95 protein-coding genes and 1 riboswitch (1 of these 96 cut by a window edge) are annotated in these 115,343 nt (G+C 66.5%); of the genes, 68 read left to right on the forward strand and 27 right to left on the reverse strand.

Features of this window, described 5'->3' with window-relative positions:
- The 13 genes from CEJ42_RS08465 to CEJ42_RS08525 form a co-directional block, all read left to right on the forward strand.
- Positions 1-88: the final stretch of a TRAP transporter small permease gene (locus tag CEJ42_RS08465; RefSeq protein WP_079214685.1), read on the forward strand. 485 nt of this gene lie to the left of the window's left edge; the window shows 88 of its 573 coding nt (coding positions 486-573); its start codon lies off the left edge, out of view; its stop codon occupies positions 86-88.
- Positions 85-1,434, forward strand: coding sequence for a TRAP transporter large permease (locus CEJ42_RS08470; RefSeq protein WP_079214686.1), 1,350 nt, complete (start codon positions 85-87; stop codon positions 1,432-1,434). Before CEJ42_RS08465 ends, CEJ42_RS08470 begins: the two co-directional genes overlap by 4 nt.
- Positions 1,435-1,436: 2 nt before the next feature.
- Entirely contained in the window at positions 1,437-3,104 is a 1,668-nt protein-coding gene (mdcA, locus tag CEJ42_RS08475) for a malonate decarboxylase subunit alpha (protein ID WP_079214687.1), read from the forward strand.
- A gap of 34 nt (positions 3,105-3,138) precedes the next feature.
- The gene (gene mdcC, locus CEJ42_RS08480; RefSeq protein ID WP_079214688.1) at positions 3,139-3,453 is read left to right on the forward strand and encodes a malonate decarboxylase acyl carrier protein; all 315 of its coding nucleotides are present in this window, start codon (positions 3,139-3,141) and stop codon (positions 3,451-3,453) included.
- Complete coding sequence (locus tag CEJ42_RS08485) at positions 3,450-4,346, forward strand: biotin-independent malonate decarboxylase subunit beta (protein ID WP_088750618.1); 897 nt, start codon at positions 3,450-3,452, stop codon at positions 4,344-4,346. Before mdcC ends, CEJ42_RS08485 begins: the two co-directional genes overlap by 4 nt.
- A 12-nt stretch (positions 4,347-4,358) precedes the next feature.
- Positions 4,359-5,111, forward strand: coding sequence for a biotin-independent malonate decarboxylase subunit gamma (gene mdcE / locus CEJ42_RS08490; RefSeq protein WP_088750619.1), 753 nt, complete (start codon positions 4,359-4,361; stop codon positions 5,109-5,111).
- A 13-nt stretch (positions 5,112-5,124) separates the two neighbouring features.
- Positions 5,125-5,850, forward strand: a complete 726-nt coding sequence (gene mdcG / locus CEJ42_RS08495) for a malonate decarboxylase holo-[acyl-carrier-protein] synthase (protein WP_088750620.1) — start codon at positions 5,125-5,127, stop codon at positions 5,848-5,850.
- Positions 5,838-6,830 (forward strand): triphosphoribosyl-dephospho-CoA synthase MdcB, encoded by a 993-nt coding sequence (mdcB, locus tag CEJ42_RS08500; protein WP_088750621.1) that lies wholly within the window; start codon positions 5,838-5,840, stop codon positions 6,828-6,830. Before mdcG ends, mdcB begins: the two co-directional genes overlap by 13 nt.
- Positions 6,827-7,783 carry an ACP S-malonyltransferase gene (locus tag CEJ42_RS08505; RefSeq protein WP_088750622.1) on the forward strand — a complete coding sequence of 319 codons (957 nt, stop codon included), beginning with the start codon at positions 6,827-6,829 and terminating at the stop codon, positions 7,781-7,783. The genes mdcB and CEJ42_RS08505 overlap by 4 nt, the downstream gene beginning before the upstream one ends.
- A 286-nt stretch (positions 7,784-8,069) precedes the next feature.
- Positions 8,070-8,321: a DUF6139 family protein gene (locus CEJ42_RS08510; protein WP_237772470.1), complete on the forward strand. Its 252-nt coding sequence runs from the start codon at positions 8,070-8,072 to the stop codon at positions 8,319-8,321.
- A gap of 45 nt (positions 8,322-8,366) precedes the next feature.
- Positions 8,367-8,621 (forward strand): hypothetical protein, encoded by a 255-nt coding sequence (locus CEJ42_RS08515; RefSeq protein WP_079214694.1) that lies wholly within the window; start codon positions 8,367-8,369, stop codon positions 8,619-8,621.
- Positions 8,622-8,844: 223 nt separating this feature from the next.
- Complete coding sequence (locus CEJ42_RS08520; RefSeq protein ID WP_088750623.1) at positions 8,845-9,777, forward strand: 2-hydroxyacid dehydrogenase; 933 nt, start codon at positions 8,845-8,847, stop codon at positions 9,775-9,777.
- Positions 9,778-9,947: 170 nt separating this feature from the next.
- Positions 9,948-10,427 carry an acyl-CoA thioesterase gene (locus CEJ42_RS08525; protein WP_088750624.1) on the forward strand — a complete coding sequence of 160 codons (480 nt, stop codon included), beginning with the start codon at positions 9,948-9,950 and terminating at the stop codon, positions 10,425-10,427.
- Between the two features lie 100 nt (positions 10,428-10,527).
- Here CEJ42_RS08525 and CEJ42_RS08530 read toward each other — a convergent pair whose 3' ends face one another.
- Together CEJ42_RS08530 and CEJ42_RS08535 are read right to left on the reverse strand one after the other, a co-directional pair.
- The gene (locus CEJ42_RS08530) at positions 10,528-11,316 is read right to left on the reverse strand and encodes a 2-keto-4-pentenoate hydratase (protein ID WP_088750625.1); all 789 of its coding nucleotides are present in this window, start codon (positions 11,314-11,316) and stop codon (positions 10,528-10,530) included.
- A 126-nt stretch (positions 11,317-11,442) separates the two neighbouring features.
- Complete coding sequence (locus tag CEJ42_RS08535) at positions 11,443-11,889, reverse strand: CopD family protein (protein ID WP_079214698.1); 447 nt, start codon at positions 11,887-11,889, stop codon at positions 11,443-11,445.
- Positions 11,890-12,082: 193 nt separating this feature from the next.
- Between CEJ42_RS08535 and CEJ42_RS08540 the strand changes: the two genes are divergently transcribed.
- Positions 12,083-12,940: an MOSC domain-containing protein gene (locus CEJ42_RS08540; RefSeq protein WP_088750626.1), complete on the forward strand. Its 858-nt coding sequence runs from the start codon at positions 12,083-12,085 to the stop codon at positions 12,938-12,940.
- Between the two features lie 159 nt (positions 12,941-13,099).
- Entirely contained in the window at positions 13,100-14,248 is a 1,149-nt protein-coding gene (locus tag CEJ42_RS08545) for a branched-chain amino acid ABC transporter substrate-binding protein (protein WP_088750758.1), read from the forward strand.
- A 70-nt stretch (positions 14,249-14,318) separates the two neighbouring features.
- Here CEJ42_RS08545 and CEJ42_RS08550 read toward each other — a convergent pair whose 3' ends face one another.
- The 3 genes from CEJ42_RS08550 to CEJ42_RS08560 all read right to left on the reverse strand — a co-directional run bounded on the left by CEJ42_RS08550 (position 14,319) and on the right by CEJ42_RS08560 (position 16,769).
- On the reverse strand, positions 14,319-14,834 hold the full coding sequence (locus CEJ42_RS08550) for a hypothetical protein (RefSeq protein WP_088750627.1): 516 nt from the start codon (positions 14,832-14,834) through the stop codon (positions 14,319-14,321).
- A 394-nt stretch (positions 14,835-15,228) separates the two neighbouring features.
- On the reverse strand, positions 15,229-16,266 hold the full coding sequence (galU, locus tag CEJ42_RS08555) for a UTP--glucose-1-phosphate uridylyltransferase GalU (protein ID WP_079214702.1): 1,038 nt from the start codon (positions 16,264-16,266) through the stop codon (positions 15,229-15,231).
- Between the two features lie 77 nt (positions 16,267-16,343).
- The gene (locus tag CEJ42_RS08560) at positions 16,344-16,769 is read right to left on the reverse strand and encodes a hypothetical protein (protein WP_088750628.1); all 426 of its coding nucleotides are present in this window, start codon (positions 16,767-16,769) and stop codon (positions 16,344-16,346) included.
- Between the two features lie 422 nt (positions 16,770-17,191).
- Between CEJ42_RS08560 and CEJ42_RS08565 the strand changes: the two genes are divergently transcribed.
- The 31 genes from CEJ42_RS08565 to CEJ42_RS08710 all read left to right on the forward strand — a co-directional run bounded on the left by CEJ42_RS08565 (position 17,192) and on the right by CEJ42_RS08710 (position 63,680).
- Complete coding sequence (locus CEJ42_RS08565; protein WP_079214704.1) at positions 17,192-17,446, forward strand: GlsB/YeaQ/YmgE family stress response membrane protein; 255 nt, start codon at positions 17,192-17,194, stop codon at positions 17,444-17,446.
- Positions 17,447-17,727: 281 nt separating this feature from the next.
- Positions 17,728-19,377 (forward strand): phosphoglucomutase (alpha-D-glucose-1,6-bisphosphate-dependent), encoded by a 1,650-nt coding sequence (pgm, locus tag CEJ42_RS08570; protein ID WP_088750629.1) that lies wholly within the window; start codon positions 17,728-17,730, stop codon positions 19,375-19,377.
- Between the two features lie 350 nt (positions 19,378-19,727).
- Positions 19,728-20,069, forward strand: a complete 342-nt coding sequence (locus CEJ42_RS08575) for a hypothetical protein (protein WP_088750630.1) — start codon at positions 19,728-19,730, stop codon at positions 20,067-20,069.
- Positions 20,070-20,319: 250 nt separating this feature from the next.
- A complete protein-coding gene (locus CEJ42_RS24985; RefSeq protein WP_158522499.1) occupies positions 20,320-20,466 on the forward strand; it encodes a hypothetical protein in 147 nt (48 codons plus the stop codon).
- A 102-nt stretch (positions 20,467-20,568) separates the two neighbouring features.
- Positions 20,569-20,922: a hypothetical protein gene (locus CEJ42_RS08580; RefSeq protein WP_088750631.1), complete on the forward strand. Its 354-nt coding sequence runs from the start codon at positions 20,569-20,571 to the stop codon at positions 20,920-20,922.
- A 91-nt stretch (positions 20,923-21,013) separates the two neighbouring features.
- Positions 21,014-21,255, forward strand: a riboswitch (cobalamin riboswitch).
- A 142-nt stretch (positions 21,256-21,397) separates the two neighbouring features.
- Positions 21,398-21,604 carry a CbtB domain-containing protein gene (locus tag CEJ42_RS08585; protein WP_088750632.1) on the forward strand — a complete coding sequence of 69 codons (207 nt, stop codon included), beginning with the start codon at positions 21,398-21,400 and terminating at the stop codon, positions 21,602-21,604.
- Positions 21,605-21,616: 12 nt separating this feature from the next.
- Positions 21,617-22,366 (forward strand): CbtA family protein, encoded by a 750-nt coding sequence (locus tag CEJ42_RS08590; protein ID WP_088750633.1) that lies wholly within the window; start codon positions 21,617-21,619, stop codon positions 22,364-22,366.
- A 124-nt stretch (positions 22,367-22,490) separates the two neighbouring features.
- A complete protein-coding gene (locus CEJ42_RS08595) occupies positions 22,491-22,832 on the forward strand; it encodes a (2Fe-2S) ferredoxin domain-containing protein (protein ID WP_165774409.1) in 342 nt (113 codons plus the stop codon).
- The gene (locus CEJ42_RS08600; protein ID WP_088750635.1) at positions 22,825-26,994 is read left to right on the forward strand and encodes a cobaltochelatase subunit CobN; all 4,170 of its coding nucleotides are present in this window, start codon (positions 22,825-22,827) and stop codon (positions 26,992-26,994) included. The genes CEJ42_RS08595 and CEJ42_RS08600 overlap by 8 nt, the downstream gene beginning before the upstream one ends.
- Positions 26,991-29,015, forward strand: a complete 2,025-nt coding sequence (locus CEJ42_RS08605) for a putative cobaltochelatase (protein WP_088750636.1) — start codon at positions 26,991-26,993, stop codon at positions 29,013-29,015. Before CEJ42_RS08600 ends, CEJ42_RS08605 begins: the two co-directional genes overlap by 4 nt.
- A gap of 20 nt (positions 29,016-29,035) precedes the next feature.
- Positions 29,036-29,749 (forward strand): cobalt-precorrin-7 (C(5))-methyltransferase, encoded by a 714-nt coding sequence (locus CEJ42_RS08610; protein WP_243397822.1) that lies wholly within the window; start codon positions 29,036-29,038, stop codon positions 29,747-29,749.
- Positions 29,750-29,763: 14 nt separating this feature from the next.
- Entirely contained in the window at positions 29,764-31,377 is a 1,614-nt protein-coding gene (locus CEJ42_RS08615; protein WP_088750637.1) for a precorrin-8X methylmutase, read from the forward strand.
- Positions 31,377-32,582 carry a cobalt-precorrin-5B (C(1))-methyltransferase CbiD gene (cbiD, locus tag CEJ42_RS08620; RefSeq protein ID WP_088750638.1) on the forward strand — a complete coding sequence of 402 codons (1,206 nt, stop codon included), beginning with the start codon at positions 31,377-31,379 and terminating at the stop codon, positions 32,580-32,582. Before CEJ42_RS08615 ends, cbiD begins: the two co-directional genes overlap by 1 nt.
- Positions 32,579-33,364 (forward strand): precorrin-2 C(20)-methyltransferase, encoded by a 786-nt coding sequence (gene cobI, locus CEJ42_RS08625; protein WP_420840750.1) that lies wholly within the window; start codon positions 32,579-32,581, stop codon positions 33,362-33,364. The genes cbiD and cobI overlap by 4 nt, the downstream gene beginning before the upstream one ends.
- Entirely contained in the window at positions 33,361-34,152 is a 792-nt protein-coding gene (cobM, locus tag CEJ42_RS08630; RefSeq protein WP_088750640.1) for a precorrin-4 C(11)-methyltransferase, read from the forward strand. Before cobI ends, cobM begins: the two co-directional genes overlap by 4 nt.
- Positions 34,149-34,961 carry a cobalamin biosynthesis protein gene (locus CEJ42_RS08635; RefSeq protein ID WP_088750641.1) on the forward strand — a complete coding sequence of 271 codons (813 nt, stop codon included), beginning with the start codon at positions 34,149-34,151 and terminating at the stop codon, positions 34,959-34,961. The genes cobM and CEJ42_RS08635 overlap by 4 nt, the downstream gene beginning before the upstream one ends.
- 701 nt (positions 34,962-35,662) lie before the next feature.
- Positions 35,663-37,210, forward strand: coding sequence for a precorrin-3B C(17)-methyltransferase (cobJ, locus tag CEJ42_RS08640; protein ID WP_165774410.1), 1,548 nt, complete (start codon positions 35,663-35,665; stop codon positions 37,208-37,210).
- A gap of 2 nt (positions 37,211-37,212) precedes the next feature.
- Positions 37,213-38,370, forward strand: a complete 1,158-nt coding sequence (locus CEJ42_RS08645; protein WP_243397823.1) for a CobW family GTP-binding protein — start codon at positions 37,213-37,215, stop codon at positions 38,368-38,370.
- A gap of 13 nt (positions 38,371-38,383) precedes the next feature.
- Positions 38,384-38,986: a cob(I)yrinic acid a,c-diamide adenosyltransferase gene (gene cobO / locus CEJ42_RS08650; protein ID WP_079214719.1), complete on the forward strand. Its 603-nt coding sequence runs from the start codon at positions 38,384-38,386 to the stop codon at positions 38,984-38,986.
- Entirely contained in the window at positions 38,986-40,320 is a 1,335-nt protein-coding gene (locus CEJ42_RS08655) for a cobyrinic acid a,c-diamide synthase CobB (protein ID WP_088750644.1), read from the forward strand. Before cobO ends, CEJ42_RS08655 begins: the two co-directional genes overlap by 1 nt.
- The gene (gene bluB / locus CEJ42_RS08660; protein WP_088750645.1) at positions 40,317-40,979 is read left to right on the forward strand and encodes a 5,6-dimethylbenzimidazole synthase; all 663 of its coding nucleotides are present in this window, start codon (positions 40,317-40,319) and stop codon (positions 40,977-40,979) included. Before CEJ42_RS08655 ends, bluB begins: the two co-directional genes overlap by 4 nt.
- A complete protein-coding gene (cobU, locus tag CEJ42_RS08665; RefSeq protein ID WP_088750646.1) occupies positions 40,976-41,572 on the forward strand; it encodes a bifunctional adenosylcobinamide kinase/adenosylcobinamide-phosphate guanylyltransferase in 597 nt (198 codons plus the stop codon). Before bluB ends, cobU begins: the two co-directional genes overlap by 4 nt.
- Positions 41,566-42,513, forward strand: a complete 948-nt coding sequence (gene cbiB / locus CEJ42_RS08670) for an adenosylcobinamide-phosphate synthase CbiB (protein ID WP_088750647.1) — start codon at positions 41,566-41,568, stop codon at positions 42,511-42,513. Before cobU ends, cbiB begins: the two co-directional genes overlap by 7 nt.
- Positions 42,506-43,510 carry a threonine-phosphate decarboxylase CobD gene (gene cobD, locus CEJ42_RS08675; protein WP_088750648.1) on the forward strand — a complete coding sequence of 335 codons (1,005 nt, stop codon included), beginning with the start codon at positions 42,506-42,508 and terminating at the stop codon, positions 43,508-43,510. Before cbiB ends, cobD begins: the two co-directional genes overlap by 8 nt.
- On the forward strand, positions 43,503-44,969 hold the full coding sequence (locus tag CEJ42_RS08680) for a cobyric acid synthase (RefSeq protein WP_088750649.1): 1,467 nt from the start codon (positions 43,503-43,505) through the stop codon (positions 44,967-44,969). The genes cobD and CEJ42_RS08680 overlap by 8 nt, the downstream gene beginning before the upstream one ends.
- Positions 44,970-45,098: 129 nt before the next feature.
- Positions 45,099-45,683, forward strand: a complete 585-nt coding sequence (locus CEJ42_RS08685) for a hypothetical protein (protein WP_088750650.1) — start codon at positions 45,099-45,101, stop codon at positions 45,681-45,683.
- Between the two features lie 658 nt (positions 45,684-46,341).
- Positions 46,342-47,031 (forward strand): STN domain-containing protein, encoded by a 690-nt coding sequence (locus CEJ42_RS08690; protein ID WP_129587689.1) that lies wholly within the window; start codon positions 46,342-46,344, stop codon positions 47,029-47,031.
- Positions 47,028-47,534, forward strand: a complete 507-nt coding sequence (locus CEJ42_RS08695) for an RNA polymerase sigma factor (RefSeq protein WP_088750652.1) — start codon at positions 47,028-47,030, stop codon at positions 47,532-47,534. Before CEJ42_RS08690 ends, CEJ42_RS08695 begins: the two co-directional genes overlap by 4 nt.
- A gap of 80 nt (positions 47,535-47,614) precedes the next feature.
- Positions 47,615-48,631 carry a FecR family protein gene (locus CEJ42_RS08700; protein ID WP_088750653.1) on the forward strand — a complete coding sequence of 339 codons (1,017 nt, stop codon included), beginning with the start codon at positions 47,615-47,617 and terminating at the stop codon, positions 48,629-48,631.
- 292 nt (positions 48,632-48,923) lie between these two features.
- A complete protein-coding gene (locus CEJ42_RS08705) occupies positions 48,924-62,081 on the forward strand; it encodes a filamentous haemagglutinin family protein (protein WP_088750654.1) in 13,158 nt (4,385 codons plus the stop codon).
- Positions 62,082-62,243: 162 nt separating this feature from the next.
- Positions 62,244-63,680, forward strand: a complete 1,437-nt coding sequence (locus CEJ42_RS08710; RefSeq protein ID WP_088750655.1) for a Do family serine endopeptidase — start codon at positions 62,244-62,246, stop codon at positions 63,678-63,680.
- Positions 63,681-64,098: 418 nt separating this feature from the next.
- On the opposite strand, the gene CEJ42_RS08715 is transcribed toward CEJ42_RS08710, so the two are convergent.
- The 3 genes from CEJ42_RS08715 to CEJ42_RS08725 form a co-directional block, all read right to left on the reverse strand.
- Positions 64,099-64,296 carry a hypothetical protein gene (locus CEJ42_RS08715; RefSeq protein WP_006713029.1) on the reverse strand — a complete coding sequence of 66 codons (198 nt, stop codon included), beginning with the start codon at positions 64,294-64,296 and terminating at the stop codon, positions 64,099-64,101.
- A gap of 105 nt (positions 64,297-64,401) precedes the next feature.
- Positions 64,402-65,388, reverse strand: a complete 987-nt coding sequence (locus CEJ42_RS08720) for a response regulator transcription factor (protein WP_088750656.1) — start codon at positions 65,386-65,388, stop codon at positions 64,402-64,404.
- Entirely contained in the window at positions 65,366-68,782 is a 3,417-nt protein-coding gene (locus tag CEJ42_RS08725; protein ID WP_088750657.1) for an ATP-binding protein, read from the reverse strand. Before CEJ42_RS08725 ends, CEJ42_RS08720 begins: the two co-directional genes overlap by 23 nt.
- Before the next feature lie 552 nt (positions 68,783-69,334).
- Between CEJ42_RS08725 and urtA the strand changes: the two genes are divergently transcribed.
- The 8 genes from urtA (at position 69,335) to CEJ42_RS08765 (ending at position 77,280) form a co-directional block, all read left to right on the forward strand.
- Positions 69,335-70,591 (forward strand): urea ABC transporter substrate-binding protein, encoded by a 1,257-nt coding sequence (gene urtA, locus CEJ42_RS08730; protein ID WP_088750658.1) that lies wholly within the window; start codon positions 69,335-69,337, stop codon positions 70,589-70,591.
- Positions 70,592-70,839: 248 nt separating this feature from the next.
- A complete protein-coding gene (gene urtB / locus CEJ42_RS08735; protein WP_088750659.1) occupies positions 70,840-71,757 on the forward strand; it encodes an urea ABC transporter permease subunit UrtB in 918 nt (305 codons plus the stop codon).
- Between the two features lie 49 nt (positions 71,758-71,806).
- Positions 71,807-73,009, forward strand: coding sequence for an urea ABC transporter permease subunit UrtC (gene urtC, locus CEJ42_RS08740; protein WP_088750660.1), 1,203 nt, complete (start codon positions 71,807-71,809; stop codon positions 73,007-73,009).
- Positions 73,006-73,773 carry an urea ABC transporter ATP-binding protein UrtD gene (gene urtD / locus CEJ42_RS08745; RefSeq protein WP_088750661.1) on the forward strand — a complete coding sequence of 256 codons (768 nt, stop codon included), beginning with the start codon at positions 73,006-73,008 and terminating at the stop codon, positions 73,771-73,773. The genes urtC and urtD overlap by 4 nt, the downstream gene beginning before the upstream one ends.
- A gap of 129 nt (positions 73,774-73,902) precedes the next feature.
- Entirely contained in the window at positions 73,903-74,592 is a 690-nt protein-coding gene (gene urtE, locus CEJ42_RS08750) for an urea ABC transporter ATP-binding subunit UrtE (RefSeq protein WP_088750662.1), read from the forward strand.
- 39 nt (positions 74,593-74,631) lie between these two features.
- Entirely contained in the window at positions 74,632-75,654 is a 1,023-nt protein-coding gene (locus CEJ42_RS08755) for an aliphatic amidase (protein WP_088750663.1), read from the forward strand.
- Positions 75,655-75,721: 67 nt separating this feature from the next.
- Positions 75,722-76,900, forward strand: coding sequence for a formamidase (gene fmdA, locus CEJ42_RS08760; RefSeq protein ID WP_088750664.1), 1,179 nt, complete (start codon positions 75,722-75,724; stop codon positions 76,898-76,900).
- A gap of 83 nt (positions 76,901-76,983) precedes the next feature.
- A complete protein-coding gene (locus tag CEJ42_RS08765; protein WP_088750665.1) occupies positions 76,984-77,280 on the forward strand; it encodes an FmdB family zinc ribbon protein in 297 nt (98 codons plus the stop codon).
- 13 nt (positions 77,281-77,293) lie between these two features.
- On the opposite strand, the gene CEJ42_RS08770 is transcribed toward CEJ42_RS08765, so the two are convergent.
- Both CEJ42_RS08770 and CEJ42_RS08775 read right to left on the reverse strand, forming a co-directional pair.
- A complete protein-coding gene (locus tag CEJ42_RS08770) occupies positions 77,294-77,524 on the reverse strand; it encodes a hypothetical protein (RefSeq protein WP_088750666.1) in 231 nt (76 codons plus the stop codon).
- 11 nt (positions 77,525-77,535) lie between these two features.
- Complete coding sequence (locus CEJ42_RS08775; protein ID WP_079214732.1) at positions 77,536-78,408, reverse strand: HDOD domain-containing protein; 873 nt, start codon at positions 78,406-78,408, stop codon at positions 77,536-77,538.
- Between the two features lie 130 nt (positions 78,409-78,538).
- On the opposite strand from CEJ42_RS08775, the gene CEJ42_RS08780 reads away from it, so the two are divergent.
- A complete protein-coding gene (locus tag CEJ42_RS08780; RefSeq protein WP_088750667.1) occupies positions 78,539-81,061 on the forward strand; it encodes a DUF3141 domain-containing protein in 2,523 nt (840 codons plus the stop codon).
- 15 nt (positions 81,062-81,076) lie between these two features.
- On the opposite strand, the gene CEJ42_RS08785 is transcribed toward CEJ42_RS08780, so the two are convergent.
- The 7 genes from CEJ42_RS08785 to CEJ42_RS08815 all read right to left on the reverse strand — a co-directional run bounded on the left by CEJ42_RS08785 (position 81,077) and on the right by CEJ42_RS08815 (position 89,357).
- Positions 81,077-81,379: a putative quinol monooxygenase gene (locus CEJ42_RS08785; RefSeq protein WP_088750668.1), complete on the reverse strand. Its 303-nt coding sequence runs from the start codon at positions 81,377-81,379 to the stop codon at positions 81,077-81,079.
- 209 nt (positions 81,380-81,588) lie between these two features.
- On the reverse strand, positions 81,589-82,185 hold the full coding sequence (locus tag CEJ42_RS08790; RefSeq protein ID WP_079214735.1) for a glycerol-3-phosphate responsive antiterminator: 597 nt from the start codon (positions 82,183-82,185) through the stop codon (positions 81,589-81,591).
- Between the two features lie 27 nt (positions 82,186-82,212).
- Positions 82,213-83,763 carry an FAD-binding oxidoreductase gene (locus CEJ42_RS08795; protein WP_079214736.1) on the reverse strand — a complete coding sequence of 517 codons (1,551 nt, stop codon included), beginning with the start codon at positions 83,761-83,763 and terminating at the stop codon, positions 82,213-82,215.
- A complete protein-coding gene (locus CEJ42_RS08800; RefSeq protein WP_088750669.1) occupies positions 83,760-85,448 on the reverse strand; it encodes a glycerol-3-phosphate dehydrogenase/oxidase in 1,689 nt (562 codons plus the stop codon). The genes CEJ42_RS08795 and CEJ42_RS08800 overlap by 4 nt, the downstream gene beginning before the upstream one ends.
- Before the next feature lie 18 nt (positions 85,449-85,466).
- On the reverse strand, positions 85,467-86,987 hold the full coding sequence (locus tag CEJ42_RS08805) for an FGGY family carbohydrate kinase (RefSeq protein WP_088750670.1): 1,521 nt from the start codon (positions 86,985-86,987) through the stop codon (positions 85,467-85,469).
- The gene (locus tag CEJ42_RS08810) at positions 86,984-88,447 is read right to left on the reverse strand and encodes an MFS transporter (protein ID WP_088750671.1); all 1,464 of its coding nucleotides are present in this window, start codon (positions 88,445-88,447) and stop codon (positions 86,984-86,986) included. The genes CEJ42_RS08805 and CEJ42_RS08810 overlap by 4 nt, the downstream gene beginning before the upstream one ends.
- A gap of 184 nt (positions 88,448-88,631) precedes the next feature.
- Entirely contained in the window at positions 88,632-89,357 is a 726-nt protein-coding gene (locus CEJ42_RS08815; protein ID WP_243397825.1) for a sulfite exporter TauE/SafE family protein, read from the reverse strand.
- A gap of 330 nt (positions 89,358-89,687) precedes the next feature.
- On the opposite strand from CEJ42_RS08815, the gene CEJ42_RS08820 reads away from it, so the two are divergent.
- From CEJ42_RS08820 to CEJ42_RS08830, 3 genes are read left to right on the forward strand one after another with little or no spacing between them, the layout of a single operon-like run.
- Complete coding sequence (locus CEJ42_RS08820) at positions 89,688-91,973, forward strand: T6SS effector phospholipase Tle3 domain-containing protein (protein WP_088750761.1); 2,286 nt, start codon at positions 89,688-89,690, stop codon at positions 91,971-91,973.
- On the forward strand, positions 91,970-93,637 hold the full coding sequence (locus CEJ42_RS08825) for a type VI lipase adapter Tla3 domain-containing protein (RefSeq protein WP_088750673.1): 1,668 nt from the start codon (positions 91,970-91,972) through the stop codon (positions 93,635-93,637). The genes CEJ42_RS08820 and CEJ42_RS08825 overlap by 4 nt, the downstream gene beginning before the upstream one ends.
- A 27-nt stretch (positions 93,638-93,664) precedes the next feature.
- Positions 93,665-95,212, forward strand: a complete 1,548-nt coding sequence (locus CEJ42_RS08830) for a type VI lipase adapter Tla3 domain-containing protein (protein ID WP_088750674.1) — start codon at positions 93,665-93,667, stop codon at positions 95,210-95,212.
- A gap of 18 nt (positions 95,213-95,230) precedes the next feature.
- On the opposite strand, the gene phnX is transcribed toward CEJ42_RS08830, so the two are convergent.
- The 5 genes from phnX to phnD are packed head-to-tail and all read right to left on the reverse strand — an operon-like array spanning position 95,231 to position 99,721.
- A complete protein-coding gene (phnX, locus tag CEJ42_RS08835) occupies positions 95,231-96,061 on the reverse strand; it encodes a phosphonoacetaldehyde hydrolase (RefSeq protein ID WP_088750675.1) in 831 nt (276 codons plus the stop codon).
- A gap of 29 nt (positions 96,062-96,090) precedes the next feature.
- A complete protein-coding gene (psrA, locus tag CEJ42_RS08840; protein ID WP_088750676.1) occupies positions 96,091-97,176 on the reverse strand; it encodes an iron-containing alcohol dehydrogenase PsrA in 1,086 nt (361 codons plus the stop codon).
- Between the two features lie 30 nt (positions 97,177-97,206).
- Positions 97,207-98,052 carry a phosphonate ABC transporter, permease protein PhnE gene (gene phnE / locus CEJ42_RS08845; RefSeq protein WP_088750677.1) on the reverse strand — a complete coding sequence of 282 codons (846 nt, stop codon included), beginning with the start codon at positions 98,050-98,052 and terminating at the stop codon, positions 97,207-97,209.
- Positions 98,052-98,852, reverse strand: a complete 801-nt coding sequence (gene phnC, locus CEJ42_RS08850) for a phosphonate ABC transporter ATP-binding protein (protein WP_088750678.1) — start codon at positions 98,850-98,852, stop codon at positions 98,052-98,054. Before phnC ends, phnE begins: the two co-directional genes overlap by 1 nt.
- Positions 98,852-99,721 (reverse strand): phosphonate ABC transporter substrate-binding protein, encoded by an 870-nt coding sequence (gene phnD / locus CEJ42_RS08855; protein ID WP_088750679.1) that lies wholly within the window; start codon positions 99,719-99,721, stop codon positions 98,852-98,854. Before phnD ends, phnC begins: the two co-directional genes overlap by 1 nt.
- A gap of 222 nt (positions 99,722-99,943) precedes the next feature.
- Here phnD and CEJ42_RS08860 point away from each other — a divergent pair, with 222 nt between their 5' ends.
- From CEJ42_RS08860 to CEJ42_RS08875, 4 genes are all read left to right on the forward strand, one after another.
- Complete coding sequence (locus CEJ42_RS08860; RefSeq protein WP_079214746.1) at positions 99,944-100,804, forward strand: LysR substrate-binding domain-containing protein; 861 nt, start codon at positions 99,944-99,946, stop codon at positions 100,802-100,804.
- Between the two features lie 83 nt (positions 100,805-100,887).
- Positions 100,888-101,190: a Dabb family protein gene (locus CEJ42_RS08865; RefSeq protein ID WP_079214747.1), complete on the forward strand. Its 303-nt coding sequence runs from the start codon at positions 100,888-100,890 to the stop codon at positions 101,188-101,190.
- Between the two features lie 11 nt (positions 101,191-101,201).
- Positions 101,202-101,666: a PaaI family thioesterase gene (locus CEJ42_RS08870; RefSeq protein ID WP_079214748.1), complete on the forward strand. Its 465-nt coding sequence runs from the start codon at positions 101,202-101,204 to the stop codon at positions 101,664-101,666.
- Positions 101,663-102,082: a GNAT family N-acetyltransferase gene (locus tag CEJ42_RS08875; RefSeq protein WP_079214749.1), complete on the forward strand. Its 420-nt coding sequence runs from the start codon at positions 101,663-101,665 to the stop codon at positions 102,080-102,082. The genes CEJ42_RS08870 and CEJ42_RS08875 overlap by 4 nt, the downstream gene beginning before the upstream one ends.
- Positions 102,083-102,152: 70 nt before the next feature.
- Here CEJ42_RS08875 and CEJ42_RS08880 read toward each other — a convergent pair whose 3' ends face one another.
- On the reverse strand, positions 102,153-103,736 hold the full coding sequence (locus CEJ42_RS08880; protein WP_079214750.1) for a methyl-accepting chemotaxis protein: 1,584 nt from the start codon (positions 103,734-103,736) through the stop codon (positions 102,153-102,155).
- A gap of 297 nt (positions 103,737-104,033) precedes the next feature.
- On the opposite strand from CEJ42_RS08880, the gene CEJ42_RS08885 reads away from it, so the two are divergent.
- Positions 104,034-105,356: a dicarboxylate/amino acid:cation symporter gene (locus CEJ42_RS08885; RefSeq protein WP_079214751.1), complete on the forward strand. Its 1,323-nt coding sequence runs from the start codon at positions 104,034-104,036 to the stop codon at positions 105,354-105,356.
- Between the two features lie 422 nt (positions 105,357-105,778).
- On the opposite strand, the gene CEJ42_RS08890 is transcribed toward CEJ42_RS08885, so the two are convergent.
- The 3 genes from CEJ42_RS08890 to ygfZ are packed head-to-tail and all read right to left on the reverse strand — an operon-like array spanning position 105,779 to position 108,023.
- Positions 105,779-106,636 carry an NRDE family protein gene (locus CEJ42_RS08890; protein WP_088750680.1) on the reverse strand — a complete coding sequence of 286 codons (858 nt, stop codon included), beginning with the start codon at positions 106,634-106,636 and terminating at the stop codon, positions 105,779-105,781.
- The gene (locus tag CEJ42_RS08895; protein WP_079214753.1) at positions 106,627-106,926 is read right to left on the reverse strand and encodes a DUF4936 family protein; all 300 of its coding nucleotides are present in this window, start codon (positions 106,924-106,926) and stop codon (positions 106,627-106,629) included. The genes CEJ42_RS08890 and CEJ42_RS08895 overlap by 10 nt, the downstream gene beginning before the upstream one ends.
- A 32-nt stretch (positions 106,927-106,958) precedes the next feature.
- The gene (ygfZ, locus tag CEJ42_RS08900; RefSeq protein WP_079214754.1) at positions 106,959-108,023 is read right to left on the reverse strand and encodes a CAF17-like 4Fe-4S cluster assembly/insertion protein YgfZ; all 1,065 of its coding nucleotides are present in this window, start codon (positions 108,021-108,023) and stop codon (positions 106,959-106,961) included.
- Between the two features lie 189 nt (positions 108,024-108,212).
- On the opposite strand from ygfZ, the gene mltG reads away from it, so the two are divergent.
- The 3 genes from mltG to CEJ42_RS08915 are packed head-to-tail and all read left to right on the forward strand — an operon-like array spanning position 108,213 to position 110,876.
- Positions 108,213-109,193, forward strand: coding sequence for an endolytic transglycosylase MltG (mltG, locus tag CEJ42_RS08905; RefSeq protein ID WP_088750681.1), 981 nt, complete (start codon positions 108,213-108,215; stop codon positions 109,191-109,193).
- A 31-nt stretch (positions 109,194-109,224) separates the two neighbouring features.
- On the forward strand, positions 109,225-109,833 hold the full coding sequence (gene tmk / locus CEJ42_RS08910) for a dTMP kinase (RefSeq protein WP_088750682.1): 609 nt from the start codon (positions 109,225-109,227) through the stop codon (positions 109,831-109,833).
- Between the two features lie 11 nt (positions 109,834-109,844).
- Positions 109,845-110,876: a DNA polymerase III subunit delta' gene (locus CEJ42_RS08915; RefSeq protein ID WP_088750683.1), complete on the forward strand. Its 1,032-nt coding sequence runs from the start codon at positions 109,845-109,847 to the stop codon at positions 110,874-110,876.
- 76 nt (positions 110,877-110,952) lie between these two features.
- Here the strand turns inward: CEJ42_RS08915 and CEJ42_RS08920 are convergent, their stop codons facing one another.
- On the reverse strand, positions 110,953-113,157 hold the full coding sequence (locus CEJ42_RS08920) for a TonB-dependent receptor (RefSeq protein ID WP_088750684.1): 2,205 nt from the start codon (positions 113,155-113,157) through the stop codon (positions 110,953-110,955).
- Positions 113,158-113,437: 280 nt separating this feature from the next.
- Between CEJ42_RS08920 and CEJ42_RS08925 the strand changes: the two genes are divergently transcribed.
- A complete protein-coding gene (locus CEJ42_RS08925) occupies positions 113,438-114,748 on the forward strand; it encodes an ATP-binding protein (RefSeq protein WP_088750685.1) in 1,311 nt (436 codons plus the stop codon).
- Between the two features lie 27 nt (positions 114,749-114,775).
- A complete protein-coding gene (locus CEJ42_RS08930) occupies positions 114,776-115,324 on the forward strand; it encodes a response regulator transcription factor (protein WP_079214760.1) in 549 nt (182 codons plus the stop codon).
- The last annotated feature ends 19 nt before the right edge of the window (positions 115,325-115,343 follow it).

Below are 115,343 nucleotides of genomic sequence, written 5' to 3' on the forward strand. Positions count from 1 at the left end.
GGGCATGAGCGTGCTCACGCTGCAACTGCTGGTGCAGGTGCTGGTGCGCATCACCGGCACCGTGGAAGCGAAGGGAGGGCAGCAATGAGCCCGCTCACCCTTGGCGCCCTGTACGGCATCATCACCATCGTCGTCATGTGTTCCGGCATGCCCATCGCCTTCGCGCTGGGCGTGGTGGCGACCGGCTTCATGTACTTCTTCATGCCGGAGTCCTCGCTGGACACCGTTACCCAGAACGTCTACGAAGAGATCGCCTCGATCACGCTGCTGTCCATCCCGCTGTTCATCCTCAAAGGCGCGGCCATCGGCAAGTCGCCGGCCGGCAAGGACCTGTACTCGGCCATCCACGCCTGGCTGAACCGGGTGCCGGGCGGCCTGGGCATCGCCAACGTGTTCGCCTGCGCGCTGTTTGCGGCGATGGCGGGCTCGTCGCCGGCAACCTGCTCGGCGATCGGCTCGGCCGGCATCCCCGAGATGCGCCGGCGCGGCTACTCGCCGGGATTCGCGGCCGGCATCATCGCCGCCGGCGGCACGCTGGGCATCCTGCTGCCGCCGTCGATCACCATGATCCTGTACGCGGTGGCCGCCGAGCAGTCGCTGGGGCGCTTGTTCCTGGCCGGTATCGGTCCCGGCGTGCTGCTGGTGATCCTGTTCGCAGGCTACGCCGTGTTCCGCGCCCGCAAGGAGTACAAGCTGGCGCACGCCATCTACAGCGCCGGCGGCGCCAAGTCGGCCTACCTCGACGACGAGCACTTCACGCTGGCGCAGAAGGTGGAGATGCTGCCGCGCGTGCTGCCGTTCCTGATCCTGCTGATCGGGGTGATGGTGGCGCTGTACGGCGGGCTGGCCACGCCGTCGGAGACCGCGGGCCTGGGCGCGCTGCTGGCGCTGGTGCTCATCGCCATCGTCTACCGCATCTACAAGCCGCGCGAGATCGCGCCGTTCCTGTCCTCCACCATCAAGGAGTCGGGCATGCTGCTGTTGATCATCGGCATGTCGCTGCTGTACTCCTACGTGATGAGCTACCTGCACATCAGCCAGTCGGCGGCGCAGTGGGTGGTCGACCTGCACCTGTCCAAGTGGCTGCTGCTGGCGGTGATCCTGCTGATGGTGATCGTGCTGGGCTTCTTCCTGCCGCCGGTGTCGATCATCCTGATGACCGCGCCCATCATCCTGCCGCCGTTGAAGGCCGCCGGTTTCGACCTGATCTGGTTCGGCATCGTGATGACGGTGGTGATGGAGATGGGCCTGATCCACCCGCCGGTGGGGCTGAACCTGTTCGTGATCAAGAACATCGCGCCCGACATCCCGCTGGGCGATGTGATCAAGGGTACGATTCCTTTCCTGGCGCTGATGTTCCTCGCGGTCGTGCTGCTGTGCATGTTCCCGGGCATCGCGACCGTATTGCCTGACCTGCTGATGGGAGTGAAGTAAATATGAGTGGTAGCGAACGCGTCTGGAACGCGCGCCAGAAAAACCGTGAACAGCGGCTGGCGCGTGCCGCGCTGGCGCTGGGCGACAAGCTGCAGGGCAAGATCGCGCCGGCGGCGCAACTGGCCGATCTGCTGTACGCGGTGCTGGAGCCGGGCGACCGGGTCTGCGTCGAGGGCAACAACCAGAAACAGGCCGATTTCCTGGCCAAGGGCCTGGCCTCGCTGGACCCGGCGCGGGTGAACGGCCTGCACATGCTGTTCTCGGTGCTGGCTCTGCCGGAGCACCTGGACGTGTTCGAGAAGGGCATCGCCGATCGCCTCGACTTCTCCTTCTCGGGGCCGCAGGCCGGGCGGCTGGCGAAGCTGGCGTCGGCGGGCAAGCTCAACATCGGCGCCATCCATACCTACCTGGAGCTGTTCGGCCGCTACTTCGTCGACCTGACGCCGCGCGTGGCGCTGGTGGCCGCGCAGGCCGCCGACCGCCACGGCAACCTCTACACCGGGCCCAACACCGAAGACACGCCGGCCATTGCCGAAGCCACCGCGTTTTCCAGCGGCATCGTGATCGCCCAGGTCAACGAGATCGTCGACGAGCTGCCGCGCGTGGACATCCCGGCCGACTGGGTCGGCTTCGCCATCAAGGCGCCCACGCCGCACTATATCGAGCCGCTCTTCACGCGCGACCCGGCGCAGATCTCCGAGATCCAGGTGCTGATGGCGATGATGGCCATCAAGGGCATCTACGCCGAATACGGCGTGCAGCGCCTGAACCACGGCATCGGCTTCGACACCGCGGCCATCGAGCTGATCCTGCCAACCTATGCCGAGTCGCTCGGCCTGCGCGGCAAGATCTGCAAGCACTGGGCCTTGAATCCGCACCCGGCGCTGATCCCGGCGATCGAAGCGGGCTTCGTCGAATCCATCCATTCCTTCGGCTCGGAACTGGGCATGGAGGATTACATCCGCGCCCGGCCCGACGTCTTCTTCGTCGGCCCCGACGGCTCCATGCGCAGCAACCGGGCGTTCTCGCAGACCGCCGGCCACTACGGCTGCGACATGTTCATCGGTTCGACGCTGCAGATCGACCTGCAGGGCAACTCCTCGACCGCCACGCTGGGCCGCATCGCCGGCTTCGGCGGCGCGCCCAACATGGGCGCCGACGCGCGCGGCCGGCGCCACGCCAGCGACGCCTGGCTGAAGGCCGGGGCGCAGGCGCGCGCCGGCAGGAACACCATCCCGCGCGGCCAGAAGCTGGTGGTGCAGACGGTGGAAACCTTCCGCGAACACATGCAGCCGGCCTTCGTCGAGAAGCTCGACGCCTGGCAACTGGGCGAGCAGGCCCGGATGCCGATTCCGCCGGTGATGATCTACGGCGACGATGTCACCCACATCCTGACCGAAGAAGGCATCGCCAACCTCTTGCTGTGCCGCTCGGATGAAGAGCGCGAGCAGGCGATTCGCGGCGTGGCCGGCTATACCGCCGTGGGCCTGGGGCGCGACAAGCGCATGGTCGAGAACCTGCGCGACCGCGGCGTGATCCGCCGCGCCGAGGACATGGGCATCGACAAGCGCATGGCCACGCGCGACCTGCTGGCGGCCAAGAACATGAAAGACCTGGTGCGCGCCTCCGGCGGGCTGTACAACCCGCCCAAGCGCTTCCGCAACTGGTGAGCGCGTCGCCTGACGGCACAATGAATGGAATGACATGGAAACACTGACTTATCGTTTCGACGGCGGCAAACGCCGCATCAAGCCCGCGCCCGAACTGGTCGGCGTGGTCAGCTCCGGCAACCTGGAGGTGCTGATCGAGGCCGCGGCCCTGAACGGCGGCTGCGCCATCGAGATCAAGACCGCCGCGCGCGGCTTCGGCGCCATCTGGGAAGCCGTGATGAACGACTTCCAGCAGCGCTGGCAACTGGCCGACACGCGCATCTCCATCAACGACATGGGCGCCACGCCGGCGGTGGTCAGCCTGCGCCTGGACCAGGCGGTGGAAGCCATGCTGGAGGAGGCCCAATGAGCGCGAGCTACCTGGAAGCCAACGCGCGCGAGCGCATCCTGCAGGTGCTGGACGCCGGCAGTTTCACCGAACTGCTGCCGCCGTCGCAGCGCGTGGTCAGCCCGCACCTGGGGCAGCTCGACGCGCCGGTGTCCTTCGACGACGGCGTGGTGGTCGGCGAGGGAACGCTGGGCGGCAAGCCGGTCATGGCGGCGGCGCAAGAGGGCGGTTTCATGGGCGGCGCGGTGGGCGAGGTGCATGGCGCCAAGCTGGTCGGGCTGTTGAAGCGCGCGATCCGCAAGAAGGCGGCCGGCGTGGTGCTGCTGCTGGAAACCGGCGGCGTGCGCCTGCACGAGGCCAACGCCGGCCTGATTGCCGTCTCGGAGGTCATGCGCGCCGTGCTCGACGCGCGCGCCGCCGGCATCCCGGTGATCGTGCTGGTGGGCGGCGCCAACGGCTGCTTCGGCGGCATGGGCATCGTCGCGCGTTGCGCCAATACCGTGATCATGTCCGAGGAGGGGCGCCTGGCCATGTCCGGCCCCGAGGTGATCGAGACCGCCAACGGGGTGGAGGAGTTCGACTCGCGCGACCGCGCGCTGGTCTGGCGCACCACCGGCGGCAAGCATCGCTACCTGATCGGCGACTGCCAGGCGCTGGTCAATGACGATGTCGAGGCCTTCCGCGCAGCGGCCATCGCCGCGCTGGACGCCATCGGCGCGACCGCGCTGACGCTGGAGTCGCTGGAAGCCGAGCAGGAGATGCTGCGCCGGCGCATCGCCACCTTCGGCCATGCCGCCGACCCGATGGACATCTGGGCCGAGCTGGGCGTCGAGCGGCCGCAAGCCGTTCCCATGCTGGAGGCGGCGGCCTTCACCGCCATGGCCGACGCCCATCGCATCCAGAGCAAAGCCTGAGAGGAAGACCGCATGCAGACCGCAACCACACATCCGGCAACAGCAGCACAACAGGTCGACTGGCGCGCGCTGGCGCAGCAGCTGTTTCCGCAGGGGCATGACATCGCCGAGCAGGACAATTTCCTGTCCGGCACCGCCAGGGTGGATGGCGCCACGGTTGCCGTGGTCGGCACCACCGGCCACACGCCCATCGGCATCGAGATCGCGCTGGCCCAGGCCGGCGAAATCCTGAAGACGGTGCGCGAACATCCCGGCCGCGCCATCGTCATCCTGGTCGACACGCAAGGCCAGCGCCTGCGCCATCGCGACGAGATGCTGGGCATCAACAGCTACATGGCGCACCTGGGCAAATGCGTGGAACTGGCGCGCCGCGCCGGCCACCGCGTGGTCGGCCTGGTGTACGACCAGGCGCTGTCGGGCGGCTTCATCACCAGCGGCCTGATCGCCGACGCCTGCTACGCCTTGCCCGACGCCACCATCCGGGTGATGGGCCTGCCCGCGATGGCACGCATCACCAAGGTGCCCGAAGAACGCCTGACCGAGCTGGCCCGGAGCAACCCGGTGTTCGCTCCTGGTCCGGAAAACTACCTGCGCATGGGCGGCGTGGCCGAGATCTGGAATGGCGACCTGGCGCAGTCGATGCGCGAGGCGCTGGCCGAAGATCGTGCGGCCGACCGCCGCGCCGTCGCCGGCCTGGAACGCGGCGGCCGGCGCCTGGCCCAGCGCGTGATCGACGCGGTGGCCGACGATGTCCCGTTGAAGTGAGCGAAAGACCCGCATGCACCGACGCCACCACCTGATCTGGCCGACCGAGGCCGGCTGGCTGCGACTGCAGGCCCAGTCCGGCCAATCGGATCAGGCCGTCGACGCGCGCCGGCGCGAGGCGATGGCCCACTGGCAGCGCAACCGCTGGCCGGTGGTGGTGCGCCGTAACGACGCCGATGCTGCGCCCGGGGAGATCTGCGCCGGCATCGCCCTGCCGCCCGATGCGCAGGGCAACAAGCCGCGCATCGCCGTGCGCCTGCATGCCGATGAAGTCGCCGCCACGCGCGCGCCGTTCCTGTTGCGCGATATCGCGGCGGCGCGCCTGCCGGCCTTGCCGCCCGCATGGCATGACGCCATGGCCGGGCTGCAGGAGCAGCTGGCGCGCGCCGATATTGCGCTGGGCGTGTTCGGATCGCTGGCCTGGCAGGCCATTACCGGGCAATCGTATCTGCGCGCCGGATCGGACATCGACATCCTGTTCGAGCCGTGCAGCCGCGAGCAGCTGGAGCAGGGCGTGCGCCTGCTGGCTTATCACGCGATGTTCCTGCCGCTGGACGGCGAGATCGTCTTTCCCGGCGATGCGGCGGTGTCGTGGAAGGAATGGCGGGAGGTCGCCGTCAAGGGCGCGGATCCCGACAACAAGGTGCTGCTCAAGACGCCCGACACGGTGCGGCTGGAGCGCGTGGGCGCGCTCGCGCAAAGTCTTCCGGCGCAGGGAGGGCGGCGATGCGCAGCCTGACTACCCGCGCCTTGGGCGCTTCGCGTGCCGAGCCGATCCAGGGCGGCTGGCACAACGCCGTGACGGCGGCCCCGCATTACACCCAAAGGCGCCGCGAGGCGCGCGAGAATCTGATGTTCTGCCGCACGCTGGCGCGCCTGGCGCTGCGCAGCCTGCATCAGGAGCTGGTGCTCCATCCCAAGCCGGGCCTGGTCTCGCTGGTGGACAACGGCAGCCATGCCGACATGGATGCCGCGACCTTCATGCGCAGCCTGTTCTCGCTGCGCCACTACTTTTTCCGGATCGCCGAGGCCGGCATGCAGGGCGCGCCGTTCCGCCAGTTGCAGCGCCTGGCGATCGATGCCGAGGCGCGCATGCTGCGCGCCACCGGCGGCGTCAACACGCATCGCGGCGCCATCTTCGCGCTGGGCATGCTGTGCGCATCCATCGCCTGGTGCCGTGGCCGCAGGATGCCATTGAGCGAGCCGGCCATCCGCGCCGCGCTGCTGATCCAGTGGGGCGACGCGCTGGCGCAGCATACCCGCGCGGAGCACAGCCCGGACACCGTCAGTCACGGCCAGCGGGTCGCCGCCGCGCACGCGGTCGGCGGCGCGCGCGAGGAGGGCGCGCTGGGGTTTCCGTCGGTCTTTGAAGTCGCGCTGCCGCGCCTGCATCAGAGCGCGGCGCAAGGACGCAGCTGGCACGAGGCCAAGGTCGACGCGCTGTTCGCGCTGATGGCCCATATCAGCGATACCAATGTCTACCATCGCGGCGGCGCGCAAGGCGCCGACGTGGTGCGCAGCCGCAGCGCGGCCTTCCTCGCCGCAGGCGGCACCGGCCGTCCCGGCTGGCGCGACGATGCGCTGGATTGCCATCGCCTGTTCGTCGAGCGCCGCCTGTCGCCGGGCGGCGCGGCCGACCTGCTGGCGGCCGCCTGCCTGGTGCACCAGGCCTGTTCGCTGGGCGAGGGCGCCGGCCTGCCGGCGAGGCGCGCGGCTTGAGCATGCGCCTGGCCATTCTCTGCCCGGGCCAGGGCGGCCAGCATGCCGCCATGTTCGAGCTCGCGCGCGCCGATGCCAGGGGCGCCGCTTTCCTCGAGCGCTGCGGCCTGGATGCGCAACTGTGCGCCGCGCCCGAGGTGGTGCTGGCCGACGCCGCGCAACTCTATGCCAACCGCAACGCCCAGCCGCTGATCGTGGCCGCCCAGCTTGCCGCCTGGCATGCGCTGCGCGAAGACGTGGCGGCCATTGCCGGTGCGCCGGCCATGGTGGCGGGGTATAGCGTCGGCGAGCTGTCGGCCTGCGCGGTGGCCGGGGTCTTCGAGTCCACCGATGCGGTGGCGCTGGCGGCGCGCCGGGCCGAACTGATGGATCAGGCGCAGCGGCAGGCTGCGCCTGAGAACCAGGCGCAGGGATTGATGTCGGTGGGCGGTCTGGCCGTGGATCAGGTGCGTGCCTGCCTGCAGCGCCACGGCGCATTTTCCGCCATCGACACCGGAGCAGACACGCTCATTGCCGGCGGCGCGCTGGCTGCATTGCGCGCGGCTGCCGATGAGCTGGCTGCGCAAGGCGCGCGCACCGGCGAGCTGCCGGTCGGGCTGGCCTCGCATACGCCGCTGATGGCAGCAGCAGTTGCTCCGTTTGCAACATTGCTGGCGCAACTGCCTTGCTCGGATCCGGCCGCGCCGCTGCTGGCCGGCGTCACGGGGCAGACCGTGGATGGCGTCGACCAGGTCCGCGCCTTGCTGGCCAAACAGCTGAGCCATACCATTCAGTGGTCGGCGTGCATGGACGCCTGCGCCGAACGCGGCATCGAGGTCGCGCTGGAGCTGGGCCCGGGCTCGGCGCTTTCGCGCATGCTGCGCGAGCGCCATCCGCAGATCGAGTGCCGTTCGCTGGCCGATTTCCGCAGCGTGGGCGGCGCGGTGTCATGGCTGCGCCGCCAGGCAGGCTAAGCTCGGCAGCGGGCGTTGCGGCTCATCGTTTCCCTTCCTTGCATCCACCGCGCAAATCGCGCTGGAATCGCTTCGCGGCAAGTGCTATGTTGAAACAACAGGCCGCTATCGCGCCTGCTCAGCTCGGCCTTCAGCGCCTGGCAACGCGTCCGGCCGCAGCTTGCATTGTTGCAATTGCGCCTTGAACCAATGCATTACCGGCTAGTCGGACAAGACAGGTTGCCCATGATCATGTGGATCGTAGGCACCGTTTGCAACGCCATTCTTCAACCCGACCTGGAGGCCGATGATGAAAGTCGATGTGTACAAGCGCCCGGATAGCGATGGATTGTTTTCCTATCTTGTCATCCCGCATGAAAAGCCGCTGCCGCAGGAAGTCACCAACACCGACTGGCAGATGCACGAGCAGGATGTGAATTTCGAGCGCGACGGCAAGCGGCATTTCACGCTGCAGGCCGAAGACGCATACAAGCAGATCGGCGAAAAAGGTTACGCGATCACCCATATCAACGAACGCGCCCGGGACGGCGCCACCTGAGCCTGCGGGCATCCTGCAGGCAGACCAGAAGCGGAGGAGACGACCATGCCAACCGAACAGATGGGCGATTACGAGATCGAATACGCCGGCGTACGCGTCATCGGCGGCGACGAATGGGTGGCCCAGGTGGCGATCTTTGGGCATTCATGCAATCCCATGCACCGCAATCCGGTGTTCCCGGTACAGCGGGTGCTGGTGGACAAGACCTTCGCCGACGAGAAGTCGGCCGAGAGCAGCGCCTTGCAGGTGGCCCATGAGCTGCTGGAAAAAGGCGACGGCAAGGGGCATACGCATCACTAGCGCCACCGGACCCCGCGTCTGGGCCCCGCGTCGCTTTGGCGACCTGAAAGCAAAAAGCCTTGCCCGTTGAACGGCAAGGCTTTTTTTTCGGATGCGGTGGCATGGAATTCGCATGCGCTCAGGCAGCGTGGCCTCCCGCAGGGCATGTGCCTTTCTTGCGGATTCGCAATAAAATGACGGGCACCGCGATATCGTCCACTTCACCGCATCGGCCAGAACAATCATGAAACCGCCTCTCCTCGTCCTGATCCACCTCTCCGACACCAGCAAAGCCACCATCGGCGCGCAATACGAGATCCTCTACGCGCCCGACCGCGCACGTCGCGCCGAGATGATTGCCGGCCCCGCCAAAAAGGTCGCGGTGGTGCTCACCAACGGCTCCACCGGGCTGACCGCCGACGAGATGCGCGCCTTGCCGCACCTGCAGCTGGTGTGCGCGCTGGGCGCCGGCTACGAGAACATCGACGTCGCCCATGCCGAGGCGCACGGCATCGAGATCGCCACCGGCGCCGGCACCAACGAGGATTGCGTGGCCGACCATGCGATGGGCCTGTTGCTGGCCACCGTGCGTCACATCCCGGCGCTGGACAAGGTCACCCGCGACGGCGGCTGGCGCGAGAACCTGCCGCTGCAGCCCCAGCTGGCCGGCAAGCGCCTGGGCATCGTCGGCCTGGGCGGCATTGGCAAGAAGATCGCGCGCCGCGCCGCCGGCTTCGACATCGAGCTCGCCTACTGCAACCGCAAGAAGCGCGACGACGTCGATTTCCATTACTTCCCCGACGTCGCGCAACTGGCGGCCTGGGCCGACTTCATCATCGTCGCCGCGCCCGGCGGCGCCGAAACCAGGCACCTGATTTCCGAGCGCGTGATCAACGAACTCGGCCCGCGCGGCTACCTGGTCAACATCGGCCGCGGCAGCATCGTCGACACCGCGGCGCTGGGCCGCGCGCTGGCCGAAGGCCGCCTGGCCGGCGCCGGGCTGGACGTGTACGAAAGCGAACCGAAGCCGCCGCAGGAGCTGATCGGCCTGTCCAACGTGGTGCTTACCCCGCATATCGCCGGCTGGTCGCCGGAGTCCATCGACGCCTCGATACGCCAGTTCCTGCGCAACTGCGAGGAGCACTTCGCGGCGGCCGAGCCGGTGGTACGGGCCTGAACGCGAGTTTTTTGCCAGATTGCAGCGGTCTCGCAGATAATATCGGCCGCAGCGGCATCGCGGCGCCCGCAAACGGCGTCGCAACCGGTCGCCGGGCGCGCATGGGGGCGCGCTGCGGCCGGGCGCCGCCATCCATCTATCGTTCACGCCACCAGAGAGAGCCACGCACCATGGACCTGCCATCTCACCAACTCAACATGACCGTGCTGATGACGCCGGATATGGCCAACTTCGCCGGCAACGTGCACGGGGGCACCATCCTCAAGCTGCTGGACCAGGTCGCCTACGCGTGCGGCAGCCGCTATGCCGGCCAGTACGTCGTGACCCTGTCGGTCGACCAGGTGATGTTCCGCCAGCCCATCCACGTGGGCGAGCTGGTGACCTTCCTGGCCAGCGTCAACCACACCGGCACGTCGTCGATGGAAATCGGCGTGAAGGTGGTGGCCGAGAACATCCGCACCCAGGAAACGCGCCACGTCAACAGCTGCTTCTTCACCATGGTGGCGGTGGACGACCAGCGCAAGCCGATCGCGGTGCCGCCGCTGCGGCCGTTCTCGCAGGAGGAAAAGCGCCGCTTCGAGGCCGCCATCCTGCGCAAGTCGCTGCGCAAGGAGCTGGAGCGCCGCTTCGAGGAAGTCAAGCCGTCCTGAACCAAACCGGGCGCGCGGCCGCCGTTGCGGGCCAATGAAAAAGGGATGGCATCGCCATCCTTTTTTTTGCGCCTGCCGCCATGCGGACAGATGACCGATATCAGGCCAGGTGCACCGTGACCGAACCCAGCACCCCGAGGTCGCCCAGGATGGTCTGGCCGGCGCGCACCGCCAGCGGCACGATGGTCGAGCCGGTCGCCACGATATGTCCTTCGCCCAGGGTCAGGCCGTGCGCCGACAGCTCGTTGGCCAGCCAGGTCAGCGCCACGCGCGGGTCGCCCAGCACTTGCGCGCCTTCGCCGTCGCGCTGCTCGCCGCCGTTGATGCGGCCGTAGGTCTTCAGCGCGGCCAGGTCCAGCGAGCGCCAGTCGACGTCGGCCGGCGCGCCCAGCACGAACTGGTCGGCGCAGGTGTTGTCGGCGATCAGCTGGGCGGCGCCGACTTCCTTGAACCTGTCGTAGCGGCTGTCGGGGATTTCGATGGCGGGATGGATCGAACCGACCGCGTCCAGCACCTCGTCCTGCGTGTAGGGCGTTGCGCGCGGCGGCAGCGAGCGGCGCATGCGGAAGGCCACCTCGACCTCGATCACGCTCATGAGGCTGTCGCCCAGCGACACCGTGGAGCCGTTGCGGTGCACGCGCTCGGCCAGCAGGCGGCCGGCCAGCGGCGCGTCGACGTTGAGCAGCTTCTGGCCGCCGGGTCCGGTGGCGCCGATCTTCCACCCGGCCAGCGGGGCGAAGCTGCGCACTTCCAGGCGGGCCTGGATGTCGTAGGCTTCCTTGCGGTCGGCCGGACGCAGGTCGTCGGGCAGCTGCGGGATGCGGCGTCCATGGGCCCAGCAATCCCACAGCAGGTCGGCCGCTTGTTGGCGTTGCGATTCGGTCAGCACTTGCGTTTCCCCTTATTTTTGATTGTTGGCCGAGGCGCCGGCGTTGCGCTTGGGCATGGCGCCATCATAGACAAATTTCGCGCCCGCGCGCACGTCAGGAATGTAAAAACGGCAAGGCCGTCGCGCTCACGCCATCAGGGGGCCGAGCGCGCCCAGCGCGATGGTCAGCAGGCCCAGGCACAGGTTGATGCCGACCAGCCGGCGGATCTGGCCCAGGGCGCGCGATGCGCGGTCCCAGTCCTGCTGCGAGGCATACAGCTTGAGGCGGCGGAAGGGAGCGAAGAAGATGTGGCCGAAGATCAGCATCATCACGATGCCGATGCCGGCCATCGCGTGCACGTAAGGCGGCGCATGGCCGCCCATCAGCGCCATCAGGTGCAGGCCGCTGCCCAGCACCAGGGCGATGGCAATCCACACCCAGATGAAGAAATTGCCCAGCACCGATGCCATCAGCACCAGCCGCTGCTCCGGATGGAGCACCGCCAGCGCGGGGCGCAAGGCCATGTGGGCGAAGAACATGCCGCCGACCCAGATGGTCAGGCCGAGCAGGTGGAAGAATTTGGCGACCAGCATTTCACTCCCGTCAGGTAAGAATCCGGCAAAGGCGGATGCCCGCATTGTCGCACGCCGCCGCCGGCCTTGCCTTCGCCTACGGGGAATTGCCCGGGCATGTGGTAATGTCATGCCGAAAGAGCAATGCCGTCCCGCGCCAGATTGAGGAACAATGCGGCGGCAAAAAATGAATCAGAGCGAAAGCAGGGCAGGCATGGCCACACTGAGCGCAATCACCATCTATCCCATCAAATCCTGCGGCGGCATCGCCCTGGCGCAGGCCGACATCGGCCCGCTAGGCCTGGCGCGCGACCGCCACTGGATGCTGGCCGACGCCCATGGCCAGTTCCTGACGCAACGCACCTACCCGGAAATGGCCTGCATCACGCCGCGCTTCGAGGCCGATGCCCTGGTGCTGTCGGCGCCCGGCATGCCCGAGCTGCGCTTGGCGGCCGGCGGGCAGGACGGCGCTGCGGTGCGCGTGCAGGTCTGGAAGGACACCGTCACCGCGCTGGACCAGGGCGAAGAGGCGGGCGCGTGGTTCACTGGCTTCCTGAAGACGCCGGCGCGTCTGGTGCGTTTCAGTCCCGCAGAGGAGCGCGTCTGCAATCCGCGCTGGACCGGCGAACATCATGCGGCCACGCAATTCTCGGACGGCTATCCGCTGCTGGTGATCGGCCAGTCTTCGCTGGACGACCTCAATGCAAGGCTGGCAGCCAAGGGCGCGCCGGCGCTGCCGATGAACCGGTTCCGGCCGAACCTGGTGATCGACGGGCTGGAGGCCTATGAAGAGGATTTCGTCGACACCATCAGCCTGGACGATGGCGCCGGCGGCGAAGTGCTGCTGAAGCTGGTCAAGCCCTGCGCCCGCTGCCCGGTACCGGGGATCGATCAGGCGACCGGGCGCACCGACGCGCAATGGCCCAACGAGCCGCTCGATACCCTGGCCGCCTACCGCGCCAATCCGCGCGTGGACGGCGGGCTGACCTTCGGGCAGAACGCCATCGTCATCGGCGGGCAGGGCGGGCAGATCCGCGTCGGCCAGGCGTGCGGCTGGGAGCTGAATTTCTGAGCTTGCCGCGTGGTCGGCATCCGCACTGGCGCGAAACCTGCTTTACTGGACGCAGGCCCGGCAAGGCCAACGGCAACATGGACGACAACAGGATCCGGAAGGGCAAGCAGCCGCAAAGGCCGGCCGCCGGATTGAATATGGGAAGGGATGGGCAGTTTGATGCGTAAGGGATTTCTGCTTGGCGCGGCCGCGTTGCTTGCGGCCCTGGGCACATGCGCCGGCGTCGCGCAGGCCGCGCCGCGCACCGTGGTGATCGGGTTGGCGGCGCCGATGAGCGGGTTGTCCGGCAGCACCGGCGTAAGCCTGGAGCGCGCCGCGCAGCTGGCGATCGACGACGTCAATGAGGGCAAGCCCGTGATCGGCGGCGAACCGGTGGTCTTCAAGCTGCTGCCGCAGGACGACCGCGCCGACCCGCGCACCGGCGAGCTGATCGCCGAGTATTTCGTCAAGAGCAAGGTGGCGGCGGTGGTGGGGCACTGGAACAGCGGCGTGGGCATTCCCGCCTCGAAGATCTATGCCGCCGCCGGCATTCCCCATGTGTCGCCGGCGGTGACCGCGCCGGCCTATACCCAGCAAGGTTTCGCGACCGCCTTTCGCGTCGTGCCGCATGACGGCGACGGCGCGCGCCATACCGCCGAATACGTGCTGGGCGAGATGAAGGCCAGGAGCATCGTCATCATCGATGACCGCACCGTCTTCGGCGCGGCCTACGCGGCCGAGTTCGCCAAGTCGGTCACGGCGCTCAAGGGCAAGGTCGCCGCCCACTACACGGTCAGCAGCAAGACCTCGGACTTCAACAACATCCTGCGTTCGGCGCGCAGCCTGAATCCGGACGTGGTGTTCTTCGCCGGCATCGATGCCCAGGCCGCGCAGCTGGCCAACGATATCCGCCGCCTCAACATCCAGGCGCCGCTGGTGGGCATAGGCGGCCTGGTCGGCCCGACTTTCCTCAAGCTGGCCGGGCCGGCGGGCGAGGGCACCATCGTGGTGGAACCGGGCCTGCCCTCGTACAAGGGGCCGCAATGGACCCATTTCGAGAGCGCCTGGAAAGCCAGGTACAAGGAAGAGATCTACCTCTACGCGCCGTTCGCCTACGATGCCGTGCGCACCATCGTCGCCGCCATGCGCGACGCCAATTCGACCGACAACGCCAAGGTCACGGCCGAACTGCACAAGATCCGCTATCGCGGCATCAGCGGCAACATCGCCTTCGACAAGGACGGCAATCTGCTCGATCCGGTATTTACGCTCTATGAAGTCAAGGGCGGGCGCTGGCGCGTGATCAAGACCATCGGCGACAAGGGCTGATAATGAAAAACGCACCGTCGTAACGGTGCGTTTTTTTATGCCTGCCGCGCAGCATGCGGCGTGGCCATGATTACTTCTTGGGACGGCCGACCTTCAGCGGGGTCAGGCCGTTGAGGATGTCCTTCAGCTCCGCGATCTTCAGGTTCTTGATCAGCGAAACGCCGATGCGCAGCAGGTCGCTCTTCTTGATCTCGACGCCGGCCTTCAGGCACGACTTCTTGACCTGCGCCAGCACTGCGTATTCGTTCTCGGGCATGGTGAAGCTGTCGCGCACCTGCTTGATCTTCTTGGGCTTGGCCGCCTTCTTTTCGGCCTTGGTGAGCGCAGGCGCCTTGTCGACCGGCTTGGCGGCGGCGGGGGCGACCGGCTTCTTCAGCGCGGCCGGCTTGGCGGCGGGCGCCTTGGGGGCAGCGGCTTTGGGGGCTGCTGCAGCTTTCGGAGCGGCAGCCTTGGGCGCCACGGTCTTTGCAGCCGGACGCGCGGCGGTCTTCACAGCCGGCTTCTTCACGACGGCCTTGGCAGCGGGTGCGGCCTTGGCGACGGGTGTTTTCTTTGCGGTCGTTGCGGTTTGAACTCTGGTTGCCATGAACCCTCCTCTGAAAATTAATATAAACAATATATATTGTTTGACTCGCGGTCGCAATCTGCCGCACAGAATGTGAACGATTTCACAATAAATTGACGGCGTTGCAAACGTTTACATGCTGCATCGGTGTGCCAAAAAAAGACATGCGGTCCAGCGGATTACAGGCCGGGGCAGCGTCGCCGGCGGCGCGCTCCATGGCATGCGAAAGGCGGGATGGTCCCGTGCAGCCATCGCGAGGGATCCTAGCAAGCCCAGGTTAAAGCTCTGTGACAATGCCGGAAAACAATTTACCCGCAAAAGCGGGCGCCAGGGCGCAAACGGGGGAGAAGGACGAAAAAAAGCAGTCCGGCCGCAGGGCGGCGGGACTGCAAAAACATCGGTCTCTACTGGGGACTTACATGAAACTGCGGGTTGCTGCTGGCTTCTTTTCGTTGGACGCGCCCAGCGATGGACGAACCACCGGCTGTGCAGCGTCGAATTCCTTGATCTCTGCGGTCTTGACGGCGCCCATGGCGGCCGCCACCTTCAGCTGGGTCGACTGCTGCAGGTCGTTGTCGGTCTTGAAGTCGCGCAGGAAGTGCGCGAAGTTGCTGCCGATTTCCTTGTGCTTGATGCCCATGGCCACGGCCGCCTTCAGGTAGCCCAGCTTGGAGCCGCAGTCGAAACGCTGGCCGTCGTAGCGGTAGGCCAGGATCTGTTCGTCCGAGAGCAGGGCCGAGATCGCATCGGTCAGCTGGATCTCGCCGCCGGCGCCGGTGCCGATGTTTTCCAGGCGCTCGAAGATCGCCGGCGTGAGCACATAGCGGCCGACCACGGCCAGGGTGGAGGGGGCGACTTCCGGCGCGGGCTTTTCGACGATGCCGCTGACCAGCTCCAGGCGGTCGCGGTATTCGCTGCCGCTGACGATGCCGTACTGGCGGGTTTCCAGGCGCGGCACGTCTTGCACGGCCAGCAGGCTCTTGCCTTCCTGTTCGAACATGGCGGTCATCTGCGCCATCACGTTCTTCTGGCCGGCCTCGACATCCATGAAGTCGTCGGCCAGCAGCACGGCGAAGGGCTCATCGCCCACCAGCGGCTTGGCCAGCAGGACGGCGTGGCCCAGGCCCAGCGGTTCGGCCTGGCGCACATAGACGCAATTGATGTGTTTGGGGATGACGGTCTGCACCATCTCCAGGAGTTTGGTCTTGCCGGCGGCTTCCAGTTCGCTTTCCAGCTCGTAGGCCTTGTCGAAATGGTCTTCGATGGCGCGCTTGTTGCGGCCGGTGATGAAGATCATCTCGGTGATGCCGGCTTCGACGGCTTCCTCGACGGCGTACTGGATCAGCGGCTTGTCGACGATGGGCAGCATTTCCTTGGGTTGCGCCTTGGTGGCGGGCAGGAAACGGCTGCCCAGACCCGCGACGGGAAATACTGCTTTGGTGATTTTTTTCATGATAGGCCCAAGTAGAGTTTGATTGAAGGACGTGGCATCCTCACCCTTGTCTTCACAGGATCCATGGCGCCGCAGCGTCAGGCCTGCTTCTTTTTCTTGATCATCTTCAACTGCAGGAAGGCCAGGCCGCCGTGAAACAGCGGCGCATTGGCCGGAAAAGCGTGGCTCAGCAGACCGGTCACGGTCTCCAGCACCCGAGCGGCGCCGAAGCGTCGCGCTGATGTATTGCCGTTGCCGGCCGGTGCTTCGTCGAACTCGATGCGCGCCGGCGCGCTGCCTTCGTTGAGCTGCTCCAGCACCGATGCCAGTTGCGGCGCCTTGACCGAGATCTCGCGCAGCAGCTGCGCCGAATCGTGCGCATGCTGGCGCGCCTCTTCCACCAGGAGGGAGGCGGTGTTGGCCGCCTTCGGGGCGTCGCCGTCGCGGCGGCCGCTGAAGGAAAACAGGGCGAAGCTGTTGGCGAAGGGAGGCGTCTGTTCCAGGCAAGTCTCGGTGGTGTGCATGGCGTCGTGGCTTTCGTGGCTCTGTTATGTGTACCTGCGGTTGTCGTTATGCGGTGAAGGGATCCGGGGCTGCGCTGCAGCATCTGCCGCCCCGCTGATCCGATTTGACGCCATCGTACGAAGCCGCGCGCTCTCCATCTATAGGAGTGCCGCCATTTGCCATGTAGGAAAACAGGAAAATATCGCGCCGCAAAATCCGGCCCGCAATCCCGGTGGGCCCGGCGGTGCGTTATCCGGCCCCGATGGAGCGGCGCAAAGCCTTGCCCGGCGCGGCTGCGGCGCTTGTCCTACAAGACAATCGGCCGCTGTCCGATAGCTGCCGATGCGCGGCCTTCCTACCATGGCCTCATCTGTCGCCGGCCCGTATGCGGCGCCCGACAGGACAGAAGACTTCCATCCACATCCACTAGAAAGGGAACATCATGGAACACGGACTCATTGCATGGCTCATCATCGGCGCGGTCGCGGGCTGGCTGGCCGGTGTGCTGGTGAAGGGCGGCGGCTTCGGCCTGCTGGCCGATATCCTGATCGGTATCGTCGGCGCCGTGATCGGCGGCTGGCTGGCGGGCCTGCTGGGCATCGCGGTCGGCGGCGGCATCCTGGCATCCATCCTCACGGCCACGCTGGGCGCGATCGTGCTGCTGGTGATCGTGCGGGCCTTCACGCGGCACGCGTGACCGACGTGATTGATGCCTGACTGGCGTCACGCCGCAAGGCGCAGCGCCCCTGATGCGCCCGGTTCAGCCCGGGCGCATTTTTGCGTGTTGACCAGGCGCAGCAAAGGCTGCCGCAATGGGCGGCATGAAGATTGCATGACGGATGTGCCGCGCGGCGCGGCTGCCGTTACAATGCCCGCCATCGCAGCGCCGTGAAAACTCGACCGGCAGGTGAACGTTGAGCTTGCCCGGCTTGTCAAAACGCCAGACTCTGTTTCCAACTATCAAGAAAAATCCTATCCATGAGTAGCGTCAATCCACAGGCCGGCAAACGCGCGGCACCCTCGGCACTGGTCAACCTGCCGGTGCTCATCTCCAATTACTACAGCCTGCGCCCGGACATGGCCGAGCCTACGCATCGCGTGGCCTTCGGCACCTCGGGCCATCGCGGCAACGCCAATGCCCACAGCTTCAACGAATGGCATGTGCTGGCCATCACCCAGGCGATTTGCGACTACCGCAAGGAGCAGGGCTTCAAGGGCCCGCTGTTCCTTGGCATCGATACCCACGCCTTGTCCGAACCGGCCTGGCACAGCGCGCTGGAGGTGCTGGCCGCCAACGACGTGGTGACCATGCTGGCCGAAGGCAGTCCGTATGCGCCCACGCCGGCGGTGTCGCACGCCATCCTCACGCACAACCGCGTGCACAAGGACGCGCTGGCCGACGGCATCGTGGTCACGCCGTCGCACAACCCGCCCGACAACGGCGGCTTCAAGTACAACATGCCCAACGGCGGCCCGTCCGACTCCAACGTCACCGGCTGGATCGAGAAGCGCGCCAACGCCTACATCGAGAAGCAGCTCGAAGGCGTGAAGCGGATGAACTTCGAGAAGGCGCTCAAGGCCGGCACCACGCAGCGCTACGACTACCTCGACAACTACGTCGGCGACCTGCCCAACATCATCGACCTGGCCGCCATCGCCGGCGCCAACGTCAAGATCGGCGTCGATCCGCTGGGCGGCGCCGGGGTGCACTACTGGTCGGCGATCGCCGACCGCTACAAGCTGAACCTGGAAGTGGTCAACACCGAGGTCGACGCCAGCTTCCGTTTCGTGCCGATGGACTGGGACGCGCAGATCCGCATGGATCCGTCCTCGCCCTATGCGATGACCGAGCTGATCGCACTCAAGGAGCGCTTCGACGTGGCGCTGGCGTGCGACACCGATCACGACCGCCACGGCATTATCGCCAAAAGCACCGGCCTGCTGCCGGCCAACAACTACCTCTCCACCGCGGTGTACTACCTGTTCCGCCATCGTCCGGCGTGGAGCGCCAATGCCGCCATCGGCAAGACCCTGGTGTCGAGCCAGATGATCAACCGCGTGGCCGATCATCTCGGCCGCAAGCTGCTGGAAATGCCGGTGGGCTTCAAGTGGTTCGTCGACGGCTTGTATGACGGCAGCCTGGGCTTCGGCTGCGAGGAGAGCGCCGGCGCGTCCTTCCTGCGCTTCGACGGCCAGCCCTGGAGCACCGACAAGGACGGCATCACCGCCGCGCTGCTGGCCGCGGAGATGACCGCGCGCACCGGCAACGATCCGGGCACCATTTACCGTGAGCTGACCCAGCAGCTGGGCGCTCCGCTGAACGGCCGCATCGAGGCCGCCGCCAGCCCGGAGCAGAAGGCGCGCCTGTCCAAGCTTTCGCCCGAGGATGTCAGCTCGACCGAATTGGCCGGCGAGCCGATCCGCGAGGTCATGACCACCGCACCGGCCAACGGCAAGGCCTTCGGCGGCCTGAAGATCGTCACCGACAACGGCTGGTTCGCCGCGCGTCCCTCCGGTACCGAGAGCATCTACAAGATCTACGGCGAAAGCTTCCGCGACCAGGCCCACCTGGACAAGATCTTCGCCGAGGCCCAGGAGATCGTCACGCGGGCCCTGAAGGCCGACTGATCGCCGACGCAGGCGCGCGGTTTGTGCCGATCTCGTGTCGGTTTCAGCCCGCTCCCGCATCGATGGTTGAAGACGCCGGTTGCCTTCGGGCAACCGGCGTTTTTTCTTCCATCCCTCCTACAAGCGAATCGGCCAATGTCCTGCTGATGGCCTGTTGCCTTCTTCGTAAGATGAAGCTGTTTCCATGCCGCCCGGGCTCATCCGCGAGGATGAGAACACCCCGCGAACACCTCGCCAAGCCGCATCAGCCGGCGCAGGGTCCAGTGGCGACGGGAACACCGGGGCGCAGCCGGGCTGCCAGGGCCCGAGGCCGCGCCGAGCCACATCACATCAAGGCAGGAGGGCCGAAGATGGACAACCGCGCGTTACCAGCAACGCAAGCCCAGGCCGCTCTGCTGCGGCGATCCACCTATGCGCAGCAGGCGCAGTCGCAAGCCCGCAAGCCGCACGCCGACAAGGCGCAGGCCGGCAAGGAAGAGGGCGGTCGCCAACGGCAGGAGCGCAGTCGCAGCGAGCCGCTGCTCACCGCCCAGCAGCGCCGGCTGCCGGTGCTGGAAACCGATGAATTCCGCGTGGTCGAGCCCGACGGCACCGAAGACCCCTGGGCCAGCGCCGACGACGGCCTGGTGCCGGAGCGCCAGGCAGAGGCCGAACCGCGCACGCCACGCAAGCCGCGCGGCGACAAAACTTGAGTGAGCTTGCGTGCTGACGGCTGGCGTTCGAAGCCGGGCGTTGGCGCCCAATGACGATTTCGTTGATGAGGGAGATCCCCATGCACAAGCCGCAAGACATGCCGCCGGTCGAGGTTCCGCCGCTGGATCCCACGCCGCCGCAGGATCCGATTCCGCACCAGCATCCCAGCGGACGATAAGAGCAGGGGCCGGGAGGCAGCGGTCGAGAACAACAATCGCAACAACGCAAGCCGTCACCAGGAGACCCATATTGAAGAACGCATTGCACACCCCGCAGGAGACGCCGCCGATGCCGGATCCGCACCTGCCGCCGCCGGAATTGCCGGACGACGATCCGATTCCGGTGGAGGATCCGCCGCTCAACCCCCGTCCCTCGGACAAGCCCATCCGTATGTGATCCGTGCGGCCCAGGTGCGCCGCGATCCATAGGCGATGAACGACAGGCGGCCGCGCAAGCGGCCGCAGGCACAGCATCCTGCAGAGGAAAGAGGAGCTTGTCATGCGCCAGTCCATTCTTCCCATCCCCAATTTCGCCCAGGTGTTCGGCGCCGGCATCGGCTCGGTGTCGCCCACGCCGGTGGCTTCCGGCCAGGCGCCGGAGCCGGGGCCCATCGACAAGGAAATCCGCCGCATCAACAGCGCCCATGAGCCGGCGGTGCGCGAGGTCGCCTCTGACAACGAGCTCGGACGCGACATCGTCGACGAGGACGCGCGCCGCCTGGCCGCGCAAAGTCGTTCGGTGAAAAAGAACGAACGCGCGCGGCAGGCGCAGCGCGTCCAGGACGCCGTCGACGGCGCGCTGGAAGACAGCTTTCCGGCCAGCGACCCGGTCGACCGCAGCCGCGGCGCCTGACGATGTTTCCTTTGTGCCAACTTCCACGCGCAATGCGGCTTGCTGCGGGCCGCGTCCGGTTGCCCTGAGCGGCCCCGGCCTTTATACTGCGCGCCATAGCATTGCTTCTGGTATCCCGCGCGCAGCCGCGCCAGGGATTCAAACGGGAAGCCGGTGCGGCCCGCCCGAACAAGGCTGGCCCATCCCGGCGCTGCCCCCGCAACGGTAAGCGAGGAAGGACACGCATCACGCCACTGTGCGCCAGGGTTCGCCCTGTCATGGGAAGGCGCCTGTCCGCGAAGCCCCAGGCTTCATCCCGCGAGCCCGGAGACCGGCCCGAGGCGAATTCTGAATTGCATCGCGGAGGGCGATCGTACGGACAGCTTCCCTTATCCCGGTTGAGACTGCAGCCGCCGCCCGCCAGGGCCGGCCCACCGGGCACGGACGCGTTCGCCGCCAGCCTTCCGCTTCATCCACCAGCACAGGGAAGAACACCATGGCCAGCACCTCCGGCATCAATCCGAGCAGCACCATCGACGGCATCCAAGGCGGCAGCAGCGTCTGGCGCGACCGCATCGCGCCGTCGCTGCTGGCCTTCGCGCTGGGCGCGGCGCTGATCTACGGCGCCGGCTTCGCCTCCAAGGTCGAGCTGCACAACGCCGCCCACGACGGCCGCCACTCGGCCGGCTTCCCCTGCCACTGACCCGGGGGCTTCATGAACTGGACGATTTTCCGGCGCATGGCGTCGGCGGTGGTCATTGCCGGGGCCTTGTCGGGCGTGCTGCTGTCGGGCGTGCAGCAGCTGCAGGTGGAAAAGATCATCCTCCAGGCCGAGCAATACGAGAAGGCCGGCGAAGCCGCCGGGCATGCGCACCAGCATGAGGTTGCGGCCTCTGCGGCCGCGGCCGGCGCGGCGCCGGTTGCCGCTGCGGAGCATGAACACGAACACGGCCACGACGGCGACGAATGGGAGCCGGCCGACGGTGCCGAGCGCACCGGCTACACGGTGCTGGCCAACGTCAGCATGGCCATCGGTTTCGCGCTGATGCTGGTGGCGGCGATCGCCGTCAGCGGCCGCCAGGTGAGCTGGCGCAGCGGCCTCTTGTGGGGGCTGGCCGGCTACGTGGTGTTCTTCGTCGCGCCCTCGCTGGGCTTGCCGCCGGAAGTGCCTGGCACGCTGGCCGCGCCCTTGCATGCGCGCCAGTTGTGGTGGGTGATGACGGCCGGCCTGACCGCCGGCGGCCTGGGCGCCATCGTCTATGCCCGCGCCTGGCCGTGGAAGCTGCTGGGCGTGCTGCTGCTGGCGGTGCCGCACGTCATCGGCGCGCCGCAGCCTGAAGTGCATGGCGGCGTGGCGCCGGAAGAACTGGCGCGCGCCTTCATCCATGCCACCGCGATGGCCAATGCGGTCTTCTGGCTCGCGCTGGGCGGGCTGACCGGATTCTTCTATCGCAAGCTCGCTTGAACGGCATGGCCGGCATGCCGCCGGCCCCGCGTTGCGGCGACAAACGGCGTATAGCCGTCTGTCGCCGCAACGCATTTGAAGCGCCCCGAGAAACGATGCGAAAGCGCACGCAAAAGACCACGCAATGAGAACCCATACCCGACACGTGCTGATGTGCGTGGGCCCGCGCTGTACCGAGAACGGCGTGCTGGCCGAATCCATGTTCGCCGTGCTGGGCGAGCAGATCGATGCCCGCCCCGAGCTGCGCGTCAAGCGCACCCGCACCCATTGCATGGTGGCCTGCAAGGCCCAGGCGCCGGTGGTAGTGGTCTATCCCGAAGGCGTGTGGTACCGCTGCGAGGACGCCGGCGCCATCGAGCGCGTGGTGGTCGAGCACCTCGAAGGCGGGCGCGAAGTCACCGACCTGATCTTCCATCGCCTGGGCAGCGGCGACGTCAATCCCGAACCGGAGGCCCGCGATGCCTGATGCCGTCATCCGCATTGCGCTGCTGACGCACGCGCCCACCGACCTTGCCATGCTGACCAGCGCCCGCGCGCAGCTGCCGGACGATTTTCCGGCGGTGGCCGGCGTCGACCTGCAGCGCCTGCAGGGTGACACCGACGATGAGGGCGCGCCGCTGCGCACGCTGTCCGACCTGCTGCGCGGCGAGCTCGCCGGCGCCGGCGTGATCGTGCTGCGGGTGCTGGGCAAGCTGTCCGCGGTGGCGGGCTTTCCCGAGCTGCTGCGCGCGGCGCGCAGCGAAGGGCGGCACCTGATCGTGCTCTCCGGCGCCGGCGAACCCGACGCGGAACTGGCTGCGGCCTCGACCGCGCCGGCTGACGTGCAGCAGCAGGCGCTGGCCTATTTCAACGGCGGCGGCAGCGTCAACCTGGCGCAGCTGCTGCGCTGCCTGTCCGACCGCCTGCTGTTGACCGGCTACGGCTACGAACCGGCGCAGGCCTTGCCGGAGCACGGCATCCATCATCCGGACCTGGAGCAGGGCGCCGGCATCGCCGACTGGCTGGCGCTGCGGGCGCAGGCTCCGGCCGGCAAGCCGGCGGTGGGCATCGTGTTCTACCGCGCGCACTGGCTGTCGGGCAACACCCGCTTCATCGACGCCCTGGTGGCGGCGCTGGAGGCGCGCGGCATGGACGTGCTGCCGGTGTTCACCTCCTCGCTGCGCGCTTCCAACGCCGGGCGCGAAGCGCTGCCGCCGGCGCTGCATTATTTCGGCGGCGACGGCGGGCCGGCGTATGTCGACCTGCTGATCAACACCACCTCGTTCGCCATGGGCGAGATCACCGCCGGCGGCGTCACGCCGGCCGGCTGGTCGGTGTCGGTGCTGGAGCAGTTGGGCCTGCCGGTGTTGCAGGCCATGACCAGCGGCATGACGCAGGCGCAGTGGGAGCAGTCCACGCGCGGCATGAACCCGCTGGACGCGGCCATGAACGTGGTGCTGCCCGAGTTCGACGGCCGCATCATCGGCGTGCCGTTGTCCTTCAAGCTGGCCGACGAGTCCGGCGCGGTCGAGTACCAGGCGCTGCCGGACCGCGTGCGCCGCATCGCCGGACTGGCGCAGCGCCTGGTGCGCCTGCGCAGCAAGCCCAACGCCGACAAGCGCATCGCCTTCATCTTCACCAACTCCAACAGCAAGGCCTCGCAGATCGGCAACGCCGTCGGCCTGGATGCGCCGGCCTCGCTGATGAAGGTGCTGCACGCGCTGCAAGCCGACGGCTATCGCGTCGGCGAGCTGCCGGCCACCGGCACCGCGCTGATCCACGAACTGGTGGACCGCTGCTCCTACGACGACATCATCCTCTCCGAAGACCAGCTGCGCCGCGCCGCCGCGCGCATTCCGGCGGCGCGCTACGCGCAGTGGTTCGCCGCCTTGCCGGCCGCGTTGCAGGCGAAGATGCAGCGCCAGTGGGGCGAGGCGCCCGGCGTGGCCTATGTGCACGAGGATCATCTGGTGATCGCCGGCCTTGACCTGGGCAATGCCTTCGTCGCGCTGCAGCCGCCACGCGGCTACGGCATGGATCCGGACGCCATCTACCACCAGCCCGACCTGCCGCCCACGCACCATTACTACGCGCTGTACCGCTGGCTGGACGAGGAGTGGGGCGCCGACGCCATCGTCCACGTGGGCAAGCACGGCACGCTGGAGTGGCTGCCGGGCAAGGGCGTGGGGCTGTCCGAAGAATGTTTCCCGGATGCGCTGCTGGGCGACGTGCCGCTGTTCTATCCCTTCATCATCAACGACCCGGGCGAGGGCTCGCAGGCCAAGCGCCGTGCCCACGCCGTGGTGGTCGACCACCTGACGCCGCCGATGACCACCGCCGACAGCTACGGCGCGCTGGCCCAGCTGACGCAACTGGTGGACGAGTATTACCAGGTCGAGGTGCTGGATCCGTCCAAGCTGCCGCTGCTGCAACAGCAGATCTGGGAGCTGGTGCGCCAGACCAACCTGGACACCGACCTGCAGTTCAAGCTGCTGCATCACGACCATGATCATGACCACGATCACGGCCATGACCACGGTCACGGGCATCACCATCACGACCACCATCATCATGCGCATGGCCATCACCACCATGACCACGGCCACGAGCATGATCATGCGCACCATCACCACGAAGACGGCGAGCTGCCGCATGCGCTGAGCGAGCTCGACGGCGCCGGCGTGGCCCACCTGATCGAAGACCTGGACGGCTACCTGTGCGAGCTGGGCGCGGCGCAGATTCGCGACGGCCTGCACATCCTCGGGCGCATGCCCGATGAGCAGCAGATGCCCGACATGCTGGTGGCGTTGACGCGCCTGCCCAACCAGGACGTGCCCGGCCTGCAGGAAGAAATCGCGCGGCTGTTCGGCCTGTCGCTGGACATGCTGCTGGAGCACAAGGGCCGTCGCCTCAACATCGGCGACGCGCTGGCCCGCTGCGCCGGCCGCGCCGTGGTCACCCGCGCCGACGCCATTGAGGCCATCGACGCCCTGTGCGTGACGCTGATGCAGTCGCTGCAGGACGCCGCCTTCGACGAGGGCGCCATCGACGGCGTGTTGAAAACCGTCTTCGCCGAGCTCGACAAAGCCCCGGCCGACGACCAGCCGCGCCTGCAGCCGGCGCTGGCCAAAGCCCCCGGCAGCGTGCTGGGCGGCATGCGAGCGATGACGCGTCCGGCTGCGCTGAAGCCGGCGGCCGCGCCGAAGCCGGTTGCGGCAACGCCGGCCTCCGACTACAGCGGCCTGCGCCGGGTGCTGTCCTTCGCCTGCGCGCAGCTGGTGCCGCGCCTGCGCAGGACCGGCGAGGAAATCGGCAACCTGATGCAGGGCCTGCGCGGCGGCTACATCCCGGCCGGCCCCAGCGGCTCGCCCACGCGCGGCATGGCCCACATCCTGCCGACCGGGCGCAACTTCTATTCGGTCGACCCGCGCAGCGTGCCTTCGCAGTCGGCCTGGCGCGTCGGCCAGCAGCTGGCGCGCGAGGTGCTGGAGCGCCATGTGCGCGAAGCCGGCGGCTATCCGGAAAGCGTGGCCATCAGCATCTGGGGCACCAGCGCCATGCGCACCCACGGCGACGACGTCGCCCAGATCCTGGCGCTGATGGGCGCGCGTCCGGTCTGGCGTGCCGGCAACCGGCAGGTGGCGGGCGTCGAACTGGTGCCGCTGGAAGAACTGCAGCGGCCGCGCATCGACGTCACCACGCGCATCAGCGGCTTCTTCCGCGACGCCTTCCCGCAACTGATCGAGTTGATCGACGACGCCGTGCAACTGGCGATTGCCGCCGACGAGCCGCCGGACATGAACTTCGTGCGCCGCAACTACCTGCGCGAACTGGAGCAGTGGATGGAGCAGGGATTCGGCCAGGCCGAGGCGGCCTCGCGCGCGGGCTACCGCGTCTTCGGCGCCAAGCCGGGCAGCTACGGCGCCGGCATCCTGCCGCTGATCCAGGAAAAGAACTGGCAGGACCAGGCCGACTTCGCCGAGGCCTACATCAACTGGGGCGGTTACGCCTATGGCCGCAAGGTGCAGGGCGCCGACCAGCGCGACGCCTTCCGCCAGCGGCTGTCGGGCGTGCAGGTGGCGCTGCACAACCAGGACAACCGCGAGCACGACATCTTCGACAGCGACGACTACATGCAATACCACGGCGGCATGATCGCCACCATCCGCGCGCTGTCGGGCCAGCAGCCGCGCCACTATTTCGGCGACAGCCACGACCCGTCGCGCGCCGCCGTGCGCGACCTGAAGGAAGAGACGCTGCGCGTGTTCCGCTCGCGCGTGGTCAACCCCAAGTGGCTGGCCGGCATCCGCCGCCATGGCTACAAGGGCGGGTTGGAGCTCACCGCCACCGTCGATTACCTGTTCGGCTACGACGCCACCGCGCAGGTGCTGGACGACTGGATGTACCAGCAACTGGCCGAGACCTACGGCTTTGACCCGGCGATGCGCGAGTTCCTCGAGCAGTCCAATCCCTGGGCCCAGAACGCCATCGCCGAGCGCCTGCTGGAAGCGGCCAGCCGCGGCATGTGGGAAAAGCCGGACGAACAGACGCTGGAGCGCCTGCGCCAGCTTTACCTGCACAGCGAGACCTTGCTGGAGGCGCGCGGCGAGACCGTGCGCGGCAGCGAACACACCAGGGACATGCAATGAGCGCCGCTTTTCACCCTGCCGCCCACGCCGTCTATCCTTTCGCGGCCATCGTCGGCCAGCCGCTGCTGAAGCAGTCGCTGCTGCTGTGCGCGGTCGACCCCGGCATCGGCGGCGTGCTGATCCGCGGCGACAAAGGAACGGCGAAGAGCACCGCCGCGCGCGGCCTGACGCAGGTGTTGCCGGCCATTGAGCGCATCGCCGGCTGCGCCTTCAACTGCGCGCCGGGGCTGCCTGCCGCCGCCTGCGAGCGCTGCAACGCGGCCGCCGGCCCGGCGGCGGCAGACGGCGAAGTGCCGTTCGTGACGCTGCCGCTGGGCGCCACCGAAGACCGCGTGCTCGGCACACTGGACCTGCAAAAGGCCTTGCAGGGCGCGCAGCGCGCCTTCCAGCCCGGTCTGTTGGCCAGCGCCCACCGCGGCATCCTCTATATCGACGAAGTCAACCTGCTGGCCGACCACCTGGTGGACGTGCTGCTGGACGTGGCCGCGATGGGCGTGAACTCGGTGCAGCGCGAGGGCCTGTCGGTGTCGCACCCGGCGCGCTTCACGCTGGTCGGCACGATGAACCTGGAAGAGGGCGACCTGCGCCCGCAGCTGCTGGACCGCTTCGGCCTGATGGTGGAAGTGGCCGCGCCGCAGGACAAGGCCGTGCGCGCCGAGGTGGTGCGCCGGCGCATCGCCTATGAAGCCGACCCGGTCGCTTTCGCCGCGCAATGGCAGGCGCAGCAGGACGCCCTGCGCGCGCAGGTGGCGCAGGCCCAGCGCCGGTTGCCGCAGGTTGCGCTGGACGACGCCATGCTGGAGCTGATCAGCCATTTGTGCTGCGAGTTCGAAGTCGCCAGCCTGCGCGCCGACATCGTCATGCACAAGACCGCGCGCGCCATCGCCGCGCTGGAGTCGCGTTCGCGCGTGACCCCCGACGACGTGCGCGCCGCCGCCCAGCTGGTGCTGCCGCATCGCCGCCGCCGCAAACCCTTCGAGCAGGCCGGCATGGACCAGGACAAGCTGGACGAGCTGGTCGATCAGGCGCGCGCGCCGCAGCCGCCGCAGCAGAATGCCGGTGAAGGCGGCAAAGACGGCGACCAGGACGAACAGCCGGAGCAATCCGGACCGGGCGACGACCGGCAAGGCCAAGGCGAGAACGACGGCGAGGGCGAAGGTGACGGCGGCGAGCAGACTTTCACCGTCGCCGCGGCGGGCGTCGCCCGCACGATCAGCGTCGAGGCCATGCCGGCTGCTGCGTCGCAGGCCGCGGCAGGCCGCCGCAGCGCGGTCAGCGACGCCAGGCGCGGCAGCGCGTCGCGCGCCGTGCCGGACGCCAATCCCGACCGCCTGGCCGTCGGCGCCACGCTGCGCAGCGCCGCCGTGCGCGGCGCGCTGGCCGACGATGCGCCGCACGACGGCAGTCTGCGCATCACCCCGGCCGACCTGCATCGCCAGGTGCGTAACGGCAAGAGCGCCAACCTGATCGTGTTCGTGGTCGACGCCTCCGGCTCGATGGCCGCGCAGCGCCGCATGGAGGCGGTCAAGGGCGCGGTGCTGGCATTGCTGACAGACGCCTACCAGCGGCGCGACCAGCTGGCGGTGATCGCTTTTCGCGGCGAATCGGCGCAGGTCCTGCTGGAGCCGACCCGCAGCGTCGATTTGGCCGAGCAGGGCCTGCGCGAGCTGCCCACCGGCGGGCGCACGCCGCTGCCGCATGCGCTGCAGCTGGCGGTGCAATTGCTGGAAAAATCGGCGCAGCAGGAAGCGCCGCCGCTGCTGGTGATCCTCTCCGACGGCCGCGCCAACGTCGGCCTGCCCGGCAACGACGACGACCCCTGGCGGCAGACCCTGGCCGCGGCCCGACACCTGGCCCAGCGCGGCACGCCCGCGCTGGTGCTGGACACCGAGACCGGCTACATCCGCCTGGGCCGCGCGGCCCAGCTGGCCGAGGCGCTGGGCGCGCCGTGCCTGACCCTGGAACAACTGACCGGCGACGCCCTGGCGTTGACCGTGCGCGCGCAACTGGGCGCACGCTGAAGAACGAGAAGGAAACACACATGATCATCTGCATCGGCGCCGGCCCCGGCGACCATTCCTACCTGACCATGCGCGGCGCGGACCTGATCCGCAACGCCGATGTGGTGGCCGGTTTCAACGCCGTGGTGGACGTGGTGAAGGAACTGATCCCGCCCACCGCCGAGGTGGTGCTGATGGGCTACCGCGACCAGGTCGCGCAACTCGACCAGGTGGCCGCCATGCACCACGCCGGCAAGCGCTGCGTGGTGGTCTTCATGGGCGACATCCACTTCAGCGGCTTCCAGTACCTGGAGCGGGTCGAGCGCGCCTGCGGCCATCGGGTGGAAACCCTGCCGGGCATTTCCTCGGCGCAGATCCTCGCCTCGCGCGCGCGCGTCTGCTTCGACGAGACCACCTTCATCACCTTCCATCGCCGCGGCGACCTGGAGCCCTTCAAGCGCCACCTGGTGCATGTGTTGAACGACGGCCGCAATGCCATCGTCATCCCGTGCCCGTGGGACGCCGCGCGCTCCTTCATGCCGCGCCATATCGCCGCTTACCTGCTGCAGCAGGGCGTCGATCCCGAACATCCGACCGAGGTCTGGGAGAACCTGACCCGCGGCGACGCCGAGTGGCATGGCAAGCTGGCCGATTGCGTCGACCGGGAGTTCAGCGACATGAGCATCATGCTGATTCGCACCAAGACGCCGATGGCAAGCCAGATCGAGCCGCCGCCGGTGAAGGAGGGCGTGTGAGCGGCGGCAGCCCAATGTCCGCCGTGGTGATCGCCGGCCACGGCAGCCGCGACCCGGATTCGCTGCGCGAGTTCGAGGCGCTGGTGGAACTGGTGCGCGAGCGCGCCGGCGCACGCATGGTGCGCCACGGCTACCTGGAGTTCGCCGCGCCGACGATCGCCGAGGCGGCGGCCGCCTGCGTGGCCGGGGGCGCGACCGAGGTCAGCGTGGTGCCCGGCGTGCTGCTGGGCGCGCGCCATGCCAAGAACGACATGCCGGCCGAGCTGCTGGCGCTGGCGCAGCAATATCCGCAGGTCGATTTCCATTTCGGCGCGCCGATGGATTTGCATCCGCTGCTGCTGCAGCTGGCGCAACAACGGGTGGTGGAGGCCGAGGCGGCGTCGGCGGAGATCGTCAACCGCCAGGACAGCTGCCTGGTGCTGGTCGGCCGCGGCACCACCGACCCCGACGCCAACGGCGAAGTCGCCAAGCTGGGCCGCATGCTGCAGGAGGGCATGGGCTTCGGCGGCGTGCAGCTGTGCTTTTCCGGCACCGCCGCGCCGCTGGTGCGCGACGGCCTGGCGCAGGCGGCGGCACAGGGCTGGCAGCGCCTGGTGGTGCTGCCGTTCTTCCTGTTCGACGGGGTGCTGGTCAAGCGCATCTACGCCGCCGCCGACGAAGTGGCGCAGCGCGAGCCGCAGATGGAGGTATTGAAGGCGGGCTACCTGGGCGTGCATGCCCACGTCGCCGACGTCATGCTGGAACGCGCGGCCGAAGCGGTCGAGGGTCGCGCCGCGATGAACTGCACGCTGTGCAAGTACCGGGTGCAGATCGTCGGCTTCGAGCAGCAGGTGGGCGAGCCGCAGCGCGCGCATCACCTGCAGGTGCGCGACCTGTCGGCGCGCGAGAAACAGGCGCCGGCCACAGCACGCCGCACCGCGCCCTACGTGCCGCATCCGATCGAGGCCGAGAGCATGCGCATCATCGGCGAGGTCCGCGACTGGAGCGTGTTCCCGCCCGAGCACCTGACGGTGCTGCAGCGCCTGGTGCACACCAGCGGCGATTTCGCGGCGGCTGATGAATTGTATTTTTCCGCCGGTGCCGCCCAGGCCGGCATGCTGGCGCTGCTGCGCTGCAAGCGCGTGGTGACCGATGTGACGATGGTGCAGACCGGGCTCAAGCGCCAGCTGCTGGAGCAGCTGGGCATCGAGACCTGGTGCGGCGTGCACGACCCCGAGTCGCACCTGATGGCGCAGACCCAGGGCATGACGCGCTCGGCTGCCGGCATCCGCCGCGCCTGGCAGAAGTTCGGCAACGACATGGTGCTGGCCATCGGCGACGCGCCCACCGCCATCACCGAAGCCACGCGCCTGATCCGCGAGCACGGCTGGCGGCCGCAGCTGGTGGTCGGCCTGCCGGTGGGCTTCGTCGGCACGCGCGAGAGCAAGGACGAGCTGCGCCGCTGCCTGCAGGTGCCGCGCATCACCAACGCCGGCACGCGCGGCGGCTCGCCCTGGGCGGCCACGGTCGTGAATGCGCTGATGATCGACGCGGTGGCCTGGCTGATCGCGCAGGAAGACATTCAGCAAGACGCGCAGCAAGAGGCCCGGGCAGGCGCCCAAGCACAGCCGCAGAAGGACCGCGCCTGATGGAAACCCCGGGCGAGCTGCAGCGCGCCGAGTACGACCTGTCGGTGCTCGCGCCCAACGGACTGCGGCGCGGCCGCAGCACCGGCAGCTGCGCCACGGCGGCGGTGCGTGCCGCGCTGTACCGCCTGCTGGCCGGGATCCGCCTGGAGCGCACCGAGGTCAGCCTGCCGGACGGCCGGCACTACATCTCGGTGCCGGTGCAGCAGGCCGAACTGCTGGAGGAAGGATTGGCGCAGGCCGAGGTATTGAAGGACGGCGGCGACGACCCGGACAACACCCACGGCGCGACGATCTTCGCGCAGGTCAGGCGCAACGACGCGGGCGAGATCCGCTTCTTCGCCGGCGAAGGCGTGGGCACGGCCACCATGCCCGGCTTGCGGGTGGCGGTGGGCGAGCCCGCCATCAACCCGGTGCCGCGCGGCATGATGCGCGCGGCGGTGGCGGAGGTGCTGGGCGAGCTCTGCCCGAGCGGGCGCGCCGGCGACGCCGGCTGGCTGGGGCAGGGCTTCGACCTGACCATCGGCTGCCGGGAAGGCCGGGCGATCGCGCCCAGGACCTTCAACCCCCGGCTGGGCATCGTCGGCGGCATTTCCATCCTGGGTACATCGGGCATCGTCGAGCCGATGTCGATGGCCTCGTGGATCGCCTCCATCGAGGTGTATATCCGGGTGGCGCTGGCCGATTGCGGCGAGGGCGACGTGGTGGCCTACCTGCCGGGCAAGATCGGCCGCGGTTTCGTGGCGCAGGAGCTGGGCCTGCCGGACAAGCGCAGCGTGCAGATCGCCAATTTCCTGGGCGACGCGCTGGACTTCACCCAGCAGGCGCTGGCCGAGCAGGGCCGGCGGCTGCCGGTGCTGTGGCTGGCAGGCCATCCGGGCAAACTGGCCAAGGTGCTGGACGGCGTGTGGGACACGCACTCCAGCAAGAGCAACATGGCCATGCAGGGCGTGGCCCGCGTGGCGCAGAACATGAACGCGCCGCTCTATGTCTTCGACACGGAGCTGGTGCAGCAGATGAAGGAAGCCAATACGGTGGAAGCGGTAATCGAGCTGGTGCGCGGACGGGACGAGTCGCTGTCGCGCGCGCTGTGGACGGAGATCGAGGCGCGCATCGCGACGCTGGCGGCGGCGCGCGTGCCCCATGCCGATCGTGTGGAAGTGCGCCTGTTCGACCTGGACGGGCGGCAACTGGGAGCGGGCGCATGAACGGGGAGGTGAGGCATGAAGACGCGATGTGCAAAGGCCGGCTCTCCGGCATCGGCGTCGGCCCCGGCCCGGCCGGCTACCTGCCGCTGGCGGCGCTGGACGCGCTGCGCGCGGCCGATGTGATCTACCTGCCGCGCGCGCGCGGCGCAGACATGTCGGTGGCGCTGCAGTGCCTGGACGGCGTGGCGTTCGACCGCGGCCGCCTGCGCGAGATCGAGTTCAACATGGATCCGGACCGCCAGGTGCTGCAGGCGCACTATGCGCAGCTGGGCCGCGAGCTGGCCGCGCAACTGCGCGACGGCCTGCATGTGGCCTACCTCACCATCGGCGATTCGCTGACCTATTCCACCTATGGCTACGTGCTGGCGGCGGTGCGCGACCTCTATCCGGACTGCGACTGCGTGACCTATCCCGGCATCACCAGCTATGCGGCCGCGGCGTCGGCGCTGGAGTGGCCGCTGGGCGTGGGCAAGGAGCGCACGCTGATCCTGCCGTGCCCGGAAGACGCAGCCACGCTGCGCGCCGAGATCGAGAGCCACGACATCGTGGTGCTGATGAAGGTCGGCGCGCGCCTGCCATGGGTGCTGGAACTGCTGCGCGAGATGGATATCGCCCGGCATTGCGCCTTCGCCCGCCGCATCGGGCTGGAGGGCGAAGTGCTGGCGTCGGACCTGACGACGCTGGACGCGGCGCAGGCCAGCGGCTACCTGGCGGTGCTGCTGATCCGCAAGACGGCGCAGGACAAGCGCCATGTGCCCGAAGACATGAAAGGACAAACATGAAGGTATATTTCATCGGCGCCGGTCCCGGCGCGGCCGACCTGATCACGCTGCGCGGCGCGCGGCTGCTTGGCGAGGTGAAGATGGTCCTGTACGCCGGTTCGCTGGTGCCTACCGCGATGCTGGAACATTGCCGCGAGGACGCCGAGCTGATCGACACCGCCGCCCTGGACCTGGAGCAGCAGCAGGCCTGCTATGTGCGCGCGCATCAGATGGGCATCGACGTGGTGCGCCTGCACTCCGGCGACCCGGCGATCTACGGCGCCACCGCCGAGCAGATGCGGCGGCTCGATGCGCTGGGCATCGCCTATGAGGTGGTGCCGGGAGTATCGTCCTTCACGGCCGCCGCCGCCGCCGTGTCGGCCGAGCTGACCAAGCCGGAAGTCTCGCAAAGCGTGATCCTGACCCGCGTCTCGGGCCGCGCCTCGGCCGTGCCGGAGTCGGAGTCGATCGCCTCGCTGGCCGCGCACCGCGCCACGATGTGCATCTTCCTCTCCGGCCCGCATCTGAAAAAGATCGTCACCGACCTGCTGTTGCATTACCCGCCGAGCACGCCCGTGACGCTGGTCTACCGCGCCAGCTGGCCGGAGCAGCGCGTCTACCAGGGCACGCTGGACAAGGTGCTGGACGAGAACAAGCGCGGCGAATGGAACCTGACCACGATGATGCTGGTGGGCGCGGCGCTGGACAAGGAGCAGGTGGCCGAGTCCAGCCTCTACTCCAAGGACTTCACGCACCTGTTCCGGGTGGTGAAGAAGCAGAACAAGCAAGCCGAGGAGTCGCAGGCATGAACGCGCCGCTGGCCGAGGCCGGACTGGGCATCTGGCCGGTACGCGCCGAGGCCGAGCTGCTGGCCGTTCGCCTGCAGGCGGCGCTGGGCGGCACGCTGTACCGTCCGTGGCTGAACACGGAGACCGCAGACGGCGAGGCGGTGCTGACGCAGCGCCAGCAGTTCGCGCTGGCTTACCGCCGCCATCGGCAATGGATCCTGGTCGGCGCCACCGGCATCGCCGTGCGCTTCCTGGACGGCCAGCCGCAGGACAAGCACAGCGATCCGGCCGTGGTGGTGCTGGACGAAGCCGCGCGCTTCGCCGTGTCGCTGCTGGCCGGCCACGAAGGCGGCGCCAATCGCCTGGCCTACCGCGTGGCGCAGATCACCGGCGCGCAGCCGGTGGTGACCACGGCGACCGAGGCGATCAAGCCGCTGGTGCTGGGCATAGGCTGCCGCAAGCACGCCACGGCCGAACAGATCTCGGCGGCGGTGGCGCATGCGCTGGCATTGCTGGAAGGCGCGGCGCTGGCGCAGGTGAGGGAAGTGGCGACCATCGACATCAAGGCCGAGGAGCCTGGCCTGCTGGCCTTTTGTGCCACGCATGACTTGCCGTTGCGGGTGATTGCGACGGAGCAGATTGCGCATCGGGCGTGGGTGGGGAAGGCGTCGGAGTGGGTTAAGCAGAATGTTGGGGTTGATGGCGTGTGTGAGCCGGCGGCTTTGATTGCCAGTCCGCGTGGTCGGTTGGTGTTGGGCAAGATGGCGTTGGATGGGGTGACCGTGGCTGTTGTGGATGATGGTTTAGCCGACGGAAGTGGGCTGTATTGAATTGCTTTACGAGTAGTCTGGTCTTGCTGAGTTTTTGTGTACTGGCGCTATGTTTTTTTCTCCGGTCGAAGGGGAGCGCCGGGGGCGGCCCGGCAGCCGCTCACTTTCTTTGGCCCGCCAAAGAAAGTAAGCAAAGAAAACGGCCCCTAAGTGCCAGCCCCTTCGGGGTACCCGTTGGAGTGCCGTGAAAAATGGGCAAGGCAGAGTCGCTTCGCTCGACTGCCTCGCTGATCCATTTTTCACGGCACTCCAACGGCTGGCCCACAAGGGGGAGAAAAGCATAAACGCCTCGCCTGCGGCATCGGGATGGGTAGGGTAGCTGCGCTTTTGCTCTACTGCTTGAACGGAGTTAGTCGCAAGCCACGCGATGCCGAAGGCGAGCCGGATCACGAAGCCCGCTTCTGACCAGCCGCCGGAGAGGGCGAAAAAATGGATCAGCAAGGCAGTCGAGCGAAGCGACTCTGCCTTGCCCATTTTTTCGCCCTCTCCGGTGGGAACCCCGAAGGGGCTGGTCGGTAGCGGTCGCTTCTTTTGCTTACTTTTCTTGGCGAGACAAGAAAAGTGAGCGGCTGCCGGGCCGCCCCCGGCGCTCCGCTTCGGCCGGAGAATGATAAGCATAGAGCCAGTACACAAACTCGCAGCAAGACCAAACTACCCAAACAAGCGAACACAGAAGCAGCAAAAAAATAAGGAATGAAGCAGTGAACAAAGGTGTACTCAATCTGGTATCAGTAGGCCCCGGCTACGAGGAAATGATCATCCCGCGCGCCATCAAGGCGTTGCAGGACAGCGAAGTCATCGTCGCCTACGAACTCTACCTGCGCTGGATCGGCCCCCACATCGAAGGCAAGGAAATCCACACGCCGCCCCTGACGCAAGAAAGGGAACGCGCCCTGCTGGCCATCAAGCACGCCCGCGAAGGCCGCAAGGTCTCGCTGATCTCCAGCGGCGACATCGGCATCTACGCCATGGCCGCGCTCGCCTTCGACGACATGCGCGAAGACGATACCTTTGATGTCAACGTCATCCCCGGCGTCACCTCCGCCAACGCCTGCGCCTCGCTGCTGGGCTCGCCGCTGTCGCACGACTTCGCCACGCTGTCGCTGTCGAACCTGCTGTGCCCCTGGGAGTGGATCGAGCAGCGCGCCACCCGCATCGCCCAGGCCGACCTGGCCTGCGTGTTCTACAACGTGCAGAGCGCCGGCCGGCAAGAGGGCGTCTACCGCATCCTGCAGCTGATGCTGGCGCACAAGGCGCCGCACACGCTGTGCGGCGTGGTCAGGAACGCCTATCGCCCCGACCAGCAGGTCAGCATCCACCGGCTCGATGAACTGCCGGGCATGAAGTTCGACATGCTGACCTCGATCGTCATCGGCAACCGCTTCACGCAAAGGAAGCGCGACTGGATCTTCACCCCGCGCGGCTACAACGACTGGAGCGAGAGCGCCGAGGCCGAGGCGGCGGCGCAATTGCCGCAGCAGGCGGCGTGGGTGTTCTCCGGCACCGGCGACGGCAACGCGCTGGCCGCCGGGCTGGCCGCGTCCGGGCAGCGCGTGGTGATCTCGGCGGCCACCGGTTACGGCGGCGAGCTGGCGCAGCAGGACTGCCCGGGCGCCTTCGTCTGGGCCGGCCGCCAGGGCGTGGAGGCGCGTCGCCAGGCGCTGCGCGCCAGCGGCGCGCGTGTGCTGGTGGACGCCACCCATCCGTTCGCCACCCAGATCTCGCAGCAGCTGATCGAACTCTCGCGCGAGCTCGACATTCCCTACCTGCGCTACGAACGCCCCAGCGCACTGGACGCCGCCGATCCGTACGCCTGCGCCGACATGGAAGAAGCCGCCGCCCGCGCCATCGCCGCAGGCAAGCGCATCTTCCTGGCCACCGGCTCCAAGGACCTGGCCAGCTTCTTGCAGGCGCCCGGCGCGCAGGAGCGCCAATGGTTCGCCCGCGTCACGGCCGACCCCGACTTCGTGCGCCGCGCGCTGGAGCTGGGCGTGCCGCGCGCCAACCTGTGCGCGATGCAGGGGCCGTTCTCGCAGGGCTTCAACGAGGCGCTGTGGCGCGACTGGGGCATCGACTGCGTCGTCACCAAGGACTCGGGCGAAGCCGGCGGCTACCGCGCCAAGGCGCAGGCGGCGCGTGCGCTGGGCATCCCGCTGATCACGGTGCGCCGTCCGGCGCTGGATTACCCGCAGGTGGCTAATGACCTGGACGCCGTGCACGCGCAGCTGGCGCAATGGCTGGGAGCCTGAGCATGGCGTCGTTGCCAGACCTGCCGCCGCCGTTGCCGCCGCAGTTGCCTCCAATCCCGGTCACGGTGGTGACCGGTTTTCTCGGCGCCGGCAAGACCACGCTGCTGCGCGGCCTGGTGCGGCGCCGTCAGTCGCGCCGGCTGGCCTTACTGATCAACGAGTTCGGCGAGGTGGCAATCGACGGCGACCTGCTGCGCGGCGAGAGCGACGCCCCGGCGCAGGTCCAGGTGCAGGACTTCGCGCACGGCCTGATCGCCTACGGCGACGACGCGCATTTCATTCCCGCCATGCTGGCCCTGGCCGCGCGCCGCGCGCAGGTCGACCATGTGCTGATCGAAACCTCCGGCCTGGCGCTGCCCAGCGCGGTGATGGAGGTGCTGCAGTCCGAGCAGCTGGCGCCGCATTTCGTGCTGGATGCGACGCTGGCCGTGGTGGATACGCCGTTGCTGCTGGAGCATGCCTTCGACGCCGGCGGCGACGCCCAGGCCGCCACGGCGCTGCTGTTTCGCCAGCAGCTGGAGTGCGCCGACGTGGTGGTGTTGAACAAGATCGACGGCATGGACGAGCCGCAGCTGCTGCAGGCCGAAGCGCGCGTGCGCGCGCTGGCCTCCAACGTGCGCTTCCTCGAACTGGCCTACGGCGCGAAGCTGGATATCCGCCTGGCGCTGGGCCTGCGCCTGCACCAGGCGGGCGCCGCCGTGCACCACCATTACACGCCGCTGGGCATGCCCGGCGAGCGCGCGGCGGTCGCGGCCGACCAGCGCCGCTTCAACGGCCATGCGCATTCGGGACTGGGCGCGCATAGTCACGGCCTGTCCACGCACAAGCATTTTCATGAGCAGGATCCGGGCTGGCTGTCGTTCACGCTGCGCAGCGACGAGGCGCAAAGCGAAGAGCGCCTGCGCGGCGCGGTGGCGGCGGCGGCGCTGGCCGAGCCCATCCTGCGCGCCAAGGGTTTCGTCCACGCCGGGCCGGGCATGCCGCCGCTGCTGGTGCAGGGCGTGCGCGCGCGGGTGGCGATCGCGCACGACGAGGCCGGCGCCAACGATGATGGAAAAGAGACGCCGGCCCGTTCCGAGCTGGTGTTCATCGGCTACCACCCGAGCAGGGCCAGGGTGGCGCAGATGTTGAGCGAGATGACTGGAACAGAGTGGAAGTGAAGGAAAACGAACGATGAAAACCGATCCTGAATCGCACAAGCGCATGACCCAGCGCCACAAGGAGGGCTTCGAGAAGAAGAAGGCCGCCGCGCAAAAAGAGAAGGGCCTGCTGATCGTCAACACCGGCACCGGCAAGGGCAAGTCCAGCGCCGCCTTCGGCATGGGCATGCGCATCCTCGGCCACGGCATGAAGCTGGGCGTGGTGCAGTTCATCAAGGGCGCGCTCTACAGCGCCGAGCGCGATTTTCTCGGCGGCCACGCCAATTGCGACTTCCACGTCGTGGGCGAGGGCTACACCTGGGATACGCAAGACCGCGCGGCCGACACCCGCACCGCCGAGCGCGGCTGGGCCGAGGCGGTGCGCATGATCAACGACCCGAGCTATGACATGGTGATCCTGGACGAACTCAACATCGTCCTCAAGTACCAGTACCTGGATCTGGACGAAGTGCTGCGCGTGTTCGCCGGCCGGCGCGAGATGCTGCACATCGTGGTCACCGGGCGCCACGCGCCGGACGCGCTGATCGAGCAGGCCGACCTGGTCAGCGAGATGCGCCCGCTGAAGCATCCCTACAAGGAGCAAGGCGTGAAGGCGCAGAAAGGCGTGGAATTCTGATGCAGGCGAGCGACTACCGCTGCCCGGCGCTGTTCATCTCGGCGCCGGCCTCCGGCCACGGCAAGACCACCATTACCGCGGCGCTGGCGCGCCTGTACCGCCGCGACGGCAAGAAGGTGAGGGTGTTCAAGACCGGCCCTGACTTCCTCGACCCGATGGTGCTGGAGCAGGCCTCGGGACATCCCGTGGTCAACCTCGACCTGTGGCTGGGCGGCGAAGACCATTGCCGCCGCCAGGTCGCGCTGGCCGCGCGCGAGGCCGACGTGGTGCTGGTGGAAGGCGTGATGGGCCTGTACGACGGCGAACCCAGCAGCGCCGACCTGGCGCAGCTGCTGGGTATTCCCATCGTGGCCGTGATCAACGCGCGCGGCATGGGACAGACCGTGGGCGCGCTGGCCCAGGGCCTGGTGGCCTACCGTCCCGAACTGAAGTTCGCCGGCGTGCTGGCCAACGGCGTGGCCAGTCCGCGCCATGCGCAGATGCTGCGCCAGGGCCTGCAGAACGCCAGGCCCACGGTGCCGCTGCTGACCGGCCTGCAGCGCGACATGCAGTTCGCACTGCCCGAGCGTCATCTCGGCCTGGTGGCCGCGCCCGAGATCGCCGACCTCGACACCCGCCTGGATGCGGTGGCCGATCGCATGTCCAGCACCTCGCTGGCCGGGCTGCCGGAGCCGGTGGACTTCGGCGCGCCGCCGCCGGAGCGCGACTTCCCACGCCTGCTGGAGGGCAAGACCATCGCCGTGGCGCGCGACCTGGCGTTCTCCTTCATCTACACCGCCAACCTCGAACTGCTGCAGCGCATGGGCGCGACGCTGGCCTTCTTCTCGCCGCTGGCCGACGAGGCGCTGCCGGAGTGCGACGCGGTATGGCTGCCGGGCGGCTACCCCGAGCTCTACCTGGAGAGGCTGCAGGCCGGCGTCAACACGGCGGCCGGGCTGCGCGCCCATGCCGAAGCCGGCAAGCCGCTGTACGCGGAGTGCGGCGGCATGCTCTACCTGTTGGAAACCATCGTCGGCCAGGACGGCAAGAGCGGCCGCATGTGCGGCATCCTGCCGGGCCAGGCCACGGTGCAGCCGCGCCTGCAGGGCCTGGGCTACCAGACGCTGTCGCTGAACCTGCCGGGCGCTTTCGGCGAGCACCTGCGCTGCCATACCTTCCACTACTCGCGCGCGGTGGTCGGCGCGCAGTTCATGGCGCGCGGCGAGCGGCTGTTCGATTCTTCCGAGGGCGAGGTTGTGTATCGCCGCGACAGGGTCGTGGCCAGCTACCTGCACGCCTATTTCCGCTCGGCGCCGCGCACCGTGGCCGCGCTGTTCGGAGGCGCGGCGGCATGAGCGCGGCCTCGCCGCACCGCTACGCCCAGGCCGAGGTCGACGCGGTCTACCGCGCCATCCGCGAACGGCGCGACATGCGCCACTTCCTGCCGGACGCGGTCGATCCGGCGCTGCTGGAGCGCCTGCTGCAGGCGGCGCACCACGCGCCCAGCGTGGGTTTCATGCAGCCGTGGCGCTTCATCCGCATCCGCGACGCGCAGCTGCGCACGCGCATCCACGCCGCGGTCGAGCGCGAACGCGTGGCCACCGCGCAGGCGCTGGGCGAGCGCGAGGACGAGTTCATGAAGCTCAAGGTCGAGGGCATCCTCGATTGCGGCGAGCTGCTGGTGGCCGCGCTCATGGACAAGCGCGAGCCGCACCTGTTCGGCCGCCGCACCATGCCGCAGATGGACCTGGCCTCGCTGGCCTGCGCGCTGCAGAACATGTGGCTGGCCGCGCGCGCCGAAGGGCTGGGCATGGGCTGGGTCTCGCTGTTCGAGCCGGACGCGCTGGCGCGCCTGCTGCACATGCCCGAAGGGGCCGCGCCGGTGGCGGTGGTCTGCCTGGGCCATGTGCCGGCCTTCTACGACAAACCGATGCTGGAACAGCAGAACTGGGCCGCGCGCCGGCCCTTGCATGAACTGGTGGCCGACGACAAGTGGCCGGGAGAAGACCGATGAACGCACGACGCACGCTGGTATTCGGCGGCGCCCGTTCGGGCAAGAGCGCCTATGCCGAGAAGGAGGCGCTGGCGGCCTTGTCGTCCGGCGCCCGGGAGATCGTCTACATCGCCACCGCCGGCCGCAGCGCCAGCGCCGGCGACGCCGAGATGAGCGCGCGCATCGCCCATCACCGCCAGCGTCGCGAGGCGCTGGGCGGCAGCTGGCGTACGGTGGAAGAACCGCTGGCGCTGGGGGCGGCATTGCGCGCCAACAGCGGCCCGGGCAAGGTGGTGCTGGTGGATTGCCTGACGGTGTGGTTGTCCAACCTGCTGTTCGCCGAGGGCTACGATTTCCCCGAACTGGGACCGATCGACGCGCCGGCCACCTTCACGCTGCAGCGCGTGGATTTCCTGCGCGCGCTGCAGGAGGCGAAGGGCACGGTGATCCTGGTGTCGAACGAAGTCGGCATGGGCATCGTGCCCACCGGCGCGGTGTCGCGCTGGTTCGTCGACGAGGCGGGACGCCTGAACCAGTCGGTGGCGGCGCTCTGCGAACGGGTGCAGTGGGTGGCCGCAGGGCTGCCGCTCAGCTTCAAGGACACGCCGTGCTGAGCGGTCTGTCCTGGCCCTGGCTGGCGCTGCTGATGGCGGCCGGCATCGCGCTCGACCTGTTGCTGGGCGAGGCGCGGCGCTGGCATCCGCTGGTCGGCTTCGGCAACCTGGCCAAGCGCATCGAAGGCGCGCTCAACCGTGCGCCGGCGTTGCGCCTGCGCGGCGTGCTGGCATGGGCCCTCGCGGTGCTGCCGGGCGTGGCGCTGGCGACGTGGATGATCCAGCTGGCGCCGTGGTGGCTGGCCTGCCTGCTGCATGCGGGGCTGCTGTACTTCTGCATCGGCCTGCGCAGCCTGCGCGAGCATGCCATACCGATCGCGCTGGCGCTGGCCAGGGGCGACCTGGCCAGCGCGCGCATCCTTACGTCCTATATCGTCAGCCGCGACACGCGCGAGGCCGGCGAGGCCGACCTGGCCAAGGCCGGCGTCGAGTCGCTGCTGGAGAACGGCAACGACGCCGTGTTCGGCACGCTGTTCTGGTTCGCCGTGGCCGGCGGCCCGGGGGCCTTGCTGTTTCGCCTGTCGAACACGCTGGACGCGATGTGGGGCTATCGCAATGAACGTTTCTTCTATTTCGGCTGGGCCGCGGCCCGCATCGACGACGCGCTCAACTGGGCGCCGGCGCGACTGACGGCGTTCTCCTATGCCTGGCTGGGCGACCACCGGCGCGCGCTGGCCTGCTGGAAAGAACAGGCGCCGGCCTGGAGCAGCCCCAACGCCGGGCCGGTGATGGCTGCCGGCGCCGGCGCGTTGGGCCTGGCCCTGGGCGGCGCGGCGATCTACGACGGCGAGGTGGAGCATCGCCCGCCGCTGGGACGCGGCGCGCCGGCGCAGGGCGCCGACATCGTGCGCGCCTGGCGGCTGGTGGCCATGTCCACCGCGCTGTGGCTGGCGGCCGCCTGGGCGCTGGCCGCGATTTCATTCGGAGTCTTCCATGCTTGAACACGGCGGCAACCTCAACGACGCCGCGCTGCATTACGGCCGCGCGCGCTCCGCGTGGCTGGACCTGTCGACCGGCATCAATCCGGTGCCGTATCCCGCGCCGACGCCGGCGGCCGACGCCTGGCATCGCCTGCCGGAACCGTCCGCCGACCTGGTGCGCGCGGCCTGCGCCTACTACGGCGCGCCGCGCCTGCTGCCGGTGGCCGGCACGCAGGCGGCGATCCAGGCGCTGCCGCAGCTGCGCCTGCAGCGCGACGGTCGTCCCGCGCGCGTGGTGGTGGCCGCACCCATCTATGCCGAGCATGCGCATTGCTGGCAGCGCGCCGGCCATGCCGTGCAGGAAGTGGCCTACGAGCAGCTGGACGCGGCGGCAGCCGGCGACTGCCAGGTGCTGGTGCTGTGCAACCCCAACAACCCGACCGGCGCGATGGTGGAGCCCGGGCGTCTGTGGCGCTGGGCGCAGCTGCTGCATGCGCGCGGCGGCTGGCTGGTGGTCGACGAGGCTTTCGGCGACACCGTGCAGGCCGCCAGCGTGGCCGCTCATGCGGGCGATGGCCTGATCGTGCTGCGCTCGGTCGGCAAGTTCTTCGGCCTGGCCGGTTTGCGCCTGGGCTTTGTCGCGGCGGCGCAGCAGGTGCTGGACGCACTGGCCGACTGGCTCGGCCCCTGGACCATCAGCGCCCCGGCCCAGCAGATCGGCGCCGCCGCACTGGCCGACGCCGCCTGGCAGCGCGCCACGTTGCAGCGCCTGCTGGCCGACGGTGAACGCCTGCAGGCCTTGCTGGCGCGACATGGCATTGCCTCGTCCGGCAGCGCTTTGTTCCAGTGGTGGCCGGAGCCGCGCGCCGTGCAATTCCACGACGCGATGGCGCGTCAAGGCGTGTGGGTGCGCCTGTTCACGCGCGGGGCCGGAGGCATACGCATCGGCCTGCCGGCCGACGAGGCCGGATGGCAGAGGCTGGCGCAGGCGCTGCAGGCATGGAGCGCGCATGGCTGAGTTTCCCTTCCACACCCTGATGATCCAGGGCACCACCTCGGACGCCGGCAAGAGCACGCTGGCGGCCGCGCTGTGCCGCCTGCTCAGGCGCGACGGCATCGCGGTGGCGCCGTTCAAGCCGCAGAACATGGCCTTGAACAGCGCAGTGACCGCCGATGGCGGCGAGATCGGCCGCGCCCAGGCGCTGCAGGCCCAGGCCGCCGGCATCGCTCCGCATACCGACATGAATCCGGTGCTGCTGAAGCCCTCCAGCGACACCGGCGCCCAGGTGATCGTGCACGGCAAGGTGCGCGCCGACATGAACGCGCGCGACTACCACCGCTACAAGACCGAGGCGATGCAGGCCGTGCTGGAGTCCTACCGGCGCCTGCGCGCGCAATACCGCGCCATCATCGTCGAAGGCGCCGGCAGCCCGGCCGAGATCAACCTGCGCGCGCGCGACATCGCCAACATGGGTTTTGCCGAGGCGGTCGACTGCCCGGTGATCATCGTCGCCGACATTGATCGCGGCGGCGTCTTCGCCCACCTGACCGGCACGCTGGACTGTCTCTCGCAAAGCGAGCGCGACCGCGTAGTCGGCTTTGTCATCAACCGTTTTCGCGGCGACATCGGCCTGCTGCAACCCGGCCTGGACTGGCTGGAACAAAAAACCGGCAAGCCGGTGCTGGCGGTGCTGCCTTACCTGCACGGCCTGCACCTGGATGCCGAGGATGCCGTGGCCGCCACGCAAAGCGTGCGCGGTCATTTTCGCGTGGTGGTGCCGGTGTTGCCGCGCATCAGCAACCACACCGACTTCGACGCGCTGCGCGCGCATCCGGACGTCGACCTCCAATTCATCGGCCCCGGCCAGCCGATCCCGCCGGCCGACCTGATCATCCTGCCCGGCAGCAAGAACACCCGCGGCGACCTCAACTGGTTGAAGGAGCAGGGCTGGCCCGAGGCGATTCGCCGGCATCTCCGCTACGGCGGCAAGCTGATCGGCATCTGCGGCGGCTTCCAGATGCTGGGCGAGGGCGTGGACGACCCGCACGGCGTGGAAGGCGCGCCGGGCGCCAGCGAGGGGCTGGGCCTGCTGGCCATGCGCACCGAACTCACGCGCGACAAGCAACTGCTGCAAGTCAGCGGCCGTTGCGCCTTCGGCAGCGGCGACGCAGCCGTGAGCGGCTACGAGATCCATATGGGCGTGTCGCGCGGCGCGGCACTGGCGCGGCCGGCCTTTGTCATCGACGGCCGCAACGAGGGCGCGCAGTCGGCGGACGGCCAGATCCTCGGCAGCTATCTGCACGGCATGTTCGACACGCCCCAGGCCTTCTCGGCATTGCTGGCCTGGGCAGGGCTGGGCGCAGTGGATGCGGTGGACCTGGACAGCTTGCGCGAGGCCAGCCTGGAGCGGCTGGCCGATGCGACGGCGCCGCTGTATCAGGCATTGAAAGGGCTGGAGACCCGGTTTGCGCGCTGAAGGTGTTGTGCCGGTGAAGCGTGGCTCGAGCGATCGCCTGGGTTCGGCTCTGGTGCGTGCCGATGTCGGGGTGGCGTATCGTCGGGTGGCCCCGGTTAATGTTCACTGACGTCTGCCATCGGTCATGAAATGACCGTTGAGCAGCCTGATATCCAGATTTCGAGGGAGGATCAACAGATGGGTTTTTCCGTTTCGTGGCTGGCGATTCCGGTCACTGCAAAAGACAGCGCACTCGCCACTCTTGGCTTTGTCGAGACGAACGAGCGGGAGTGGTTGCCGGAATCTTCATTGGTCGGCGCCTCGCTGCCAACCGGATGGTACGTGGTCTGCTTCGACCATCCCAGTCCTGCCGCCCTGAAACCGGAATCCCTTCGCTTGCTCTCCCGGCAGGCGACCGTAGTCGCTTGCCAGGTCGAAGAGCACGCCATGGTAAGCACCGCCGCCTGCTGGTCGGACGGGAAGGAGCAATGGTTCGTTGTACACGATGCGGAGGATGGGCCGACGAACCTCGAGGTCATGGGGAGCCCGCCCGCGGCCCTGGAGGAAATCCGTCTGGCGAAATTGCGCCTGCAAGAAAGCCAACGCAATGTCGATCATGTCTTCGATGTTCCGCTGGCGTTGGCGGAGTCGCTGGTTGGATTCAGGCATGATGCGGCATTTGACGACAGCGAAGAGGGGATGTTTGCTGTTCTTGCTCGTGGTCGGGGTGTATAGGGAGAGCCAGGGTCTGCTTCTGACCAGGAACCGAGGTGCTTGCAGGCTAGCGCGTACGCAGATGGCAGCTGCCTTATTGGTACTTATCGACATTCAGATAGCTTCCATGGCCGTCAGTCAGAGATGTATCCAGTGCCCTGGATGAATTCGCGCCTCGACTTTCAGCGCGGCTCAGCGCCGAGGTAGTCGAATCGCGTAAGCAGAGACGAATCCCGAAACAGATGTTCCTGGATCTGAGGGGGCTGGGATATGAAGGGGCGTATGCCCGCGTGGCAGCCTGAGAGAGGCAATGGAAGGCGGGGCAAACGGAGAGGTCAATTCTGCGAGAAATCAACAGACAAGCGGCATATATTGATTACTTTGGGATGTTATTGCCCATTGGCTCCTATCTGCTGCGGGCGCTAGCGCGTCCGGCAGTGTAGCGCGCCTTTCAGACCGAGCAACTGACTCAGCCCTGGCTGTGACGCCGCGGGCGGTCCGCGCCGGACCTGACAGTCATCCCTGACCGTCATCCCTTGCGCGTCGGTTTCCTGCTGGTCCAGTCAGCGTCACGGAAGCGTCATATTTGTTCGCTATGCTAGCGGCCTTCGGTTACGCGGGTTGCGTAACCGCTTCCCCCAACCCCAGCCATGCGTCACCGTTAATGCCGAAAAAGCTCATGTTCGGGGTCGCCGCATGGGGCGCAACCGGCCTGGTCTTGCTGGCGTTGCAAAGCCCCGTCCAGGGAGCACCGCCGGCGCCGGGGAAGCCAGCGCGTCCGTCACCTCGCGAGGCCATAGCGACCATGCGGTTTGATATTCCGATCCAGCCTCTGTCGGAAGCCTTGAATGCTTTCGACGAAGCGACCGGCCTGTATGGCCTGTACACAGCGGACGCCATTGCCGGCCGCATATCGGGCGAGGTGCGCGGCAACTATACGGCGCAGGCTGCGCTGCAGCGCTTGCTGGCGCCGACCGAACTGAGTAGTTATTTCACCGCCGCCGACGCCTACGTGCTGGAGCGTGCGGCTGCCGCCCAGCCTGCGGCGCAGCCGGAACCTGCCGGCCAGCCCGAGGATGATTTCCAGGACCTGTTGCAAGCCGCCGTGCGCGCGGCGTTCTGCCGCAATCCGCTGATCGCGCCCGGCAGCTATCGGGTCGCGCTCAGCCTGCGCGTTTCCGCCGCCGGGCGGGTAGAGCAGGCGCGCCTGCTGGACACCACCGGTAGCCCTGCGCGCGATGCCGGCATCATCCAGACCCTGCGTGAACTCCGGCTGGCGCGCGGTCCGACCGATGCCGGCCAGCCCTTCATCCTGCTGATCCTGCCGCGGGCGCAGGCCGCCGTCGCCGATTGCGAGGCCTCACCATGAGCGACTCCGGATTCAAGGGCTTGCGCGACTTGCTCACCCGCAGCTATGCCGACCTGAAGCGGCGCCTGACCTTGCAGTTGGGCAATGCCGACCTCGCCAGCGATGCGCTGCAAGACATCTGGGTGCGCCTGGAAACCCATAAGGACACGCCCGAGCCGGTCCAGCATCCGCTGAGCTATCTGATGCGCATGGCCACCAATTCGGCGCTGGACAAGATCCGCAGCGAGAAGCGCTTCCTTCGTGGCGAGGAGGTGGAGCTGATCTTCGAGAGCATGTCCGATCCCGCGCCCGGTCCCGAGCAGGTCAGCCAGGCGCGCTCCGAAAGCGAGCGCCTGCTGCTGGCGATGGAACAGATGCCGGCCCGCCAGCGCCGGGTGCTCACGCTGATCCGGGTCGACGAGATGTCACGCCAGGAAGTAGCGGATTATCTGGGCATTTCGGTCAGCCTGGTGGACCGGGAGCTGAAGCGCGCCCATGAGTTCATCGTCGAAAAGATGCGCTGATTGCAAGATTACGTAAAGACCGTGTGGGAACGGGCGTCGAGAAACGTCTAAGTAAAGTGTAGGAAGGAAAACCCTGATCCATGGAAGAGGCGAGCGTCCCGCAAGCAGCACCCCAGTACTCCGTCGAGTCCGGCCTTGAAGGCCAGGCCCGCGCATGGGTACGCCTGCTCGCCTCGGGCCAGGCGCGCCGGGAAGACGCGCGCCGGCTGGAGCGCTGGTGCGCCATCAGCCCCCAGCACGCACAGGCGTTCAAGCGCGAAGCCGGCTTGTGGCGCCAGCTGGGACATGCGGCCGAGCGGACCAGTGCCGGCGACGCGGAGCTGGCGGCCATCCGTCGCGCCGCCGCCCAGGCCAGGCTGGCACCGCCGCGCGCGCGCCTGTCGCGTCGCGCCTTTATCGGCGGCGCGGTGGCCGCGTCGGCCGCGGCCGCGGGCGTCATGGTAGTACATCCGCCGCTGGCATTGTGGCCCTCGCTGGCCGCGCTGCAGGCCGACTACCGCACCGGCATCGGTCAGCAGCTGCAAGTGGCGCTGGCGCCTGACGTGGATCTGCAACTCAACACCCGCAGCAGCGTCGCCGTGCGCGCGCGCGAAGGCGCGACCGTCGGCATCGACCTGATCGATGGCGAAGTTGCGGTGAACACGACGCGGCCATTCTCGGTCAGCGTCGGCAGCGGCCTGATCGACACAGCATATTCCCGCTTTGAAGTGCGTCGCCTGAACGGCGAAGTCTGCGTCACCTGTATGGAAGGGCAAGTCGGCGTCAGCGTCGCCGGCCGCCGCCAGGTGCTGGTTGCCAATGAGCAGCTGGAGTTCGGCGGGACCGGCGCGCCGGTGCTGGGCCGCATCGATGCGCAAGCGCGGTCGGACTGGCTGCGCGGCGTGATCAACTTCCGCCAGACCGCGCTGGTCGAGGTGGTCAGCGAGATCAACCGCTATCGTCCGGGACGGCTGGTGCTGATGGCCGACGCGCTGCTGCAAAAGCCGGTCAGCGGACGCTTCCGCATCGACGAGATGGACAAGGCAATCGGCCAGATCCAGCGCCTGTTCCGTCTGAGCGCGACGACCTTGCCAGGCGGGATCGTGATCCTGGCCTGATGACGGGCATCGGTTGCCGGATATCGGGTATTGAACAAGCGCCGCGGCGCGATCTGCAAAAAGCTGTATAGGTTTTCTCATCGAGGTTCGTCTAGGAGGAGGGACAGCCGGCCAGGCCGGTTGCCATCGACCAACGTTGATCCGAACAGACATCAAGAGAACCTTCATGCCGCCTCTTCACGAAGCCCGTTACCCGTCATCGTCTTCCTCCCGCCAGCACGCCGCCCATGCATTTTGTCTTGTCTCGTCTGCCCCCACCTGGCAGCACCGGCCGGTTGCCCGCGCCGTCGCCATGCTGCTGGCGGCCGGCGCCACGGGGGCGGCCATGCCAGGCGCGCAGGCGCAGCAGGCCTTCAGCCCTGCCTGGTTCGCCAGCAAGGGCGCGATGCAGAACAGCGCGGCGGCCACCGGCTACCTGCCCAACGGCACGCGGGCGGCGCTGCTGACCAATCCGGCACAGCAACAGCAGCAAGCCAATGCGCAGCTGCAGCGTTCCATCAATAACCTCTCGACGTTGGCGCGCGGCATCGCGGCCCAGCAGGCGGCGCAGGAAGCGGCGCGACAGGCGGCCTTGGCCAATGGAAGCAGCGTGCCGGATGGTCTGGCCGAGGGCGGACTGAAGGTCGATACCAATTCCCTGACGCGCGGCTGGATCAACGCCAATACGCCCGCGCAAAGCGCCGCCAACGGCAGAACCACGGTCACCGTGCAGCAGATCGCCGACAAGGCCATCCTGAACTGGGAGACCTTCAATGTCGGCAAGAATACCATCCTGAATTTTGCGCAGGATGCCAACTGGGCCGTACTCAACCGCATCAACGATCCGTTAATGCGGCCCAGCCAGATCCAGGGGCAGATCAATGCGCCCGGCACGGTGATGATCGCCAACCGCAACGGTATTGTGTTCGCCGGCAGCAGCCAGATCGATGTGCGCAATCTGGTCGCGGCCGCGGCCAGGATCACGGACGACCAGTTCCGCAATCGCGGCCTGTATGTGGATGCCAGCGGCACCGCTCCCTCGTTCACCGACGCCAACGGCAAGCTGATCGTGGAAGCGGGGGCCAGGATCACCACCGCGCAATCGACCTCCGTCACGCAGGGCGGCGGCTACGTGCTGCTGCTGGGCAGCGAAACCAGCAACGCAGGACGGATCGCCACTCCCGGCGGGCAGACGGTGCTGGCCGCGGGCGACAGTTTTACCATCCGCAAGGGCATCGGTAGCGACGGTAACCAGGGGTCGAGTACCGCCGGCAATGAAGTATCGACCAGCCGCAGCAACGCCAGCGGCGTGGTGAACAACAGCGGCCTGATCGTGGCCAACACCGGCGACATCACATTGACCGGACACCAGGTGATCCAGGCTGGCGCGGTCGTGTCGACCAGCTCGACCGCCAAGCGCGGCACGATCCATCTGTCCACGCGCGCCAGCGACGTCGAAGGCAGCGTGACGCTGGCGCCAGACTCGGTGACGGGAATCGTGCCCGACGGCAGCGAGGTGACGGCGCTGGACAGCCAGCGCGAGGCGCTGGTGCGCAATGGCGCCGGGTTGTACAACCAGAGTAGCGGCGTATATGACAACCTGAGCACGTTGGCCGACCGCAAGGATCTTTCACGCATCGAGATCGTCAGCGGTAAGACCGTGCAATTCCAGGGCGGCTCGACCACGCTGGCCACCGGCGGCGAGATAGTGGTGACGGCGACCCGGCGCACGCTGGTGGACGCGGGCGCGACGCTGGACGTCTCGGGCGCGGTAGGTGTGAAGCTGGCGATGAATAGCAACACGGTGGCTGTGAACGTGCAAGGCAACGAACAGCGCGACGCGCCGGTGAACCGTGACAGCAAGACGCTCAACAACCTGAACGTGTGGGTGGACCGACGCGATCTGGTACTGGTGCCGGCCGGCACGAACGGTTACGCGGCGGATCGCTGGTACACGGCAGGGGGCTTGCTGGAAGTGAGCGGCTACCTGGGCACGAGCGCGCGCGGCGGCGGCGAATGGATGGCGCAAGGCGGCACGGTGACGGTGAGCGGAGGCGATCTCGTGACGCGTGCCGGTTCCAGCATCAATCTCTCGGGCGGGACGCTGGACGTGGCGTCAGGAATGTTGCGCCAGAGCTGGATCAAGGGCAGCGACGGCCGCTTGTACAACGTGAACACGGCGCCGGGCGATCTGCTCTACGCAGGGGTGTACCGTGGCTTTGAAGTGATGCATGCGCGCTGGGGCGACAAGACAACGGAGTACTACTACAACCCGCTGATCGCGCCGCAACAACGCTATGAAGACGGTTATACGGTGGGGCGCGACGCCGGACGGCTGGTGGTGTCAACACGCAATGCGGCGCTGGAGGGGACGCTGGTGTCGGAAACCTACCAGGGGCCGCGGCAGACGAAGGCGGCGCAGGCGGGACTGGAAGGCTACCAGCAATTGCAATACGCGGCGGCGCGGCGCGCGCAACTGATTGTGGGGCAATACCTGCCGGTGTACGACAGCAAGGCAGGCGGTCTGCGCTACACGTTCAATCCGCTGTTCGACAGCGTGACGGTGGGAGCTGGCGCGAGCGTGGCCGGCGGCATCGGGTTGGACGAAGCGGTGGCCGGGGATCGGGCGGGCCAGCTATTGCTCGACGGTGGCTTGCTCAATGCGGCACAACTGGGCGCGGTGAGGCTGGCGGGCAAGAAGAGCGTGACGGTGAGCAGCTCGCTGCGGTTGGCCGATGGCGGCGAGGCGGTGCTGTTCGCGCCGCTGGTGGATGTGGCGGCCGACATCGTGGCCCATGGCGGCACGATCCGGGGCGGCAACGTGTTGCGCCAGATCCGCGATAACGGGGTCACGCTCGATCAGGGCCTGGACCCCGCCGGCGGTAACGGCGCGGGCGTCATCTTGCACGCCGGCGCCAGGCTGGACGCCACCGGCCGCATGGTCGACCTGCGCGGCGAAGGCGATCCCGGCTTGCAAGCCTATATCGATGGCGGCACGGTGAGCCTGCGTTCTACCGACAGCGTGACGCTGGCCGCCGGTTCGGTCATCGATGTTTCCTCAGGGGCGACGCTGCAGGGCGACGGCACCGTCCGCGGCGGCAAGGGCGGTTCAGTACAACTGGGAACGGGCCTGGCGGGTACCGTGGTGACCGCCAACCCGGCGGGGACGCTGACCCTCGACGGCACGATCCGCGGTTATGGCGTCAAGGGGGGCGGCAAGCTGGACATCGAATCGGCCAGCGCGGTCGTCATCGGCGGCAAGGCGGTGCCGGTCGAAGGCGTGCTGGAAGCAGGCAAGTCGGCGCTGGTCGGGCTGGTGCTGAAGGAAGACTATCAGGTGCGGGCCGGCGATATCCTGCCGGTCGATTACAAATACCTCAGCGATATTGCGCCGCCAGGTTATACGCTGGTGGGCGCTGAAGTGGCCACCGGTAGGGATAGCCCCTGGTATGACCTGCCCGACGACTGGGTGCTCCCGGTGCCGACAGAGTGGGGTAGAAATTCCGTGCAGTCGTCTACCGGTCAGGTGTGGGACGCAGATATTGGAACACGGCCGGGCAGTGTGGTCATCCCAAAAAACACGCGCATCCAACTGATTAGTATCTATGGCGCCTATTTTGCCGGTTTCACGATACCGGCCAGGCTCTTTCCCAACGGGATGAAACTCAAGGAGCCCAGGACGTTCACGACGCCTGCCGGCCAGCCCGCGACTGTCGATTTCACGATCGCCGCTGGCACGGCGCTGGCGGCCGGGGCGCAATTGACGCGTACCGTGGCGGTGGCCAAGACCACCAACCTCGACGTGGATCTGTTTGCGAGCGGCTTTTCCAGCTATAGCGTGCGCGGCTATCAGGGATTGATGGTGGCGCCGGGCGTGGCGCTGGATGTGAGGATGCCGGTGCTGCAGGCCGATGCGCAGGCGCCCGCCGGCACGGATGGCAATGCCTTGTCGGTCTGGCAGCCCGAACTGTACCAGCCGCAGATGCTTAACCGCAGCATCAAGCAGCGTCAGGGTGCGAGCCTGACGCTGGCGGCCGGTATCGCCGATATCGGTGGCAGCGGCGATTTGACCATCGGCCGCGATGCGGCGTTGCGCGTCGATCCGGGGCAGTCGATCACGCTGGCGGCGCGCGGCGGCCTGAGCGTGGATGGGCTGTTGCAGGCCAAGAGCGGCAGCATCAGCGTGCAAGGACCGCAGACAACGGGCGACAAGTCGATCGAAGACGGCGGCAACGTGGGCGACTCCCGACCCGGCAGCCGCGCCATCGAACTGAGCGCGCATGCGGTACTGGACGCGTCGGCGGCCAGCTATGTCGCCACCGATGCCCGGGGACGGCCGTTCGGCATCGTCGCCGATGGCGGTAGTGTCGCTATCGGCGGCATCCTGGTCGAGAGCAAGGCGCGCGCGCTGGCGGCGGACAGTTTCGTGGTGGTGCGCGAGGGTGCGCTGGTGGATGTGTCGGGTACTGCGGCGCGGTTCGATATCGATGGTACGGGCGTGCGCACCATCGCCAGCAATGGCGGCAGTATCCAGCTGTTGTCGGCGCGCGGCATTTATCTGGACGGGAGCCTGCGCGCCGGCGCGGGCGCGGCGGGATCAGGCGCGGCCGGCGGCACCCTGACGGTGGCGCTGGATGCGCCCAATTACCTTAAGAACCCAGCACCAAACGGCACCGTGATGGCGCCGCGCGAGCTGACGCTGGTGCAGCAAAAGAGCGCGGGCGCTTCCGATGCCGGCGGCCTGCAATATGGTCATGGCCTGCTCGGGGTGAATCAGGTGCGGGACGGTGGTTTTTCCTCGCTGGTACTGCACAGCAACGGCCTGCTCAGTTTTAACGATAATCTGAACCTGTCGCTGGATAGGGAGCTGCGCGTCTATGCCGGTGCGCTGACCCTGGCATCCGGCGTCAATCGCCGCATCGATGTCGCGCTCAACGCACCGTATGTACTGCTCAGCGGCAGCAACGATCAAGGTGCGGCAAGCGATAACTACCTGCGGCCTTCCTATCAAGGCGGCCTGACCTCGCTCGACTCCCAGGCGGTGCTCAATGTCAGCGGCATGCTGATCGATATCAAGGACAAGGTCGTGCTTGGCACCAACACGACCATGAGCGGCAATACGGTAGAGCGGCCTGGCTTCGGCCAGCTCAACCTGGTCAGCCAGGGAGATATCCGCTTCACCTACGGTACGACCACCAGTCAGATCAACCCCGTGAGCACGCTGACTTCGCGCGGCGACATCCTGCTGCGCGCGGCGCAGGTCTATCCGGCCACGGGCACGTTTGCCGAGGTGAGTGCCGGCGTGATCGATCGCTATAACTACCGGCCGGACAGCAAGCTGGTGCTGGAACGCTACGATCCGGGCGCACCGGATCCGGCCATGCCTTACGCGATGTTTGGCAGCCTGAAGCTGGGGGCCACGTCCATCGAACAGGGGGGCGTGCTGCGCGCTCCGCTCGGTACCTTGAACATCGGCACCAATTCCCAGACCTCCGGCGGCACGGGCGGCTCGACGACCAGCATCACCTTCAAGCCGGGCAGCCTGACCTCGGTCAGCGCAGCGGGGCTCACACTGCCCTATGGCGGCACCTCGGACGGGGTGAATTACCTTTACCGGGGCAATAACGTCGAGTTCAAGGGAGTGGGCGGCCTCGGCGTGATGTACCTGGACAGCCGGGTGGTCACGGTCGCGGCTGGCGCCCGCCTCGATCTGTCGGGCGGCGGCGAGGTGCGCGGCGCCGGCTTCGTCTCTGGACGCGGTGGTTCCACCGATGCGCGCCTGGCGCCGCTGATGCAGCTAACCGACAAGGGTTTCAGCCTGCCGGGTCTGGCGACCAATCCGGTCTATGCCATCGTGCCGGGCTATGCGTCGGCCTATGCGCCGGCCGATGCTGCCAGCGCGCTCGACCCGCGCATCGGACAGCAGGTCACCATCGGCAGCCACCAGATCCCCGGCTTGGCGGCGGGCACATATACCTTGCTCCCGTCGAACTATGCGCTGCTGCCGGGCGCGTTCAGGGTCGAGTTCAATGGCGCGCTTACCGGCCCGGCCGGTGGACAGGCGCTGGCCATGCGCAACGGTTCGTGGACCGTCGCCGGCGCGCTCAGCACTGCCAATACCGCCTTGGCCGAGAATATGACGCGCGCCCTGATCGTCACGCCGGGTGATGTGCTGCGCCGCTATGCGCAATACAACGAGACCGGCTACAGCGAGTTCGCGCTGCGCCAGGCGGCGCTGGCCGGAACGGTGCGGCCGATGCTGCCGGCCGATGCCCGGAACCTGTTCATCGCCCTGGAGTCGTCCCCTGACAGCAGCCTGTCGTTGCAGGGCAATGTCGATTTCACTCCCGCGCCCGGCGGCCAGGGCGGTATGGCCAGCATCAAGATGCGCGGCTATAACGCGGGCAAGATCGAGATCCTGGCTGACGGCGCGGCGCGCACACCCGCCTTTGACGGATTGTCTCTGTATGCCCGCGATCTGAACGCGTTGAACGCGGGCCGTCTGGTCGTGGGCGGCAGCCTGGGCTCCACCTACGGCAGACGCGGCGGTGTGGACGCCAGCAACTACATCGATATCACCGGCAGCATGGACTCCATCGTCTTGCGTCAGGGTGCCTTGCTGCGCGTGCCGGACGTGTTTCTGATAACCGACAATCCCGCCGGAAGCATCACCATCGAGGCCGGTGCTGGCATCAATACCATCGGGTTGGGCCGCGGTCCTTACGATTCGCTGGACGGTTATGTGTACCGCCCGGGAACGATGAGCGTACTGGCCCTTTCAAATGGCGTGATCAATACGCTGGCCCCCCAGCCCGATTCCTCCGGGCGCGGCAGCGGGGCCATCCTGCTGGGCGTTTGCGGCGTCACCTGCAACGGCACCACCCAGCTTTATTCCGAAGGCAGCTTGTTGCTGGCGACCCGGCGTGACTTCCAGCTGACCGACGCGGTGCGTTACGGCACGCGCAACCTGATGCTGGCGGCCGGTTCGCTCAATGCCGGCAGCGCCGCCGACCTGGCGGCTGCGGCGGCGCGCGGGGCATTGACGCCGGGCCTGACCATCGACCAGCAGGTGCTCTCCCGCCTGCTGCGCGGCGATACCGCTTACGGCGCGCCGGCGCTGGAACGGCTGATCCTGACGGCGGCCGACTCGGTCAACCTGTTCGGCAATGTCAGCCTGTCCACCATCGATCCCGCGACCGGCCGTTCGTCGCTGGCCAATCTGGTGTTGACCACGCCTGCCATCTACGGCGTCGGCGCGCCCGGAGAACTGGCCGAGATCCGCACCGGCAAGCTGACCTGGGCCGGCCAGGGAACGGTCGCGCCCGCTCCGATCACGGGCGGCCGCGGCAGCGGCGCCGGTCGCCTGGTGCTCAGCGCCGACGTGATCGAGCTTGGCTACGATACCAGCGCATTGCCGACCGGTCTGGATAACTTCGGCCGCACCATCCTCGGCTTTGCCGATGTAGCGCTGAACGCCAACGAACGCATCACCGCCAGTTTCAAGGGTTCGCTGTCGGTCTACCAGTCGCAGACGGCCGGCGCCAACGGTCCGCAATACCAGGGCGGCAATCTCAGCCTGCAAGCGCCCTTGATCACCGGCACGGGCGGTTCGGTCAACGCCATCACCGCCGGCGGCGCGCTGCAACTGAGCGCGCCGGCCAGCGGACGCGCCGATCCCGCCGCCGTGCGCGTGGACACCGGCGCCGAACTGAAACTGAGCGGCAACACGGTCAGCATCGATACCACCGTCGCGCTGCCCAGCGGCAAGCTGACGGTCAGCGCCGATGGCGACATCCGCCTGGGCGATAACGCGTGGCTCGATCTGGGCGGGCGCGAGATCAGGCTGTTCGACGTCAGCCGCTATTCCTGGGGCGGCGAGCTGAGCTTGCAGAGCAGCGCCGGCGGCATCCGCCAGGCGGGGGCTGCGGTGATCGACCTGTCGGCCCGCAACAATAACGCCGGCCAGTTGAATCTCATTGCGATGGGCGGGACGGTCGATATGCAAGGCACGCTGCGCGGCGACGCGTCCGGTCGCTACGACGCCGGCGGCACGCTGGTGCCGTATCGCGCCGGTTCGATTGACGTGCGCGCGCTGGCGCTGGGCGGCGCCAGCCTGAGCGAGGGGTTTGCTGGCTTGAACGACAGGCTCAACGCGGGCGGCGTCAGCGGCGAGCGCAGCTTCCAGTTCAAGCAGGGTGATCTGGTCATCGGCAACGAACTGAAGGCCAATCGCATCAACGTTTCGCTCGATGGCGGCCAACTGGTGGTCAACGGCGTGGTCGATGCCTCGGGCGAAAAGGTCGGCAGCATCCGGCTGGCGGCGGCCAATGGCCTGACGCTGGCGGCCGGGGCGGTGCTCGATGCGCATGGCAGCATGTTGCGCGTGGACAGCTACGGCAAGATCATCGACAGCCCTAACCGCGCCACCGTGCAGCTAGACGCCGGTAACGGCACGCTAACGTTACAAGGCGGTTCCCGTATCGACCTGCGCCATGGCACGGCATTGAACGGCGGTGACGGCAACAACCGCGGTACGCTGGATCTGTTCGCCGCACGTGTGGGCAATACAGGCAGCGTGACCGATGCCAACGCCGCCACCTTCGGCGACATTGCGATCGATGCACGCGGCGCCATCGATATCCAGGGAGCGCGTTCGATTGCTGTTTATGGCCGCCAACGCTACAGCGATGCGGCCCATGGCACCGATCCGGCCGCCAGCGGCCGTCCGTACCAGGTGATCGACCAGGCCTATCTCGACGCCAGGCATGCGCAGGCGACCGCCTTCATCGATAACGCGCTGGCCAACGGCAATCTCCTCAATAACAAGCTGGCGGGCCTGAACAATGCGGCCTACCGCCAGGCGCTGCATCTGCGTCCGGCCATCGAGATCGTCAGCGCCACGCCGCAAGGCGACCTGGTGGTGCAGGGCGATCTGGATCTGTCCGGCCTGCGTTACAACAGTCTCAACCCGGGTACGCCCAAGACCGGCGTTTATGGTTCGGGTGAAGTGGGTATGCTGACGCTGCGCGCCGGTGGCGACCTTTCGATCTACGGCAGCATCAACGACGGCTTCGCGCCGCCGCCTGATACGCCCGATGACGGCGGCTGGGCACTCACGCCGGGCGTGCAGAAGTTCGGCGGCGACGTGGTGGTGCCGATTGCCGGGATCACCCTGCTGGACGGTACCGTCTATCCGACCGGCAAGACCCTGAACTACGCCATCACGGTGCGTAACGTCACCTTGCCGATGGGTACCGTGCTGCCGTCGGCGATCACGCTGGACCGCGACCTGGCCTTGCCGGCTGGCAGCGTGCTCGCCGCCGATGTGCGCGCCGCCAACGGTAGCGTGCTGCTGGCAGCCGGCAGCGTGGTCGGCGCGGCCGGACTTACGGTGCCGGCCGGAGCGCAACTGCTGGCCGGCGTCCGCCTGCCGGTGCCATTGACTAGCGCCACGCTGACCTGGCCCAAAGGCGCGCCCTTGCCTGTGGACATGACGCAGAGCGGATCGCTGACCTTGCCAGTGGGCGCGCTGATCGCGGCGGGCACCAATGTGAAGCTCAACGCGGGCGTCGATTCGATCAACCTGAGGCCGGCCGATGCCAATGGCCGCCAGGCCAGGAACTGGGCGGTGGCGCAGATGCTGCCGGAAGGATCGCAATCCTGGAGCCTGGGCGTGGTGGCCGGCGCCGACACCGGCGCGGCCGATACGCGCGCCCGCAATACCATCGGCCGCGGCGATCTGGTGCTGGCCGATACCCACTATGGCATCAAGACGATTCCCGGCGGGACCTTGAGCGTGCTCAACGCCGACGGCGTAGCCCTTCTTACCGGAACCCATGGCTTGCCCATGGGGGTAAGCCGCCCATCCGATCTGATCGGCAAGACTATGGCCCAGATCATCGCGCTCTACGGCGTCACCGACTGGAGCGATTTCATCTTCGGACCGATCACGGCCGATTTCTGGGACCCGGCGCAGGGCAATATCCAGCTGGGCCTGACGCTGCGAGGGGCGGGAGAGATACTGAGCGCGGCAGGCAGCCTGCCCAATGGCATGACCGACGTCAGCCAGTTGGTTGGCAAGACCGAGTCCGAGCTGGTGGAGCTCTATACGCCACTGGGTGCAAGCAGTTGGGCCGATTTCGGGTTGGCGGACTTCTGGAAGCTGGCCAGCGGCAATGGCAGCCAGATCATCCGGGTACCAAGCGTCGCCCCCAAGACGGTGGCCTATAGCGTGTTGCGCACCGGCACCGGCGATCTGAGCCTGGCGGCGGGCGGCAACTTCTCGATGCTCTCGCCCTATGGCGTGTATACCGCCGGCACCCAGCGCAGCCTGGGCAATGCGGCGCTCGATGCCAGCTTCAACCAGGCGCGCGGCCGTATCGACGGCAGCAAGGTGCTGGGCGGAGCCGGCGGCGACAGCGCCGCCGACTATGAAGCGTTGGTCAGTGGCGGCGCGCGACAGTACCGGGCGTGGTATCCGGACGGCGGCGGCAACCTGAACCTGGATGTCGGCGGCAATCTCACCGGCGATTCCTGGGCCGCCAGCAAGGAAGTGTTCTGGGCCAGCAGCAGCGTCGGCAACTGGCTGTGGCGGCAGGGCACCGGCGGCACGCCGGGCGTGGCCGAGGTGCCGACCGCATGGTGGATCAACTTCGGCACCTACATGTACAACCAGGCGGCCGTCGGCATGCCCCAGTACTGGCCGACGGTGGTGGGCTTTACCGGCCTGGGCACGCTGGGCGGCGGCAATGCCAGCATCCGGGTCGGCGGCGATGCCAGCACGGTTTCGCTGCGTTCCACGACTGATATAGGCGATCCCACCACCGCGCGCAGCCAGGGCGTGGTGCTGGCGGTCGGCAGCAGCGGTCGCGTGCTGGCCGACGGCAGTCTGGCGCTGACCGGTGGCGGCGACCTCGACGTGCGCCTGGGCGGCGGCTGGAACAGCCATATCGAGGCGCGGGTGCCGCGTACCGGCCTGGCGCAGGCGCAGTCACATGAACTGTACGGTGCGCTGGTCGGCCTGCGCGGCGCGCTTTCACTGAGCGCCGGCCAGATCGGCACCATCGAACGGATCTACGGTCCGGGGCAGGATGCACGTGACCTGCGCACTTCCAATCCGTATATTCCCAGTCTCACCAGGAGCACCGGCGGCGTATTGGTGATGGCTGGCGACAGCGGCATGGATGTCGCCAGCCGGGGCGACCTGGTGCTGGGCGGGACCGGCAATGCCGGTCTGGTGAACACGCCCAATACCGTGGCCTTCAGCGCGACCAATGGCAACGGCGAGCGCGGAATGAGTTGGTTCAGCCTGTGGAGCGACCATACCGCGCTGCGCGCCTTCAGCGCCGGCGGCGACATGGCCTTCGACACCCGTCCCTCCGAGACCAATGCCAAGATCGGTACGTACAACTGGGATTACACCAGCAACGGCGGTTGGTTCATGCTGCCGGGCGAGGTCAGCGCGGTGGCGGGCGTGGGCAGCATCTACTATGGCCAGTCGCTGGCGTATCGCCACGCCGGCAACGCCACGCAATGGGAGACCGGGGGGCTGCTGCTGGCGCCGCAAGGCAAACGCAATGTCGAGCTTCTGGCCGGCAATGCACTGTACGGCGGGGGTTATCCGATCGCCGTGTCCGGCGCGGACGGCGCGGTCATGGCCACCATCTGGCATCCCGGCTTCTTCGGCACCGATAACACCAGTCTCCCGCTGGCAAGCAACGTCAGCGTGGACGCGCCCTATGCCGATGTCGGCGTCTATCCCTTGCTGGCTTTTGGCGTCGGCAATATCGGTGCCACCGCCGGCATCGCCGGTCACGCTGTTGCGCCGTCGCGCTTCTATGCCGGGCGGGGCGATATCGTCGGTCTTCAAAGTGGTGCGACGATGCGCTATTTCGGTAGTCGTGGCGGCCAGACCGACTATATCGGCGCCGGTCCGGTGGCGATCCGCGCCGGGCGCGACATCGTCTATACCGGCACCCGCATGGATGAGGAACTGACCCGCTTCGGCTGGGTCAGCGGCGATGCCAGCGACAACGCCATGGCGGCGGGCAACTTGCTGCTCAATAGTCATGCCAACGACGTGTCGGTGCTCCAGGCCGGACGCGACATCCTGTACGCCAACGTCACCGTCGCCGGGCCGGGGACGCTTGAAGTGTCGGCTGGACGCAATATCGTCCAGTACGACCGTTCCTCCATCACCAGCATCGGTCCGGTGGTGCGTGGCGATTCCCGGCCGGGCGCCAGCATCGCGGTGCAGGCCGGCCTGGGCGATGCCGGCATCAGCAGCGGCTATTCTGGCTTGCTGGCGCGCTACCTGAACCCGGCCAACCTGGCGCAAGGCGGCACGCCGCTGGCCGACCAGCCAGGCAAGGTGGCCAAGACCTATGGTGCCGAGCTATCGGCGTGGCTGGGCGAGCGCTTCGGTTTCAGCGGCACGGCGGAGCAGGCCTTGGCCTACTTCAACGCCCTGGCGCCGGAACAGCAGCGTATCTTCGCGCGCCAGATCTACTTTGCCGAACTGCGTGCGGGCGGGCGCGAGTACAACGACGCGAGCAGCCCACGTTATGGCAGCTACCTGCGCGGCCGCAACGCCATCGCGGCGATGTTCCCGGCCACGGAGTATCAGGGCGACCTGCTGATGTACGGCGCGTCGGGCATCCACACCGACGTGGGCGGCGATATCCAGATCCTCACCCCGGGCGGCGCGCAGACCTTCGGCGTGGAGGGTATTGCTCCGCCTTCCACGGCGGGCTTGATCACGCGCGGCAGGGGCGACATCTCGCTGTATTCGCAAGGTAGCATCCTGCTGGGACAGAGCCGCATCATGACCACCTTCGGCGGCGGCATCATGGCATGGTCGGCGCAAGGCGACATCAACGCGGGGCGGGGCGCCAAGACCACCGTCGTCTATACGCCGCCGCGGCGCGTGTATGACAACGTGGGTGATGTCACGATGTCGCCGCAGGTGCCGTCCGCCGGCGCGGGCATCGCCACGCTGGCGCCGATCGCGGAGGTGCCCCCGGGCGACGTCGATCTGATCGCGCCCTTGGGCACCATCGATGCCGGCGAGGCGGGCATCCGGGTGTCGGGCAACATCAACGTTGCTGCGCTGCAGATCGTCAATGCGGCCAACATCCAGGTGCAGGGCAAGTCCACCGGCTTGCCGGTGATCGCGGCGGTGAACATCGGCGCGCTGACCAATGCCAGCGCGGCGGCCAGTTCGGCGGCGATGGCGGCGCAGGATGCGGTGTCGCGCGAACGGGCGGCGGCAAGGCAGAACCTGCCGTCGGTGTTCACGGTGCGGGTGCTGGGCTTCGGGGCCGACGGCACGGCGGCACCGGAGGGCCGTCCGGCAACGTCCGGGGCCGGCCATGACAGCGGTAGCGCGATCCAGGTGCTGGGCCAGGGTAATCTGAACGCGGTGCAGCGCAATCGCCTGACCGATACCGAGCGGCGCAACCTGGGCCGTTGACCGGCCGGGCACGTGGGGGCATGGACGGAAAGGCGCCGTCCACGCGCTCGCGGCGCGCAATACGCGGAAAAACTGTCATTTCGGGGTCATCCATTACGGCTATGCTACTTGCCTGTCCCGGCCTGGGTCGAGTGGGTAACGATGAAGATAATTACGAGATCGATGCTTGCTTCTGTTGCCTCTCTTGCGACCGGGCAAGCCGCCGTGCGCGGTATCTTGACGGCGGCCGGTTTGTCCGTCTGCCTGGCGGCTCCTGCCGCCCAGGCCCAGACGGCCGCGCCCGACGTATTGCAGGCGGTGCGCCCGCCAGTGGCGCGTCCAGAGCCTGACTTCACTCGCCTGGTCAAGGCCAGCGGCAATACCGTGGTCAACATCGGAGTGGCGCGTGAGGCATTGCAGCGCCGCCAGAACGGTGCCTTGCCGCAGGATCGCGTCGATGAAAGCACGCTGGGCTCAGGCTTCATCGTCGGTGCCGACGGTTATATCCTGACCAACGCCCACGTGGTCGCGCGCGGCAGCGCCATCAGCGTCAAGCTGAACGATCGCCGCGAATTCAAGGCGCGCCTGTTGGGCATCGATTCCATTTCCGACGTCGCTCTGCTGAAGATCGACGCCACCGGGTTGCCGGTGATCCGCATTGGCGATCCGGCTCGCATCGAGGTTGGCGAGTGGGTGCTGGCTATCGGCGCACCTTACGGTTTCAGCAATTCGGTGACCGCGGGCATCGTCAGCGCCAAGGGGCGCACCTTGCCGGGCGCGGACTACATGCCCTTCCTGCAGACCGATGTGCCGATCAATCCAGGCAATTCGGGCGGGCCGCTATTCAACATGCGCGGCGAGGTGATCGGCATCAATTCACGGATCTATAGCAACAGCGGTGGTTATCAGGGGCTGTCGTTTGCCATTCCCATTGACGTCGCCATGCGCATCAAGGAGCAGTTGCAGGCCAAGGGCTACGTGACGCGCGGGCGCATCGGCGTGGTGGTGCAGGAGGTGAGCCAGGCGCTGGCCCAATCCTTCGGTCTGCCCAAGCCGGCCGGCGCGCTGGTGAGCTATGTCGCGCCCTACGGCGCTGCTGCGCGGGGCGGGCTGCAGCCGGGCGACGTGATCTTGAAGGTGGATCGCCGCGACGTGGTGCAGTCGGCCGATGCGCTCAGCTATGTGGCCGACCGCACGCCCGGCGAGCGGGTGACGGTCCAGATCTGGCGCAGCCGCGCGCTGCAGACGCTGGACATGTCGGTCGATGCCTCCGAGACCGCGGCGCTGGCGGCACCGCAGCAGCAGGCGCAGCCCGAGATTCCACTGGGCATGACGGTGCGTTCGCTGCAGCCCCAGGAACGCACGCTGTTCAAGGTGGACGGTGGGCTGTTGGTAGAGCGCGTCAACCTCACGGCGTCGCGCACCGGTGTGAAGGTGGGCGATGTTGTCCTGGCGCTCAATGGGCAAAGCGTCTCCACCATCGAGGGCTTGCTGGATGTGATCCGTCAGACCGGCGGCAGTTCGGCATTGCTGGTGCAGCGCGGGACGACGCGGCTATTCGTTCCGCTGGAGCTGCCCAAGCCAGTGCACGAGGAAACCCAGACCGAGCTCGATCCGTGAGGCCGGCGCATGCCTGCCGATGGTGCCGCGAAGATGTCAATCGGTACTAGGGACCATTCACCTTCATCTCCTCGGTTGTCATAAATCATGACTCGAAGATGTCTACAGAAGGCTGGCCGGTCCAGTTGATTTCTTCGTGTTGATTTGCTCGCAGAATTGAGGCTCTCCATTTTTCCCACCTTCCGAAGGCTGCCACGCAGTCATGCGACCCTTCATATCCCAGCCCCCTTAAGTTCAGGAAGATCTGTCTCAGGGTTCGTCTCTGCTTGCGTGATTTGACTGCCTCGGCGCTGAGCCAGGCTGAACGGCGACACGCAATTCACATCGGTTTCCATCTGAACGGTCTGATTCAAAAACCGTTCTCCAAAAGAAAAATCCCGGCGCACGGCCGGGATTGTTTTTGGTGGGGAGGGCGGGCTCAGGCCAGCGCTTCCTTGGCTGCTTCCTCAGGCGTCAGGCCGTCGTAGAAGAGGTCGGTGAACCACTCTACCTGCTCCTCGATATGTTCCTGGGCCTGGTCGAGCGTCGCGCCGCCCTTGACCAGGAACTGTTCGACCTCGGTGCACCATTGGATCAGCGCTTCGGTTTCGGGATCCAGCTTTTCTTTCTTTGGCATGATGATTCCTTGCTCTCGGGTACAAATGTCCGGATGGACCCGTCAAGGATAAGCCAAAGCGGGAATGTACGCGAAACTATCGCGGCTTCATCGATCAATGCCTTGTCATTGCAACAATCCGCTTCCGGGTGGCGCCAGGCCGCTGGCCAGCACCGCCGCTGCCGAGCGCGTTTCCACGCCCAGTTTCACGAAGATGTGCTCCAGGTGCTTGTTCACCGTGCGCGGGCTCATGCCGAGGATGTCGGCGATGTCGCGGTTGGTCTTGCCTTTGCCCAGCCACATCAGCACGTCGTTCTCGCGCGGGGTGAGGCGATAGTCGTCGAGCGAGGAAGGCGAGGTGTCGTCGGCGCCCGCCGGCGCTGCGGCAGCGTGCTGTTTTTCTTCCAGCAGCAGGGTGATGCCGTGGCCTTGCCCGGCGGCGGAGACGGCGATGCTGAGCTCGGCGTCGCCGCGTCTTGCCACCAGCGGCGCGATGCCGTCGACGCTGCCGCCGCCCTGGCGCTGGCGCGCCAGGCCTTCGTTGAGCCAGCTTTGTACGGCCAGCGGCAGCTTGTGGCCGGACGATGCGCCGGCCACAGCCGGGAAATATTTCTCCAGCCACAGCGATGCCTTGCTGGTCTGCCACAGCGGCAGGCCGTTGCCGCCCATCACGATGGCCGCATGGGAGGCATGTTCGAGCGCGCCGCGCGCCTGCGACATCATGCGCGCGGTGCGGATGTGCGCGCCGATGCGCGCCACCACTTCCTGCGGCCGGATCGGCTTGGTGACGTAGTCGATGCCGCCGACCTCGAAGCCGCGCACCACATGCTCGGTCTCCGAGAGGCCGGTCATGAACACTACCGGCACATGGCTCACGCTCTTGATCAGCTTGATGCGGCGACAGGTCTCGAAACCGTCGATGCCGGGCATCATGGCGTCCAGCAGGATCAGGTCGGGCGTGACGCAGTCCAGGCGCTCCAGCGCGCTGACGCCGTCGGTGGCGACCAGTACGATGTGGCCGCTCTCGTCGAGCGTGTCCGACAGCATGGCCAGGTTGTCGGGCATGTCGTCGACGATGAGCACCACGTGCCTATCGAACGTCGTTGAGATCATGGCGGATCATCTCCTTGATGCGGGTCACATATTCGTTGAGGCGGAATTGCCTGACCAGTTGGCGCAGCTCGGTGGTGAAAGGCAGGTAGGCAGGATTTTGCCGTTCCATGTCGTCGAGCTGGCGCAGGATTTCCTTGGCGTAGCCGATTGCGCCCAGCTCCAGCAGGGCGCGCAGCTTCTTTTGCGCGGGCACCAGCATCAGCGGCTGTTCGGCCGGCGCGGGGGCGGCAGGCGCACTGGCTGCGGCAGCGTTGACCCAGTCCAGTTTGAGCTGTTGCTTGATCTTCGCCAGCAGTTCGCTGTAGGAGACCGGCTTGACGACGAAGTCGTTGTAGAGCGGCGTTTCGCTGCGCTCCAGCAGGTTCTCGAAGGCGTCGGCCGAGACGAAGATCACCGGCAGCTGCGCCAGCCCGCGTGCGCGGATGGCGCGGGCCACCGACCAGCCGTCCATCAGCGGCATGGCGATGTCGAGCAGCACCAGGTCGGGAACGCCGCGCGCGAGCTCCTCCATGCAAGCGATGCCGCTGTCGGCCTCGGTCACGGCGAAGCCCAGCGGCAACAGCATCTCCCGCAGCAGGCGCCGCTGCGAGGCCTGGTCGTCGACCACCAGCACGCGTCGCGCCGGGCCGGTGTATCCGCACATCTGGTCTTCCAGCTTCAGGCGCGGGCGCGGCACGTTGACTTCCGGCAGGTAGAGCTTCAGATGGAAGCTGCTGCCGCTGCCGACCTGGCTCTGCACCGACAATTCGCCGCCCATGATGTGGGTGAGCATGCGGCTGATGGCCAGGCCCAGTCCGGTGCCGATGTCTTCGCGCAGGTTGGCCGCGCTGCTGCGTTCGAAGGGCAGGAAGATGCGTTCCAGGTCGTCGTCGGCGATGCCGATGCCGGTGTCGATGATGTCGAACCAGGCGATCTCGCGCGCGTAGCGCACGCGCACCGTGACGCCACCGCGGTCGGTGAACTTGACGGCGTTGCCCAGCAGGTTGATCAGGATCTGGCGCAGGCGCTTCTGGTCGGCATGCACGATCTGCGGGATACGGCCGGTCTTTTCGAAGCGAAAGCTCAGGCCCTTTTGCTCGGCCTGTGGCGCGAACATGCCCTCGATCTGCTCCAGCAATCCCGACAGCGCCACTTCGTCGGACGCCAGGCGCATCTTGCCGGCCTCGATCTTGGCGATGTCGAGCAGACCGTCGATCAGGCTCAGCAGGTGCTCGCCGCTGCGGCGGATGATGGCGATGGCTTCCTTGCGTGCCGGCGGAATGGTGGCGTCAACGTGCAGGATCTGCGCGTAGCCGAGGATGCTGTTCAACGGCGTGCGCAGTTCGTGGCTCATGCCGGCCACGAAACGGCTCTTGGCGAGGTTGGCCGATTCCGCCGCCTCCTTGGCGCGCTGCAGTTCGGCGTCGGTCTGCTTGTGCGCTTCGATCTCCTGCAGCAGCAGATTGGTCTGGCGTTCCGACTCCTCCTGCGCCACGGCCCGGCTCTCATTGGTCAACACCAGCCACCACGACGCCACGCCCAGCAGTACCAGCAACGTGCAGAACAGCTTGATGAAGATGCCACGAATGGAGTCCGGTCCGCCCGGCGCGGCGCCGGAGATATCGGCCATCTGCTGGAAGTACAGCATCCACAGCACGATCGCCAGGCCGCCGGCCAGCACGCCGAACACGATCAGGTAGTGCCCGATGCGGGTATTGAGCTTGAGCGAGAAGCGCGCCGGAAGCAGGCTGCGCAGGGTCTGGAACAGCTGATTGGGCAGGCGCGCGGCCGGCGTCTTGCAGCGGTCGTTGCAGCGCGCATCCAGCGAGCAGCACAGCGAGCAGATGGTGCCCTGGTAGGCCGGGCAATGCGCCATGTCGGGCGTTTCGAAATGGTTGCCGCAGATTACGCACTCCAGTTGCCCATGTACGTGGCTGTGGCCTGAGAGCGTGTCGCGGCGGGCGATGTAGTAGCGACTCTTGGTCGCGACGGCGATCAGCGGCGCGCACAGCAGCGCCGTACCCAGTGCGATGAAGGGCGCCATTGCCGCCGCCGTCCTGCCCAGTGCGCCCGACATCGCCACGGCCGAGAGAATGGAGGCGATCGCCATCGAGCCCACGCCGACCGGGTTGACGTCGTACAGGTGGGCGCGCTTGAACTCGATGTGGCGCGGGCTCAGCTTGAGTGGCTTGTTGATCACCAGGTCCGACACCACCGCGCCTATCCATGAGATCGCCACCAGGCTGTACAGCGCCAGCACGTGCTCGAGCGCGTTGAACACGCCCAGCTCCATCAGCAGCACCGCGATCAGCACATTGAACACCAGCCATACCACGCGCCCCGGATGGCTGTGCGTCACCCGCGCAAAGAAGTTGGACCAGGCCAGCGAGCCGGCATAGGCGTTGGTGACGTTGATCTTGATCTGCGACACCACCACGAACAGCACCACCGCGCCCAGCGCCAGCGCCGGGTTGGAGAAGACGTACTGGTAGCCGATCAGGTACATCTGGGTCGGCTCCACCGCCTTCGCCATCGGCACTTCATGCTGGATCGCGAGAAAGGCCAGCAGCGCGCCGCCCAGCATCTTGGCGCCGCCCAGCAGGATCCAGCCGGGGCCGGCCAGCAGCAATGCGGTCCACCAGCGGCCGCGATTGGCGGCGGTCTTCTCCGGCAGGAAGCGCAGGAAGTCGACCTGTTCCCCGATCTGCGCAATCAGCGAGAAAGCCACCGTTGCGGCCGCGCCGAACAGCAGCAGGTTGAATGAGCTGCCTTCCTCGGCGCGGCCGGCGAAGGTGATCAGGTTGGCCAGGGCGTCCGGCTCCTTGTGCAGCACGCAGATATAAGGCAGCGCCAGCAGCACGATCCACAGCGACTGCGTCCACATCTGCAGGCGGTTGATCAGCGTGATGCCGTAGGCCACCATCGGGATGATGATCAGCGAGCACAGCACATAGCCGTAGACCAGCGGCAGGCCGAAGTAGATCTCGATGGCCTGGGCCATGATCGCCGCTTCCAGCGCGAAGAAGATGAAGGTGAAGGTGGCGTAGATCAGCGACGTGATGGTCGAGCCGATGTAGCCGAAGCCGGCGCCGCGCGTGAGCAGGTCCATGTCCACGCCGTAGCGGGCGGCGTAATAGCTGATCGGCAGGCCGGTCAGGAAGAACAGCACCACCACGCAGGCGATCGCCCAGAAGGTGTTGGTGAAACCATAACTCAGGGTGATGGCGCCGCTGATGGCCTCCAGCGCGAGGAAGGAGGTCGCGCCCAGCGCCGTGTTGGCCAGGCGGAACTCCGACCAGCGCCGGAACGAGCGCGGGGTATAGCGCAGCGCGTAGTCTTCCAGCGTCTCGTTGGCGACCCAGGTGTTGTAGTCGCGCCGGACTTTGACGATGCGTTGTGTGGCGGGGTTGGTCACATAGTGCTCGCGTTGTTGTCGTTTTCCATCTGGCCGGGCGCGGCAATTGCGGCGGTTGCCGCAGCGCCGCTCCCATTCTGCGGGACAGCATCTGCGCAAGGCCGCGCTTGCTGCGCCTCTTGCAAGCAATTTTCAAACCAATCGGCGGGCGACGGCATACGTCAAATGACGTATGCCGCCACTCCCTTTTTCCGCGGTTTCACCAAAACGCGGCGGGCAGGCGGCTTGCGAACCCCTTGTCCGGTGCGCTCGCCGGTGCGCGCTGCACCAACAGGACGCCGCGCGTGTGCAAAACGTGTGCGTCCGGCCTGCCGCGTAACGGCCGGGCCGTTACGTCAAACAACGTATTGTTGCGCCGCATCGCCAAACCTATTCTTCGTCCCAGAACGAAAGGCAATGCGGTGCCGGCGAGCGCAGAGGGAGAACAGCTCGCATGCCTGCACGCAGCCTGCACTCGTTTCGACCGACCCGTTTTGTGTGCATGCGCGGCCGGTCCGGCAAGGCCACGATCGCTTCCTACAACGTCCAACAAAGCCTCGAAAGGAGTACCGCATGTCGCACCGTTCCTCTTCCCGACCGCCTTCGTCCCAACGCCGCAAGATGCTGGCGGGCCTGGCCGCCGGTGCGGTTGCCGCCGCGCTGCCGGGCCTGGCCTCGGCGCAGCAGTTCCCGACCGCCAAGGTCAACACCACCAAGCTGGCCATCACCGACACGGAAGTCACCGTCGGCCAGTTGCATTCGGCCACCGGCACCATGGCCATCAGCGAAACCGGCTCGATCCAGGCCGAGCGCCTGGCGATCGACCAGATCAATTCGATGGGCGGCATCCTCGGCCGCAAGATCAAGATCATCCAGGAAGACGGCGCCAGCGACTGGCCGACCTTCGCCGAAAAGGCCAAGAAGCTGCTGGAGAACGACCGCGTCGCGGCCGTCTTCGGCTGCTGGACCTCGGCCTCGCGCAAGGCGGTGCTGCCGGTGTTCGAGAAGGACAACGGCCTGCTGTACTACCCGACCTTCTATGAAGGCCTGGAGCAGTCCAAGAACGTGTTCTATACCGGGCAGGAGGCGACGCAGCAGGTGCTGGCCGGGCTGAACTGGGTGGCCAAGGAAAAGAAGGCCAAGACCTTCTTCCTGGTCGGCTCCGACTACATCTGGCCGCGCACTTCCAACAAGATCGCGCGCAAGCACATCGAGAACGTGTTGAAGGGCTCGGTGGTGGGTGAGGAGTACTACCCGCTGGGCAACACCCAGTTCGGTTCGCTGATCAACAAGATCAAGCTGAAGAAGCCCGACGTCATCTTCGCCGACGTGGTCGGCGGCAGCAACGTGGCCTTCTACAAGCAGTTGAAGGCCGCCGGCGTCACCGCCAAGACCCAGAACCTGCTCACCATCTCGGTGACCGAGGATGAAATGCTGGGCATCGGCGGTGAGAACGTCGAGGGCTTCTTCGCCTCGATGAAATATTTCCAGAGCCTGGACAACGCCAACAACAAGAAATTCGTGGCTGAATTCAAGGCCAAGTTCGGCGCCAATTCGGTCATCGGCGACGTCACCCAGGCCGCCTACCTCGGCCCCTGGCTGTGGAAGGCAGCGGTCGAGAAGGCCGGCAGCTTCGACGTCGACAAGGTGGTGGCGGCTTCGCCCGGCATCGAGCTGAAGACCGCGCCGGAAGGCTACGTCAAGGTCCACGAGAACCACCACCTGTGGAGCAAGACCCGCATCGGCGAGGCGCAGAAGGATGGCCAGTTCAAGGTCATCTACGAGTCCGACCTGATCGAGCCGAATCCTTTCCCCAAGGGCTATCAATAAGCCTGTACGGCCATGGCATCCCCCAGTCTTGTTGGTGGCGTTCGCGTTCCCGGCCTTAGTGGCCGGGCGACGGACGACGCTGGATCCCGGCCTGCGCCGGGATGACGGAGGTGGGGCCGCGGCCATCGATCCGAGCAGCAAAGCGGCGGCGCCTGTTGTGACATGCGGGCGTTGCCGCCCCTCGGCTTGCCGGTGCGTGAGCCCGGCTTTTTTCGCTCCATCCTTCATCGCCCACGGCGGGAGTCAACATGGTTTCTCTATCCGAATTCGGCGCCATCTTCGCCATGCAGGGCTTCAACGGCCTCTCGGTGTTCTGCGTCCTGCTGCTGATGGCGCTGGGCCTGGCCATCATCTTCGGCCAGATGGGCGTGATCAACATGGCGCATGGCGAGTTCCTCACCATCGGCGCCTACATCACCTACCTGCTGTCGCACCTGACCACGACCTATGCGCCGGCGCTGCAGCCGTTCTACTTCTTCGCGGCGGTAGTGCTGTCCTTCGCGGTGGCCTATGGTGTGGGCTATCTCACCGAGCTGCTGCTGATCAGCCGCCTCTACAAGCGCCCGCTGGACACGCTGCTGGCGACCTGGGGCCTGTCGCTGGCGATGCAGCAGACCTTCCGTTCCATCTTCGGCGCCAAGGAAGTCAGCGCCACCTTGCCGGACTGGCTGCTGGGCTCGTTCAAGCCCACCGATGCCATCGACATCCCGATCAACGGCCTGTTCATGATGGGCCTGACGGTGCTGCTGACCGGCGCTATCTTCGTCCTGCTGTTTCGCTCGCGCTGGGGGCTGCAGGTGCGCGCCACCATGCAGAACCGGGTCATGAGCGGGGCGGTGGGCATCAATACCCGCAAGGTCGACCGCACCACCTTCGCGCTCGGCTGCGGCGTGGCGGGCGTGGCCGGGGCGGCATTCACCACGATCGGTTCGACCGGTCCCACCAGCGGCTCGCTGTACATCGTCGACACCTTCCTGGTGGTGGTGTTCGGCGGCGCGCAGAGCCTGATCGGCACCATCGCCTCGGCCTTCTCGATCGCCCAGACGCAATCCACGGCCGAGTTCTTCCTGACCGGCTCGATGGCCAAGGTGCTCACGCTGTCGGCGGTGATCCTGATCCTGATGCTGCGTCCGCAGGGGCTGTTCTCCAGCAAGGTGCGCAAGTGATGCCGGCGCCGGCGGTTTCTTCCCGACTTTCCCTCCGCGAGGTTCGACAATGAATGCAGCGTATGAAAAATTATTGGGCGGCAGGTCCGGGTTGATCGGACTGGCGGTGATGGCGGCCCTGTTGCTGGTAGTGTTCCCGCTGGCGCTGGACATGTTCCGCCTCAACCTGGTGGGCAAGTATCTGTCCTACGCCTTCGTCGCTGTCGGCCTGGTGCTGTGCTGGGGCTACGGCGGCATCCTGAGCCTGGGGCAGGGCGTGTTCTTCGGCGTCGGCGGCTATTGCATGGCGATGTTCCTGAAGCTGGAGGCGTCCGACCCGGTCAGCACCAAGATCCAGTCCACGCCAGGCATTCCCGACTTCATGGACTGGAACCAGCTGACCGAGTTGCCGGCCATGTGGCAGCCGTTCCACAGCTTCGGCTTCACCGTGCTGGCGGTGCTGGCGGTGCCTACGCTGCTGGCCTTCCTGATCGGCCTGGCGATGTTCAAGCGGCGCGTGGGGGATGTCTATTTTTCCATCGTCACGCAGGCCATCGCGGCGATCCTGTCGATCCTGATCATCGGCCAGCAGGGCCTGACCGGCGGCGTCAACGGCATCACCGACCTCAAGACTTTGATGGGCTGGGACATCCGCACCGACAGCGCCAAGCTGATCCTGTACTTCGTCAATGCCGGCCTGCTGTTCGGCTGCATCCTGCTGGGCCGCTACATCCTGTCCTCCAAGCTCGGCCGCCTGCTGGTGGCAATGCGCGACAAGGAGGAGCGGGTGCGCTTCTCCGGCTACGACGTGGCCAGCTTCAAGGTGTTCGTGTTCTGCGTCGCAGCCATGTTCTCGGCCATCGGCGGCGCCATGTTCACGCTGCAGGTGGGCTTCATGTCGCCGTCCTTCGTGGGCATCGTGCCCTCCATCGAGATGGTGATCTACGCCGCGGTGGGCGGGCGCATGTCGCTGCTGGGGGCGGTCTACGGCACGCTGCTGGTGAACTTCGGCAAGACCTACTTCTCCGAGACCTTCCCTGAACTGTGGCTGTTCCTGATGGGCGGCCTGTTCATTGCGGTCGTCATGTATTTCCCCAACGGGCTGGCCGGGTTGTACCAGGCCCAGGGCAAGCGGCTGATGGCGCGCTTGCGCAGCAAGCCGGCGGCCGAGCCGGAGCCGGTCAGGCCCAAGGCGGCTTCGTCCAGGCCGGCCGTAACCGAAACCACTCGCGACGGCATCGAGCCCGGCGCCACCCTGGAGGCCAGCAAATGAGCGACGCACCCATCGGATTCGAGTCGGACGCCCACCCGGTGCTGGCGATCGAAGACCTCACCGTTTCCTTCGACGGCTTCAAGGCGGTCGACAAGCTGAACCTGTACGTGCAGCGCAATGAGGTGCGCGTGGTGATCGGGCCCAACGGCGCCGGCAAGACCACGGTGCTGGACCTGATCTGCGGCAAGACGCGCGCCACTTCGGGCAGCATCCGCTTCAATGACCACGAATTGACCAGGATGAGCGAGCACGCCATCGTGCGCGCCGGCGTCGGGCGCAAGTTCCAGACGCCGTCGATCTACGAGAACCTCTCGGTGTTCGAGAACCTGGAGATGTCGTTTCCGCGCGGCCGCAAGGTGTTCGGCGCGCTGACCTTCAAACGCTCGCCGGACGTGGTGGAGCGGGTGGAGTCGGTAGCCGCCGAGATCTTCCTGGACGAGTTCCTGCATACCCAGGCCGACCTGCTCTCGCACGGTCAGAAGCAGTGGCTGGAGATCGGCATGCTGCTGATGCAGGATCCGGAGCTGCTGATGCTCGACGAGCCGGTGGCCGGCATGAGCGTCTCCGAACGCGAGAAGACCGCGCAACTGCTGGGACGCATCAGCCAGGGGCGCTCGGTGGTGGTGATCGAGCACGACATGGATTTCGTCAAGAGCATCGCGCACAAGGTCACGGTGTTGCACCAGGGAAAGATCCTGGCCGAGGGCAGCATGGACAAGGTGCAGTCCGACCCCAAGGTCATCGACGTCTATCTCGGCCACTAACGGGAGTGGCTGGAAAAACGCCGCTGGACTGCGTTGCTGCCTCCTTGCCGTGCTCATGCACTGTCTGCGTCGGCGCGCCTTGCCAGCGACGTTTTGCCAGCCACTCTGAGAATATTTGAGGAGAGCTTCATGTTCAAAGTCTCGCAACTCGCCTCCGGCTACGGTCAGAGCGCGGTCATCCACGACATCAACCTGTCGGTGGCGAAGGAGGAAATCGTCGCCGTCATGGGCCGCAACGGCATGGGCAAGACCACGCTGTTCAAGACCCTGATGGGCATTTTGCCGCTGCGCGGCGGCAGCATCAGTATCGACGGCGTCGAGCTGGGCGGCATGGAAAGCCACCAGCGCGTGGCGCGCGGCGTGGCCTATGTGCCGCAGGGGCGCATGATCTTTCCCGGCATGACGGTGCTGGAAAACATCCAGACCGGCCTCGGGCCGGCCGCGCGCGGCAAGGTGCCAGACGAACTCTACGCGCTGTTCCCGGTGCTCTACGACATGCGCACCCGCAAGGGCGGCAACCTCTCCGGCGGGCAGCAGCAGCAGCTGGCCATCGCCCGCGCGCTGGCGACCAATCCGCGCGTGCTGCTGCTGGACGAGCCGACCGAAGGCATCCAGCCCTCCATCATCAAGGACATTGCGCGCAGCCTGAAGGAGATCCGCAAGATCCGCGAGCTGACCATCATCGTCTCGGAGCAGGTGCTCAGCTTCACGCTGGAGATCGCCGACCGCTTCCTGGTGATCGACAAGGGCCGCTTCGTCTACGAAGACACGCGCGACCACGTCGATGCGCCGACCATCAGCAAGTACCTGTCCGTATAAGCGAATTCTTTACCGCAGCTTTTGCAAAGGAGTGAAACCATGAGGCATGGAGACATATCGAGCAGCAAGGATGCCGTCGGCGTGGCGGTGGTCAACTACAAGATGCCGCGCCTGCACAATCGCAGCGAAGTGCTGGACAACGCCAGGAAGATCGCCGCCATGCTGGTGGGCATGAAGCAGGGCCTGCCTGGGCTGGACCTGGTCGTGTTCCCCGAGTATTCCACCCACGGGATCATGTACGACGAGGCCGAGATGTATGAGACCGCCGCCGCCGTGCCGGGAGATGAGACCCGCATATTCTCCGAGGCTTGCCGCATCGCCGGCGTGTGGGGCGTGTTCTCGCTGACCGGCGAGCGCCATGAAGAGCATCCACGCAAGGCGCCATACAACACGCTGGTGCTGATCAACGACCAGGGCGAGATCGTGCAGAAGTACCGCAAGATCATGCCGTGGACGCCGATCGAGGGCTGGTATCCGGGCGACGCCACCTATGTCTGCGACGGCCCCAAGGGCTTGAAGATCAGCCTGATCATCTGCGACGACGGTAACTATCCAGAGATCTGGCGCGACTGCGCCATGAAGGGCGCCGAACTGATCGTGCGCTGCCAGGGCTACATGTATCCGGCCAAAGAGCAGCAGGTGTTGGTGGCCAAGGCGATGGCGTGGATGAACAACGTCTACGTCGCTGTCGCCAACGCGGCTGGCTTTGACGGCGTGTATTCCTATTTCGGCCATTCGGCCATCGTCGGCTTCGACGGTCGCACGCTGGGCGAATGCGGCACCGAGGAAATGGGCATCCAGTACGCCGAGCTGTCGGTGGGCGCAATCCGCGACGCGCGCCGCAACTGGCAGTCGCAGAACCATCTCTTCAAGCTGCTGCACCGCGGCTACACCGGCAAGATCAATTCCGGCGAATCGCCGGCCGGCGTGGCCGACTGCCCGTTCGACTTCTACAAGACATGGGTCACCGACCCACAGGGCGCGCGCGAGCAGGCCGAGGCCATCACGCGCCGGAGCGCCGGCACGCCGGAGTGCCCGGTGCCGGGCATTCCAGCCCAATGAGCCTGCCGGCAGGTGCACAGCACACCAGAAGCAGCAACACCACGAACCACACCCCCAAGGAGATCGCATGCAAAACTTCAAGATCAAGCCCGGCGTACCGCTGGCAGAGCAGCCTGAACTCGGACACAACCGCTGGCACCCGGACCTGCCGTTCCTGGCGTCGGTCAAGCCGGGAGAATCGATACTGATCGAATCGCTGGATTTCCTCGACGCCCAGATCAAGGACGCCGATGACGTCTCCGATGTCAAAAATGTCGACCTGACGCGCGCCCATCCGTTGACCGGCCCGTTCCACGTCGAAGGCGCCGAACCGGGCGACCTGCTGGTGATCGACCTGCTGGACATCAAGCCGGTGACGCCGGTCGGTTTCTCCGGCGTGTTCGCCAAGGAGAACGGCGGCGGTTTCCTGGCCGACTACTTCCCCGAGGCCGACAAGGCGATCTGGGACCTGAAAGGTCTGTACGCCACTTCGCGCCACATTCCCGGCGTGCGTATCGCCGGCCTGACTCACCCGGGGCTGATGGGTTGCCTGCCGTCGCATGACCTGCTGGCCGAATGGAACCGCCGGGAGGCGCCGCTGGCGGCCAAGGGCCTTGCCAAGCCGCCCGATCCGGGCACCGCGGTGCTGCGCGGCCTGACCGGCGCCAAGTTCGACGAGATGGCCAAGATCGCGGCGCGTACCGTGCCTCCACGCGAGCATGGCGGCAACACCGACATCAAGGATCTGTCGGCCGGTACGCGTATCTTCTTCCCGGTGTACGTGAAGGGCGCCGGCTTCTCGATGGGCGACCTGCATTTCTCGCAAGGCGACGGCGAGATCGGTTTCTGCGGCGCCATCGAGATGGATGGGGTGAGCCACGTCGGCTTCGACCTGATCAAGGGTGGCATGGCGAAGTACAACATCACTTCGCCGATCTTCATGCCCAGCATCGTCAAGCCGCATTATGAGCAGTGGCTGACGTTCGAAGGCATCAGCGTCGAGAACGGCACCAACTACTACCTGGACGCCACGGTGGCTTACCGCCAGGCCTGCCTGAAGGCGATCGACTACCTGACCCACTTCGGCTACACCGGCAGCCAGGCCTACATGCTGCTCACCGCCGCTCCGGTGGAAGGGCGCATCGGCGGCATCGTCGACATCCCCAACTGCGCCTGCACGGTGGCCTTGCCGACCTCGATCTTCGACCAGGACATCACCCCCAAGGGCATGCTCAACGACGACTCCTACTGGGGGCGCAAGCGCTAGCGCCGACATGGCCGCCCGCGGATCCGGCGAACCGGATTCGCGGCGACCGTGGTTCATTTCCGCAACGACATAAGGAGAGGCAAATGCCCCTGTACGATATCCGCTGCAGCCACTGCGAAGGCATCTTTGAGAAGTTCCTCAGCATGCAGGCGCTGCATGGCGAGGTGGCTTGTCCTTATTGCAAGCAGGAGACTGCAGCCGCGCCCTTGTTGACGGGCGGGCGAGTGGGCTTGCAGGTGAGGGAACGCTGGCGGCCGCGCAATGGCGCCGAGCAACTGGCCGGGCAGGGCGCCGCCGGCCCGGGCGCGCACGCGGGCGCGGCGCGCAGCAGCGTGCTGCACAACTGCAAGGGACACAGCTGCAGCATCTGCGCGACCTGAGCGGGCGCGGTGCTCAGGCCAGCCTTGCGATCAGAAGGGCCAGCCCGATCACGCACAGCAGGCCGACGAATGCCACCAGCTCGAATTCGGGAAAGCCTTGCCGGGCGTGTCGGCGCAAGTGGTCCAGGCGCGGATAGCGGCCCAGCGTGAGCACCTTCAGCGCCACGTTGCCGATGGCATAGAACACGGTGTAGAAGAGCAGGCTGCGCAGCAGCGCGCCGAAGCATCCGAAGAGCGCCTCCATCGGCCGCCTCCTTATTCCAGCATGGCGTCCAGTCCGGCCGACAATTCCTTCAGCGCCGGCATCGCCAGGTCCGCCTTGTCTGCCGCATGCTTGACCAGCAACGGCGTCCAGGCCGGATCCACGCCCAGTTTCTTGGCCACCTGCGCCGGATAGCAGGCGCGCGCGGCGTCATCGTCGAGCTTCAGGACTTCCACGCGGGCGATCCATGCGCCCAAGAGCACCCAGGCGGCGGCGCGGTCGAGCTTGCCGGTGGCCATGGGATCGGGGATGTCGCGCAGGGCCGAGGCCAGCGCGTCGGGGAAATTCCAGATCTTCGCCAGCTCGGCCGAGACGTCGGCGTAGTGGAAGCCCCAGCGTTCCTTTTCCTTGTCGGCGCGGGCGGCGTCGAGCACATTGACCTGCTTGTCCAGCGGCGCCACCTCGGCCGCCGCCACCACGTGCAGCTGCAGCTGGCCGATGCCGTGCATCATGCCGACCGTGAAGACGGCGTCGCCGTTGTCCTGGCCATGGTCGCCGGCGTGCATGGCCAGCCAGCGCGCGGCCACCGCGGTGTAGAGGTTGTAGCGCCAGAACTGCGGCAGGTCCATGCCCTTGGTGTTCTTGAAGGCGGCCACCATGCCGTTGCCCAGCACCAGGTTGCGCACCATCACGAAACCCAGCATGCGCAGCGCATCGTCGACCGTGCCGACGGTGCGCGAGACGTGGAAGAAAGCGGAGTTGGCCAGCCGCAGCAGCTTGGCCGAGAGCGCCGGGTCGGCGGCGATCTGGCGCGCGATGTCGGCGGAGGAGACGTCTTCGGAATTGAAGCTGGCAATCAGTTGCTGGACCACCTTCGGTACGGTCGGCAACTTGCCGGGTTGGTCGACCAGGCTCTTGAGCTCCATGAAGATTCCTCCGTGCAATTGTTTTATGGTCAATACCGGGAAATGCGGTTCCATTGTCGCAGAGATCGTGCGATTTGCCGTGGCCTTTCTCCGTATCATGGAGCTGACCAACATCCCTGGGAGGGAGCACATGGCAAGCCGCAAGAAACCCGCCGACCACGTCGCCGAGCACGCCGCCGAAGCCGCAACCGCGCAGCAGGCGGGCGCCGGATGGGGCGACGTCAACGCCTACCTGACCGATTCCATGCAGCGCACCTTCCTGTTCCTGGATACGCTGTTGGATCGCGGCAACGATTATCTCGAGCACCTGGAGCAGGGCACGCCGCCGCTGTTGAAATTCGATCATGAGCTGGTGGTGGACGGCCACGACCTGCCGCAGCCGTGCAATTACGCGTTGCTGCGCCTGCAGCCGCCGCCGGGCCTGCCGGTCGATCCGCAGGCGCGGCCGGTGGTGGTGGTCGATCCGCGCGCGGGCCATGGCCCGGGCATCGGCGGCTTCAAGTTCGACTCCGAGGTGGGCATGGCGATGAAGGCCGGCCATACCGTGTATTTCGTCACCTTCCGGCCCGAGCCGGAGGACGGCCAGACGCTGACCTCGGTGATGGATGCCGAGGCCAGCTTCCTGGAAGAAGTGATCCGCCGCCACCCGCAGTGCAAGGCCAAGCCGGTGGTGATCGGCAACTGCCAGGCCGGCTGGGCGATGATGACGCTGGACGCGGTGCGCCCCGAGCTCTTCGGCCCGCTGATGATGGTGGGCGCGCCGGCCTCCTACTGGGCCGGCAGCTCGACCCTGAACCCGATGCGCTACAGCGGCGCCACGCTGGGCGGGACCTGGCTGGCCTCGCTGGCGGCCGACCTCGGCGCCGACCGTTTCGACGGCGCCTACCTGGTGGAGAACTTCGAGAAACTCAATCCCGCCAACACCTTCTGGAACAAGTACTACAACCTCTGGTCCTCGGTCGACACCGAGGCGCCGCGCTTCCTCGAGTTCGAGCGCTGGTGGGGCGGCTTCTTCCGCATGACCGGGGCCGAGATCGAGTCCATCACCGAGAACCTGTTCGTCGGCAACAAGCTGGCGCGCGGCGAACTGATGGTCAAGGGCGCGCCGGTCAACCTGCGCGACATCACCTCGCCCATCGTGGTGTTCGCCTCCTGGGGCGACAACATCACGCCGCCGCCGCAGGCGCTGAACTGGATCATCGACGCCTGGGGCGACGAGCGCGCCATCGCCGCCGCCGGCCGCACCATCATCTACGTGCTGCACGAGAGCGTGGGCCACCTGGGCATCTTCGTGGGCGGTTCGGTGGCGCTGAAGGAGCACGACCAGCTGGTGAGCTCGCTGGACGTGATCGAAAGCCTGCCGCCCGGCCTCTACGAGATGAAACTCGAGCGCAAGGACGGCAAGGAAACCCAGCGCTGGGATGAACTGGAGCCGGGCGACTACACCGTGCACTACGAGCACCGCACGATGGAGGACATCCGCAGGATCAATCCCGAGGGGCGCGAGGAAGAGTCGGTGTTTTCCACCATCAGCCAGTGGTCGGAGATCAACTCCAGGCTCTACAAGACCTGGCTGCGCCCCTGGGTGCGCATGGCCGCCACGCCGGCGACGGCGGGCGCGCTGATGCAATTCAACGCGATGCGCATGCAGCGCAAGCTGTTCTCGGACAACCATCCCGCCGCGGCTTTCATCCGCCAGCAGGCGGCCGACGCGCGCGCCAAGCGCGTGCAGCTACCGCAGGACCATCCGCTCAAACAGTTCGAGCAGCGCATGGCCCAGCGCATCACCGACGAGCTCAACGCCTACCGCGACCAGCGCGATGCGCGCACGGTCAAGATGACGCGCCAGTTCTTCGGCGCCAACGGCCTGGGAGCATGGCTGCCGCCGCGCGAGCCGGATGCCGAAGTGGCGCAGCGGCGCGCATTGCAGGAGCTGGGCGAATATCGCGATGCGGTGCTGGAGTCGATCGACGAGGGCGGCTTTGCCGAGGCCGTGTGCCGCATCGTGATCGCCGGCATGGTCTCCATCGGCGCCTTCGAGCGTCGCAGCCTGCGCCTGGCGCGCCTGTTGGCGCAGTTGCCCAATATGCACGCCAGCGTTTCGCCGCAGACCAACTGGGTGCAGCTGCTGAAGGACCAGGCGCGTATCACCGCGGTGGCGCCGGTCGAGGCGCTCAACGCGCTGGAACAGATGCTGCCCGACACCGCCACCCGCGAGCGCGCGCTGGCGCTGGCGGCGGCGGTGATGATGATCGAGCCGACGCTGGCCAATCCGCGTTCGGAGATCATCGAGTTCCTGATCGGCACGCTGGGCGTAGATCCGGACAAGGTGATCGCGCTGGCGCGCAGATTGACCGCCGCCATCGGCGAGCAGTCCGATGAGATCAGCTTGCCGGCCAGCGGGAGCCGGGCGGCGAAGCCGGTGAGGAAGACCACGGCGAAGTCGGCGCCGGTGAAGAAGGCAGAGATGAAGCCGGCGCCGGCGAAGAAAGTGCCGGTGAAGAAAGCGCCGGTGAAGAAGGCCGTCACCGCGACGGCCGCAACGGCAAAGACGAAGGCAACACCAAACGCGCCGGGCAAGACAGCGGCAACGAGGAAAGCACCGTCAAAGGCGCCGGCGCGCACTCCCGCGAAGAAGGCGCGCGGCGCCTGAGGTTGCCGGAAGAGCTCAGTTGCCCGGCACCACGCAGCTGCTGACCTCGCGCTTGTCCAGCAAGGGGATGATCTGACCGAAGCCGATGCGCTGGAAGTGCTCCGAGTTGCGGTGCGCCTCGAAGCCGGCGGCATCGGTATAGCGTTCCAGGATCACGAAGTGGCCGGGCTCGCTGGTGGAGACGAAGAAGTCGTAGTAAAGATTCGCGGGTTCGCCGCGCGAAGCCTGCGCCAGTTCGCTCAGCAAGGCCTGAACCTTGCCGGCTTCGCCCGCCTTGGCATGGTAATGGGCGATGACCTGGAAATAGGGTGTGGTCATGATTGCTCCGTAAAAAAAATGTCGGCCAAAGGCCGTAATGTCGTTCCACTGAGCTGGAACTATCGCCGTCATCCTGACGAAGGTCAGGGGCCGGCGTCGTTCAGCGTCCATCCATACGCCACGAAAGCCACTGGATCCTGACTGTCGTCAGGATGACGGGTTAAATCGTCACGTTTAACTGAACCGTATTCGTCCCGGGGCCGGGGACGTCACGCCTTGGCGGGTTTCTTCAGGACCTTGGCTTCAAGGTCCCACATCGCCCGGTCGCTGGTGGAGATCGCCACCGCCCCGTGGGCGATGGCGGTACGCGCGTTCTCCTCATTGCAGACGAAACCCGAGGCCACGATGGGCGGCAGCAGCTGGCGGTCGCCCTCGTGCAGGTGGGCCAGCATCGGGGCCGGCATCAGCTGCACCAGGTTGGGATCGCTCTGTTCCAGCGCCTTGACGCTGCGCGGCCAGGTCGAGCGGTCGGTCACGAATACCTTCTGCATGCTCACCATGCCGGCGCGGTTGGCGCGCTGGATGGTGGCCACGCGGGTCGAGACCAGGCTGGTCACCCCGATGTCGGCCAGGTACTCCACGCCGCCCTTGTCCTGCGACAGGCCTTCGCAGCTATCAATGTTGACGATGGCGTACTTGCCCGCCCTGGTCAGCGTGGCGATCACCGGCTGCAGCTTGCGCAGGTCGACGTTGGCCACGATGGAAACCTCCGCCGCGCTGGCGATGAAGGCCTCCAGCTGGTCGGTGCCGTACAGGGTCGCGATGACCGGGTGGCGCGTCAGCCGCGCACCGAGGGACTTGTCCATCTGCTTGTTTCGTCTCGTCTGGGTTGATTATGTCGACTCGTGCGGGAGCGCGTCGGTGAGGCCGAGCTTCCCGGGGTTGAGTATGTTTTTGGGGTCCAGCGCCTGCTTCACCGTCGCCAGCAGGGGGAAGGCCGTGTTCAGCGAGGCTTCCATGTAAGGCGCGCGCAAGAGGCCGATGCCGTGGTGGTGGCTCAGCGCCGCATTGTAGCGGATCAGTACCGCGTTGGCGGCGTCCCAGGCCTGGCGATACCACTTCTGGCGGTCTTCCACCGCGACTTCCCCGCGCAGCGAGAAATACAGGCAGGCGCCGTCCACATAAGCATGCGACTGGTGGGCCGAACCCGCCAGCGTGCCGGGCACCGCGTTGATGGCCTTGACCACATCGTCGTAGATCGCCGGCAGGTCGCGCCAGGGGCCGGACATTTCCAGCGTGTCGGCGACGAAACCGGGGCTGCGCTTGAAGCCTTCGGCGCTCTTGCCGGTCAGGTAGCGGGTGTCGAGCCAGCGCTCGAAGATGGCCTCGCCGTCCAGCTTCTCGCCCAGCTGCGCGCACACGCGCTCGCTGATGCTCATGACGGCGTCGACCATTTCGCGCGGGCCTTCGTCGGCGATCAGCAGCACGTTGCTCTGCGGCAGGCTGAACTGCACGCCGCTTTCCAGCTCGTCGTACAGGCGCAGCGCGGCCGGGTTGGCGCCGTTCTGCATGATCTGGCGGCAGGCTTCCAGGCCGACGGCGAAGCTCTTGAAGCCGTAGGCGATGGCGCGGCCGTAGTCGGGCAGGCGATGCAGCTTGAAGCGGGCGCGCACGATCACGCCCAGCATGCCTTCGGAGCCGATGAACATCTGTTGCAGGTCGGGGCCCAGCGCGGCGCGCGAGTAGCCGCCGACGGTCACCAGGCGGCCGTCGGCCAGCACCACGTCCATGCCGAACACCATGTCTTCGATCTTGCCGTAGCGGGTCGAGAGCTGGCCGGCGCCGCGGCAGGCGATCCAGCCGCCCACGGTGCTGATGGCGTAGGACGAGGGCCAGTGGCCCATGGTCATGCCGTATTCCTTCTGGATGGTTTCTTCGAAGATGTCGCCGAACATGCCGGCTTCCACTTCCACGATCTGGCTGTCGCGGTCGAAACCGAGCATGCGGTTCAGCCCGCAAACGTCCAGCACGATGCCGCCGCGCACCGGCAGCGCGGCGCCGGTGACGTTGCTGCGGCCGGCCGACACGGTCAGCGGGATGCCGCCGGCATGGGCGATGCGCATGACGGCCTGCACCTGCTCCACCGTGGACACGCGCACGATCACCGCGCGCGGGGTGGCCGGCTTGCCGGCGGTCTCGGTCATCATGGAGCCGGCCCACCAGTCGCGCGTCCACGCCACCACGTCGGAGGTGGCGGTCATGACGTCGTCGGCGGCCGCGCGCAGCGCGGCGATGGTGGCGTCGGCCGGCAGCACGGCGTCGCGCTGCAGGCCCGGCGCGTCGGGCGTCTCCTTGATGGCGGCGGCGAAGGCGGGCGGGGTGTGCGCGCCGACGATGTAGTTGCCGCGGTTGTAGCCGCGTTTGATGGCTTCTTTGCTGATCATGCTGTGTCTCCCATAAGAACGGATTTTTCAAGAGCGATCGAACGCTGATAGGCGTCGACCTGGATGGCGGCGTCGTGCGGGGAAATTCCCAGCTCGGCCTGAAGTATCTGCGCCACGCGCGGGGCGGCCTGGGCCGAGGCGTCGCGCGCCATCAGGCGCGCGCGGGTGCGCCGCGAGAGCACGTCGTCGACGGTGCCGGCCAGCTCGTGGCGCACCGCATAGACGATCTCGGCTTCGGTGTAGGGCAGGCCTTCGATCAGCGGGCGCGACAGCGCCGGGTCGGCCTGCATGATGTCGCTGACGAAGCGCGCCTCGGTGCCGTAGCGCTCGCCCAGGTGCGCCGACATGCCGCCGGAGGCCACGATGGCTTCCGGGTCGTAGCCGGCCGCGCCCAGCAGGTAGGCCGACTTGGTGCTGCAGCGCGCGCGCCGTCCCAGTACCTTCTGGACGGCGTCTACCGTCTGCTCGGCCATGTGGCGCGAGGTGGTGAGCTTGCCGCCGACGATGGTGACCAGGCCGTCGGGCGCGGTATGGATCTCGTGGTCGCGGCTGATCTCCAGCGTCTTGCCGCCGGGCGGCGCCACCAGCGGCCGGCAGCCGGCGATGCTGCCGACCACGTCTTCGGGCTGCAGGTCGGTCCTGAGCGCCGAGCGCGCGCCTTCGAGCAGGAAGTCGAGTTCGCGCCGGGTGCACATGACGTCGTCGAGGTCGCCGTCGTAGTCCTCGTCGGTGGTGCCGAGGTAGGAGACGTTGCCCCAGCGCGTGATGGTGGCGCGCCGGCTGCGGCCCGGCACCGGGATGGTGACGGTGCAGTCGTTGCGGATCTTGATCCAGGGGATGGCCACGTGCACGCCCTTGGCGGGACGCACGTGGAAGGCTTTTTCTTCGCCCTTGCGACGTCCGCTCCAGTCGCGCAGCCAGACGCCGGTGGCCATGATCACGGCCGCCGCGCGCACGCGGATCTCGCGGCCGTCGGCATGGACGATGGCGCCGTCGACCTTGCCGCCGGCGTCGCGGGTGATCTCTTCCACCCGCGCGTGATTGGTCACGGCCGCGCCGTGGAAGGCGGCGGTGCGGGCCACGGTGAGCGTGAGGCGGGCGTCGTCGACGCGGGCGTCGAAGTACATGAAGCCGCCGGTCAGGTGCTCTTCGTTGAAGGTGGGGCAGTGCGAGAGCACCTCGGCCTTGGTCAGCTTCTGGTGCAGGATGCCCTCGCGCCAGCCGCCGGCCAGGTCGTAGGTCCACAGCAGGCTGTCGAAGGCCTTGGCCAGGCGCTTGTCGAACACGCCGTCGCGCTCCATGACCGGGAACAGGAAGGGCAGGCGCTGCACCAGATGGCGCGCGTTGCGGCGCAGGCGCTGGCGCTCCAGCAGCGAATGGCGCACCAGCCCGAGGTTGCCCTGCTCGATGTAGCGCAGGCCGCCGTGCACCATCTTGGAAGACTTGGACGAGGTGCCGGAGGCGAAGTCGCTCTTCTCCACCAGCGCCACGCGGTAGCCGCGCAGGCTGGCGTCAAGCGCGGCATAGGCGCCGGTGATGCCGCCGCCGACGACCAGGATGTCGAAGCTGTCGGCCTCCAGCCGGTCCAGCTGCTCGCGGCGCGACAAGCGCAACGGATCGGTGCTGGCCATGGCGGCGCGCTGGCGGGCGGCGCGGCCGAATGAAAATGCGGGTAATGCAATCATGTCTTGTGTTTCTCCGGCTCAGTGCGTTGCGAATTGCTGCGCGTGGCGCAGCTCGGAGGCGATCCGGGCGTGCCACAGTCCGCGCTTTTGCGCGCGTTCGTCTTCGCCGATGCGGGGTTCGAAGACGGTGTCGATCTTGGCGGTGGCGCGCGCCTCCTGCATGGAATCCCACAACAGGCCGGAGGAGCCGGCCAGGTAGGCGATGCCCCGCAGGCTGGCGCGGTCGGTCTCTTTCATGCGCTGGATGGGGATGCCGGTCAGGTCGGCCTGCATCTGCAGCAGCACGTCGCTGCCCGAGAGGCCGCCGCCCACGGTGAGCGTGGAGACCGGCACCGCCGCCAGCTCGCGGTTGGCTTCGATGCAGGACGCGACCGAATGGGCGATGCCTTCGAGGATGGCGTAGGCGATCTCGGCCTGGGTGGTGGCCATGGACACGCCGTTGAGCGCGGCGCGCGCGTCCGGTTGCATCTGCGGCACGCGCAGTCCGGTCAGCGCCGGGATGAAGGTGACCCCGCGCGAGGATGGCACGGTGGCGGCCAGCGCGCTGATGTGGCGGGCGTTGTCGAACCAGCGCAGCTTGTCGCAGACCCAGTTCAGCAGCGAGCCGGTGGTGGCGACGAAGGTCTCGACCGAGAAGTGCGAGACGCCGCCCTGGCGCCGCGCCGTCATGGTCAGCGTGCTGTCGGACTGGCCGCTGCGCGCGGGCAGGCGCGGCCCGACCAGCAGGTCGACGAAGCTGCCGGTGCCATGCAGGCACATGGACTGGCCGGCGTCCAGGCAGCCCAGCCCGATGGCGCCGGAGAGCTGGTCGCCGGCGCAGGCCAGGATGGGGACATCGATGCCCAGCAGGTCGGAGCGCGTGCGGCCGAAGTCGTCGGCATCCTGGCGCAGTTCCGGCAGCAGCGCGCGCGGGAAGCCCAGCGCGTCGATCCAGTCGAGCTGGTAGCGGTGCTGGGCCAGCTCATAGGCGTTGCAGGAGGTGGCGTTGGTGGGCGTGGTGAAGGCCGCGCGCCGGTCGGAGAGGTGCCAGAGCAGCCAGGTGTCGACCGTGCCGAAGGCCAGCCGGCCCTGTTCCCAGGCTTGCCCCACGGCGGGCGTGTCGCGCAGGTGGCGCGCCGCCCACAGGTAGGGCGAGCGTACGCCGCAGGGGCGGCCCACGCTGTGGCGCAGGCGCGGATTCCACTGCGGCGCCAGCTGGTCCAGTTCGGCGGCATAGCGGGTGTCCTGCCACACCATGGCCGGCACCAGCGCGCGGCCGGTCGAGGTGTCCCACAGCACGGCGGTGGCGCGCTGGGTGGCGATGGCCAGCGCCGCGACGTGGAGGTGTTCCTCCTGCGCCTGGCGCAGCGTGGCGCGGCAGACGGCGATGGTTTTTTCCAGCAGGGCGTTGGCGTCCTGCTCGACCACGCCGGGGCGCGGCGAGTCCGCCTGCAGCACTTCGTACTGCAGGCAGGACACATGTCCGTCGGCGGCGACGACCGCCGCGCGCGTGCCCGAGGTGCCCTCGTCGATGGCGAGGATGACTTCCTTTTTCATCATGGTTGGCTCTTGTCGATGGCCGGGGTCATGAAGGCGGGCTGGTCGCCGCGGTCGTCCTTGAATTGCGGGGCGCCGCTTTCATTGTCCGGGTTGATGGTGGTGCGGGTCGGATCCCAGCGGATGGAGAAGCAGATGATGCTGGCCACCAGCGGGACCACGGAGAGGATCAGGAAAGTGGTTTCCAGGCCGTACTGCGCCCGGAACAGCGGGAACACCAGCAGGCCAAGCGCCGCGCCGATGGAGCCGAGCGCGCCGATGATGCCGTTGGCGCCGGCGCGCAGCTCGCTGCGGAAGGACAGCGAAGACAGGCTCTTGCCGTTGGCGCCGGGGCCGCCGGAGTGGAACAGGATGAACAGCGACGGCACGATCACCGCGACCCACAACGGCATCTTGCCGTTGAACAGGCCCAGCACCAGCAGCATCAGGAACACCGCCGCGAAACCGAACGCCGAGGCGCGCCGCAAGCCCAGCTTGCGGCCGATCAGCGGCGAGAGGAAACCGCCGAAGATGCCGAAGACGTTGAACACCAGCGCGCCGATGGTGGAGTAGATGAAGTCCTTGCCGAACAGCGCGGCGCTGATCAGCGGCAGGTACCAGCCGATGGCGAAGTACTGGATCGATTGCCCGATCTGCACGGTGGCGGCCAGGATGGTGCGCGGCAGGTAGACGCCGCGGAAGATCAGCAGCACGTTGGCCAGGCCGCGGCGCGCCATGTTGGTGACCGGGATGCGCTCGGCGTGCGGCGCGGCGACGAAGTCGCGGCCGTAGATGCGGGTCATGGCGGCGGCCGCGTCTTCCAGCCTTTCCTTGCGGGCCAGCCAGGTCGGGCTCTCGATCAGGAACATCAACTGCAGCGCCAGGATGGCCAGGCCGAACACGGCGATGGCGCCCACCGAATAGCGCCAGATGGTGTCGCCCACGTCCCATGAGTAGAACATCATCGCCAGCAGCAGGTTGGTGCACACGGCGGTGTACCACATGCCTTGCCAGGTGTTGAGGCGGCTCTTGAGCTTGACCGGCGTGAACTCGGCCAGCACCGCCATGGCGATGGCGAAGTCGATGCCGTAGGCGGCGCCGGCGAAGAAGCGGCCGGCCAGGATGACCTGGAAGTCCGGCGCGAACACCACCAGCAACGCGCCGGCCACCGCCAGCACCTTGGCCAGGATCAGCGGGCGCACACGGCCCCAGCGGTCGGCCATCCAGCCACCGATGGGATTGAAGGCGATCGCCACCCACGAGGCGAACGACGTCAGCAGCGCGACCTGGGCCGGCGTGAGCTGCAGGTTGCGCGTCATCGGGGCCAGGCCCGCGCTGAGCGCCGAATTGGAAAACGCGTCGAGGAACAGTCCGCCCAGGGCGAGCCACCAGACAAGGCCGGCGCGGCCGCGAATACCAGGACAGGAATCTATGAAGGCGATGACATCGTCGATGCCACGAAGCTTGACGGCAGCAGTTTGCACAGCGGTCTCCTTATGTTGTTCTGTAAGAGGCCGCAGCAAGCTGCACGCGTGACGAGACCATCCTACAGATGGTCTCTTATCTGAATCTGCCCGGCGATTCTATGAGGGCCGCGCGGGGCCTGTCAACACAAGTCGATGTTGCACTGCGGTCGCAGGCGTGGGGGAAGAAGCGGTGGAAAGCGCCTCAGCCGATCGCTGCCCACAGCAGCGAGATGCCGGAGGCGATGAGCAGGACGTCGAGCAGCAACTGGTGATGGCGCTCGCTCATTTTCATCACGAAGGCCTTGCCCACGAAGGTGCCCGCCATCAGCGAGGCGCCCACCAGCAGGCCCTGCAGGAAGACATCCAGCGGCATCGCGCCCATCTCGCGGAAGGTCAGCACCTTGCTCACATACAGCGCCAGCGAACTGGCCGCTTCGGTGGAGAGGAAGGCGCCCTTGGCCAGGCCATAGGACGTGAACGCCGGCACGCTCAGCGGACCGGTGGAGAGCACGATGCCGGTCAGGTAGCCGATGCCCGCGCCGCATAGCGAGAGCTGCCACAACCTGAGCTTGAAGTTGCGCTGCCTGAGCCAGTGGCGCACCGGTACCATGGCGATGAAGAAGGCGCCCAGGCCGACCTCGATCCAGTGCGAGGGCAGCCGCAGCAGCGTGCGTGCGCCGAGGATCGCGGCCGGCACGCCGGTCACCGAATAGGCGGCGAAGGCGCGCCAGTCGACCACGCGCCACCAGGCCATCACGCGCGACAAGTTCGCCATCACCGCCGCCACCGCCATGATGGGCACTGCTTGTTTGGGACCGAAGTTGTACACCAGCACCGGCAGCAGCATGATGGAGGAGCCGGTGCCGATGACACCGCTGATCATGCCGGCGAGCAGGCCGACGGCGAGGACGAAGAGATAGGCTGCCACGAAAATTTCACTTTTTTGGGGATCCGAAATTATACGGTGTGGCGCCATGGAACTGCTGGGGATTCGGTGCACATGGGTGATGTGCAGGAAGAGCTGGTAAGCGTTTCATCTGTCATTCGAACTGCGCTGATTTTTAAGCTGCAAAGGTAGCCGGCAGTTGATTCGTTGATAGTCTCTGCGTAATTTCCTTCGTTTCGCATCCTGCAGTGCGTAGGCGTCGGGCCTCATTCTCCGGCGAGACAGATAGATCGGGCCTGTACACGCATCGGCGTCAATCCCCAGGCTTCCGAGCCGCCTCCGGCCGCTGCGATGCTTATCGGGGAGTCCGACATGAGCGATCAAGTTCAGACCGTCCTTGGCGACAAGGAGCACGTCACGCATCTCGGCCATGCGCTGACCTATGCCAATCGGGCCGGCAACAAGTGCTTCGAGGTGCCGGCGCGCATGCCGGGGATAGTCATCTTCATCCATGGCGTCAATGACACCGGGGCGGCCTATCCGGTCGTCGAAGAAGGCTTGTGTCAGGGATTGAACGAGCGCTTGTCGCGTTCGGATCTGACGGCGGCCAGGTATGGTGTGGAATATCGCGCGGCCCTGTCCACACGCCCGGAAGAGCGGCAGCGCAAAGACTGGCGATGCATAGAAGACCCCGACACCTACCTCTACCAGCGCGACCCGAACAACAGGTCGCGCAGTTTCTTCCTGCCGTTCCACTGGGGCTATCGGGCCGCCAGCGCCGACATCGCTCGGGTCGACAATGCCGGCGTCGTCAAGAGCCGTGAAGCCGATGCCGAAGGCAACCTGATGACGCGCGGGCAATACCAGGACATCCGGGGCAACCGCCTCGACCGGAATTTCGGCAAGGGCGGCGGTTACTTCGCCAACGCCACCAACAACATTCCGGACATGTACGGCGCAGGGTTCCGGGCCGGTCGCGCAGCCAAGGGCGTGACGGCGGTGGCGGCCGGCGGGCCCACGGTGTACATGAGCGATAGCCCGGATCGCCATTACTTCATCCTGGCCGCCACCCGGCTGGCCGACTTGATCCGCACCATCCGCACCATCGTGCCGTGCCCGGCGGCGGCTGCCGCCGGCCTGGATCCGCAGCACGACACCATCACCATCATGGGCCACAGCCAGGGCACCATCATCGCGCTGCTGGCCATGGCATTGCTCAAGCAGCAGGGGCAACGCTGCGCCGATTGCCTCATCATGGTCGACACCCCCTACAGCGTACATGCCACCGGCGCCAGCAGACAGACCGGCACGGCCCGCCTGAAGACGCTGGTGGACATCGTCAACGCCGTGACGCAGCACCCGTACCGGATTCCGGAACTTGCCGAATTGCTGGTGACGCACGAACGCCATGGCGGACGCGCCGGCAAACGCTGGCGGGTGGATGGCGGGCAACGACCGGCGCAGGATGGGCGCGAGTGGATACGCTTTGTCGAGCGCGACAATCGCGGCAAGGTGTATCTCTATTTTTGCCCGGAGGATGTGGTGGTGTCGATGAGGGATGTGCAGGGCATCGGCACATTCGGCGTGCCCGATGAGGTGGCCGACGACAGTGCGGCAGCCGTGGCCAGGCGCAAAGAGGCAGTGGCCAATGCCTTGAAGAGGCCGGGGGCGGCATCACTGCACGCGCGCCATCCGGACTTTGAAGCGATCGCGCGCGCAACGTCGTTGCCGGCCATGAATGCGCTCAGCGAGATGCGCTTTTATCAGCGGATGTGGACGCGCATGGAACGGCCGCCCCAACCGGGAGCGGCGCCCACGCGGGTGGCGGTGGGGCAGCCGCCGGCCAGCATGCCGGTACGCCTGCCCGGAGAACGCCTGGCCGCAGGCCCCGACACGGGCGCCGATCGGCTGGTCAATGTCGCCCTGCACGCCGGCTTCGCCAGGGACAATATGCGCTTCATCAACGGCGAGGCGCTTAATCCCCCATGCCTGCCGGACCTGTACGGCGGCGAAGAAATCAAGGGAAACCCGCATACCGTGGGCAAGCAGCGCATGGACGACGTTTCGCAAAACATCGCACTGGGAAACCAGAACGCGCGCCTGCGCTGGATCCTGGTCGACACCATTCCCCAGCCGGCGTCGTCGGCGGCCTGCCAGGCGGAGTGCGAAGAGCGCAAGGCAGCCTTCAACCAGGGCAAGCGGGTAGACGACCAATCGGCCAACTGGCGCTGGAGCGAGACCAAGGATGGCAGCAATAGGGCGGCGATCAGCCGGGAAGAAACGCCCAACGAAATGCGGGCGCGCTTTGGCAGTACCGATGCGGGCCTTGAAGATAACAATTATCACTCGGCGATTCTACGGAGCGCGGGCAACCATCGCTGGGTCACGGCAATGGACGTGGCCATCGGCCAGGCGGTGACCATGGATGATCCGGACTGGAGGGAGTTGTTGATGCGAATGGCGGATTGGAGATTGGATGCAGAGGCTACTGAGAAGTTGTCGGGTAACCCAAATTATCGGCGTCTTGATCCACAGACGCGAAGTCTTCTCGCCGCATGCGGGAAGTATTACGAATTGGGAGAGTTTCCTTACGAGCACATTTCATTACAGATGCCACCGCTGGTGACCAGCGAGGAGAAGTCCGGAGGTAATACATGACGCCGAAGCTGTGGCCCTATGTATTGGTGTTGTTATTGGCAGGGTTGTCATGGCTGAGCTGGATCTGGTACCAGCATTACCACTATTACGTAACGACAGGACAGGAGCTGGGCATGATGGGCAAGCAATGGTGGGCAGGTATGCTAGTCTTGGGGATGATCGGGTTGGCAATCTTCGGCGGCCATGCCGCATGGCTGAACCGCGCCGCAGTGGCCGCAACCGATACCGGAGCGGCCGACGGCTTGCAAGCAGGAACAACCAGTCCTGCGGTCAGATGGAGCAATCCGTCGCCGCTGATGCGGCAGGAGGGGCGTAACTTCGTTCTCGAAGTGAGAGCAATTGGAGCTGCTGTAGATGCGATAGTCAACGATGAGATTTGGAAGGGCATCGAAAAGAAAGGCGAAACGCATATGACGTTTTTACCGACCGATCCAAGTTCCTATCCAGACAATGACTTCAAACGGGAGCACATATACGGGATGAGCATCGGGCTGAGCTTCGAATATGGCGCTCGCGGCATCGTCGACCAATGGCCGATGCCAGCCATTGCCTACGGACCGCCCAAGCACTACTCCAGTGGAAACCGCGCTGGCAAGAGCATCAGTAGCGGGCGCTCCGCGGCAGGTCTCGGCGTTGCCCTGTTCTTATGGGAGGACGATGCCAATACCGAAGATGGCGCCGAGTCGTTGGAAAAATTATTCTCCTTCTTTGATCGCAATCCGGATGTGCCGGCGGCAATGGTGATCTCACGCGATGGCACCTATGATCGCCTGTTGCGACGTGCACCGGGCAGCGGTCGCATCCAGTTGGGTGAAGGCAAGGTGGATATGCCGGATAGTATGGGCGCCTTGATGGTGACCCGGTCGGATCGGGTAGATCAGTTGGTGCGGCCGTTTGCAGTACACATTCCGCGAGGCGTGAATAAGACCAATACCGCATACGACCTGATCAAACAGTGGAATTTTTACTGGAAAAAGAACGTAGATAACGGGCCAGACAGCTTTGAGGCGCAATACAAAAAAGCGGAAGCAGAAAAAGGCGTGCTTTACCCCACTTTCCCCGGAACCATGAGCTCGACCTACTGGCACAGCCAACTCCCCGAGCTCTGGAAAACCATCAGCAACAAAGGCCCGGGGCAATTCAATCCTTCGCCTTACCTGCCGATTCGCTGGACCGATTGGCAAGTCAAGCAATTCGACGCCATGCCCTTGCTGGGCTACTTGCATCGTCCGGTGGACGTGAACCTGAACGATGAACATGGCAAGCCGCTGCGTACTCCATATCAGGTGCAGGCCTTAAAGGAGGGCTGGGCGCGCGCAGTCGAGGGGCTGGAAGGGCAGCGCCAGCCCCGGCGCGTGTTCTACGACACCTCCACCGACAAACACTGGGTGATCGCACTGACCCAGGCGCTTGGGCAATCAGGCGACGACGCGCCGCGACCGGGTGAGCTCAAGGAAGGCTATGACATCGGCCACCGCATCGGCAAGACCGGCGTCAGCTCACCGCTGATCCAGGTTGGACTGGCGATCGTGGCGGGTTATGAAGATGGGGCTGCCAGCGCGACGGTCAACCTGCGACCGGGCGGTCGGGCCAGCATCGTGATGGTCAGCCCGCCCGAACCGGAGCGCAAGAAATCGATGATGCAGGCGTTCGGGGCGCCGTAGTTGTCTTTGAGCGATACGGGAAGACTGATGAGCAAGCAATGGTGGGTGGGCATGCTGGTCCTCGGGACGATCGGGTTGGCAATCTTCGGCGGCCATGCTGCGTGGCTGAACCGCGCCGCAGTGGCCGCAACCGATGCTGGCGCCGCCGATGGTTCATCGGCTGGCCTGGCGAGCCCTACGGTCAAATGGAGCAACCCATCGCCGCTGATGCGGCAAGAGGGGCGTGACTACGTGCTGGAGGTGAGGGCAATTGGCGCCGCTGTAGATGCGATAGTCAACGATGAGATCTGGAAGAGGATAGAGAAAATGGGCAAAACGCACATGACGATCCTGCCGACGGATCCCAATGCTTATCCAGACGATGACTTCAAACGGGAGCACATATACGGGATGAGCATCGGGCTGAGCTTTGAATATGGTGCTCGCGGCATTGTCGACCAATGGCCGATGCCGGCGATTGCTTATGCGCCCCCTAAACATGTCACCAGCGATAGTCGAGCCGGTACCGATATCGCTGCAGGTAGATTCGCTGCAGGCCTCGGGGTGGCTTTGTTCCTATGGGAAGACGATGCCAATACCGAAGATGGAGCTGAGTCGTTGGAAAAACTATTCTCCTTCTTTGATCGCAATCCGGACGTGCCTGCGGCAATGGTGATCTCCCTGGACGGTACTTTTGATCGCTTGTTGAGACAAGCACCGGGCAGCGGTCGGATCCAGTTGGGCGCGGGCAAGGTGGACATGCCCGACAGCATGGGCGCCCTGATGGTGACGCGGTCAGATCGGGTAGATCAACTGGTACGGCCATTTGCGGTACACATTCCGCGAGGCGTGAATAAGACCAATACCGAATACGATTTGATTAAACAATGGAATTTTTATTGGGAAAAAGACGATTCTCGCAGGCCAGATAGTTTTGCCGCGCAGTATAAAAAGAAGGAAGCCGCGAAAGGCGTGCTTTACCCCTCATCCCCTGGGGTCATGACTTCTGCCTATTGGCACAGCCAACTCCCCGAGCTTTGGAAAACCATCAGCAACAAAGGCCCGGGGCAATTCAATCCTTCGCCTTACCTGCCGATTCGCTGGACCGATTGGCAAGTCAAGCAATTCGACGCTATGCCCCTGCTGGGCTACCTGCATCGTCCGGTGGACATCAATCTGAACGATGACCATGGCAAGCCGCTGCGTACTCCATATCAGGTGCAGGCCTTGAAGGAAGGTTGGGCTCGTGCAGTCGAGGGGCTGGAAGGGCAGCGTCAACCTCGACGTGTGTTCTACGACACTTCCACCGACAAACATTGGGTGATCGCACTGACCCAAGCGCTTGGGCAATCAGGCGACGACGCGCCGCGACCCGGCGAGCTCAAGGAAGGCTATGACATCGGCTACCGCATCGGCAAGACCGGCGTCAGCTCACCGCTGATCCAGGTTGGACTGGCGATCGTGGCGGGTTATGAGGATGGGGCTGCCAGCGCGACCGTCAACCTGCGACCGGGCGGTCGGGCCAGCATCGTGATGGTCAGCCCGCCCGAACCGGAGCGCAAGAAATCGATGATGCAGGCGTTCGGGGCGAATTGAACGTCGACCTTCGATAACTCAACGAGGACGCTCGCCCGCCGCCAGCCGCGCCTCGATCTTCGCCACCACTTCCGGCAGGTCGGCCACCGAATCAATCACATAGTGCGCGCCGGCGGCGAACAGGCGTTCTTCCGCGCGCGTCTTCAGCGCAGCGACTTCGGCCGGCTGCAGCGCGGCCAGTTGCGATTGCGTATGGCCCACTTCATTGCCTGACAAGGACACGCCCACGCTCCACATGCCGGCGCGGATGCCTTCTTCGATGCCCGGCACGGTATCGTCCACCTTGATGCAGCCGGCCACATCGCCGATCTTCAGCGCCAGCACATTGGCCAGGGCCATGAAGGGGCCCGGGCGGCCGCCTGCCGCGAGCTCGTCGCCGGCGACGACGTGGTCGGGGGCGATGCCTTCCCTGGCGGCCAGCGGCAGCAGCACGTCCAGCACTTCACGCGGATAGCCGGAGCAGGAGCCGACCTTCAGGCCGCGCTCGCGCAGCCATGCCAGCATGGTCGCGGCGCCGTCGATGGCTTGCGAATATTCGCCGACCTTGGCGATCTGCATGGGCATGAAGCGCGCGTAGATGGCGTCCACGTCCTTGTCGGTCGGGGCGCGGCCGGTGTAGCGCTGCCATTGGCCGGCGATGGCGGCGTCGTCCAGCAACGTGCGGATGTGCTGCCACTTGGACAGGCCCATGGGGCCACGCGCCTGTTCCAGCGTGATCTCGATGTCGAAGCTCTTGAAGGCGTCGACGAAGATCTGGGTCGGCGCCAGCGAGCCGAAGTCGACCAGAGTGCCGGCCCAGTCGAAGATGACGGCTTGCAGGGCGATGGCGGGTTGCTTGGCGGTGGTCATGAGGTTTCCTTGTTCGGTGGTTTCAGGGTTCAGTGCGCGGCGGCGATGAAGTTGCGCCCGCGCGGGCCTTGCAGGGCGCGCTGCACCAGCGCATCCCAGGCGTCGGCGATGCCGTAGTGGGCGGGGTCGGTGGACACGCCCAGGTCTTCCAGGAAGGCCGACAGGCGCGCAACCGCGCCTTCCTTGCCGGCGGCGTTGAAGATCTGCAGCAGCAGGGCGTCGACCGCGTCGTCGCGGCCGAAGGCCAGGCGCATGATGTGCGGCAGCGAGAACGAGCAGGCGATGCCGTGCGCCACGCCGTGGTGCAGGGTGATGTCGTAGGACAGCGAATGCGCCAGCGCCGTCTTGGTGTTGGAGAACGCCAGGCCCGCCTGCAGCGCGGCCACGGCCATGCGTTCGCGCAGCGCGAGGTCATTGGGCTTGCGCATGAGTTGCGGCAGCGTGGCCATGATGTCGCGCGCGGCGGCCGCGGCCAGGCTGGCCGAGACCGGATTGCGGTTGACGTTCCAGATCGATTCCAGCGCGTGCGACAGCGCATCCAGCCCGCTGGCCAGCGTGGCGCCGGGCGGCAGCGAGAGCATCAGCTTGGCGTCGATGACGGCGGCCTCGGGCCAGGTCCACGGGCGGTGCAGCGAGTACTTGCTGCCGGCGGCGGCGTCCCAGATGGTGGCCCAGGGCGTGACTTCGCTGCCGGTGCCGGCGGTGGTCGGCACGGCGATCAGGGCCTTGGCGCCGGCGGCGGCCAGCGGCGCGCCGTCGCGCAGATGCGCCAGCAGCTCGTCGAAACGGCCCGAAGGTGTCGGCGCCAGCATGGCCTTGGCGCAGTCGATCACGCTGCCGCCGCCGAAGGCGATCACGCATTCGACCTCGCGATGCCGCGACCACACGCGCTCGTACATGGCCGACAGCCAGCTCACGTCCGGATTGGGCAGCACCGTATTCTCGATGCCTGCCAGTTGCGGGCCGAGCAGGTTGGCGAGGTATTGTTCCAGGCCCAGCGCCTGGGCTTCGGGGAACGTGACCAGCAGCGCGCGGCGGCCGGCCAGCAGGGCCGGCAGTCGTTCCAGGCTGCCGGCGCCGGCATGCACCGAGACAGGGTTATGAAAATTCCACATGAAGATATTTTTCTGAAATGGTGATCTGGTTCAGTGCGAGCGGCCGTCCTGGATCATCTGGCGCAGGCGGCTGGAGATGGCGTCGGCGACCACCACCATCAGCGTCACCACGACGATGCAGGTGGCGGTGTCCTGGTACTTGAACAATTTGAGGCTGTTGACCAGCTCGAAGCCGAGGCCGCCGGCGCCGACCATGCCCAGCACGGTGGCCTGGCGCAGGTTGACCTCGAAGCGGTAGAGCACCGTCGCGATCCAGGCGGTGACGACCTGCGGCAGCACGCCGAACACGATCACCTGCAGCGGACGGGCGCCGGTGGCGCGCAGCGCTTCGAGCGGGCCGTCGTCGATTTCCTCGATGCTTTCGGCGAAGAACTTGCCGACCATGCCCACGCCGTGCAGCGCCAGCGCCAGCACGCCGGGGAAGGGGCCCAGGCCGACCGCCGAGACGAACACCAGCGCCAGGATCAGTTCGTTGATGCTGCGCGTGACGTTCAGGGCCTGGCGCACCGCCTGGTAGACGACGCGGTTGCGGTTCAGGTTGCGCGCCGCGAGGAAGGACACCGGGATGGCGCCGATCACGCCCAGCAGCGTGCCCCATAGCGCGATCTGCACGGTCTCCACGGCCGGCGTCAGCAGGTTGCCCAGGATGCTCCAGTTGGGCGGGACGGAGCGCGAGATGAAGTCGCCGATCTGCGGCAGGCCGCCGGCCAGTTCGCTCCATGACAGTTGCGTGCCGTGCGCGCTCCACGCCAGTACGAAGGCGGCGCCGGCGACGGCGGCCACGCACAGCAGCCAGGCGCGCAGGTTCAGCGGGCGCGGGCCGGTCCAGACGTAGTCGTGGTAGCTGCCCGAGGCGTCGGGGGAAGAGGCGTTCATCACAGTACTCCTTGTGCGGCCAGCTCGGGCGCGGGCGTCCGGGCAAGCGGCTGCTCCGCGGGCTGGACTTGTTCCAGTCCGCTGTAGATCAGGTTGAGGTGGGACTCGCGCAGCTCGTCGCCGCGGCCGTCGAACACCAGCTTGCCGCCGGAGAGGCCGACGATGCGGTCGCCGAATTCACGGGCGTAGTCCACCTGGTGCAGGTTGCACACCACCGTGATGCCCAGTTCGCGGCAGGCCGCGCGCAGGTATTGCAGCACCAGGCGCGAGGTCTTGGGGTCGAGGCTGGCTACCGGCTCGTCGGCCAGGATCACCTGCGGGCGTTGCGCCAGCGCGCGCGCGATGCCGACCCGCTGGCGCTGGCCGCCGGAGAGCGAATCGGTGCGTTCATGCGCCTTGTGCTCGAGCTCGACGCGGCGCAGGCAGTCCATGGCCAGCTCCACGTCCTGCCGCGAGAACAGCTGCAGGATGGAGGCCAGAGCAGACACCTGGCCGAGCCGCCCGGTCAGCACGTTCTTCAGGACCGACAGGCGCGGCACCACGTTGTGGTGCTGGAAGATCATGGCCACGTTGCGGCGCAGCTTGCGCACGTTGCGCATGTCGGTGGCGTCGAATCCGGCCGCCACCAGTTCGCCGGAACCGGGCGTGACCAGGCCGTTGATACAGCGCAGCAGGGTCGACTTGCCGGCGCCCGAGGGGCCCAGCACCACCAGGAATTCGCCGGCGGCGACATCGAGGTCGATGCCGCGCAGCACGGCATTGCTGCCGTAGTGCTTGGTGAGCGATCGGATCCTGATCATTATTTCATCGCCTTCAGGTCGAGGTTGAGGATCTTGGCGGTGTCGCGCACCACGTTGTAGGCGGCGTCGTTGGTCGCGACGAACCCGTTCAGTTCGCCGCGATCACCCCAGGTCACGCCCTTAAGGCTGCCGAAGGCGGCGGCGATCCTGGTGCGAAGCTCCGGCGGCAGATCCTTGCGCCAGACCATCGGCGACTCGGGGATGTCGGGCGAAGTCCACACGATATTCAGGTCGTCCTGCTTGACGACGCCTTTGCTGACTGCCAGCGCCAGAATGGGCGAGGCCACGGCGGCGGCGTCGACCTTCTTGTTGGCCACGGCCAAAATGCTGGCGTCATGGGAGCCGGAGAAAACCACGCGGGAGAAATACTTGGCCGGCTCGTAGCCAGCTTTGGTCAGGCCGGCATTGGGGAACAGATGGCCAGACGCCGAGGACGGATCGACGAACGCCAGAGTCTTGCCCTTGAGTTGTGCCAAGGTGGCAAGGCCGCTGTCCTTGCGAGTGATCAGCAGGCTGTTGTAGGAAGTCTTGCCGGACTTTTTGGTCTCGGGCACGGCGAAGGCCTCGACGTTGGCGACTGTGGTGGCCAGGGCGTAGGAGAACGGGCCAAGGTAGGCGATGTCGAGTTTCTTGGCGCGCAAGGCCTCGATGATGCCGTTGTAGTCGGTCGAGATGAAGGGCTTGACCTTCATGCCCAGCTGCTGCTCCAGCTTGGCGATGACTTCCTTGCTGTTTTCCAGCATGGCCTGGGCGTCCTCGGACGGAATCAGGCCGATGGTCAGGGTCTGTTGTTGGGCGAAGGCGGGCTGGCCCAGCAGTGAGCCGGCGAGGGAGCCCAGGCAGAGGGCGAGGAGGGAGCGTCGTTTCATGTTCTGTCTGTCCTTGTTCGGTGGCGCGCAAGGCATTTGGGCCTTGATGGGTTCGCGGCTGTCATTCGGAAATGCGGAAAAGTGAAAACCATGCAAAATAGCCACGAGGCTTGGTGTGGCAAGGTGTTCGTCCGGACAGGAAGAAGATTAAAGAGGCTTTATGACGCCTTTATTATCGATATAATCTTAAAAATCACTGTCTACTATTGATTGGATCTATAGATGACGCCATCCCAACTGCGCGCCTTCCTGGCCGTGGCCCGCCATCGCGGCTTTTCCGCCGCGGCGCGCGCGCTCGGCGTGAGCCAGCCCACCCTGACCACCCAGGTGCAGTCGCTGGAGCGCGAGCACAACGTCGAACTGTTCTTTCGCCGCGGACGGCGGCTGGATTTGTCGGAGACCGCCCAGCGGCTGCTGCCGATCGCGCAGAACATCGCCGAGCTGGAGCTCGATGCGCTGAACCTGCTGGTCAATTCCGGTGCGCTGCATGTGGGCCACCTGCGCATCGGCGCGGTCGGGCCGTTCCATGTGATCGAGATGGTGGACGCCTACCGCGCGCGTTATCCGAAGGTCGAGCTGTCGATCAAGCTGGGTAACTCCAAGCAGTCGTTGGCCGACCTTGAAAACTACGTGACCGACGTCGCCGTGCTGGCCAGCTTCAACGACGACGCGCGTTTTCACGCCGTGCCTTACGCCGACCACGCGGTGGTGCTGTTCGCGCATCGCAGCCATCCGTTCTACAAGCGCGAATCGGTGACCCTGGCCGAGCTGGCCAACCAGCCGTTGCTGATGCGCGAGCGCGGCTCCACCACGCGCTTGGCGCTGGAAAAAGCGATGACCGACGCCGGCGTGGAGCCGCAGGTGGCCATGGAAATCGGCAGCCGCGAGGCGCTGCGCGAGGCGGTGGCGCGCGGGCTGGGACTGGGCGCGGTGTCGGAGGCGGAGTTCGTGCCGGATCCGCGCTTCCGGATGGTGCGCATCGAGGGCGATCCGGTGGCAACCCACACTTATGTGTACTGCCTGGCCGAGCGTCGCGAAGGGCGGCTGGTGGGATCGTTCATGAAGATCGCCGCGCGCGGCTGACGATCCGGGGGCATCCTGCCTGAACGGGGCCTTTGCCTTATCATTACGGTTTGCCCAAATTTTCAAGCGATCGGAGACTGAACGTGATCAAGCATATCGTGATGTGGAAGCTGAAGGACCATGCCGAAGGCGGCGACAAGGCCACCAACATCCGCAAGATGAAGGAACTGCTGGACAGCTGCGCCAACGTCGTGCCCGGCATCCTCAAGTTCGAGGCGGTGGTGGCACAGCCCGGCCTGGAAGCGACCTATGACGTGGTGCTGTACTCCGAGTTCGCGTCGCGCGCCGCGCTGGACGCCTACCAGGACCATCCCGACCACGTCGCCATCAAACCCTTCATCGGCGCCGTGCGCGAAGCGCGCCAGTGCATGGACTACGAAGTCTGAGCGGAGCCGAGATGAGCCTGGCCCTGACCGACGTTTTCCCGCAGGGGAACCCCTATCTGCAAGAGCTGGGCGTGCAAGTGCTGGATTACGGCGACGACCGCGCCGTGATGGCGCTGCTGCTCAAGCCCGAATTCATGAACAGCTGGCAGGTGGCCCAGGGCGGCATCTCGATGACGCTGATGGACGTGGCCATGGGCCTGGCCGCGCGCGCCGGCACCGACGCCAAGTCGTCGGCCACGGTGGAGATGAGCAGCAGCTTCCTGCAGCCGGCCGGCCATGCGGGCGACACCATCGTCGCGCGCGGCCATACCTACCATCGCTCGACCACCCTGTGCTTTTGCCAGGCCGAGCTGTGGAACGGCGACAAGCTGGTGGCCAAGGCCATGGGCACCTTCAAGCTGGTGCGCCGTCTCGATATCTCCAAGAAGCTCGACCACGAGCAGCCAATGCAGTCAACCAAGGAACACGCCAAATGAAAATCATCGTGGGCAGCTGGGAAGCGCTGCGCGCGCATGCGCAGCCGATTCGTTTTGAAGTCTTCGTCGATGAACAGAAAGTGCCGGCCGAGATCGAGCTCGACGAGATGGACGCCGTCTGCGTGCATGCCGTGGCCTATGCCGACGACGGCGCGCCGCTGGCCACCGGCCGCCTGCTGCCGGACGGCCACGTCGGCCGTATGGCGGTGTTGAAGCCTGGGCGCGGCAAGGGCGTGGGCGGGGCGGTGCTGCAGGCGCTGATTGGCGCGGCGCGCGAGCGCGGCGACAGCGAGGTGATCCTGAACGCCCAGACCCATGCCGAGAAGTTCTACGCCGCCCATGGTTTCGCGCGCGAGGGCGAGGAGTTCATGGAAGCCGGCATCCCCCACATCACCATGCGCGCCGCCCTGGCGTGAGCATGTCCTGCCGCCGCTCCCGGCATCGGGACGGCGGCGACCCGGATGCTTCCGGGTTCTTCTTTCTACTTCAGATGTTCCTGCTCAGCCGCAGGGCCGCTTCCGGCGTGTCCGCCAGGCGGAAATAGCACAGTTGCGCCCGCAGCTCGCGGGCGTGCGCCGCGACCAGTTCCGCAGTGGAAGCCAGTTCTTCGGAAGCCGCCGCGTTGCGCTGGGTGGTTTCGTTGAGCTGCAACACGGCCGAGCCGATCTCGTGGACGCCTTCTTCCTGCATGGTGGAGGACAGGGTGATCTGGTTGATCTGCTGGGAGGCCTGGCGGATGCCGTGCAATGTGCCTTCCACCAGGCGCTGGCTGGTTTCTTCCGCCATGGCCACGCTTTGCTCGGCGATCTCGCTGATCTCGCGCGCGCTGTCCTGGCTGCGTTCGGCCAGCTTGCGGATTTCGGCTGCCACCACCGAGAAGCCGCGTCCATGCTCGCCGGCGCGCGAGGCTTCGATGGCTGCATTGAGCGCCAGCAGGTTGGTCTGGTAGGCGATGTCGTCGATCACGCCGACCTGGCGCGCGATGCCGCGCATGGCCGAGACTGTCGACTGCACGGCCGCGCCGCTCTTGTCGGCGTCCGAGGCCGCGGCTTCGGCGATGAGGTCGGTGCGGCGCGCGTGTTCGCCGGTTTCCTGGATGGCCTGGCTCATGCCGGAGATGGCCGCGTGGACTTCTTCCACTGCCGCGGCCTGCTCGCTGGAAGCGTGGGCCAGCGCCTGGGCGGTGGCGTTGAGCTGGTGCGAGGAGTTGCCCAGCGACTGGGTCGACAGCGTCACCCGGTGCATGATGTCGGTCAGGCGGTCGCGCATGGAGTGCATGGCGTGCAGCAGGCTGCTCTTGTCGTTGCGGCGCAGCCGCACGTCGATGCTGAGGTTGCCGTCGGCGATCTGGCGCACGATGTGGGCGGCATAGCCGGGCTCGCCGCCCAGCTCGCGGCGCAGACCGGTGATGATCCAGACCGCCAGCGCGATGCCCAGCAGCAGGCTGGCCCCGGCCAGCTGCAGGTTGTGCAGGCGCAGGCGTCGGTATTCGCTGGTGGCGTCGTCGTAGGACAGGCGGGTGAGGCGCTCCTGCAGCTGGCTCAGCGCGGACAGTTGTCCGGCGAGAGTGCCCAGCACCGGCGTGATCTGCGGCCACATCTGGTTGGCCTGGCTGACTTCGCCCGAGCCGATCAGGGCCGACACGCGGGTGCGCTGCTCGATGTACTGCCGCCAGTCATGTTCGAACTGCGCCGCCGCGGCGCTTTCTTCGGTGGTCATGCGGGTCGACATATAGGCCTTCCAGCTGGCCTCGCAGGCGGCGTCCAGCCCGGCCAGGCGCGACAGCAGCTGCGGGATCTGCTGCTGGGGCGAGAGGCCGTCGCGCACCGGGCCGTCGGTGACGTTGGCCAGCATCAGGGCGCGGCCCATGACGTCGCGGTTGCTGTAGAGCGCGTCGCGGACCTTGGCGATCTCGATCAAGGCCAGCGTGCGGTCTTCATAGACGAAGCGCAGTTTTTCATTGCTGGACGCCATTCCCAGCGTGCCATACCAGGCCACGAGCACCACGCTGGCGCACAGCACCGCGACCAGTATCCCCAGGCGCGCGGTGACCGATAGTTTCCATTGCACAATATTTTCCTTGTAATCCCTTCCCTCGGGTGGCGTCACTATAGCGCCATTATTGCCGGCGAGAACGCAGAATAAAGGGCGCTTGGACCCCGTCTTTCTCGAGGATGTGGTTTCCCACAATACAAATGAAAAAGGCTCTGGTTCATACTTGCGCCCGAACCGGGGAGGGGGAGATCCTCCCGGACGAGAAAAGCCCCAGCGGACGGCGAGCCGCAAAAGGCCAGCGGTTTGCCCCGGCGCGCGAGCGCCTATCCACTCAGGGGGCAGGCTGGAGATTGATGTTCATGGAGAATGAAAATGACGGCGAAACAGCCCATTTATAAATCGCTTTACTTCCAGGTCCTGGTGGCCATCGTGATCGGCGTGCTGCTGGGTCACTTCTACCCATCCACCGGCGAGGCCATGAAGCCGCTCGGCGACGGCTTCGTCAAACTGATCAAGATGATCATCGCGCCGGTCATCTTCTGTACCGTCGTCACCGGCATCGCCGGCATGGAAGACATGAAGAAGGTCGGCAAGACCGGCGGCCTGGCGCTGCTGTACTTCGAGGTCGTCAGCACCGTGGCGCTGATCATCGGCCTGGTGCTGGTCAACGTGTTGAAGCCCGGCGTGGGCATGAACATCGATCCGGCCTCGCTGGACACCAAGGCGATCGCCTCCTATACCGCTCCCGGCAAGCTGGGCACGGTCACTGACTTCGTGCTGAGCATCATCCCCAGCAGCATGTTCGACGCCTTCGCCAAGGGCGACGTGCTGCAGGTGCTGCTGGTGGCCGTGCTGTTCGGCTTCGCACTGCACAAGTTCGGCGGTCGCGGCACCCTGATCTTCGACTTCATCGAGAAGATCTCGCACGTGCTGTTCTCGGTGGTGGGCACCATCATGAAGGTGGCCCCGATCGGCGCCTTCGGCGCGATGGCCTTCACCATCGGCAAGTACGGCGTCGGTTCGCTGTTCTCGCTGGCCAAGCTGATGGGCACCTTCTACCTGACCTGCCTGCTGTTCATCTTCATCGTGCTGGGCATCATCACCCGCCTGCACGGCTTCTCGATCTGGAAGTTCGTGAAGTACATCAAGGAAGAACTGCTGATCGTGCTGGGCACCTCGTCGTCTGAATCGGTGCTGCCGCGCATGCTGGCCAAGATGGAAAACGCCGGCGCCAAGAAGACCGTGGTCGGCCTGGTGATCCCCACCGGTTACTCGTTCAACCTGGACGGCACCGCGATCTACCTGACCATGGCGGCCGTATTCATCGCCCAGGCGACCAATACGCCGATGACCTTCGTGCAGGAACTGACGCTGCTGGGCGTGCTGCTGCTGACCTCCAAGGGCGCGGCGGGCATCACGGGCTCGGGCTTCATCGTGCTGGCGGCGACGCTGTCGGCGGTGGGACACCTGCCGGTGGCCGGCCTGGCGCTGATCCTGGGCATCGACCGCTTCATGTCGGAAGCGCGCGCGCTGACCAACACCATCGGCAACGGCGTGGCGACCCTGGTCGTGGCGAAGTGGAGCGGCGAGCTGGACTCCAAGCGCCTGAACGCGGTGCTCAACAACGAAACGCCGGAAGATGCCAATGCGCCTGAAGCCGTGCTGGATCGCGCGGATTCGAAGATGCATCATTGATGAGCGATTTTCCCGGAGGGCCGGAAACGGCTGCGCCGGGGATTGCCCAAAGAAAAAGCGGACTTCGGTCCGCTTTTTCTTTGGGCGCTATGTTTTTGCGTTTTCTTTTGCGGCGCGCCATCCGGCGGCGCGGCGGCGATTCGCGGCCGGTGCTTTGCGAGCCGGGGTAATTGTGGGGAGATGCTCAGGACCGGAGCTGGGCTAAAAGCCCGGCTGGATGCGGAGCCGGCGGCCTGGGCGGCAAGCGGCGAAAAAAAAGCCCACAACCTTGCGGTGTGGGCTTCAATCCAATTCTTTAAGGAGGAAATTGGAGGAGACAGGTGCTACTTTACTGCTCCGCATCAAACCAGGCCAATTTATCTTTCAAATATCAGATATACGGTTTGGTTATTTCACTTTGGCAACCGGGCCTCGTCCCGATCTCAGCGCTGCGCTCCTGTCGCCGGCGTATCTTCCGCGCCGGCGCCGCTTTCCTCGCCATCCTGCGCCTTGGGCTTGCAGGGAATCTTGCATTTCGAATCACTTTTTGACTCGGCCGAATACTGCACCGCCATAGGGTCGGCCACATGTTCGGTCAGTACCGGCTCGCCGACGATGGGCACGCGCAGCACCGTCGAGCAGCGGGTGCCGTAATCCGGCGAACGGATGAAGATGGGCGAGAGCATCCGCTCCCTTTCGATGCCCACGCCGGTGTCCGGCAGGCGGCAGTCGTTGGCGTGGGTAGCGTCGGTCAGCATCTCGAAGAAGGTTTCTTCCGGCGCACCCTGGCACAGCAGGCTGGCGAACTGCGCCTTGGCGCGGGTGACCTTGGGCCAGGGCGTATCCAGCAGGGCGTTGGAGAGGCCGTAGACACCGTACTCCAGCGGCTTGCCGTTGCGGGCATCCTCGCCTCCGCGGTTGGAGTACCAGAGCATGCTCTCGCGGTCGCCGATGATGAGGTTGAAGCCGTTGAATTCCTGCGCCTTCGGTTCGATGTAGCGCAGGTACTCGGTGGGGGACATGCTGCCGCTGAGGTAGTCCGAGACCAGCTGCCCGCGCGTAGGCGCATCGGGGCGGCGTTCGGAGGGCGAGCGCACATTGGTCAGGGCGGCAAAGCGTCCCTCCCGGGTCACGCCCAGCCAGGTGCCGCCGCCCTGCAGGTCGCGCCCGGCGAATACCTGCGGATAATCGCTCCACCAGCCCGCATCCTTGGCCGGGCGGGCGTAGAACTCGTCGCGGTTGGCCGCCAGTATCAGCGGCATGCCGGGGATGACTTTCCAGGCGAAGATGATCAGGCACATGTGGCGACATCCTCGAAACGTTCGACATGGCGCGGCCCTTCGATCAGGCCGGCGACGCCCGCATCGTCCAGGGCGCGCTCCAGCGCACGGCTGAAATCCTCTTCCTGGCCGGGGGCGATGTGTTCGTAGACTTCCATCCAGGTCTGCAGGCCGTCCTGTTCGCCAGGACGGCGCTTGAGGCCGCCGGCGATGCCGAAGCGGCCCTGCAGCACGGCTTGCAGCGCCTTGATCTTGCCGTGCAGCTGCCGGGTCTGGGCTGCGGGGACGCGATAGTAGATGTAGAGATCCATGATGCCTGGCCCTGTGGCTCGGTCGCGTCCGCTTATTGCGGATCGGCCAGTTCGTAGGGCAGGTCGTGGAAGTGCAGGGCGGGGCCGTCGGCCGCGCCCAGGTGCACTTCGCCGTCGGCGGCGGCCAGCTTCATTTCCACCAGCGCCAGCGAGCGGCCTTCGCCGGCCCGTTCGGCATTGACCACCATGCCGCACGGCTGGCCCGGATCGGCCGCGGCGAACACTTCGGCGCCCACGGCCACCGCATCGCTGTCCACCGTGGCCAGCATGGCGCGGCGCTTGAGCTTGCCCAGATACTGGCTGCGCGCCACGATTTCCTGGCCGGGGTAGCAGCCCTTCTTGAAGTTGACGCCGCCGATCAGCTCGAAATTGATCATCTGCGGCACGAACTGCTCCTGGGTCGACGCCGTGATGCCGGGCACGCCGGCGCGGATCTCGGCCAGGCGCCAGGCCTGCGGCGAGGTCGGCGTGAGGTGCTGGGCCAGCTTGGGCCAGGCGGCGATGGCGAGTTCCGGGGAGGTGATCCACTGATAGCGGGCGCTGCCGGAGGAGTCGGCCACGCGGATCAGCGTGCCGTTGGCATTGTCGATCTTGGCGTAGGGCTCGGCCGGCAGCACCGGATACCATTCAGCCAGCGAATTCTTTGCCGCCGGGCCTGCCAGGCCGATCACGGCGGTGCTGGCGCCCTGGTCGGACAGCTTGGCCTTGGCGCGCATGACGAACATCTGCAGGCGTTTCTGGATGGCCGGCTGCAGCGTGCGCGGCAGTTGCAGGAAGATGGTCTCGGGATTGCGCCACATCAGGAAGCTGGCCAGCATGCGCCCCTTGGGCGAGCAATAGCCTGCCAGGCGGGCAACCGAGGTGTCCAGGCGCTCGACGTCGTTGGTCAGCTGGCTGTGCAGGAAGCTGGCGGCATCGTCGCCGGTCACGCCGATGATGCCCAGCCCGGTCAGCGGGGCCATGAAGCTTTCCAGGCTTTCCGGCGCCGGGGCGGTGGGGCCGAAGCCCTGCAGTTCGATGCCGTCGGCGTCGAACTGGGCGCCTTGCTGTTTCAGGAAGTCGAGCCAGACGGAGGTCGAAGCGGTCAGTTCAGTCATAAATTGTTTATCGCATTTCGCGTTGTGGGTTGCCGGCGCGCCGCCTGTTGTCATGCTTGCAGGATTTGCACGCTGAACCGCCGGCCGTCAGGCAAATTAGGCAACTGTCGTGCCAGCGATTATCATTGATGCCTCGATTATAGTGATCTCCGAAAAAACGCGTCGGGGAACAGGGATTTTGCATCCGGTATGAAGAAGTTATTGTTGACCCTGCTCGTGTTGGCCGCCCTGGTGGCGGGCGCGGGTTTTTATTGGTCCAAGCAGCCCATCGTGGAGGCCGGCGGCCAGAACATCGCCTTTACCGTCACGCCCGGGGCCGGCGTAAACGGCGCGGCGCAGGAGATCGCCGCGGCCGGCGTGCCGGTCAACCCCGACCTGTTCGCCCTGTATGCCCGGCTTTCGGGCGAGGGCGCGCGCATCAAGGCCGGCAGCTATGAACTCAAGCCCGGCTACACGCCCCAGCGCCTGTTGCTGCAACTGGTGCGCGGCGAGTTCGCTCAGGAGGCCCTGACGGTCATCGAAGGCTGGACGTTCAAGCAGATGCGAAAGGCGATCGCCGAGCAGCCTTCGCTCAAGCACGACACCATCACCTGGACCGACCAGCAGGTGCTGGCCAAGCTGACCACCGAATATACCTATCCCGAAGGCCTGTTCTTCCCGGATACCTATCTGTTCGCCAAGGGCGCCAGCGACATGCAGGTCTACAAGCAGGCGTTCGCCCTGATGAACAAGAAGTTGAACGAGGCCTGGAGCCGGCGCGACCTCTCGCTGCCGTACCGCACGCCCTATGAGGCGCTGGTGATGGCCTCCATCGTCGAGAAGGAAACCGGCCAGAAGTCCGAGCGCGGCATGGTCGCCGGCGTCTTCACCAATCGCCTGCGCACCGGCATGCTGCTGCAGACCGACCCGACCGTGATCTACGGCATGGGCGAGCGCTACCAGGGCAAGATCCGCAAGGTCGACCTGCTGACCGACACGCCCTACAACACCTATACCCGCGCCGGCCTGCCGCCCACGCCGATCGCCTTGCCCGGGGCCGCCTCGCTGGCCGCGGCAATGAACCCGGACAAGACCGAAGCCTTATACTTCGTGGCGCGCGGCGACGGCACCAGCCACTTCTCGAGCAGCCTCACCGAGCACAACCAGGCCGTCAACCGCTACCAGCGGTGATTTTCCACCTACATTTTTCAGCGATTCCTTCATGGCATCAGGCAAATTCATCACCTTCGAAGGCATCGACGGCGCCGGCAAGTCGACGCATATCTCCTTTGTCGCCGAGCTGCTGCGCGAGCGCGGCCTGAGCGTCGTCACCACCCGCGAGCCGGGCGGCACCGAACTGGGCGAAAGCCTGCGCAACCTGCTGCTGCACCAGAAGATGCACCTGGAAACCGAGGCGCTGCTGATGTTCGCCTCGCGCCGCGAGCATCTGGCGCAAGTCATCGAGCCGGCGCTGGCGCGCGGCGACTGGGTGATCTCCGACCGCTTCACCGACGCCAGCTTCGCCTACCAGGGCGGCGGGCGCAAGCTGTCGCTGGACAAGCTCAACGCGCTGGAAGCCTGGGTGCATCCGCACCTGCAGCCGGACCTGACGCTGCTGTTCGACGTGCCGCTGGAAGTGGCGCGCGCGCGCCTGGACGCCGAGCGCACCCCGGACAAGTTCGAGCAGGAGAAGGCCGATTTCTTCGCTTCCACCCGCAACGAATACCTGCGCCGCGCCGCCGAGTTCCCGGCGCGCTTTCGCGTGGTCGACTCGACCCGCCCGATTCCCGAAATCCGGGAAGATCTGCGCGGCATCATCGCCGCCCTGTAAGCACCAGATCAATGACATCATCGAATTCTTCACTGCTTCCATGGCAAGGCGAGAGCTGGAGCCAGCTGCAGCAGTTGCGCGAGCGCCTGCCGCACGCCTTGCTGTTCTACGGCGCCGCCGGCACCGGCAAGACCGCCTTCGTCGAGGCCTTCGCCAAGTCGCTGCTGTGCGAATCGCCCACATCGGAGGCGCACGCCTGCGGCGCCTGCGCCTCCTGCAACTGGTTCGAGCAATACAACCACCCCGACTACCGGCGCGTGCGTCCGGAGGCGCTGGAAGACGAGATCGTGGACGAGGACGGCGAGGAAAAGAAAACCGCCAAGGCCTCCAAGACGCCCTCCAAGGAAATCAAGATCGACCAGATCCGCGCGCTGGCCGACTTCATGAACGTGTCGACCCACCGTTCGGGCCTGCGCGTGGTGATGCTGTATCCGGCCGAGGCGCTCAACACCGCCGCCGCCAACGCCTTGCTCAAGACGCTGGAAGAGCCGCCGCCGGGGACCATGTTCCTGCTGCTGTCCAATCGCCTTGACCGCTTGTTGCCGACCATTCTTTCCCGCTGCCGCAAGTTCGCGCTGTCCGGACCGTCGCATGAGGCCGGGCTGGCATGGCTGAAAGCCCAGGGGGTCAAGGATGCGGACGCCTGGTTGGCGGAGCAGGGCGGGGCGCCGCTGGCGGCGCTGGAAGCCGCCCAGGGCGACAGCCGCGAAGTGCTCGACGAACTGCTGCGCCATCTGTCGCAGCCCGGCGTGGACGGCGCCCTGCGCACCGCCGACAAATTGCAGAAGGTGCCGGTTGCCGAGCTGGTGGGATGGGTGCAGCGCTGGCTGTACGACCTGTTCTCGCTGAAGTCGGCCGGCGTGGTGCGCTACTACCCGCGCTACGCCAAGGAACTGGGCCGGCTGGCCGAGCGCACGGACGCCACCGCCATCGCCCGCGCCCTCAAGGGCATGGGCGATCGCCGGGCGATCGCGGATCATCCGCTGTCGGCGAAGCTGTTTATTGAAGAGATGCTGATTGACTATGCCGGGTTGTTTGACTGATCGACAACGTCCGGATGGTGCGGGCAAATAAAAAAGGGAAGCGCAGGCTTCCCTTTTTCTTTGGTTCCGGCTGATCTTAGAAGTCGATGGACGCCGAAGTCACGAAGGTACGGGGCGCACCCTGCACCAGATAACCCAAGGCGGACGAGCCGCCGGCGGATTCCCAGTAGCTGCGGTTGGTGACGTTCTGGATGCCGCCACGCAGCGTCACCAGCTTGCCGCCGATGTCCGCCAGATAGCGCGCGCCAAGATCAAGGCGGGTCCAGGCCGGGATAGCCTGGGTATTGGCCGAATCGGCATATTGCTTGGCGGTGTAGATCACACGGCTATTCACGCTCAGTCCCTTTACGCCGGCGACGTCCCAGTCCGCGCCGATGTTGGCCATGGTCTTGGCGGTGCCGATGGCGTCCTTGCCGTCATAGGTGCCATTTGCCGTGCGCTTTTGCTTGGGATCCAGCAAGGTGAGGCCTGCCAGCAGGCGCAGGCCGCGTACGGGCTCACCGAAGGCGCCAATTTCCACGCCCTGGTTTTCCTGCTTGCCGTTGGTGGAGTAGATCGTCGTGGTCGCGTCGCGATAGACGTTTGGCTTCTCGATGCTGAACAACGCAGCGGTGAAGCCGATCTTGCCGGCGTCATACTTGAAGCCGATCTCTTTCTGCTTGGATTTGTACGGTGCAAGAACGGCGCCGAAGTTGGCCGCGGAGGTGTCCGAGACGCGTGTACCCGGCTGCAGGGCCTCGATGTAGTTCGCGTAGACCGACGCTTCCTTGGTCAGCTTGTAGACGATGCCTGCGACCGGAGTGACAGTGCTGTCGTTGTAATAGTCACTCTGCAGGTGGGTGTTGTAGTCGTAGTTGATGGTGTTGAGGCGTTGCAGGCGAGCACCGATGGTGACCTGCAGGCGTTCATCCAGCACCGACAACGTATCGGCCAGCGCTACGCTCGACAGCTTGGTCTTGACGGTCGTCTGCGGGCTGGCCAGGTTGCCTCCGAAGAAGCTCAGCGCGGGTTGCGCCGATTGCGTCGGAGCATACAGGTTGCCGGTGGTGGCGGTTCCCAGCGCCATTGCGTAGGCGTTGCGCGAATCCTGCCAGTAGCTGGACGCGCTGGCCGTCACATTGTGCTTGACGGCGCCGGTGCTGAATTTTCCGCGGATGCCGACTTCGCCGGTCCATACCGAGTCTTCGCGCGCATTGTCGAAGCGGTTGGAGGTGAAGTTGCCGTTGGTGCTGTTGACGTTGGGGGTGGCCAGGCTATTGTTTTCAGTGCCTTGACGCATGCCCAGGGCGAACCAGGATGTCACGTTGTCGCTCAGGTCCCACTCGCCACGGACGGTGCCGAAGACGTCGCGCTCATTGGAGTAGAACCACTTTTGGCCGTAATTCGACGATGCGCTGGGAGCGGACGGAACATAGCCTGCCGGAGCAGTGGCAATCCGCACGCTGGGGCGAGTGGAGGTCAGGTCGTATTCCTGCACGCCGATGTCGGCAGACAGGCGGAAGGTATTGCCGCGGTAGTCCAGACCGATGGTGCCCATGGTCAGCTCGCGGTTCTCATTGTCAATGGCAGTTCCACCAGCGCGGCGAACCGCGTTGAGGCGCACGCCGACGCGATCTTCAGGGCCGAAGCGGCGGCCGATATCGGCCGCCACATAGGTCTGGCCACCCGACTCGATGCCCGTGCTGAAGGACGTGACCGGCTCGGCGCCTGCGCGCTTGGGCAGCAGATTGATGGTGCCGCCGATGGCATTGCCGCCGGGCGTGGCGCCGTTCAGGAAGGCGGTAGCGCCGCGGAAGACTTCGACGCGCTCAAGCATCTCCGCCGCGACATACTGGCGCGGGAGCAAGCCATACAATCCGTTGTAGGCAAGATCGTCAGAGTTGGTGATGAAGCCGCGGATCATGTACGACTCCTGGTAGTTGCCGTAGCCGCGGGTGACGCGAATGGTCGGATCGTTGAGCAGCACGTCGCCGACGCCCTTGGCCTGTTGATCCTTGATCAATTGCGCGGAGTAGGAAATGCTGTTGAACGGGGTATCCAGGAAATCCTTGTTGCCAAGAATCCCGACGCGCCCGCCGCGCGCCACTTGTCCGCCCGCATATTCTGCGGGCAAGCCATCAGCCGACGCATCGGCAGATGCATTGACGGTCACGGTAGGCAGTGCCTGGTCGTCTTTCTTGTCAGCGGACGCGGCGGTGGTCGCAGTTTGCGCGAAAGACGAAATGGGAGCGAGGAAGGCCAGCGCCAATGCGGCGGCGAGAGGTGTCAGACGAAGGGACATGGATGCTTTCTTGGTCGAGATCAGGGACTGGCGCCCTGTTGGGTTGGTGCTTAACGTAAAATCAGGGCTGAGTATATTTGAGAATGGTTATTATTTGTATTAATGATTGCATTTGCCGCGGAATTTACGCATGGCCGCTGATTCGGTGTCGCAAAAATGCAAAAACGATTACATCCGCACGCCCCCCGAAATCTGCTTTTCATTTCATATAGTTGATCCCCGGATCCGCTCGACAAATCAGCCGGTCGGCGACATGCCGCACAGCCTTATAATTCCCCGCATGCAGTCCACTTCCGTCCTCTCCCCGATCCGCCCCGTGCCGATGAACGGCGCCTTGCCCCAGCACCAGCTGCTCTCCCGATTGTCCTGGTTGCGCTGGGCCACCATCGCCGGCGAGCTGCTGGTGCTGGCCGGTGCGCATTTCTGGCTGGACATCGCTTTGCCCTTGGCGGCGCTGTTGGGGTTGATCGGATTGCAGGCGCTCATCAATGCCGCGACCTGGGCGCGCATGCGCATGGTGCGGCCGGCCGGGCAGGGCGAGCTGTTCATGCAGCTGCTGCTGGACCTGGCGGTGCTGTCGGCCTTGCTGTTCTTCTCGGGCGGGGCGACCAATCCCTTCGTCTCCTTTTACCTGCCCGCACTGGCCGCGGGAGCGGCGACGCTGGCCTGGCCGTATGCCTTCGCGCTGGCGTTGTGCGCGCTGGCGGCGTATTCGGGGCTGGTCTATTTCTACGAGCCCCTGCACATCCACGACCACGGGCAGGCGATGGCCTATCACCTGGCCGGGATGTGGATCAACTTCTCGATCTCGGCCTTGCTGATCACCTGGTTCGTCACCCGCATCGCCGCCGCCGTGCGTTCGCGCGACGGCCAGCTGGCGCAGGCGCGCGAGCGGCAGCTGCAGGGGCAGCGCATCGTGGCCCTGGGAACGCAGGCGGCGGGCGCCGCGCATGCCTTGAACACGCCCTTGTCGACGGTGGCGGTGATCGCCGGGGAAATGCGGCGTGACATGGCCGGCAATGCCGCGCTGGCGCTCTATGAAGAAGACCTGCGGGTGGTCGAGGAGCAGATCGCCGTCTGCAAGGCGGCGCTGGAAAGCATGCGCCTGGACGCCGACGCGGAAGACGGGCGAAGCGCCGCGCTCGGCCCCTGGCTGGCCACGCTGATCGACGGCTGGCGGCTGCGCCATCCGTCGGTGCTGCTGGCGGCCGACCTCAAGCAGGAGGGGCTCGCCGCCGGGCAGTTGCAAGACCTGTCGCAGATCCTGCTGACGTTGCTCGACAACGCCGCGCAGGCGGTGCGCGAGCGCGGCCATGACGGCCAGGTCCGGTTGTCGCTGGCCGTGGACGAACGGGCGTCCGCGAAGGCCGGGCAAAAGACGGCTATCATTCGTGTTTCCGACAATGGCTGCGGCATTGCGCCGGATCTGCTGGCCCGGCTGGGGCATATGCCGGTTGCCAGCGGCTCGGGCGGCAGGGGCATCGGGCTGATGCTGGCTTTTGCCGCCGCGGCCCATATGGGCGGCAGGCTGCGCCTGCGTTCCGCGCCGGGCGAAGGTACGGCGGCCGAGCTGCAGCTGCCGGTTTCCTGAATTTTCGATGGGTTGAAAGATATTCCGATGAGCGCCGCTTTCCTGATCCTTGACGACAACGATGTCTTCGCCGGCACGCTGGCGCGCTCGCTGGTGCGCCGCGGGTTTCGCGCCACCGTGGCGCATAGCGGCGAGGAGGCGCTGGCGGCGGCGCGCAAGGAGAGCTACGACTACGCCACCATCGACCTGCAGCTGGAGCAGGATTCCGGCCTGCAATGGATCTCGCCGCTGCGCGAGGCGCTGCCGGACGCGCGCCTGCTGGTGCTGACCGGTTACGCCAGCATCGCCACCACGGTGCAGGCGATCAAGTCAGGGGCCGACAATTACCTGGCCAAGCCGGCCAACGTGGACTCCATCCTCTCGGCGCTGACGCATGCGGCCGAGGGCGATGCCGGTCCGGAAGCCGCGCTGCCGGCGGAAGAGGCCACGCCGCTGTCGCTCGACCGCCTCGAATGGGAGCACATCCAGCGCGTGCTGGCCGAGCACCAGGGCAATATTTCGTCCACGGCGCGCGCGCTGAACATGCATCGCCGCACATTGCAGCGCAAGCTGGGCAAGCGACCGGTCGCCAAATAAGCGCCAGGCCGGGCGCCTC

Origin of the sequence: Herbaspirillum robiniae (genome assembly GCF_002213415.1) — a bacterium.
GTDB lineage: Bacteria > Pseudomonadota > Gammaproteobacteria > Burkholderiales > Burkholderiaceae_D > Herbaspirillum > Herbaspirillum robiniae.

Coding starts and splice junctions, on each gene's coding strand:
- CEJ42_RS08470 (WP_079214686.1), top strand. CDS start 85: ATGAGCCCGCTCACCCTTGGCGCCCTGTACGGCATCATCACCATCGTC.
- mdcA (WP_079214687.1), top strand. CDS start 1,437: ATGAGTGGTAGCGAACGCGTCTGGAACGCGCGCCAGAAAAACCGTGAA.
- mdcC (WP_079214688.1), top strand. CDS start 3,139: ATGGAAACACTGACTTATCGTTTCGACGGCGGCAAACGCCGCATCAAG.
- CEJ42_RS08485 (WP_088750618.1), top strand. CDS start 3,450: ATGAGCGCGAGCTACCTGGAAGCCAACGCGCGCGAGCGCATCCTGCAG.
- mdcE (WP_088750619.1), top strand. CDS start 4,359: ATGCAGACCGCAACCACACATCCGGCAACAGCAGCACAACAGGTCGAC.
- mdcG (WP_088750620.1), top strand. CDS start 5,125: ATGCACCGACGCCACCACCTGATCTGGCCGACCGAGGCCGGCTGGCTG.
- mdcB (WP_088750621.1), top strand. CDS start 5,838: ATGCGCAGCCTGACTACCCGCGCCTTGGGCGCTTCGCGTGCCGAGCCG.
- CEJ42_RS08510 (WP_237772470.1), top strand. CDS start 8,070: ATGATGAAAGTCGATGTGTACAAGCGCCCGGATAGCGATGGATTGTTT.
- CEJ42_RS08515 (WP_079214694.1), top strand. CDS start 8,367: ATGCCAACCGAACAGATGGGCGATTACGAGATCGAATACGCCGGCGTA.
- CEJ42_RS08520 (WP_088750623.1), top strand. CDS start 8,845: ATGAAACCGCCTCTCCTCGTCCTGATCCACCTCTCCGACACCAGCAAA.
- CEJ42_RS08525 (WP_088750624.1), top strand. CDS start 9,948: ATGGACCTGCCATCTCACCAACTCAACATGACCGTGCTGATGACGCCG.
- CEJ42_RS08535 (WP_079214698.1), bottom strand. CDS start 11,889: ATGCTGGTCGCCAAATTCTTCCACCTGCTCGGCCTGACCATCTGGGTC.
- CEJ42_RS08540 (WP_088750626.1), top strand. CDS start 12,083: ATGGCCACACTGAGCGCAATCACCATCTATCCCATCAAATCCTGCGGC.
- CEJ42_RS08545 (WP_088750758.1), top strand. CDS start 13,100: ATGCGTAAGGGATTTCTGCTTGGCGCGGCCGCGTTGCTTGCGGCCCTG.
- CEJ42_RS08550 (WP_088750627.1), bottom strand. CDS start 14,834: ATGGCAACCAGAGTTCAAACCGCAACGACCGCAAAGAAAACACCCGTC.
- galU (WP_079214702.1), bottom strand. CDS start 16,266: ATGAAAAAAATCACCAAAGCAGTATTTCCCGTCGCGGGTCTGGGCAGC.
- CEJ42_RS08560 (WP_088750628.1), bottom strand. CDS start 16,769: ATGCACACCACCGAGACTTGCCTGGAACAGACGCCTCCCTTCGCCAAC.
- CEJ42_RS08565 (WP_079214704.1), top strand. CDS start 17,192: ATGGAACACGGACTCATTGCATGGCTCATCATCGGCGCGGTCGCGGGC.
- pgm (WP_088750629.1), top strand. CDS start 17,728: ATGAGTAGCGTCAATCCACAGGCCGGCAAACGCGCGGCACCCTCGGCA.
- CEJ42_RS08575 (WP_088750630.1), top strand. CDS start 19,728: ATGGACAACCGCGCGTTACCAGCAACGCAAGCCCAGGCCGCTCTGCTG.
- CEJ42_RS08580 (WP_088750631.1), top strand. CDS start 20,569: ATGCGCCAGTCCATTCTTCCCATCCCCAATTTCGCCCAGGTGTTCGGC.
- CEJ42_RS08585 (WP_088750632.1), top strand. CDS start 21,398: ATGGCCAGCACCTCCGGCATCAATCCGAGCAGCACCATCGACGGCATC.
- CEJ42_RS08590 (WP_088750633.1), top strand. CDS start 21,617: ATGAACTGGACGATTTTCCGGCGCATGGCGTCGGCGGTGGTCATTGCC.
- CEJ42_RS08595 (WP_165774409.1), top strand. CDS start 22,491: ATGAGAACCCATACCCGACACGTGCTGATGTGCGTGGGCCCGCGCTGT.
- CEJ42_RS08600 (WP_088750635.1), top strand. CDS start 22,825: ATGCCTGATGCCGTCATCCGCATTGCGCTGCTGACGCACGCGCCCACC.
- CEJ42_RS08605 (WP_088750636.1), top strand. CDS start 26,991: ATGAGCGCCGCTTTTCACCCTGCCGCCCACGCCGTCTATCCTTTCGCG.
- CEJ42_RS08610 (WP_243397822.1), top strand. CDS start 29,036: ATGATCATCTGCATCGGCGCCGGCCCCGGCGACCATTCCTACCTGACC.
- CEJ42_RS08615 (WP_088750637.1), top strand. CDS start 29,764: ATGTCCGCCGTGGTGATCGCCGGCCACGGCAGCCGCGACCCGGATTCG.
- cbiD (WP_088750638.1), top strand. CDS start 31,377: ATGGAAACCCCGGGCGAGCTGCAGCGCGCCGAGTACGACCTGTCGGTG.
- cobI (WP_420840750.1), top strand. CDS start 32,579: ATGAACGGGGAGGTGAGGCATGAAGACGCGATGTGCAAAGGCCGGCTC.
- cobM (WP_088750640.1), top strand. CDS start 33,361: ATGAAGGTATATTTCATCGGCGCCGGTCCCGGCGCGGCCGACCTGATC.
- CEJ42_RS08635 (WP_088750641.1), top strand. CDS start 34,149: ATGAACGCGCCGCTGGCCGAGGCCGGACTGGGCATCTGGCCGGTACGC.
- CEJ42_RS08645 (WP_243397823.1), top strand. CDS start 37,213: ATGGCGTCGTTGCCAGACCTGCCGCCGCCGTTGCCGCCGCAGTTGCCT.
- cobO (WP_079214719.1), top strand. CDS start 38,384: ATGAAAACCGATCCTGAATCGCACAAGCGCATGACCCAGCGCCACAAG.
- CEJ42_RS08655 (WP_088750644.1), top strand. CDS start 38,986: ATGCAGGCGAGCGACTACCGCTGCCCGGCGCTGTTCATCTCGGCGCCG.
- bluB (WP_088750645.1), top strand. CDS start 40,317: ATGAGCGCGGCCTCGCCGCACCGCTACGCCCAGGCCGAGGTCGACGCG.
- cobU (WP_088750646.1), top strand. CDS start 40,976: ATGAACGCACGACGCACGCTGGTATTCGGCGGCGCCCGTTCGGGCAAG.
- cobD (WP_088750648.1), top strand. CDS start 42,506: ATGCTTGAACACGGCGGCAACCTCAACGACGCCGCGCTGCATTACGGC.
- CEJ42_RS08680 (WP_088750649.1), top strand. CDS start 43,503: ATGGCTGAGTTTCCCTTCCACACCCTGATGATCCAGGGCACCACCTCG.
- CEJ42_RS08685 (WP_088750650.1), top strand. CDS start 45,099: ATGACCGTTGAGCAGCCTGATATCCAGATTTCGAGGGAGGATCAACAG.
- CEJ42_RS08690 (WP_129587689.1), top strand. CDS start 46,342: ATGTTCGGGGTCGCCGCATGGGGCGCAACCGGCCTGGTCTTGCTGGCG.
- CEJ42_RS08695 (WP_088750652.1), top strand. CDS start 47,028: ATGAGCGACTCCGGATTCAAGGGCTTGCGCGACTTGCTCACCCGCAGC.
- CEJ42_RS08700 (WP_088750653.1), top strand. CDS start 47,615: ATGGAAGAGGCGAGCGTCCCGCAAGCAGCACCCCAGTACTCCGTCGAG.
- CEJ42_RS08705 (WP_088750654.1), top strand. CDS start 48,924: ATGCTGCTGGCGGCCGGCGCCACGGGGGCGGCCATGCCAGGCGCGCAG.
- CEJ42_RS08710 (WP_088750655.1), top strand. CDS start 62,244: ATGCTTGCTTCTGTTGCCTCTCTTGCGACCGGGCAAGCCGCCGTGCGC.
- CEJ42_RS08715 (WP_006713029.1), bottom strand. CDS start 64,296: ATGCCAAAGAAAGAAAAGCTGGATCCCGAAACCGAAGCGCTGATCCAA.
- CEJ42_RS08720 (WP_088750656.1), bottom strand. CDS start 65,388: ATGATCTCAACGACGTTCGATAGGCACGTGGTGCTCATCGTCGACGAC.
- urtA (WP_088750658.1), top strand. CDS start 69,335: ATGTCGCACCGTTCCTCTTCCCGACCGCCTTCGTCCCAACGCCGCAAG.
- urtB (WP_088750659.1), top strand. CDS start 70,840: ATGGTTTCTCTATCCGAATTCGGCGCCATCTTCGCCATGCAGGGCTTC.
- urtC (WP_088750660.1), top strand. CDS start 71,807: ATGAATGCAGCGTATGAAAAATTATTGGGCGGCAGGTCCGGGTTGATC.
- urtD (WP_088750661.1), top strand. CDS start 73,006: ATGAGCGACGCACCCATCGGATTCGAGTCGGACGCCCACCCGGTGCTG.
- urtE (WP_088750662.1), top strand. CDS start 73,903: ATGTTCAAAGTCTCGCAACTCGCCTCCGGCTACGGTCAGAGCGCGGTC.
- CEJ42_RS08755 (WP_088750663.1), top strand. CDS start 74,632: ATGAGGCATGGAGACATATCGAGCAGCAAGGATGCCGTCGGCGTGGCG.
- fmdA (WP_088750664.1), top strand. CDS start 75,722: ATGCAAAACTTCAAGATCAAGCCCGGCGTACCGCTGGCAGAGCAGCCT.
- CEJ42_RS08765 (WP_088750665.1), top strand. CDS start 76,984: ATGCCCCTGTACGATATCCGCTGCAGCCACTGCGAAGGCATCTTTGAG.
- CEJ42_RS08770 (WP_088750666.1), bottom strand. CDS start 77,524: ATGGAGGCGCTCTTCGGATGCTTCGGCGCGCTGCTGCGCAGCCTGCTC.
- CEJ42_RS08775 (WP_079214732.1), bottom strand. CDS start 78,408: ATGGAGCTCAAGAGCCTGGTCGACCAACCCGGCAAGTTGCCGACCGTA.
- CEJ42_RS08780 (WP_088750667.1), top strand. CDS start 78,539: ATGGCAAGCCGCAAGAAACCCGCCGACCACGTCGCCGAGCACGCCGCC.
- CEJ42_RS08785 (WP_088750668.1), bottom strand. CDS start 81,379: ATGACCACACCCTATTTCCAGGTCATCGCCCATTACCATGCCAAGGCG.
- CEJ42_RS08790 (WP_079214735.1), bottom strand. CDS start 82,185: ATGGACAAGTCCCTCGGTGCGCGGCTGACGCGCCACCCGGTCATCGCG.
- CEJ42_RS08795 (WP_079214736.1), bottom strand. CDS start 83,763: ATGATCAGCAAAGAAGCCATCAAACGCGGCTACAACCGCGGCAACTAC.
- CEJ42_RS08800 (WP_088750669.1), bottom strand. CDS start 85,448: ATGATTGCATTACCCGCATTTTCATTCGGCCGCGCCGCCCGCCAGCGC.
- CEJ42_RS08805 (WP_088750670.1), bottom strand. CDS start 86,987: ATGATGAAAAAGGAAGTCATCCTCGCCATCGACGAGGGCACCTCGGGC.
- CEJ42_RS08820 (WP_088750761.1), top strand. CDS start 89,688: ATGAGCGATCAAGTTCAGACCGTCCTTGGCGACAAGGAGCACGTCACG.
- CEJ42_RS08825 (WP_088750673.1), top strand. CDS start 91,970: ATGACGCCGAAGCTGTGGCCCTATGTATTGGTGTTGTTATTGGCAGGG.
- CEJ42_RS08830 (WP_088750674.1), top strand. CDS start 93,665: ATGAGCAAGCAATGGTGGGTGGGCATGCTGGTCCTCGGGACGATCGGG.
- phnX (WP_088750675.1), bottom strand. CDS start 96,061: ATGACCACCGCCAAGCAACCCGCCATCGCCCTGCAAGCCGTCATCTTC.
- psrA (WP_088750676.1), bottom strand. CDS start 97,176: ATGTGGAATTTTCATAACCCTGTCTCGGTGCATGCCGGCGCCGGCAGC.
- phnE (WP_088750677.1), bottom strand. CDS start 98,052: ATGAACGCCTCTTCCCCCGACGCCTCGGGCAGCTACCACGACTACGTC.
- phnC (WP_088750678.1), bottom strand. CDS start 98,852: ATGATCAGGATCCGATCGCTCACCAAGCACTACGGCAGCAATGCCGTG.
- phnD (WP_088750679.1), bottom strand. CDS start 99,721: ATGAAACGACGCTCCCTCCTCGCCCTCTGCCTGGGCTCCCTCGCCGGC.
- CEJ42_RS08860 (WP_079214746.1), top strand. CDS start 99,944: ATGACGCCATCCCAACTGCGCGCCTTCCTGGCCGTGGCCCGCCATCGC.
- CEJ42_RS08870 (WP_079214748.1), top strand. CDS start 101,202: ATGAGCCTGGCCCTGACCGACGTTTTCCCGCAGGGGAACCCCTATCTG.
- CEJ42_RS08875 (WP_079214749.1), top strand. CDS start 101,663: ATGAAAATCATCGTGGGCAGCTGGGAAGCGCTGCGCGCGCATGCGCAG.
- CEJ42_RS08885 (WP_079214751.1), top strand. CDS start 104,034: ATGACGGCGAAACAGCCCATTTATAAATCGCTTTACTTCCAGGTCCTG.
- CEJ42_RS08890 (WP_088750680.1), bottom strand. CDS start 106,636: ATGTGCCTGATCATCTTCGCCTGGAAAGTCATCCCCGGCATGCCGCTG.
- CEJ42_RS08895 (WP_079214753.1), bottom strand. CDS start 106,926: ATGGATCTCTACATCTACTATCGCGTCCCCGCAGCCCAGACCCGGCAG.
- ygfZ (WP_079214754.1), bottom strand. CDS start 108,023: ATGACTGAACTGACCGCTTCGACCTCCGTCTGGCTCGACTTCCTGAAA.
- mltG (WP_088750681.1), top strand. CDS start 108,213: ATGAAGAAGTTATTGTTGACCCTGCTCGTGTTGGCCGCCCTGGTGGCG.
- tmk (WP_088750682.1), top strand. CDS start 109,225: ATGGCATCAGGCAAATTCATCACCTTCGAAGGCATCGACGGCGCCGGC.
- CEJ42_RS08915 (WP_088750683.1), top strand. CDS start 109,845: ATGACATCATCGAATTCTTCACTGCTTCCATGGCAAGGCGAGAGCTGG.
- CEJ42_RS08920 (WP_088750684.1), bottom strand. CDS start 113,157: ATGTCCCTTCGTCTGACACCTCTCGCCGCCGCATTGGCGCTGGCCTTC.
- CEJ42_RS08925 (WP_088750685.1), top strand. CDS start 113,438: ATGCAGTCCACTTCCGTCCTCTCCCCGATCCGCCCCGTGCCGATGAAC.
- CEJ42_RS08930 (WP_079214760.1), top strand. CDS start 114,776: ATGAGCGCCGCTTTCCTGATCCTTGACGACAACGATGTCTTCGCCGGC.